A 98,813-nucleotide genomic window follows, 5' to 3' on the forward strand; every position below is an offset into this window, starting at 1 on the left:
GACCCCTACTTCGACAACGCCCGGGCACTGCTGATCGTGCTTGTCGTCGTCGGGCACGTCATCGCCCGCTCCGACAGCGAAGCGGCCGACGGCCTCTACACCTGGATCTACGCCTTCCACATGCCGGCGTTCATCCTGGTCAGTGGCTTCCTGGCCCGCAATTTCACGGCGACCGCCGGGCAGTGCGGCAAGCTGCTGACCAGCGTCGTGGTGCCCTACGTCGTCTTCGACCTGCTGTACTCGCTGCTCGACGCCGCCGTGAGCGGCAACCGGCCGACGTTCAGCCCGGCCAGCCCGGCGTTCACCCTCTGGTTCCTGTTCGCCCTGGTCGCCTGGCGACTGATGGTCCCCCTGCTGCGGGTGCTGCGGATGCCGGTCGCGATCACCATCGCGCTGTCGCTGGCAGCTTCGTTCGGCACCGGTACCGGCTCCAACCCACTGGACCGGATCTTCTCATTCCTGCCGTTCTTCGCCATCGGGGTCGCGCTCACCCCTGAGCGCATCGCACGGTTCCGGGCGTTCACCGACGGGCTGCCGGCCCGGCTGGCGGCCCTCGGCGTGCTGGTCGGCGGGCTCGGTGTGGCGTACCTGTTGCGGGATATGGTTCCGCGCGCGGCTCTCCAGATGAAGGGCGGTTTCCTGGAGGGGCACGACAGCAACGTCGACGGGCTGCTCTGGCGGCTCGCCGTCATCGCGGCGGCGCTGCTGCTGACCGCGGCGCTGCTCGCGGTGACGCCTCGCGGCAAGTCGGTGCTGACCTCGCTCGGCCAGGCCACCCTCTACGTCTACCTGCTGCACGGGCTGCTGCTGGTGCACCTGCTCGGTCGCATCGGCGACTGGATCGCCGAGTGGCCCCAGCTCGCCGTGGCCTGCCTGGCGGCGACCGCGCTCGCCTTCCTGCTCGGCTCCCCGCCGGTGCGCTGGGCAACCCGCTGGTTGATCGAGCCGAAGGCGGCCTGGCTGCTGCGCCCGGCACCGCAGCCGGTGACATCGCCGGCTGCTGGGCCCGAGGCGGTCGGGCAGCGGCCGGGTGATGTGCCGTTCGCGGGGGTGCAGCCGGAGGGGCCCGCGGGCGCTGCCCTCACCGAGGCGACGATGCGGCTGCCGGTGGTGCCGCAGCCGACCGAACCGGCCACGTCGTCCCGGCCACCCGCGGTGCCGACTCAGCGCGAGCCGTACGGCGACCTCCCGGTCCGCGACTGGGAGCGACGCCCCGGCCAGTGACCGGTGTGCCCGCTGCAGCGGGCACCCTGAGGCCACCGGACGCATCACCGGACCCCGGGGGGCCACGCCACGGCAGGCCCGCACGGTCATTGACCCGCAGGCCCGGTCGGCCGCTTCTCAGCCGGCCGGTGCCTCCTGAGCGTCGCCGAGCAGTTCGGCCAGTCGGGGCCGGACCTGCCAGGCCGCCGTCAGCTCCTGGTATTCGTCCCGTTGCCGGCCGGTCGGCTCCGCCCCGGTACGGCGGGCCCGCAGCAGCAGATTGCGGGGCGTGTGCTGCGAGTCGACGAACTCCACCACCTCGACCCGGTAGCCGTGCAGCCGCAGCAGCGCCGCCCGCAGCGCGTCGGTGAGCACGTCGGCGAAGCGTTCCCGCAGGATGCCCTGGCGGGTCAGCAACTCGTACGGCTGCGGCGCCGCCCCGGAACGCAGCTGCACCGCCAGGTCGTGGTGGCAGCAGGGAGCGGCCAGCACCCAGCGGGCGCCCCAGCGCACCGCCCGGGCCAGCGCCTCGTCGGTCGCCGTGTCACAGGCGTGCAGCGCCAGCACCAGGTCGGGGGCCGGGTCGACCTCGGCGTCGAGGATGGTGCCCGCGACGAAACTGACCCGGTCGGCGTACCCGAGCCGTTGCGCGAGTTCGGTGTTGCGACGCCGCTGGTCGGCGCGGACGTCGACGCCGACGAGTTCCACGTCGATTCCCCGCCCGCGCAGATAGCGGTACGCGGCGAAGCTCAGGTACGCGTTGCCGCAGCCCAGGTCGACCACGCGCAGCCGGTCGGGCAGCTCGTCGGGGAGGGTCGCGGCGAGGGCCCGGAGGAAGGCGTCCACCTGCCGCCGCTTCGCCGTGCTGCCGCCGACCACCGAGAAGATCTCGTCACCCGGGTCGATCAGGTAGTTCTTGGCGCGGTCGTGCTCGGCGGGTTCGGCCGCCGGCCGGTCCGCCGCCGCCCGGTGCACCTGCGCCTCGCCCGATTTGGTGACCCGGACCTGCACGGTCGCGGTGGCGGTCTCGACGTGCCAGTTGCCGAAGGGCTCCGCCAGCAGTTCGTCGACGGCTTCCTCGGCTTCTGCGCCGGGGGTGGCGTTGCGGGTGTGCGGGCGGGCGCCGTCGGAGGTGACGATCTGCAACCGCGGCCCGCCCTTGAGGGCCACCGGGCGCAGCTCGGCACGGACCACCGCCGGGCGCTGCCCCTTACGGCGCCCGGCGGCGACCGCCCGGAGCAGAGTGGGGTCGAGCAGCAGCGTGCGCACCTCGGCGAGGACCGGTTCGAGCTGTTCTGGCATACCCCCATCATGGCCCGTACGGCGTGACCACCTCGGCAGCGGGGGCCAGGGCAGCGGGGCGGCGCGGTGGGGCCGGGGTGGCGCGGGTGGGGCCAGGGCGGCGCGGTGGGGCCGGGGCGGCGCGGTGGGCGAGCGGCGCGCGGGGGTACGAGGCGGCGCGGTGAGGGAGCTGCGGTACGAGGCGGCGCGGTAGCGGTGCGTAGCGGTGTGGCAGGAAGTATGCGTCGAGAGTTGTGTTACGCCAGGGTTGTAGTAGGCACTACATCCATGTAGTGCCCATCTCCAAGAAATATGCTTCCGTGCTCCGGTAACCGATCGACACGATGCAGCCTCTTGGCCGACGCAGCCTCTTGTTCGACCAGTCTCTTGTTCAACTCGCCCTGTTCGCCCCGCCCTGTTCGCCCCGCCCTGTCCGGCGCAAGCCCTGTCCGGTGCAGCCCTTGTTCGCCGTAGCCGTCCGGCGTAGCCCGCGCCCGGGTGCGGTGGATGTCCGGATTCCGCAGACGCACGACGCCCCCGGCACCGTGACAGGTGCCGGGGGCGTCGGGTGTCGCTTGGGTCAGTCGACGGTCGAATCGCCGGCCGTACCGGCGCTCTCGACGCCGGCGGGTGCGCCCCGACGACGGCGGCGACGGCGACGCGGCTTGCCCTCGCCCTCACCTTCGGCGCCAGAGGTCTGCGCGTCGGAGGTCTGCGCGGCGGAGGCCTGGACGGGGATGTCGGCCTGGGCCGGCGCGTCACTGCCGGTGGTCTCGGCCACGGCAGCGCCCGGCTCCTCGTTGACGCGCCGACGACGCCGCCGCGGCGTACGGGGGGTCTCGTCGCCGACCGGTGCGGTCGCAAGCTCGCCGTTGCCGGCGTCGGCTGCGACAGCGGGCTGGCGGGAACGACCACCGTCACGGCTGCCACCGTCACGGCTGCCACCGTCGCGGCTGCCACCGTCGCGGCGTCCGCCCTCGCGACCGCCACCGTCACGGCGTCCGCCCTCGCGGCTGCCTCCGTCACGGCGTCCGCTGTCGGAGCGGCCGCCGGAGCGGGGCCTGCCGCCGGAGCGGGAGGTGCCGCCGAGGTCCTCCTCGACCTCCGCGGAGAGCCCGGCGCGGGTCCGCTCGGCGGTCGGCAGGGTGCCCGAGACGTCGGTCGGGATGTCCAGGTCGGCGTAGACGTGCGGCGACGTGTGGTACGTCTCCGGCGGTTCGGGCATGTCGAGCCCGAGGGTCTTGTCGATGATCCGCCACCGGGGCATGTCGTCCCAGTCGACGAAGGTGATCGCCACGCCCGTGGCACCGGCGCGGCCGGTGCGGCCGATCCGGTGGGTGTATGTGTCCTGGTCCTCGGGGCAGTCGTAGTTGATCACGTGGGTGACGCCGCTGACGTCGAGCCCGCGCGCCGCCACGTCGGTGGCGACCAGCGTGTCGATCTTGCCGGCGCGGAACGCGCGCAGCGCCCGCTCCCGGGCGCCCTGGCCGAGGTCACCGTGCACGGCGGCGACCGCGAAGCCACGGAAGTCGAGATCCTCGGCGACCCGGTCGGCGGCCCGCTTGGTACGGGTGAAGATGATCGTCAGCCCGCGTCCCTGCGCCTGCAGGATCCGGGCCAGCATCTCGAGTTTGTTCATCGAGTGCGTGCGGTAGACGATCTGCCGGGTCAGCGGCGACGGGCCGGTGGCGGCGGTGTGGCCGGCGTGGATCGTCATCGGCTGGTGCAGGAACCGTCGCGACAGCGCCACGATCGGATCCGGCATGGTCGCCGAGAAGAGCATCGTCTGCCGCTCCGACGGCAGCATCGCCAGGATCTTCTCGACGTCGTCGAGGAAGCCCAGGTCCAGCATCCGGTCGGCCTCGTCGAGGACGAGGGCGTGCACGCCGTCCAGTCGCAGGTGCTTCTGCTTGGCCAGGTCCATCAGCCGGCCGGGGGTGCCGACCAGGATCTCGACGCCGTTGCGCAGCGCCTCGATCTGCGGCTCGTACGCCACGCCACCGTAGATCGGCAGCACACGTACGCCTCGGGTCGCGCCTGCGGCGGCGATGTCCTTGGCGACCTGGATGCCCAGCTCACGGGTGGGGACGACGACCAGTGCCTGCGGTACGCCGTCGCTGCCCTCGCCCGGGGCGAGGACCCGCTCGAGCAGCGGCACGCCGAAGCCCAGGGTCTTGCCGGTGCCGGTGGGCGCCTGGCCGATCAGGTCCGTGCCGCGCATCGCGATCGGCAGGGTGTACTCCTGGATGGCGAAGGCGCGGGTGATGCCGACGGCGGCGAGCGCCTCGACGGTCTCGCGACGGGCACCGAGCTCGGTGAAGGTCGGTGCCAGCGGCTCGACGGGAATGATGGCGTCCGTGTCCGGCTCGATGATGGCGGCCGTGTCCGGTTCTGCCAGAGAGTTCTCGATCTGATCGCTCATGTGATTGTGGGGGTGCCCTCTCGTGGTGCGCCCCAGCTGTCCGAAGGGCGCGATCTGTATGGCGCGGGCCACACGGTCGGAAGGCGATCGCCTGACTCGACCGGGCCGCACGCGCGTCGCGGGAAGGGCCTTCGATGAGTCCGCCACCCACGGCAACTGCGCACATACTACCCGAGCCGGAATCGGCGCCGGAGTTGTCGGGCGCGCGAGGCGGACAGCGGGGTGCGCGAGTGTGGCTCAGAACACTTCACGGACCGGTGAAGGGCGCGACAGAGCGCCGCCGCCGGCAGACCCCGGGACCGGCCCGGGTGACTGCCGCGCGAACGGATGGATCAGCGGACGGTGAAACCGACCGCCCGGGGTGCGGCCTCGGCGATCTCCACGTAGGCGAGCTTGCTGACCGGCAGGATGATGCGCCGGCCCTTCTCGTCGGTCAGCGAGAGGGTGCCCTCGCTCTTGATCGCCTCGGTCACGGTCTGCTCGATCTCGGCCGGCGACTGCGCGCTCTCCAGGACCAGCTCGCGCGGCGCGAACTGCACGCCGATCTTGACCTCCACGTGGCCTCCTCATCCAGGGCGAAAAGTCCCGCCGCTGGGAAGGCTAGCCGATCCGGTGGTGAATGGTCAGGCTGACTCACCTTGCAGCGGAAAGCTGGCGATGCCGCGCCAGGACAGTGCCGAGAGCAGCGCCTCGGCCTCGGCCTTGGGCACCTGGCGCCCACCGGCCAGCCAGAACTGCGCCGCGGTCTCCGCCGCGCCGACCAGACCGGAGGCGAGCAGTTCGGCCTTGGCCCGGCTCACGCCGGTGTCGGAGATGATCGCGTCGGTGATCGCCGCGATGCAGCCCTGCTCCACCAGAGCCACCCGCTGACGTACGGCCGGCTCGTTGCGCAGATCGGACTCGAAGACCAGCCGGAACGCCTGGCTCTCGTGGTCGATGAAGTCGAAGTACGCGTGCACCGCCCCGGTGATGCGGTCCTTGTTCTCGTCGGTGGCGCTCATCGCGTCGCGGACCTTGCCGACGATCGACTCGCAGTGGGTGTCCAGCAGGGCGAGGTAGAGGTCGAGCTTGCCCGGGAAGTGCTGGTAGAGCACGGGCTTGGAGACCCCCGCCCGCTCGGCGATGTCGTCCATGGCCGCGGCGTGGTAGCCCTGCGCGACAAAGACATCCTGCGCTGCCGCCAGCAACTGCTTGCGCCGTGCCGACCGTGGCAGGCGCACGGGGCGGTTGGCCGTCTGTGCGCCGTTCCCCGCAGCTGTCATTGGTGCCTCCGCTGTATCTCATTTCGCGCATGTCGTCCCAGGTCGGGACCGTTGGCTCCGGTCCGCGGGCGGAATTGGCCCGCGGCTGAAACTTATCGTCGCCTGCCACACACGGTAGCCTCAGCGAGGGCTACCAAGGAGCGCGCGGTGCACGAAGCAGAGCAACCCGATGGCAGTACCCCGGGCCGGCGCGGCAACGGGGATGGACACCAGGACCGTCCCCACCCCGCGGGCGGTGACTGGGCGCCTCGGGAGGCCGACTGGGCCCGGATGACCCCGCCGCCCCACACCGAACGCCCGCCGGCCGGCTGGAACCAGGGCGGCTGGAACGCCGGTGAGGCCGCCGGCTGGTCCGTCGCCTCGCCGCGGCACGGCGATCTGCCGGCCCCGCCCGGCGTCCCGCACAGCCTCTCGCACGGCGCCCCGGTCACCGCCCACAACGGCCATCACGCACGCAACGGCGTCACCCCGGCCGAGCCGGATACCGTCCGTCCGCCGATGCAGTGGCAGGATCCGGAGCCGGCCCCGCCCGCGCGTCCGTCCGGGGAGGGACCGGCCGCGGAGCGGCTGATGGTGCCCGCGCAGCGGCCCGCGCCGGCCGGCGACCAGAGTGGTCCCGGAACCGAGCCGCCACGCGCCGCGCCCGAGGATGAGTCTGCGCGCCGTACCGGAGAAGCGGGCCCGCCGCCCGCCGTCCGGCCGCCGAACCGCTGGCGCGACGGACTCCGTGCCGACTCCGGGCCGTCGGCGGGCGAGCAGCCGGGCGACCGGGGACCGGCCGAACCCGGCGCCGCGCTACCCGAGCAGTCGCGGGCGGAGCCTGGTGAGCCGCCACGCTGGGCCGGTCCGCCCGCCCAGCGGCCACAGCCCGGCATCGCCGCGCAGCCTGGCGGGTTCGACGCGTCCCGTCCCCCGCAGTCGTACGCGCCGGGGTATCCGGCACCGGCCGATCCTGGCGTCGCGGCCGCGCCGCCCTCGCCGGCCGGTCACGCCGCCGGCGCCGAGCACGGCCCGGTGGATCCACCGGAGGTCTCGGGCGAGCCGACGCACGCCGGTCACAGCGGCCAGTGGGGACCCTCGTGGTCCGGCGGCGCCGAAGAACCCGCCTGGCGTGGGGAGGGGCGGCGACAGCGACACGAGGACGACCGGCCGCAGTGGCATGAGGATGCCCAGTCGCAGGCTTATGTGGATGCCCAGTCGCAGGGGTACGAGAACGACCAGTCGCAGTGGCGCGACAACGACCAGTCGCAGTGGCGTGAGAACGACCAGCAGCAATGGCACGACAACGATCAGTCGCAGTGGCCCGAGGACGGTCAGCCCCGGTGGCAGGAGAACGATCTTCCCCGGTGGGCCGCACAGTCGCAGCCCGAGCAGGACGAGCAGGTCTCGCAGCAGTGGCGTGACGAGGAACAGCCGCAGTGGCGGCCGGAACCGCACGCCCCGGAACGGCACGCCCCGGAACCGCGCGCCCCGGAACCGCGCGCCCCGGAACCGCGCGCCCCGGAACCGCACGTTCCGGAACGGCACGCCTCGGAGCAGCCGGCTCCGGCCGTGGAACCGGAGCCGCTCCGGGAGTCCGCGCCGGTCCGGGAGTCCGCGCCGCTCCGGCGGGAGTCCGAGCCGGCCGTGGAGTCTGTCTCCGCCGTGCCCGCTCCGGAGCAGCCACGACCGCCGTACAGCGGCCGGCGCTCCGCCCAGGAGGCAACGGCCGAGGTGACGCCGCCGGAGCAGCCGCCGGCCGGCGAGGCCCGGAACGGGCCGGCCTGGGCGAGTCTGCCGCAGCGCGTACCGGCGGAGCCGGACGTGCCGACCGTGCCGGAACCGGCGGCGGTGGAGCCGCCCGCCGAGACGCCGGAGCTGGCCCGGATCGCCACCCACCTGCGGCGTGAGGGTGAGGCGGCGCAGGTGGGCGGCGATCAGGACGGCTTCGATGTCCAGGAGATCCTCGCGGCGGTGCGGGAGGTGCCCGGCGTCCGGGACGCCGAGCTGCGCACGACGCCGGCCGGCGCCCACAGCCTCCGGCTGGACCTGGCCGACGGCGCCGACCCGGCCGACATCAGCCGACAGGTCGCCCGCCTGCTCCAGGACCGGATGGGCCTCACCGGCGCCCCACAGCACCTCAATGCCCCGCAGCACCTCGCCGCGGCGCAGCACGCCGCAGGTGGGCCTGCGGTGCCGGCGCCCCGCCCCGGCCCGCCCGCCATCACGCAGCCGATCTCCGCGGTCCCGGCGGGCGCATCCGGACCCGAACCGGCCGGCCTCGAGGAGTCGCCGCACCGTCGCGGACTGCACCGGGGCCGGGCGGTCGTCGACGGGCCGTCCCGGATGGACGCCGCCACTGAGCTCCACACCGAGCAGGGTGCCTCCGGTGGGCGGACTTCGTACTCCGGAACACAGGCCACCGCGGCCGAGACCGCGCCGTCGCGGCCGCTCAATTCGGAAGGGCCGCCCGGACCCCGGGTGGTCATCGACCACGTGCAGATCAGCACCTTCGGGCTCGACGCCACCGTCGAGGTCCGGCTGCTCGCCGGCGGCGAGAAGGCCGTCGGTGTCACCACCGGACCGGCCGTCGACGGGTACGTCCTGCGGCTCTGCGCCGGCGCTGCGGCCGCTGCGATCGACGAGCTGCTGCGTACGCGCGAGCGGACCGCCGGCCGGGGACGGTGCTTCGTGGAACACGCCGCCGTGGTCCCCTTCGGCAACTGCGAGGTGGCCACGGCGATCGTGCTGCTGGTCTGTGACGGCTGGGTGGAGCAGCTGGCCGGTTCGGCGCTGGTCGCGGGAGATCCCCGGCAGGCCATCGTCCGGGCGACGATGGCGGCAGTGAACCGGCGGCTCGAGGCGCTGCTCGCCTGAGGGAGCGCCGCGGGTGGGCGACCGTCCGGGCGGGTGCGCGTGCCGGGTCGGCGCGGTAGGGCACACTGGACCGATGGGTGGCGCGGAGATCGACATGCCGGTGCGCGGCGGACGGCGGCGCCGTCGACGCCGGTGGCCGGCGTCGCTCACCGCGGTGCTGGTGCCGGTGCTGGTCGCGACCGGTGTGGTGCTGGTGCTGGAGGTCGCCTCGGCCGGTGACGACGCGGTCGCCCCGCAGTCCGGCAACGCCGGCGCACGGCCGATCACCGCCGCGCCATCGCCATCGCCATCGACGTCCTGGTCAGGGTCGCAGGCCTCCGCCGCGCCGAGCCGGAGCGCAACGGCACAGACGAGCGGGACAGCCGGACTGCTGCAGCTGCCCGGGCCGGTGCCGAGCGAGGGAACGGGGCGCTTCGCGTACGCCGATGCCGGCGCGGAGCAGTTCGGCACCGCCGGGCCGCTGCGCCGCTACCGGGTTGCGGTCGAGCGGGGTGCGCAGGAGCACGTCGAGGATTTCGCCGCGGCGGTGGACCGTGCCCTCGGTGACGAGCAGAGCTGGACCGCCGGGGGCGCGCTGCGGCTGCGGCGGGTGGGCGGCGACGACCGGCACGATTTCACCGTCCACCTGGCGACGGCGGCCACCGCCGGCCGGATGTGTGCGCGCGGCGGCATCGACATCTCCGTCTCCGGCCGGCCGTACACCTCCTGCCGCCTGCCGGGGCAGGTCGTGATCAACCTGGACCGGTGGCGGCTCTCCGTTTCGGACTACATCGCCTGGGGAACGCCGCTGGACACCTACCGCACGTACGTCGTCAACCACGAGGTCGGCCATGAACTCGGGTACGGCCATGAGGCGTGCCCGGGCAAGGGCAGGGCGGCGCCGGTGATGATGCAGCAGACGCTCTTCCTGGACGGCTGCGTGCCGAGCCCCTGGTCCCACCTGGACGGGAAGCGGTACGCCGGCCCGGCGCTCTGATCCCCGGCACACCGGGAATTACCCCTGATTTCGGGCGTGGCAAAAGGGGGAAATCCGACACAAGACTGGCACCCTGGGCGGATGAGTGTCCGCAGTGAGCAGGCGCGGCGCCGGCGCCTTCGGCGGCCACGTTGGATTGTCGTGCTCGCCGTGCTGCTGGTGGCGACGGTCCTGATCCGTGCCGACCTGCGCCGCGGTGAGGAGGTCGTCCGGGCCGCCGCGCTGCGTTCCGCCGAGACCCCGGCGAGCGAGGCGGCGGCGCCGCCCGGCCCGGCGCCCGTGGCGACGACCGATCCGGTCTGTCCCGGCGCGCCTGGCTGTCCCGATCCCACCGCCGGCCCGTACCCGGACCAGGCCGCCCACCCCGACCAGGCCGTCCACCCCGACCAGCCCGGCAGCGGCGGCGCGGGGCAGCCAGGGAACCCGCAGGCCGCGGTGCCGATCGTCGAGAACGGCTACCCGCAGGCCGGACCGGCCACCTTCCGCTACGCCGACGGCAAAAGCGACGTCTTCGGCGCCGTCGGCAAGGTGCTCACCTACCGGGTGGGGGTCGAGGACGGCGCCGGCGTCACCGAGGACGACTTCGCCGCCGCGGTGGACCTGGTACTCGGCGACGAGCAGAGCTGGCCCGCCTCCGGCAAGCTCCGGTTGCAGCGGGTCCCCGGCGACGACAAGCGGGCCGGCTTCACCGTGTACCTCGCCACCGCCGCGACCTCCGAGCAGATGTGCGCCGAGGGCGGGCTGAAGACCGAGGGCTTCACCTCCTGCCGCCTCCCCGGCAAGGTGATCATCAACCTCTCCCGCTGGCAGGAGGCGGTGCCGGACTACGGCGCGCCGCTCTGGGTCTACCGGACATACGTGATCAACCACGAGGTCGGGCATGAACTCGGGCAGGGCCATCAGGGCTGCCCGGGCCGGGGGAAGCCGGCGCCGGTGATGCAGCAGCAGACGTACGGACTGCAGGGGTGTCTGCCGAACGCCTACCCCTACCCGCAGGGGAAGCGGTACGAGGGACCGCCCGTGGCAGGGTGAGCCGGACGTTATTCCCGCTCCCGGATATCGGACGAGTGTCACTCATCATGGCCGATCACGGTGACGGCGCGTAAGAATGGCCGGACTGTCACCAGCCGATTCCGGGGAGATCACCGTGTCGTTGCCCCCGCTCGTCGAACCCGCCGCCGAGCTCACCGTTGACGAGATCCGTCGCTACTCGCGCCACCTGATCATCCCGGACGTCGGGGTGGAGGGGCAGAAGCGGCTGAAGAACGCCAAGGTGCTCTGTGTCGGCGCCGGCGGCCTCGGCTCGCCCGGCCTGATGTACCTCGCCGCCGCCGGGGTCGGGACCCTCGGCATCATCGACTTCGACACCGTCGACGAGTCGAACCTCCAGCGCCAGATCATCCACGGCGTCTCCGACATCGGCCGCCCCAAGGCCGAGTCGGCGGCGGCGACCGTGCGGGAGATCAACCCGCTGGTCAACGTGCAGATCCACAACATCGCGCTGGACCGGGAGAACGTACGGGAGATCTTCTCCCAGTACGACCTGATCGTCGACGGCACCGACAACTTCGCCACCCGGTACATGGTCAACGACGCGGCGGTGCTGCTCGGCAAGCCGTACGTCTGGGGTTCGATCTACCGATTCGACGGTCAGGCGTCGGTCTTCTGGGCCGAGCACGGCCCCTGCTACCGCTGCCTCTACCCGGAGCCGCCGCCACCGGGCATGGTCCCCTCCTGCGCCGAGGGCGGCGTGCTCGGCGTGCTCTGCGCCTCGGTCGGGTCTATCCAGGTCACCGAGGCGATCAAGCTGCTGACCGGCATCGGTGAGCCGCTGGTCGGCCGGCTGATGGTCTACGACGCCCTGGACATGGAGTACCGCAAGATCAAGGTCCGCAAGGACCCGAACTGCGTGCTCTGTGGCGAGAACCCGACCGTGACCGACCTGCTCGAGGATTACGAGGACTTCTGCGGCGCGGTCTCGCCCGAGGCGCAGGAGGCGACGGTCGACGCGACCATCACCGCCCGCGAGCTGAAGGAGTGGCAGGACGCCGGCAAGGACATCTTCCTGGTCGACGTCCGCGAGCCCGCCGAGTACGAGATCGTGCGGATCCCCGGCGCCACCCTGATCCCCAAGGGCGACATCGTCTCCGGGGCTGCGCTGGCGCAGTTCCCGCAGGACAAGCAGGTCGTGCTGCACTGCAAGTCCGGCATCCGCTCCGCCGAGGCGCTCGCCGCGCTGAAGGCGGCCGGTTTCCGCGACGCCGTGCACGTCCAGGGCGGCATCATCTCCTGGATCAAGCAGATCGACCCGTCGCTGCCCGAGTACTGACCGCCCCCGCCCGAAGGCCCTCGCCCGCGTACGCGCGCCGGGGGCCTTCGGCGTGTTGCGCGTACGTGCAGCTCAGACCGGCATTTCGGTGGAGGTCTTTTGATCGCCGCGCCGGTAGCCTCTCCTGCGTGGTGGACATTGAGGCCGCGATCGGATTCGTGGTGGCACGCGGTGACCGGGTGGACCGTGCGCGGCTGTCGTGGCTGCGCAACGGCACCGCGCCGCATCCGGGGCTGCTCGACGCGGTCGAGGCAGGACAGACCTCCGACGGCGGCTGGCCGGCGATCCTCGACGACGCGGTGCCGTCGGTGGACGCCACCTGCTTCCGCCTGGGTGAGCTCGACGACCTGGGTGCGATCGGCCGCAGCGCCGGCCGCAAGGCGATGGACTGGCTGGCGGCACGGCAGCGCGCCGACGGCACGTGGGAGGAGGACTCCGCCCTCGCCGACGTGGCCCCGGAGTGGGCCCGCCCCGGTGACCCGGAGGCGCAGCTCTACCTGACCGCCAACGCCGCGTACTGGATCGCCGTGGCCGGGCTTGGCGCCCGTTCCTCCGGGCCGCTGGACGACCGCGTCGGCGGGGCGTACGCCGGGGTGGTGCAGGGCGCGGCCCAGGCGCTCGCCGCGGCGATCGAACCGGACGGCAGCTGGCCGTCGTACCTGGCCACCGGCTGGCTGAGCGCAGCGGTGCTGCACGGTCAGGGCATGTACCTGGAGTCGGCCCGCATCCAGGGGGTGCTCGGCGACCGGCTGCCCGAGATGGCGGCCGCCGACGCCGCCTGGCTGGCGGCGACCTTCTCCCGGGTGTCGATGGCTCCCGGCAACCGGGTGCTGCAGGCGGCACTGGACCGGCTCGGTGAGACCCAGCGCAGCGACGGCGGCTGGGACAGCGCCGACGGCGAACAGTTCGACGTGCACACCACCCTCGCCGCGATCCGGGCCTGCCTGCCGGCGCGCACGCCGGCAGGCTGACCGGTCCTGCTTCCGGCGGGCCCGCGGGCCGGGACGGGCGGTCAGCCGCGCAGGTGGCCGTCCCCGGTGACGACGTACTTGGTGCTGGTCAGCTCCGGCAGCCCCATCGGGCCACGGGCGTGCAGCTTCTGGGTGGAGATGCCGATCTCCGCACCGAAGCCGAACTCGCCGCCGTCGGTGAAGCGGGTCGAGGCGTTGACCATGACCGCGGCGGAGTCCACCCGGGCGACGAACTCGCGGGCCGCGCGCTGCGAGTCGGTGACGATCGCCTCGGTGTGCCCGGTGCCGTAGCGGCGGATGTGGGCGACCGCCTCGTCGAGGGAGGAGACCACCGCCACCGAGATGTCCGCCGAGAGGTACTCGGTGTCGAAGTCCGCCTCGGTGGCCGGGACGACCCGGTCGGAGAGGGCCGCCACCTCGGGCGTGCCGTGCACGGTCACGCCGGCGTCGTCGAAGGCGGCCAGCATCGCCGGCAGGAACGCCGCGGCGATGTCGGCGTGCACCAGCAGCGACTCGGCGGTGTTGCAGGTCGACAGGCGCTGGGTCTTGGAGTTCAGCGTCACCGCGAGCGCCTTCTCCACATCCGCGGCGGCGTCGACATAGACGTGGCAGTTGCCGGTGCCGGTCTCGATCACCGGCACCGTCGACTCCTCGACGACAGTACGGATCAGCGACGCCCCGCCGCGCGGGATGAGCACGTCCACCAGGCCGCGGGCCCGCATCAGCTCCTTGGCCGATTCGCGGCTGCTCGCGTCGAGCAGCTGCACCGCGTCGGCGGGCAGCCCGGCGCCGGTCAGCGCGTCGCGCAGCACCGCCACCAGCGCGGTGTTGGAGTGCAGCGCCGACGACGAGCCGCGCAGCAGCGCCGCGTTGCCGGACTTCAGGCAGATGCCGGCCGCGTCGACGGTCACGTTCGGGCGGGCCTCGTAGATGATGCCGACCACCCCGAACGGCACCCGGATCTGGCGCAGCTCCAGCCCGTTGGGCAGGGTCGAACCGCGGACCACCTCACCGACCGGGTCGGGCAGGGCCGCCATCTCGCGCAGCGCCTCGGCGATCGCGGCGATCCGCGCGTCGGTCAGCGCCAGCCGGTCCAGGATCGCCTCGCTCAGGCCGCTGGCCCGCCCGGCCGTCAGGTCCTCGGCGTTGGCGGCGACGATCTCCGGCGTACGGGCCACCAGCGCGTCGGCCATCGCGTGCAGCGCGGCGTCCTTGGTCGTACGCGTCGCCGTCGCGAGGCTCGTTGCCGCGTCCCGGGCCCGCCGGGCCTGCTCGGTGACGTTCATTCGTTGGCTCCTTGGTGATCCGGTTCGGGGGGTCAGAGCAGCACCAGGTCGTCGCGGTGGACGACCTCGCGCTCGTAGGCCGGTCCGAGGGTGGCGGCGAGTTCACCGGTGGTGTGGCCGAGCAGGTCGGGCAGCTCCACCGCGTCATAGTTCACCAGACCGCGCGCCACCGGCAGACCGGCCTCGTCGACCAGGTCGACCGGGTCGCCGGCGGAGAAGTTGCCGTCGACGGCGGTGATCCCGGCCGGCAGCAGCGACTTGCGCCGCCCGACGACGGCCTGCACCGCGCCGGGGTCCAGGTGCAGCCGGCCGCGGGCGGTGGTGGCGTGCGCCAGCCAGAACAGCCGTGCCCGGGGACGTTTGCGCGACGGGTGGAAGAGGGTGCCGACGTCCTTGCCGGCGAGCGCGTCGGCGGCGAGCGGCGCGGCGGTCAGCACCACCGGAATGCCGGACTCGGTGGCGATCCGGGCCGCCTCGACCTTGGTGACCATCCCGCCGGTGCCCAGCCCGGCCCGGCCCGCGCCGCCGACAGCGATGCCGGCCAGGTCCTGTGGGCCGTGCACCTCGTCGACCCGGCGGCTGTCGGGCAGCCGGGGGTCGCCGGTGTAGAGGGCGTCGACGTCGGAGAGGAGCACCAGCAGATCGGCCCGGACCAGGGCCGCCACCAGCGCCGCGAGGCGGTCGTTGTCGCCGAAGCGGATCTCCTCGGTGGCGACCGTGTCGTTCTCGTTGACGATCGGCACCGCGCCCAGGTCGAGCAGCTTGCGCAACGTCCGGTACGCGTTGCGGTAGTGGGTACGCCGGATCACGTCGTCGACGGTGAGCAGCACCTGGCCGATGGTGCGCCCCTGCCGGGCGAAGGCGGCCTCGTAGTGGCCGATCAGCAGCCCCTGGCCGACACTCGCCGCCGCCTGCTGGGTCGCCAGGTCACGGGGACGGCGGGCGAGCCCGAGCGGCGCCAGTCCGGCCGCGATCGCGCCGGAGGAGACCAGGACGACCTCCCGGCCCTCGCCGGCCAGCGCGCCGAGCGTGCCCACCAGGCTCTCGACCCGGGCCGTGTCCAGGCCACCTTTCGCCGTGGTGAGGGAGGACGAGCCCACCTTCACCACGATCCGCCGCGCTGTTGTCACCGCTTCCCGCACGTGCCCCATTCTGCGCTGCGGGCAGACCACGACCTGCGCGGGTTCCCATATCCTGGCCCGTGATGAGCCCTGAGGAGTACGTCGAGGCGGTGCTCGCCCTCGTCGAACGGATCCCGCCCGGGCGGGTGATGTCGTACGGGGCGGTTGCCGACGCGCTCGCGGAACGCTCCGGCCGCAACTCCGCCCGGCAGATCGGATCGATCATGGCTCGGAACGGCGGCGGGGTGCCGTGGTACCGGGTGGTGAACTCCGCGGGCCGGCTGCCACCGGGCAGCGAGGTCCGGGCCCGGGCGCTGCTGGCCGCCGAGGGGACGCCGCTGCGCGGCGACCGTGTCGACATGCGCCGCGCCGCCTGGTACCCGTCCGACTCCTGACCGCCGCAGGCCGGGGAAGTGCCGGGAGCTTCCGTACGGGCGGTGGGAACGATCGTGCCCGCCCGGTGCGGTCGCCGGGCGGGCACGATCGGGGTGGAGGTGACGGATCAGCCGAGGGTGAACTTTTCCCAGCCGCCGATGCTGGTGCGGTTGGCGATCAGCGGCTTCGCCCCGGCCTCATCGGCGCTGACGTAGCGGTTGTTGGCGGCGGCCTTGAAGCTCACGGTGCCGTCGCTGTTGCGCACCAGGGTGAACTTCTCCCAGCCACCGATGCCGGTGCGTTTGGCGATCAGCGGCTTCTCGCCGGCGTTCTCGGCGGTGACGAACTGGCGGTTGGCGTGTGAGAAGAGCGCCACCTGCCCGTTACCAAGGTCGATCAGGTCGAATCGCTCCCACCCGCCGGTGCTTGTGCGGTTGGCGATCAGCGGCTTCTCGCCGCCGTCCTCCGCCGTGACGAACCGGCCGTTCGCGCCGGCCTTCATCGTCTGTGCGGCACTGCTGACCATGACCTGATGCAGCTTCTCCCGGATACCGATGCCGGTGCTGCGGGCGATCAGAACGGGCCTCCAGTCTTCGTCGACACTGACGTAGAGGCCGTTCGCCACCGACTTGAGGCTGATGCTGCCGTCTGCGTCGCGGGTCATCGTGAACCGGGCCGGGTCATCGACCTTGATCGTCTGCCCGACGGTGAGGCTGCCGTCCAGGGGATCGACGGAGACGTACGCCCCGTGGGTCGGAACGTAGATCGCGACCTGACCGGAGCCCGCATCGACAAGGTCGAGCTTGCCGGCTTCGGTCAGCCCGACCTGGCTGGCTCGCAGGGTGCCGCCCTCGGCAGCCACGTAGATGTTGTTGTGCTTGGCTAGCAGCCCCAGGGATGAGGTCCGGCGGAGAACGCTGACCTGCTGCCGCATCGTGCTGCTCTGGCCGTCGTTGGCGATCGCGGTGATCTGGACGGTGTACTCGCCGGTCTCCTGGTAACGGTGGGAGGCGACCGGGGAGGTCTCCGACACGAGGGTCCCGTCGCCGAAGTCGAACTCGTACGAGGCGATCGGGGCGGTACGCGGCCTGGAGGCTGACGCGTCCACGGTGACAGAGTTGTTGGGGAGGTCCAGACCGACGCTGCCCCTGACGGTGGGGGCGATGTGCTGTTCGGTGGCACCGCGGTCCGCGTAGGTGATGGGTCCGGTGCCGGTGTCGGCGAGCTGCAGGTCGTCGACCCGCGCCTTGCCGTACCGGTCGGTCTGCTGGAAGCCGGGCGCAGCCGAGTTGGCCGAGTCCCACGTCCCCGGGTCGCCTTCGGCCGCTTGCCGGTCGTGCGTGGCCTGCCCGGTCTCTGCGCGGAAGGTGGCGAGGCTCATCGCGGTGCCGTTCCAGGAGTACAGGTGCGATGACCCTCGAGTGCCGTTGTAGACGTTGTTGTAGTCGATGACGGCGTCGGTCACGCCCTCGGCGAGATTGAGCGCCATGTGCGGACCGGGCGCGCTGCTGTTGTCGCAGCGGGAAGAGGTCAGACCCGAGCTGTCCAGGACGTTGTTCTGAATCGACACGCCGGAGGCGTTCTCGTCGGCCCGGATGCCGTCCTTGCAGACCGAGAGGACGGTGTTGTTGGTGACCGCGGTGCCGGTGGCGCCGGAGATCTGGATGCCGTTGCCGCCGCCGCTCTGGATGCGGTTGTTCGCGATGACGGTGTCGGTGGCGCTCGGCCCCACCTGGATGCCGGTGCCGTACTGATTCTGCACGAAGGTGTTGAGGACGGCGTTTCTGCTGCCCTCGACCCGGATTCCGGCGGCGGCGGCCGGCACGATCCCGGTGCCGAGTCGCCGGACGTGTATCGAGTCGACCGTGACCCGTTCGGTGCCGGAGTCCATCAGCAGGCTGCCAACGATGTGCGTGCCGTCGATGGTGAAGTTGCTCAGCCGGCTGTCCGTCACGTCGGTGAGGCGTACGACCGGAATGGCCACCGGCTCGTCCCAGTACCTTGCGAGCAACCCGCGGTGCACGGTGACGGCCGAGGCGTCGCGCAGTTCCAGGAGCGGTTGCGTGGGCGCGAGTTCCGTGTCCGAATGCCGGTGCACGCGGACGTTCTCGAGCCGGATGTCGTGGACGCCGTCGATGACGAATCCGGCGCTGTCACCTGCCAGCCCGGTGGCCCCGACGAAGCGGATCGTGATCGGCTGCTCGGGGGTGCCGGAGCCGGTGACGGCGACGCGCTCGTCGTAGTGGTCGCCGCGGATTTCGACGGTTTGCCCGGCGGTGGCCCCGGCCACGGCGGCGCCAACGGTGCAGAACGGCGCCGACGCAGCGCCCGCGCCGGTGTCGGTGCAGGTTTCGGCCGTGTTGTCGACGTGGCGAATGCCGTCGTCGGCGGCGGCGGGGTGGGCGATGGCCAGGACTCCGGCGGCGAGTGCCGCTGCCGTGGCCGAGGTAAGGAGAGATTTGCGCATGTGCGTCCTATCGCTGGTGGCGATGAGCGACCACGAAGCATCGAGATCGAAACGATAGATGATCTTACAATCTGGTTCGACGGGTGTCTGTCCTCTTCCGACAGTCGGGCCGAGCGAAGCGTCACGTATTTGCCCCATGGAGGGGATGTGCCGGCGTCGATGCGGCACTAACATCCCGCCATGACCGTTGCGGTGTCACCTGTGTTCCCGCACCGCCTGCCGCGCCGGGTGCACGCCGGATACGCGCTCGGGTCGCTCGCCACCGGCGCATTCGGGACCGTACCGGGGCTGCTGCTGTTGCCGTATCTGACAAACACCCTCGGCGTCGCCGCCGGCGTCGCGGCGCTGCTGGTGCTGTTGCCGAAAGCCTGGGACGTGCTGGTCAACCCGGTCGCCGGGCGGATCTCCGACCGGACCCGGTCGCGGTGGGGCGCTCGCCGGCCGTACCTGCTCGGCGGTGGGCTGGCGCTGGCGCTGCTCTTCGGCTCGATCTTCGCCGCGCCTTTCGGCGCCGGGCCCACCGCCGGGCTCTACGTGGCGCTGGCCTTCCTCGCCACGGCCACCGCGTTCGCCTTCTTCCAGGTCCCGTACGTGGCGATGCCGGCCGAACTGACCGGTGACTACGCCGAGCGCACCCGGTTGATGACGTGGCGCATCGCCATCCTGGCGGTGGCGATCCTGGTCTCCGGGGCGATCGCGCCGATGGTGGTGACCGCCGGCGGCGGGGGCATCCCCGGTCACCGCTGGATGGGGCTCTTCATCGCCGCCCTGATCGCCCTCGGCGCGGTCGGGGCGTTCCTCGGCACCCGCGCCGCCCCGATCGGCCAGGTCACCGAGAGCGAGCCGTCGCTGCGGGCGCAACTCGCCGTCGCCGGGCGCAACCGGCCGTTCCGGGTGCTGCTGATCTGCTTCGTCATCCAGTCCGTCGGGGTGGCCGTCGTGCTGGCCGGGGTCGACTACTTCGCCGGGCAGATCCTGCGGGATCCGGTCAACGGCACCACCGTCCTCTTCGCCTGCTTCATCGGCCCGGCGCTGCTGGTGATGCCGCTCTGGAGCCGCATCGGCGCCCGGCTCGGCAAGCGCGACGGGCTGATCGGGGCCTCGCTGCTGCTCGCGCTCCCCGCGCTGGCCCTGGCCGCCGCGCCGGTCCTGCCGGCCGCCGCGGTCTACCTGCTGGTCGCCCTGATGGGCTGCGGGTACGCCGGCCAGCAGGTCTTCGCGCTGGCGATGCTGCCGGACTGCATCTCCTACGACACCGCGCGCACCGGCCGGCGGCAGGCCGGGGTCTTCACCGGACTCTGGACGGCGGGGGAGACCTTCGGACTGGCGCTCGGGCCGGGGATCTTCGGTCTGGTGCTGCAGCTGACCGGCTATGTCTCCTCCTCAACAGGGTCGGCGGCCGTACAGTCCGACACGGCGCGGCTCGGCGTGCTGATCGGCTTCACCGTCATCCCGGCGCTGCTGGTCGGGGTGGCCGTGCTGCTGCTGCGCGGCTATGACCTGACCGCCGAACGCCTCGCCGCCGCCGAAGACGAGGCCGTCGCGAGGTCGTCGACCGAAACGGAGAGCACCCATGGTTGAGGCGTTGCCCGCGCAGGGCGTACCCGCCGATCAGGTCCTGGCCGAGCTTCGTGGGCTGCGCGCCGCGGACCGGCCCACCCACGGCGGTCGGCTCTTCGCCTACGTCTACGACCCGGCGGTGCCCGGCCTGGACGAGCTGGCGCGCAGCGCCCACGCGCTCTCCGCGCACGTCAACGGGCTCGACCCGACGGCTTTTCCGTCCCTGCTGGCGATGGAGAACGCGCTGGTGGGAGCGGCGTCGGCGCTGCTGGGTGGCGGGCCGGGGACGACCGCGCCGGAGGTCGTCGGCAGCGTCACCAGCGGCGGGACCGAGTCGCTGATCCTGGCGGTGAAGACCGCCCGGGATGCCCGTCCGGAGATCACCGCGCCGCGCCTGGTCGCCCCGGCCAGCGCCCACGCCGCCTTCGCCAAGGCCGCCCACTACCTGGGGCTCGTCCTGGACCTGGTGCCGGTCTCGCCGGTCACCCTGCGCCCCGACCCGGTCGACATCGCCGCCGCGATCACCGCCGACACCGTGCTGGTCGCCTGCTCCGCCCCGTCGTACGCGCACGGCGTGATCGACCCGGTCGCCGAGATCGCGCAGGTCGCGGCGGACGCCGGGGTGCGCTGCCATGTGGACGCCTGCTTCGGTGGCTGGGTGCTGCCGTTCCTGCGCCGCCTCGGCGAACCGGTGCCGCCCTTCGACTTCACCCTGGCCGGGGTCACCTCGATCTCGGTGGACCTGCACAAGTACGCCTACGCCCCCAAGGGCGTCTCGGTCCTGCTGCACCGCGACCCGACCCTGCGTGCCCCGCAGTACTTCTCCTACGCCGACTGGCCCGGCTACACGATGATCAACCCGGTCATCTCCTCCACCCGCTCCGGCGGCCCGATCGCCGCCGCCTACGCCACCCTGCGCCACCTCGGCCAGGCCGGTTACCTGGAGCTGACCCGCACCACGCTGACGGCCGTACGGGAACTCGCCGACGCCGTGCGCGCCGTCGACGGGCTGCGGCTGATGAGCGAACCGCAGGCGACGGTCGTCTGCTTCACCAGCGACGACTCCGGCCTGGACCTCTTCGTCCTCGCCGACGAGCTCACCGTCCGCGGCTGGCACACCCAACCCCAGATGGCGTACGCCGACCTGCCCGCCTCGATCCACCTGACAGTCACCCCGTCGGTGGCGGCGTCGGTTGCCGAGTTCGGCCCGGACCTCGTCGCCGCGGTCGCCGCCGCCCGTGCCCTCGGCCCGGTGCGGCTGCCCGAGGAGCTGCTGGTCGCCGCCGCCACCCTCACCCCGGAGCAGCTCACCGCCGACCTGGTCGCCGCCCTCGCCGTCGACCTGGGAATGGGCGGCAAACCGGGCGCCGACGACGCCCCGCCGGTCCCGGACCGGATGGCCGAGGTCAACACCCTCCTCAACACCGCCCCGCCCCCACTGCGGGAAAAGCTCCTCCTGGAATTCCTCAGCCTCCTCCAACAACCCACCTACTAACCACCCCCCCACCCCCCCACCCCCCCACCCACCTCCCACCCCCCCGCTCGCGATCATGGCGTTATGACCACGACACGCCGAGCGAAGTGGTCATAACGCCATGATCGACGGATGGGTGAGCCGGGAGGGGGTGGGGAGACGGCGCCTGTGGTGGGGGAGGGACTGTGGTTAGCTTGGAGCCGGTGCTCGGTTAAGGGGGCGGGGCGTGGAGTTGCCGCAGGTGATCGGCGAGCCGATCCGGTTCGTGCTCAACTGGGGGCGGCGCTACTCGCTCTGGGTGTTCAACTTCGGACTGGCCTGCTGCGCGATCGAGTTCATCGCCGCCAGCATGGGCCGGCACGACTTCATCCGCCTGGGCGTGATCCCCTTCGCGCACGGTCCGCGCCAGGCCGACCTGATGGTCGTCTCCGGCACCGTCACCGACAAGATGGCCCCGGCGATCAAGCGCCTCTACGACCAGATGCCCGAGCCGAAGTACGTCATCTCCTTCGGCTCCTGCGCGAACTGCGGCGGGCCGTACTGGGACTCGTACTCGGTCACCAAGGGCGTCGACCAGCTCATCCCGGTCGACGTCTACGTGCCGGGCTGCCCGCCCCGGCCGGAGGCGCTGCTGCACGGCATCCTGCGTCTGCAGGAAAAGATCGCAGCCGAGCAGTCCGGCGTCGGTGGGGTCTCCCGTCCCGACCCGCTCGTCTCGCGGGGCGGCGAGGGCGTGGCGCGCTCGGTGGAGTCGCTCACCGCCGCCCCGGTCCGCCCGCCCGCGGAGTGAGCAACCCCCGCGTCAGCGGGCGAAGTCCAGGACGACCTTGATCTCCTCGGCCGCGGGCCGGTACGCCTGGGCGTAGTCGGTCACCGGCAGCCGGCGGGTGATCAGCCGGTTCAGCCAGTCCCCGTCGGCCTTCGCCAGCCCCGTCGCGGCCTGTTCCCAGTGCCGCCGGTTGGCGTTGACCGAACCGAAGACGACGTTGTTCTCCAGCACCAGGTCGCGGCTGAGCAGGCCCGCGTCGAGCCGCAGGCGGTACGGGCCGGTGGAGACCCCCGCGAGGCAGACGATCCCACTGGGCCCGGCCTTGAACATCACGTCAACCACGACCGCCGGTGCGCCTGTGCACTCGATCACCACGTCCGGCACCAGGTCCAGTTCGCCGATGTCGCCGGCGTGGTAGGTGGCGCCGAGGGCGCGTACCAGCTCGGGTTTCGGTCCGTGGTCGACGCGGTCGAGCACGTGCACGTCCAGGCCGCGCTGGGTCGCCAGCATGGCGGCGAGCAGACCGACCGGGCCGGCGCCGGTGATCAGCGCGATCCGCGGTTGCCACACGCTGCGGCTGCCGATGCGTTCGACGTGGTCCCAGGCCTTCGCGACCACGCTGGTCGGCTCCAGCAGCACCCCGGTCTCGCCGAGGGCCGGTTCGAGCCGGACGGTGTACTCGGGGCGCAGCCGCCAGCGGTCCCGGGCGAACCCGTGGAGCTCCTTGATGCCGTGCTCGGTGTAGCGGCCGTTGCGGCACATGTCCCACTCGTCGACCGCGCAGCTCGGGCAGGGCTCCGGGTCCGGTTCGCGCACGATCCCGGCGACCAGGTCGCCGGGCTTGAAGGTCCCACTGCTGTCGGTCACCACCCGGCCCAGGGACTCGTGCCCCAGGACCAGCCGCGGCGCGTCCGGCGGGGCGGTGCCGTAGTCGCCGTCGACGATCTCCTGGTCGGTGCCGCAGATGCCGACCGACACGGCCTCGACGAGGACCGGCCCCTCCTGCTCGGCGGGTTCGGGCCAGTCGTCTTCCAGGCGCAGCGAGTTCGGGGTACCGGGGATCACGGTGACGGCGCGCACGCTGGCCATTGTCGTCCGGCCGTTGGCCGCCTGCAGCGGAAACGGCCCATCGCCGCCGGGGTGTCGCACCGCAGCGGGCCGGGTGGTGCCGCCGGCTCCGGCCCGGGATGCGCCGCCGCCCGCGATCCGGCGGCGGGGCGGCTCGGGCGCACGATGCTGTCCGGGCGCAACCCGCTGGTCATAGGATCGCGGCATGACTCCCGAAGAGGTCGGCAACCGGCTGGCCACGCTGCTCGCCGATCCCGACGCCGATGCCGGGCCGGTGGCCGAGGCCCCGGCCGGGCCGGTTGCCGGGGTCTCGGGTGGGCAGGAGCACGCCCGGGCCACTGTCGACGTACCGCCGGCGCGGTGGCGGGACGCGCTGCTGGCGGCCCGGGACGACACCGAGCTGGCCTGCGACTTCTTCGACTGGCTCTCCGCCGTCGACGAGCTCGCCGACGGCTTCGACGTGATCGCCCACCTCTGGTCGACCACGAAACGCCACGGCGTGCTGATCCGGACCCGGGTGCCGCGCGACCAGCCGCGGGTCGCCTCGGTGGTCGACGTCTACGCGGGCGCCGCCTGGCACGAGCGGGAGACGTACGAGATGTTCGGCATCTCCTTCGCCGGCCACGACGACCTGCGGCCGCTGCTGCTGCCGCCCGGTTTCGAGGGGCATCCGCTGCGCAAGGACTTCGTCCTCGCCTCCCGGGTGGCCAAGCCGTGGCCGGGCGCCAAGGAACCGGGCGAGTCCGAAGCGGGCGGCGGACGCCGGCCGATCAGGCCGCCGGGTGTGCCCGCGCCGGGGGAGTGGGGAACCGCGCCGACCCCGGCGGGTGCCGGCGGCGTCGGCGAAGGACCGCGCGGCGGCGCCCCGGCCCGGCCGGCCCGTCCTCCCCGGACCCCCGGCGCGGCCCGTCCCGCCCGCCCCGAGCGGGCCGTGGGTGAGGCGCCGCCTCCCGGCCCCGACGGGCCCTCCGGGGCCCCCGACGGCGGGGGCGCCTGATGCCGCTCTGGCTGGAACTCGCCCTCCGCGTCGGCGCCGTGCTCGTCGCCTTCCTGGTGCTGCCGCTGCTCGTCGGTCAGACCGAGCACAAGGTGATGGCGCACATGCAGGGCCGGCTCGGCCCGATGTACGCCGGCGGGTACCACGGCTGGGCGCAGCTCGTCGCCGACGGAATCAAGTTCGTGCAGAAGGAGGACGTCGTCCCGCGCGACGCCGACCGTACGGTCTTCCGGCTCGCCCCGGTGGTCGCCCTGGTGCCCTACCTGCTGGCGCTGCTGGTGATTCCGCTCGGCCCCGGTGACCTGGTCGGGCAGCCGCTGGACGTGGGGCTCTTCTTCGTGCTGGCCGTGGTCGGCGTCGGGGTGCTCGCGGTGCTGATGTCGGCCTGGGCCTCGGCCAACAAGTACAGCCTCCTCGGCGGCCTGCGCGGCGCGGCCCAGCTGCTCGGCTACGAACTGCCGCTGGTGCTGGCGGCGGCGAGCGTGGCGATGGCCGCCGGGACGCTGAGCCTGCCCGGGATCGTGCAGGCCTGGCAGCCGTGGTGGCTGATCTGGCAGGCGCCCGCGCTGGTGATCTTCTTCATCGCCGGGGTGGCCGAGATCCGCCGGCCTCCCTTCGACATGCCGGTGGCCGACTCGGAGCTGGTCGCCGGCTACATGACCGAGTACACCGGCCTGCGCTTCGCCTTCCTGCTGCTCGCCGAGTACGTCGGGATCGTGGTGATCGCCGCGTTGACGACAGTGCTCTTCCTCGGTGGCTGGCAGGGGCCCTTCGGCGACGAGTACCTGGGCTGGCTCTGGACGCTGCTGAAGGTCTTCGCCGTCGCCTTCGTGATCATCTGGATGCGGGTGACATTCCCGCGGCTGCGCGAGGACCAGCTCCAGCGGCTCTGCTGGCTGGTGCTGGTGCCGGTGGCCCTCGGGCAGCTGGTGCTCACCGCCGGCGTCAAGGTCGCACTCGGCTAGATCCGGTCTCGAAACAGGGGGTGGTCGCGTGCGGCAGGCGCACAGGGCAGGATGGACGCCATGAGCATGCCCGGAGAGGGTCTGGCGAAGGGGTTGGCGGTCACCCTCAAGACGTTGACCAAGCGGACCACCACGCAGCAGTACCCGGACGTCGAGCCGGAGCTGCCGCCGCGCTCCCGCGGCGTGATCGCGCTGCGGGAGGAGAACTGCACGGTCTGCATGCTCTGCGCCCGCGAGTGTCCCGACTGGTGCATCTACATCGACTCCCACAAGGAGGAGATGCAGGTCCCCGGCGCCGCCCGCGCCCGGCAGCGCAACGTGCTGGACAAGTTCGACATCGACTTTTCGCTCTGCATGTACTGCGGCATCTGCGTCGAGGTCTGCCCCTTCGACGCCCTCTACTGGTCGCCGGAGTTCGAGTACGCCGAGTACGACCTCAAGGACCTGCTGCACGACAAGGAACACCTCGGCGAGTGGATGGCCACCGTCCCGCCGCCGCCCGCGCACGACCGGCACGGTGAGCCCTCCAAGGAGGAGAACACCGCCGCCCGCAAGGCCGCCCAGCCGCCGGCGCCGAAGACGCCGCCGGTGGCCGGGGAGCCCCGGTGACCGCTGCGGACGTACTGCTGCTGGCCCTGGGGGCGGTGGCGGTCGGCGCCGCGACGCTGGTGGTGACCACCCGGCATCTGGTGCGGGCCGGGCTCTACCTGGTGCTCTGCCTGGGGGCGGTGGCCGGGCTCTTCCTGGTGCTCACCGCCGAACTCGTCGCCTGGGTGCAGGTGCTGATCTACGTCGGTGCGGTGGTGGTGCTGCTGCTCTTCGCGGTGATGCTGACCCGCGCCCCGATCGGCGCCTCCGACGACCTCGACCGTCCCGGCTGGCCCGCCGCCGTTATCGGCGGTGGCGTGGGCCTCGGGCTGGCCGCCCTGCTCATCGACGCGTTCCGCTGGACCAAGGTCGAGCTCCCCGAGCCCGGTACGGCCGAGGCGCTCGGCACCGAGATCTTCCGCTCCTGGGTGCTCCCCTTCGAACTCCTCTCGGTGCTGCTGCTGGCCGCGCTAGTCGGCGCGATCGTGCTGGCCCGGCCCGAGATCGGCCGCCGCCGATGAGACCCGTCATTCCGTACGTCGTCGCGGCGCTCCTGTTCGGCCTCGGCGTCTACGGCGTCCTGCGCCGGCGCAACGCGGTGCTGGTGCTGATGTCGGTGGAGCTGATGCTCAACGCGGTCAACCTGATCCTGGTCACCGCCGACACCACGGCCCGCGCCGCGCTGCCGCACGGCGGGCAGGTCTTCGCCCTCTTCGTGATCGTGCTCGCCGCCGCCGAGATCGGCGTCGGGCTGGCGATCGTGCTGCAGCTCTACCGGTTGCGGGCCACCGTCGACACCGACGACGTACCGCTCGACGGCGGGCAGGAACGGCCACAGGGGGGTGTCGCGTGAGCGGGGTGGCTGCGCTCGGCTGGCTGCTGCCGGGGATTCCCTTCGCCGCCGCGCTGCTCGGGCTGGCGCTGACCCTGCTGTCGGAGAACGCCGGCCGGACCGCACGCCGGGTGGCGATCGGTCTGGGTGTGACCGGGGCGGCCGGTGCGCTCGCCGCGGCGGTGGCGCTGCTGGTCACGCTCGACGCGCCCGCCGAGTCCTCCCGGCCCTGGATCGACTTCGGTGGGCTGGCAGTCAGCCTGACCGTCCGGCTCGACGGCACGGTGGCCCTGGTCGCGGTGGCGGTCGCGGCGGTGGCGCTCGCCGTGCAGGTCTACTCGACCGCGTACCTCGGCCCGGGCTCCGACGACGACCCGGACGCCGACCGGCGCTACCTGCCGTACGCGGCGCAGATCAGCCTCTTCACCGCGGCGATGCTGCTGGTGGTGGTCTCGGGTGACCTGATCCTGCTGCTGATCGGGTGGGAGGTGATGGGCATCTGCTCGTACCTGCTCATCGCCCACGACCGGCGGCTGCCGGGCGCGCCCGCGGCGGCGATGAAGGCGTTCCTGGTGACCCGGGCCGGTGACATCGGCTTCATCCTCGGGGTGGCGCTGCTCGGTCTGGGCGCGGGGAGCTTCCGCATCGCCGACGTGCTCGCCCACGACTACTCCGCGGGCACGCTCACCGCGGCGACGCTGCTGCTGCTGGCCGGGGTGGCGGGCAAGAGCGCCCAGTTCCCGCTGCATTCATGGCTGCCGGATGCGATGGCCGGCCCGACGCCCATCTCGGCGCTGATCCACGCCGCGACGATGGTGGCGGCCGGGGTCTACGTGGTGGCCCGGCTCTACCCGCTCTTCGCCGCCGCGCCGGTGACGCTGACGGTGCTCGGCCTGCTGGCGGTGATCACCCTCCTCGGTGGTGCGCTCGCCGCCACCGCCCAGGATGACATCAAACGGGTACTTGCCTGGTCGACGGTCTCCCAGGTCGGGTTCATGGCCGGGGCGCTGGCGGTCGGCTCGCCGCCGGCGGCGCTGTTCCACCTGCTCAGCCACGCCGCCTTCAAGGCGCTGCTCTTCCTGGCCGCCGGCGCGGTCATCCACGCGGTCGGCACGGCCTCGATGTCGGCGATGGGTGGCCTGCGCCGGGGCATGCCGGTGACCTTCTGGTGCACCACGATCGGCCTGGCGGCGCTCGCGGGGCTGCCGCCGCTTTCGGGGTTCTGGAGCAAGGACGGCATCCTCGCCGCCGCCTGGGACACCGCCCGCCACGGCGGCGGCGAAACCCCGGCCTGGCTGGCCTGGCTGGTCTGGCTCGCCGGCCTGGTCACGGTCGCGATCACCGCCTGGTACGCCACCCGGCTGCTGTTGCGCGCCTTCGCCGGCGACTCCCGGACCGCAGACCTGCACCCGCACGACCCGCCGGCGGCGATGCGGGTGCCGCTGCTGGTGCTGGCGGTCCCGGCGGCGCTGCTGGGCCTGCTCGGCTTCTGGCCGGCCTTCGCCGACCGGCTCGGCGGCTCGACGGCGGCGCTGGCCGGCGACGGGACGGTCGGCGAGAACACCGAGGTCATCCACCTCGGACCGGAGCTGGCCCTGCCGGTGCTGCTGCTGGTGCTCGGCGCCGGACTTGCCTGGTGGCGCTGGCGGCGGCAGCCCGCCGCCGACCCGGCGGCGGCGCTCGGCCCGCTGCGTCCCGCCTTCGCCAACGCCTTCTGGTTCGACACGCTGCAGAACGCCCTCGTGGTCCGCCCGGTCCGGGCGCTGGCCCGCCTCGCCCGCCGCGGCGACGAAGGCATCGTCGACGGCGCGGTCGAGGGGACAGGCCGGGCGACCCTGGCGCTCGGCGGCGGGCTGGCCGCCCTGCACCGCGCGGCGCTGCCCCGGGCCCTGGCGACCGCCCTGGCCGGGGTGCTGCTGATCGGTCTCGCCACCGTGCTGATCCTGGGAGGCGCACGATGACGGCAGGCACGATCACCGCCGGCGGCTGGCTGCTGATCGCCGTGCTGGCCGTCCCCGCGCTCGGCGCGGCGGCGGTGGCGCTGCTCCCGGCCCACCTCGACCGGGCCGCCCGTGCACTCGGCACCGGCGTCGCCGCGCTCACCCTGGTGCTCGCCGCCGCGCTCTACCGCAGCGGCGGCGACTGGAGCGCGTACGCGCCGCACGACGCCGGACCGCCGGCCATCCTGCCCTGGCACGAGCTGGACCTGCCCTGGGTGCCGAGCGTCGGGTTGAGCTTCCACCTCGGCGTGGACGGGATCTCGTACCCGCTGGTGGTGCTCACCGCGCTGCTGACGCTGCTCTGCTGCGCGTACACGCTCTGGCGCACGCCCGACGGGCGGCCGGGGCGGACGCTGGTGGCGCTGCTGCTGGTGGTGGAGGTCGGCATCCTCGGGGTCTTCCTCGCCCTGGACCTGGTCCTCTTCTTCGTCTTCTTCGAGGTCGTCCTCCTGCCGATGTACGCGATCATCGTCGGCTGGGGCGGCGAGCGACGGCGGCACGCGGCCGCGAAGTTCGCCCTCTACACGCTGGCCGGCTCGGTGCTGCTGCTGGTCGGGGTCTTCGTGGTGGTCGCCGCCGCCGGCACCGCGGACCTCGTCGCCCTCACCGGTGGTGCGGGTCTGAGCCGCGGCACCCAGCTGTTCGCCTTCACCCTGCTGGCGCTCGCCTTCGCGGTGAAGAGCCCACTCTGGCCGCTGCACTCCTGGCTGCCCGACGCCCACACCCAGGCCCCCACCGTCGGCAGCGTCATCCTCGCCGGAGTGCTGCTCAAGATGGGCACGTACGGCCTGATCCGGGTCGGGCTCGGGGTGGCGCCGGAGGGGGCGCGCTGGGCGGCGCCGGTGCTCGGCGCCCTCGCCGTCGCGGCGATTGGAGTCGGGGCGCTGGTCTGCCTGGCCCAGTCGGAGCTGAAACGGCTGATCGCCTACTCCAGCGTCAGCCACATGGGATTCGTGCTGCTCGGCATCGCCACCCTCACCGCCACCGGCGTGCAGGCCGCGCTGATCGGCAACATCGCCCACGGGGTGGTGACCGGACTGCTCTTCTTCCTCGCCGGGGCCATCAAGGACCGCGAGCACACGGGCCTCCTCGCCGAGCTGGGCGGACTGCGGGACACCGCGCCCCGGCTCGCCGGGCTGCTCGGTTTCGCCGCCATCGCCTCGCTGGGGCTGCCGGGGCTGGCCGGGTTCTGGGGCGAGATCTTCGCCGTCGTCGCCGCGCTGCGCGTCGGCGGCCCCTTCTGGACCGTCCTGGCCGTCCTCGCCGCGATCGGCGGGGCGCTGACCGCGGCGTACCTGCTCCGGCTGCTGCGGCAGGTGACCCACGGCAGCCCGGCGCCGGCCCGGCCCGATCCGGCGGCGCAACCTCGGCCCGGGACGCCGGCGGCGTTGCTGCGGCCGGCCGGTCCGTCCCTCGCCGGGGTCGAGCTGATCACCTGGGCGCCGCTGGTGCTGCTGGCGCTGGCGATCGGCCTGGTGCCGACCCTGGTGCTCGGCATGGCCCAGGATCCGGTCGCGGCCCTGATCGAGGTGATCCGGTGAGCCTGGTCCAGGTGATCGACCACGCGGCGATGCTGCCGGCGTACGTGGCGGTGGTGACCGCCGTGGCGGTGCTGCTGGCGGATCTGCTCGTCGCCCGCTGGGGCGCCACCGCCGCCACCGCCGCCGTCGGGGCCCTCGCCACCGCCGGTACGGCGATCTGGGTGGGCCGCGGCGGCGACCGCGCCACCTTCTGCGTCGAGACCGGCTGCTCGTACGTCTTCGGCGACCGCGCCGCCCTGGTGGCGCTCCTCTTCGGCCTGCTCACCTGCGGGGTGCTGGCGCTGTCGGTGCCGTTGCTGCGGGACGCGGCCGTGCCGGCGGGGGAGTACTGCTTCCTGCTCGCCTGCTCGATGACCGGCGGGGTGCTCCTCGGCGCGGCCGGTGACCTGATCACCCTGATCGTGGCGCTGGAGACGCTGACCCTGCCGATCTACGTGCTGGTCGCCTCCCGGCGGGAGAGCCGCGCCGGGGCAGAGGCGGCGCTGACCTTCTTCGTGGTGAGCGTGGTCGCCACCGCCGTCACCCTCCTCGGGGCGGCGCTGCTCTACGCCGCCACCGGCGCGCTGCACCTGACCCGGCTCGCCGAGGTCTTCGCCGCCGACGGCGACGATCTGACGGCAGTGCCGCTGGTGCCGGCCGCCGTGGCGCTGGTGCTGCTCGGACTCGCGTTCAAGGTCGCGGCGGTGCCGATGCACGCCTGGGCGCCCAAGACGTACGACGGGGCGCCGGTCCCGGTGGCGGCGTACCTGTCGACCGCCTCCAAGCTCGGCGGGGTCGTGGCGCTCCTCGCGGTCGCCGGTCCGGCGCTGGCGTCCGTGGCGGATTCCGGCGTGTCGGCCGGTTCCGTGCTGCCGGCCGAGGTGACCGGGCCGGTGCTGGCGATCGTGGCCGTGCTCACCATGACCGTCGGCAACCTGGTCGCGCTGCGGCAGCGCCGCATGATCCGGCTGCTTGCCTGGTCGTCGGTGGCCCAGGCCGGGTACGTCCTCGCCCCCCTCGGGGCGCTGGCGCTCGCGGCCGGGCGCACCCCGTCGGCGCAGGCCGCCGCGGTCGGGGCCGCGCTGGCGTACGTGGTCTTCTTCGTGCTGCTGGAACTGGTCGTCTACGCCTCGGTGGTGGCGCTGCGCCCGGCTGGCGCCGACGGCGGCGCACTCGACGCGTACCGGGGTGCGGGACGGCGGCAGCCGCTGATCGGCGCGGCCCTGGTGCTGGGGCTGGTCGGGCTGGCCGGACTGCCGCCCGGGCTGGCGGGACTCTTCGCCAAGGTCGGCGTGGTGCGGTCGCTGCTGGCCGGGGAAGCGGCCTGGCTGGCGCTGGTGGTGGCGGTGAACGCGGTGATCGGCCTCGCCTACTACCTGCGGGTCGCCGCCCTCCTCTACGCCCCCGCCGAGCCGGGGTTGGACCGGGCCGACGCGGATCGGGCCGGGCTCGCGGCGGGTCCGGCCGAGGTGGCCGGGGTGCGGCCCTCGCGGGTGGTGCTGGTGGCGCTGGTGGTGGCCGTGGCGGTGGCGGTGGTCGCGGGCTTCGCCCCGCAGCTCGTCTTCGACGCCACCGCCCTGCACTGAGCCGCGCCGCACTCCGCCCGGCACCGCAGGTGTCCCGGGTCGCGTCCGCGTGGCCGTTTCGCTGCGCCTGCCACACCTGCACTGCGCCTGCACTGCGCTGACCTGCGGGAACTCTCAGTGATTTCTCAGCGGTGAAGCGGATGGTTGTGGGGTACCCGGGTGTTGTACGGGTCAGCGGGCCGTGCCGGCCCGTGCATCGAAGGAGTGATCGTGCACAGCCACCGAAACGGTCTCAAGACCGCCGCGCTGCTGGGGCTGCTCACCGCGTTGATCCTCGCCGTGGGCTACTGGTTCGGCGGCAGCAGCGGTCTCGTCATCGCCGTTGTCATCTCGCTGGTGATGAACGGCGTCACCTACTTCTACTCCGACAAGATCGCGCTGCGCTCGATGAAGGCGCAGCCTGTCACCGAGGCGCAGTTCCCCGAGCTGTACCGGATGGTGCGGGAGCTGGCGACGCAGGCCGGGCAGCCGATGCCGCGGCTCTACGTCAGCCCCACCATGCAGCCGAACGCCTTCGCGACGGGCCGCAACCCGGCCAACGCGGCGGTCTGCGTCACCCAGGGCATCACGCAGATCCTGGACTACCGGGAGCTGCGAGGCGTGATCGGCCACGAGCTCTCGCACGTCTACAACCGCGACATCCTGATCTCCAGCGTCGCTGCGGGGCTGGCCGGCATCATCACGATGCTGGCGAACCTGCTCTGGTTCATCCCGATGGGTGGCGGTGACCGCGACCGCAACCCGCTGGTCGTCATCCTGACGATGATCCTCGGCCCGATCGCGGCGAGCGTGATCCAGCTCGCGATCAGCCGCAACCGGGAGTACCAGGCGGACGCCTCCGGCGCCGGGCTCACCGGCGACCCGCTCGCCCTGGCGAGCGCCCTGCGCAAGATCCAGGCCGGCGCGCAGCGGCTGCCACTGCCGGCCGAGGGGCAGCTCACCACGACCGCCCACCTGATGATCGCCAACCCGTTCCGCGGCGGTGGCGCGGCGAAACTCTTCGCCACCCACCCGCCGATGGAGGACCGGGTGCGCCGCCTCGAGGAGATGGCCCGCAACAGCGGCCCGATCCAGTACCGCCGCTGACACCCGTACGCCCGCACCGTCCCGCAGCCCGTGGCCCGACGCCGCGGGCTGCGGCCGTGTGCCCGGTACGCCGGCCCGGGGCGCCGCGGAGGGCGGCGGGTGGTGATGTTGCTGACCACGCCCCCGTTATCCGGTTGCCGTCGGTGACGGCGGCGCTAACGTCACAGGGTTCGGTCGAGTAGTCGTGAGGGAGAGTCTGTGACGGGCCTGCGTCAGTACCTGGGGTTGTGGCATCTGCCGGGGGCGCCCGCGCTGCTGATCGCCAGCATCGTCGGCCGCCTCGGGATGGGTATGACCTCCCTGGCGTTGCTGCTGGTGATCGAGGCGATGACCGGCCGCTACTCGGTGGCCGCGACCGCCGGCGCCGTCTACGCCGTCGCCGGCGCCGCGATCAGTCCGGTCGTGGGGCGGCTCGCCGACCGGGTCGGCCCGGTGAAGGTGCTGATGGTGACGGCCGTGACGCATCCGATCGCGCTGATCTGGCTGCTGCTGGCCAGCCGCGGCGGCGCCGACAACCTGCCGATGGTCTTCGTTGCCTGCGCGGTGGCGGGCGCGTCGTTCCCGCCGTTGACGGCCGCCGTCCGCAACGCCTGGAACGAGCTCACCAGCCCCGCCTCCGGCCGGTACAACCTGCGCAACACCGCTCTGGCCGCCGAGACCACCCTCTTCGAGGTGGTTTTCGTGGTCGGCCCGCTGGTGGTGGCCGGTTTCATCGTCTTCGCCGACGCCGCGGCGGCCCTGATCGGCGTGGCGCTGGCGACGCTGGTCGGCACCATCGCCGTGGCGCTCAGCCCGGCGATGCGCGGCTGGCGTCCGCACCCGAAGGACTCGCGTACCCGAGGGCTCGGGCCGCTGCGGCTGACCGGCTTCCCGGCGCTGCTGCTCTGCGTGGCAGGGCTCGGCATCGCCTTCGGGGTCTCCGGCGTGGCGGTGCCGGCGTTCAGCGGCGACCACGCCACCGGCAAGGAAGCCGAGACCCTGGCGGGGATCCTGCTGGCCGTCTGGGGTGTGGGTAGCGCGACCGGCGGGCTCTGGTTCGGCACCCGCCGCCCGGCGGAGAACCTCAGCCGCCAGTTCGGGCTGCTGCTCGCGGGTGTGGGGGCCAGCTTCCTGGTCTTCGCGCTGCTGCCGAACCCGGTGGCGCTCGGGATCGCGCTGGTCATCGGCGGCGCGCTGATCGCCCCCGCGCTGACGCTGGAGAACATGATGGTCGGCCGGATCGCACCGCCGAGCATGATGAACGAGGCGTACACCTGGGTGGTGACCATGGCGATCGGCTCGGCGGCGGCCGGCGGCGCGCTCGCCGGGCTGATCGTCGACCACTTCGGGGTGGGCTGGGCGTTCGTCTTCGCGGCGCTTGCGGTCGGGGTCGCGGCGGTCACCGCCGGCCGCCCCGGCGGCTCGATCGCCCGCGCCGACACCGAGTCGCGGGTACGCGCCGAAACCGGCGCCACCCTCGCCGCCGCCGGCCACTGACGCCTGGCGCCCGCCGCGTGACGGTGGTGCCTGCGGTCCGGTGATCGCCTGCGGTGGGGACCGGGGCGATCACCGGTGCGGTCTCGGTCAGTTCGTGACCAGGTCGGCGAGGCCGATCATCTCGGCGGCGGTGGGCGGGCTCTTCACCGCGCCGCCGACGAGGACGAAGTTGATCTGGTAGTACGCCGAGACGTACGACATCGTGTTCGTGATCCCGCCGTCGAGCTTGAACATGTACGCCTCGCGTCCATCGAGCAGCGCGTCCTCGACGTAGTTCGCGCCGTGCATCCGCTGTGCGATATCCCGCTGCATGGGGAAGTCGTCCGGGGCGTCGAACTGCCTGCTGTACGAGACGTTGACGCCGTCAACGAGCTCGGTGCTGTGGTACCAGGCGCACTCGGTCTGGTCGGGCTCGGTGACGGTTTCCTTCTCCTCCAGCGCGTAGCCCTGGAGCCGTCCGCCGATCAGGGCGGCGATCTGGTCGCAGTTGGGGAAGGTGGCGGGGCCGGCGGTGGGCGCGGCGGTCTCCTCCGGTGCCGCGGCGGCCGGGGAGTCAACGCCGACGGGCGTTTCGGCCTCGGCCGTGGAGCAGGCGGTGAGCAGGGCGATCGCCGCGGCGATCGGGAGGACGCGCGTTGCCAATTTGATCATGAAGTGGATTGTGGCCGAGCCGCGCAACCACTGTGGACGCGCGGGCGGCCGGTACCACGGGCTGTTCAGACGGTCGGCAGTGCCGCCCGCTGGGTCTCATCCGTCGCGGCGCGCTGCTTGAGCCGGGGCTTGATCACGCGCTGGACGGTGAACGTGGCGAGAAGCGCGGCGGCGGTGGAGGCGGCGGCGAGCTTCCAGTTGATTCGGCGCATGCCGTCATTCTGCGCCGTCCCGCCGCCGCGCCCAAACATCCCATGCGGGCGTTTCCCCTGGTGAACGCGCCCGTACGTCTCCTCGGCCGGCCTGCCGGCCGTGCGGGAACTACCGGTAGTTGGTGAACTGCAGCGCGACGTCGAGGTCGGCGCCCTTGAGGAGGGTGATGACGGCCTGCAGGTCGTCCTTCTTCTTGCCGGTGACGCGGAGCTGGTCGCCCTGGATCTGCGCCTGCACGCCCTTGGGGCCCTCGTCGCGGATCTTCTTGCTGATCGCCTTGGCCTTCTCCTGGTCGATCCCCTGGACGATCTTGCAGTCGATCTTGAAAATCTTGCCGGAGGCCTTCGGATCGCCGGCGTCCAGCGACTTCAACGAGATGTTCCGCTTGATCAGCTTCTCCTTGAAGACGTCCAGCGCGGCACGAACCCGCTCCTCGGTCTCGGCCTTCAGGCTGATCGCCTCCTCGCCGGCCCACGAGATCTCCGCACCCGTGCCCCGGAAGTCGAAGCGCGTGCCGAGTTCCTTCTCCGTCTGATGCAGCGCGTTGTCGACCTCCTGACGGTCGACCTTGCTGACGATGTCGAACGACGGATTCGCGGCCATACGGGTTTCCTCCTGCTGTCTGACCTGCTGGGTGATGTGTCCCCACCGCCCGGATCCGGGCGGCTCGACCAACCGACCGTACCCGGTTGCGCCGGTGGCGGGTGCAACCGCTATCCTTGCTTCCGCTGCCACGTACGACGTGGTGGCACGCCCTGGCGGGTTGCCCGAGCGGCCAATGGGAGCGGACTGTAAATCCGTCGCGAAAGCTACAGAGGTTCGAATCCTCTACCCGCCACCAGGCAACAGTAAGGCCCCTGAACTGCGGAAACGTAGATCGGGGGCCTTTTTGTCGTGGTGTGGAGACCTCGCCTGTCCGAGCCGGTGGGCGCTGGCGAGGTCAGGAGCGACGGAGGCGTCGTTTGCGCCGCCGCCGGCGGGCTCGCCTACGTCCGGTCTCGGAAGTTTCACGAGGTTGGCGAGGACGGCGTACCCGGGGCTTCGCTGCCACTGGTCGCCCAGCGAACATGCAGGCCACGGCGGTCATGGTGAAGGCCAGAAGCCAGATGAACGCGGCCGACCCGGCGTTGACGTCGGCGGGCAGGCGCGGATCGACCAGGCCTTCCGGGTCCCGTATCACCGTGACCCGTGCGCCGACCTGGCCTTCGGGGTTGTCGCTCGCACCGATTTCCGCGCCCGGCCACATGCCCAGCTCGCCGGCGATGGGTGTCCCCTCCGGATCGGCCAGCCTGTAGTAGAGGTGGCGCCCGTCCTCAGTGCCCTCGCGTACCTGCGTCACGGTGGCCTCGATCCGCTCGCCGCGCGTCTCGAGGACGGCGGTGTAGAAGGCCATGGCGCTGGCGAAGATGAGCAGCGCGGAGAAGAGCCATGCCAGGGACAGCAGGCCCATGCGGGGAGGTTCTTCGGGTGTGGTCAGGAGCCCCGCCGCTATCAAGGCGAGGCACCACAGGGCCGTGCCCGGTATGGCCGCGATATCGGCCCGGATCCAGGTGGTCGCGACCAGCGCGCCGGCGAGCGCCGACACGATGGTCAAGGCGACCAGATACTCCGTACCGAGCTGGTTCGCCAGCCGGAAACCACGAATCGACACGAGTCGAAGGCTAGAGTGCTGGTGCAATTCTGCGCGGTGGGCGAGATCCGGCTCGTGTGCCGCTCGGCTGGCGCGATGATCTGAGGTCGGCGGCGACCTCTACCCCTCTCGGCCTGACTCGGCGGCGACGCGGTCCAGCCACTCCAGCGTCAGCGCGTCGAAGAGTGCCGGCTGTTCGATCTGGAGGTTGTGCCCGGCCACGTCGAGCACGGCGTAGGTCGCCCGCGGATAGTGCGGCAGCAGCGCGAACTGCTCGACATAGCCGGCGCTGTCGTCCTGCCGGCCGGTGAGGATGAGGCTGGGCCGGTCGAACTGCCCGTCGCCCTCCGGCGGATGCTCGGCGAGCTCCCAGCGTTCCTTGATACGGGCCATCGCGGCGGTGTCGGCAAGGTCGAGACCGGCCAGGATCTCGTCGCGGAACCGCCGCAAGGTGTCGAGGGTCTGCACGACCGCGCCGTCCGCGAATTCCTGGGCGAGGCGGTCGTCGTCGAGGGAGTCGAGCAGTTCCGGGTCGGGACGCAGCACCTGGCGCTCGGGGACGGTCCGCTCGGCCTTCTCCAGGTTGTTGCCGGCCGGGCAGATCAAGGCCAGACCGAGCACCTGCTGGGCGCGGGCACGGACGAGCCCGCGGGAAAGGTAACCACCGTAGGACTCGCCGATGAGCAGGAACGGCTCGTCGCCGATCGTGTCGTCGACGAAGTCCTGGAGTGCGTCGAGCACGTCGTCGGAGCTCGCGATGGAGGAGGGAGCCGGCGACTTGCCCATGCCGGGCAGGTCCGGGTACAGCCGCCGGTAGCCGGGGCGCTTGGCGAAGACCGGCTCCAGGCAGCCGAGCATCAGGCGGTGGTCGGGCGTCCAGCCGTGCAACGCCAGCACCGGAGTGCCTGAACCCAGTTCGACGAAGTTCAGCGTCACGGACGTGCGTTCGGGCATCGTTGGTCCTCACTGGTCTCGGGGCGCGGCAGCGCCTCGGCATCCTGCCGTCGGGCACCGACATGTTTCAATCCCGGTCGGCCGCGCCGACGGCGGCCGCGTGCACCGGTCAGGGCGCCGCGAGTTCGCGCAGGGCCCGGACATAACGATCAGTGAGCAGCTTCTGGACCCGGCGGGCCACCGGGGCGCCGAGCCGGGCCATCGCCGAAGCGGGACGCGAGAACGCCGTGATGGCGAAGCGGACATCTCCGTCGGGTTCGAGCCGCACGACAAAGGACTCCTCGCCTCGTACGGGGTGACCGGGAAGCGTCCCGTAGGCGAAGCCCCGGCGGTCCGGCTCATCGACGGTGTACACGACGCAGCAGGGAACCGGGGATGTGACCGGGCCGAGTCCCCACCGAAGGACCGCGACCGCGTCACGGGACTGCGGTCGGCTGGGACGCCGTCACCGACATCCCCGAATCGCGGTGCATCCGCCAGCCGAGCAGACCCTCGGCGGCTCTTTCGAAGACGACCCGGCCTTTGCCGAGCAGCACGTCACGGTGAACGTGGTGGTAGCCGGCCGGCAGGACCGCTCGGGTGGCGCCCTGCTCGGCGTAGGTGACCTTCGCCGTCACCAGCGAACGCAGCCGCTGTTCGTCACTGCCCGATGTCATCATGCTCGAACTCTAGGTGTAGGGGATTGACGACGTATGTCGATCTAGTGGATGCTACGTCCGACGTAGTAGAGGAGGTGCTGTGGTCGGCCTGTCCAGTCTCGGGCGGTTCTCCGAGCCGGCGGTCCTCGTGATGATCAGCCTGGCGGACGGCCCCGCGCACGGGTACGCAATCCAGAACGACATCGCCGCGCTCACCGACGATCGCCCAGGGCCGGGCACCCTCTACGGCGCGATCCGCCGCCTGGAGGAGCACGGCCTCATCGAGGCGCTGCCCGCCGAGGAGCGCCGCAAGCCGTACCGGCTGACCCCGAGTGGCCATGAGGCCCTCGGTGTGGAGCTGCGGCGGATGCGCGCGCTGGCGCACCGCGGCCTGACGCGACTGGGGATGGCCTGATGACCACGCCGGGACGCGTAGCGCGAGTGTTGCTGGCGATGTATCCGCCGGCGATCCGGGACCGCTACGGCGACGAGATCGCCGACCTGCTGGCCCGGTCGTCCCGTCCCGTACGCGATCTCGCCGACGTGGCCTGGTGCGCGCTCATCGAACAGGGGTCTCTGATGTCGCTGCCACAGATGCGGGCCCGGTTGCCGCAGGTCGCGAAGCTGCTGGCCGTCGCACCGCTGCTCACAATGGCGCTGCTCGGGGCCACCATGGCCGGCATGTTCACGGCGGCCGCGATCGATCACAGCCTCGTCGAGGCGGGGATGGCCATCGCGGTCGTACCGGTCGCGGTCGCGGCGGTCTGGCTCGGCCGGCGGGTGAGCGGCACGGCGGCGACGGGCGGCCGGCGCCTCTGTGTCCCCGCGCTGCTCGCGGTCAGCATCCTCGCCATGTCGTCGGTGCCGGGGCCCGGCGAGACGTTCGGTGAGAACCGCTCCGGCGTCGCGCTCACCCTCGCGATCTGGTGGCTGCTGCTGACCGGGCTTGTCTTCGGCGTCCGGCGGCTCGCCGCGACGGCGACCGCGCCCGTGACGGTCCTGGTCGCGGTCCTGGCCGGGTTCGCTCTTCTCGGGCTCGCCTTCACCGCGTACGGCAGTGCCGTGACCCACGCCAACACCGACCTCGCCGCCCACCTCTGGTACGCGGGCGCGCTCACCACGTACGACTTCGGTCTGCCCGGGGCGGCGATGGAGCTGTCGGAGGAGACGAAGCTCCTGCCCGCGCTCCTGACCGCCTGCACCGCCTTCAGCCTGGCCGTGGCCGGCGCCACCGGGCAGACCAGCCGGATCCCCGTGACCACCCCGCGGGGGAGCGTCGTCACGGCGTGAGCCGGCACCGACCGACGCGAGTCCACAGAGCCGGAGCGCAGCCGCGTAACGCGCCGGCGCCGGCCCACGCGGCCCGGCTCAGTCGAGACAGAACTCGTTGCCCTCGACGTCCTGCATCACCAGGCACGACTCGTTTTCCTCGTCGGCGGGTAGCAGCCGTACGCGTGTCGCGCCGAGCGGGACAAGCCGGGCACACTCGGCCTCCAGCGCCGCCAACCGCTCCTCACCCACCAGCCCGGTGCCGGCCCGTACATCGAGATGCAGCCGGTTCTTGACGACCTTCCCCTCCGGCACCCGCTGGAAGTAGAACCGTGGGCTCCTGCCGGTGGGGTCTGTGCAGGCGAACCACGAGCCGCGCTCCTCCGGCGGCAGCGAGCGCTGATAGTCGTCCCAGGTGGCGAACCCCTCCGGCGTCGGCGGGGGGACGTACCCCAGCGCCGCACACCAGAAGCGGCCCACGCGCTCGGGATCCGCGCAGTCGAAGGTCACCTGAAACTCTTTGACAGCAGTCATCCGTCCACCTTAGAGATCAGAGCCCTCGGCCGATGACTCGTTTTCCTCCGCTCGGCACGGCCGAAGCCCGGGCGAGGTTGTCAGCGCCGGCGCGGCGTGGTCGCGGACCGCGGAGAGCCGGCGTCCGTACGGATTCGGCGCTTGATGCGCAGCGTCAGCCCGGACTCGCGCTGCGGCGGTGGGCTCGGGTCGGCCACCTCCAGCCGGATCTCCTGGAGCAGCAGCTCGATCCGCCCGATGCACTCGGCGCTGAGCGCCTCCAGCTTCTCCGCCCGGGCGGCGATGTCGGCGTTGTCGGTCACGGTCCTCGGATCCCAGGTCAGCGTCGGCTTCTCCGGGTTCTGCTCCGGGATGTCGGGGTTCTTCACCACCTGCCAGCGCAGATCCTTGGCGGTACGCCGCACCGAGGTCGTCTTCTTCTCGATGAGCCCGATCAGCCGGTCCATCCGCCGGGTGCCGGTCATCGCGATCTTCGCCCGGAGGGCGGCGTCGAAGCTGCTGATCTGCTCCAGCGCCAGCAGGTCGTTGAGGTTGAGGGCCGTCACCGCGGCCGAGCGCTGCTCGTACGGGTCGCCGTGGTTCTCCAGGCAGAGCCGCACCTCGGTGGCCCAGTGGGCCAGATCGGTCATCCACTCGACCCGGTGATTTCCGATCTTGTCCATCCGGGCCTGGCGCTTCTTCCACCGCTCCATACCGGTCGTCGCCGTGACGTTCACGGCCGCGACGAACCCGGTGACGCCCACCGACGCCATAGCCACCCAGTGTTCCGGTTTCACCATCGTCCATTCGCCTGACCGATCCGGGTCGCGCCGGATGCGCCTGCCTGCGCAGCGCCACGTGATCTTCCACCTCGCGGGGCGGAAAGGCTAGATTGACGACTGTGCGCGACCCGCTCACCCTCGCCGTGGCCCAGCCGCCCACCGCTCCGTACGACGTGGGCCGCAACGCGCTGGCCCACGCCGCCGCGGTCCGGGCCGCCGCCGCCCGCGTCGTGGTCTTTCCGGAGCTCTCCCTGACCGGGTACGAACTGGACGCCTCCGCCATCACCCCCGGCGACCCGCGGTTGGCCCCGATCCTCGACGCCTGCGCCGAGACCGGTACGACCGCACTGGTCGGCGCACCGGTGCAGGGGGAGCGGGGTCGGCCGTACATCGCGATGCTCGCCGTCGACGACGGCGGGGCGAGGGTCGCGTACCGGAAGATGCATCTCGGCGGCGACGAACCGGACCGGTACGCCCCCGGGGCGGCCCCCGCAGTGCTGGAGGTGGCCGGCTGGCGGCTCGGCCTGGCCATCTGCAGGGATACCGGCATCGGCGAGCACGCGGCCGAGACGGTGGCGCTCGGCGTCGACGCCTATGTCGCCGGCACGGTGAAGCTGCCGCAAGAAAGCGCGCTGCAGGACAGCCGGGCCGAGCGGGTCGCCGTCGAGCAGCGGATCTGGGTGGCGGTGGCGAGCTTCGCCGGTGCCACCGGTGGCGGCTTCGCCCCGGCGGCGGGGTGCTCCGGGATCTGGGCGCCCGGTGGCCGGCTGGTGGCCCGGGCCGGCACCGAGCCCGGCGACCTCGTCCGCGCTGAGCTGCGCTGACCAGCCGACCAGCCGAAACGCGGGAACGGCCGCCCCGGTCACGAGGCGGCCGTTCGCGAGCAGCAGGTCAGCGGCCGGTGTCGCCCTGGCCGGTGCGCTGCTGCGCCATGTCGACACCCTTGTCGATCTGGCTGCCGTACTTGTTCTGCGTGCGTCGGTCGGCCTGGTCGCCGGCCTTCTCGATGCCCTGGTCGACCTGCTTGTCGTGCTTGTCGACGAGGTCCTTCGCCTTCTTCATGAAGTCACCCATGGCACACCTCCCTCTTCACCACCTGGGGTTCCCGGCAGGGCCGAGGGCAAACAGCGACCACCCGTTCGGCGATGGCTGCTCGGCTGAACGCCGGTCGACGAAAGAATGACGCGCATGCGCCGTATTGCGTCGATTAAGAACTAAGCGTCTTTTCTCGCCTGGCGGCACGGCCCTGCGCGGCCCGCGTCGTCGGTCCACTGCCGCGACCAGCACAATTGGCGGATGAACGCCGAGCCAAGGTCATGTCAGGACCGGCCCGTCCTCTTCCGACAGTAGTCGGAGATCGGACCCGGGATCCTTTTGCCACTTCTTGTGGTGTGGCACGATCGGCCCATCTCTCGTCGCGATCCCGCCCACCCATCAATAGGAGCAGACATGTCTCGTCTCACCCGGATCCTCACCTCCGTCTCCCTGGCGGCCGTGGCGCTCGCGGTCGTCGGCGGCGCCGTCCTCGGCGACGTCTCCCTGCTCGACTGGTCCTGGCAGTAGCAGGCGCCCGCGGCCCTGCCGCGGGTGAAGGATGGCCTGTTCCCCGCTTCAGCCGGTACCGTCGGTTGCCGGCTGTCAGGTGAACCAAGAGGGGGCGGGATGGCCACTGGTCAACCTCCGTCGCGCGTGACAAACGAGTACGCGTGGATGGTGACTGGGCCTCTCGCCCTCATCGCTGCCATCTGCGCGACCGCGCTCGCCCTGACCACCCGGCCCGCTGTCGGCGCCTGGTATCCGACGACTCTGCTGTTCGTGCTGATGGTTCTGGCGACGACGCCGATGTTCAACATCGTGGTGCGGCGCCAGACGCTCGTGCTGACGCTGGCAGAGGTGCCGCTGGTCCTCGCGCTCTTCTATCTGCCGCCGCTGTCGGTCGTGATCGCGCACACCGCGGCGGCGCTGGTGATGCAGTTGCGGCTGCGGGCGAGACCGGCCAAGTTCTGGTTCAACGTCGTCAAGGCCGCAGCAGCCTCGTCGATAGCCGTCCTCGCCGTGGTCGCCCTGCCGGAGATCCGCGGAATCGGCCCCGGCACCTGGGGCATCCTCTTCGCCGGCGTCAGCATCCACCTGCTGACCACTCTGGCCGCGGTGGCCACCGTGGTCACCGCCGTGCAGGGCTGGCCCGCCGGCCGGGAGCTGCTGCGGACCTCGCTGCCCACGTCCCTGGCGGGTGGGATCAGCACCACGATCGGGCTGCTGATTCTCATCGCCTTCGAGACGACCCCCTGGTCGATCCTGCTCTTCTCCGGATTCCTGGTGATCCTGGTTCCGGTCTACCGGGCCTACGCACAGTTCTTCCGGCAGCACCGCACCCTCGCCGACATGTACGAGCTGACCCGGGCGATGACCGAGAGCGGCCAGGACGGGACCCTGGTCGACGCTCTGCTCGGCCGGGTCCGCACCCTGATGCAGGCCGAGTACGCCACTCTCTGGCTCCCCGCCCAGGGGCGGCACCCGGAGGTGCTGCTCACCGCGCAGGAAGGACAGCGGGGGCTGCTCGACACCACCGCCGCGCCGCCGGAGATCCGCGAGGCCGCCATGCAGGAGAAGCGCACCATCGCGCTCGGCAGCCGGCTCGACGACGACCCGGCTCTGCGCGGGCTGCTGCGTGCCCGCGGGATCAAGGACATCATCGTGGTGCCGCTCCGCTCCGGCCAGGCCACCATCGGCACCATCGAGGTCACCAACCGGCTCGGCGACACCAACCACTTCACCACCGGCGACGTGCCGATCTTCCAGACCGTCGCCGCGCACGCGGCCGTCGCCGTGGAGAACTCCCGCCTCGTCGACCGCCTCCGGCACGACGCCTACCACGACACGCTGACCAAACTGCCCAACCGCCGGCGGGTCACCCAGGCGCTGCGGGAGGCCGTCGGCATCCGCGCTCCGGGCGAGGTGGTGGCCGTACTCCTCTTCGACGTCGACGGGCTGCGTCAGGTCAACGAGTCGCTGGGGCACGCCGCCGGCGACAAGGTCCTCGCCGAGGTCGCCAGCCGGCTGCGGCGCAGTGCCCCCTCTTCGGCGCTGGTCGGCCGCGTCGGCGGTGACGAGTTCGCCGTCACGCTGCGGCTGGAGACCGCCGACGAGGCCGAGCAGCTCGCCGCCGAGCTGCGCGAGCAGATCCGGGCAGAGATGGTCTTCGGCAACCTCACCCTCGACGTGGACACCGCGGTGGGGGTGGCCGTGCACCCGGAGCACGGTGCCGACCCGGAAACCCTGCTGCAGCGGGTCGACCTCGCCGCCGCGGCGGCCAAGTCCGCCCCCGGCAGCATCCAGTTCTTCCATCCGGCTCTGGAGTCCGGCTCGACCCGGCGACTCGGCCTCGCCCCCGACCTGCGCCAGGCGCTCGACGACAACGCCATCGAGGTCCACTTCCAGCCGAAGGTCACCCTCGGTGCGCGCCGCCTCGTCGGCGTCGAGTGCCTGGCCCGCTGGGAGCACCCGGCCGAAGGGCCGGTGGCGCCGGAGGACTTCGTCGCGGTCGCCGAGCACACCGGGCAGCTGGGGCGGCTGACCGAGCTGGTGCTGCGGGAGGGACTGCGGCGCAGCCGGGACTGGAGCCACGACGGCGGGCCGCTGGCGATCGCGGTGAACATCTCCGCCCGTACCCTCACCGACCAGCACTTCCCGGCCCGCGTCCAGGAGCTGCTGACCGAGTACGGCGTGCCGGCCGAGCGGGTCACCTTCGAGATCAAGGAAGCCGGCCTGCTGGACGGCACCGACCGCCCGATTCCCACCCTGCTGCGCCTGCGCGACCTCGGCGTACGGCTGTCGGTCGACGACTTCGGCACCGGCAACTCGTCGCTGGCGTACCTGCGGCGGCTGCCGGTGCACGAGGTGAAGGTCGACAACTCCTTCGTCCAGGGAATGGCGACCGACCCCGGCGACCTGGCGATCGTCAACGCCATCGTCACCCTCTCCCAGCAGTTCGGCCTGACCGTGGTGGCCGAGGGCGTGGAGAGCGAGCTGACCCTGGAGCTCCTCCAGGACATCGGCTGCGAGATCGCGCAGGGTTTCCTCTTCAGCCGGCCGCTGCCCTATGACCGGCTGGAGGGGTGGTTCGCCGCCCAGACCGAGACCGAATCGCCGGTGCATGCGGCCGTCCGGCGCCTGCGGGCACTGCCCTGAGCCGGCTCCCCGCCACGCTGCACGGACCCGGGCGGCCTGCTTAATCACTGCCTTGACCAGGGCTTTCGTGCCCCGCCTGGCGGGTGGTTGCGGGGCCGGGGGGATCCGATTTCACCTCGGGGGCGAGGCCGTGTACTCTTACCCCTGCGCGGCCTCAGGGAGATCGCGCAAGGCCCCCTTAGCTCAGTCGGCAGAGCGTCTCCATGGTAAGGAGAAGGTCTACGGTTCGATTCCGTAAGGGGGCTCAGCGGGTCCGGCCGGACCCACCTGCAGCGGTGTAGCTCAGATGGTAGAGCAAGCGGCTCATAATCGCTGTGTCGCCGGTTCAAGTCCGGCCACCGCTACTCTCGTCCACCGAGCCGATCTCGGCGGACGATACAGAGGGCGCCCAGTGCGCCCGCTTTGCGTGTCCGCGTAGCCACCCGCTACGCTGGGCCGTTGTAGTTGATCCGTTCCCGAGGAAGGCACCCCGCCGTGGCTAAGGCGACCGACGTCCGTCCAAAGATCACTTTGGCGTGTGTGGAGTGCAAGGAGCGCAACTACATCACGCGTAAGAACCGCCGTAACGACCCGGACCGCATCGAGCTGAAGAAGTTCTGCCCCCGGGACGGCAAGCACACCCTGCACCGCGAGACCCGCTGAGCAGGGGGCCGCTGCGGCCCTGACAGACCATTACAGATCGCCGGTCCGGCGTATCGTCCGCGTGCTTTCGCCGTGGGACGTGCCGGATCGGCGATCTGCTTTGCGTGTAGGTTCTCGGCATGGCCCTGGACCATTCCTACGTCGGCCGGAAGTATCCGCCGACCGCCCCCTATCAGGTGGGGCGCGAAAAGATCCGTGAGTTCGCCACCGCGATCGGCGCGACCGATCCGGCCTACCACGATCCCGGCGCCGCCCGTGCGCTCGGCCATCCCGATGTGGTCGCCCCGCCGACCTTTCCGGTGGTCCTGAGCATGGCGGCCGGCGAGCAGCTCTTCGTCGACCCGGCGCTCGGCATCGACTACAGCCGCGTGGTCCACGGCGATCAGCGCTTCGTCTATCTGCGCCCGGTCGTGGCCGGTGACGAGCTGGTGTCGGTCATCACCATCGACGAGATCAGCTCCCGTGGCGGGCACGACTTCCTGACCAGCCGCACCGAGATCTCCACCACCGCCGGCGAGCTGGTGGTCACCGTCTGGACCAAGATCGTCGTACGCGGGGAGGGCTGAGCGATGGAGCTGCCGGTCAAGCGGTACCGGATCACCCGTGCGGACCTGGTCCGGTACGCGGGCGCCTCGGGCGACTTCAACCCCATTCACTGGAACGAGCGGGTGGCGACCGGTGTCGGCCTGCCCGGCGTCATCGCCCACGGCATGTTCACCATGGCCCTGGTCGGTCGCGCAGTCACCGAGTGGGCCGGCGCGCCGGACGCGGTGGTGGACCTCTCGGTGCGCTTCACCCGTCCCGTTGTCGTCCCCGACGACGAGGACGGCACCGAGATCGAGGTGAGCGCGAAGGTGCGCGAGGTCCTTCCGGGCGGCCTGACGTGGCTGGACCTGACCGCCACGTGTGCGGGGGTGAAGGTGCTGGCCCAGGCGAAGGCGGGCATCCGGCCGGCGCCGGGCAGTGCTGTCACCGAGGTCTGAGAACGCCCACTGTCCCCACTCGCGGGCGCGGGTGGGGGAGCGGGGCGAGGGCCGTCGGTGGAAACGGGCGGGGGTGCCGGTTGGGAAACTGGCCCCGCTACCCGTACACTGATCGGCCGTGGGGCAAGTGACCCCTGCTCCGGCTGCGCAAGGCGTTTCGCGTGGCAGAGTGGGGTGAGATTGCCGCATAGGGGTGTAGCTCAATTGGCAGAGCAGCGGTCTCCAAAACCGCAGGCTGCAGGTTCAAGTCCTGTCACCCCTGCGCCTCAGGCCCGTCCGTTTCGGGGACGTCGCCGCCGGGTGTGCGGCGGGCGTCCCGTGGTGGTGGCATCGGCAGAGCCGCCCCGAGGTCAGGGGTTCGCCCGCCGGATACCGCCGGCCGCGGCCCCTTCCCGGGACGGCTGGTCCGGCCGGCGCGACCAAGCGCCGCGCACACCCCCCCGGTGTGCGTGAACCCAACCACCCGGGACGGAGGGCGAAGTGGCCGAGAGCAAGCGTCGCCGCGACGACGACGACGCCGCAGACGAGCGCCGCGACGACGAGATCGTCGACGACGCGGCCGACAAGCACGCCGACGAACCGGGTACCCGGGATGGCGTCGCGACACGGTCGAACGACAAGACCAAGGTGGATTCGGGCCGGGTCGGCTTTTTCGGCCGCATCGCCCGGTTCTTCCGCGAGGTTGTTGGTGAACTGCGTAAGGTCATCTGGCCGACCCGCAACGAGCTGCTGACCTACACGACCGTGGTCATCGTCTTCGTCGCCGTGGTGCTGACGATCGTGGCCGCGCTGGACTTCGCCTTCGCGAAGGGCGTGCTGTACGTCTTCGGCAACTCCAGCTGACCAAGCGATAGTGACGGAAGTGAGCGAGCGTGCCTGAGTACGACGAGACCGCCGAAACCGTGGACGAGCAGTCCGCGGTGGCGACGGCGGCTGATGACAAGTCGGTCGAGGCCGCCAGCGAGCCGGGTTCCGCGAGTGTCGAAGCCGACGAGGAGTACGACCCGGTCGCCGAGCTGCGCCAGAAGCTGCGCTACGCCCCGGGCGACTGGTACGTGGTGCACTCGTACGCCGGCTACGAGAACAAGGTGAAGACGAACCTCGAGACCCGGATCACGAGCCTCGACATGGAAGAGTTCATCTACCAGGTCGAGGTGCCGACCCGCGAAGAGGTCGAGATCAAGAACGGTAAGCGTTCGCAGATCCAGGCGAAGGTCTTCCCGGGTTACATCCTGGTCCGCATGGACCTCACGCCGGAGTCCTACTCCTGCGTGCGCAACACGCCGGGCGTGACCGGCTTCGTTGGCGCGACCGACCGGGCCGACCGACCGGCGCCGCTCTCGCTCGACGAGGTCGTCAAGTGGCTGGTGCCGGCTGTGGAGTCGGCCGAGCAGAAGGCCGCCAAGCCCGAGGTTCGCGTCCTGGACTTCGAGGTGGGCGACTCGGTCAGCGTGACCGACGGCGCGTTCGCCACGCTGCCCGCGACGATCAGCGAGATCAACGCCGACCAGCAGAAGCTCAAGGTGCTGGTTTCGATCTTCGGCCGGGAAACGCCGGTCGAGCTCAACTTCAATCAGGTCGCCAAGATCTGATCGGCTTCGGGTCCGGGCGGGCGCCTCACGCGTACGTCCGGATCCGGCGTTGACGGGTCCGGAGCCGACCTCGAGGAAACCGCCTGGCCTCGCCTGCGGTACCCTGGAATGTCGCTCCCGGATGCGCGCTTGACCGTGCGTGCCTCACCGGCGGCGGCAAAGGTCGACCTTTCCAGTTCCAAGCCCCAGGAAGTGACATGCCTCCCAAGAAGAAGCTCGTCAAGACCTTCACGCTTCAGCTGCCGGCGGGCCAGGCCACTCCGGCTCCGCCGGTCGGCCCCGCGCTGGGCGCGCACGGCGTGAACATCATGGAGTTCTGCAAGTCCTACAACTCGCAGACCGAGTCGCAGCGTGGAGACATCGTCCCCGCGCAGATCAGCGTCTACGAGGACCGGACCTTCACCTTCGTGCTGAAGACCCCGCCCGCCGCCCGGCTGCTGATCAAGGCCGCCGGCGTGCAGAAGGGCTCCGGCGTGCCGCAGGCGGAGAAGGTCGGCTCGGTGAGCCGCGCGCAGCTGCGCGAGATCGCCGAGAAGAAGATGGCCGACCTCAACGCCAACAGCGTCGAGCAGGCGGAGAAGATCATCGCCGGCACCGCCCGGTCGATGGGCATCACCGTCAACGACTGAGCACCGACCGACAGATCGTTTCGATCGTGGGAGGGTCCGCGCTCGCGGCCCGCCAGAGACCACAGGAGTAACAGGAAATGCAGCGCAGCAAGAGCTACCGCAAGGCCTTCGAGGCCATCGACCGCTCGAAGCTCTACACGCCCGCCGAGGCCGTCAAGCTGGCCAAGGAGAACAGCGGCACCAAGTTCGACGCGACCGTCGAGGTCGCCATGCGGCTGGGCATCGACCCCCGCAAGGCCGACCAGATGGTCCGCGGTGTGGTCAACCTGCCGCACGGCACCGGTAAGACCGCCCGCGTGATCGTGTTCGCCGCCGGCGCGAAGGCCGAAGAGGCCGTCGCCGCGGGCGCCGACGAGGTCGGCACCGACGAGCTGGTCGCTCGTATCCAGGAGGGCTGGCTGGACTTCGACGCGGCTATCGCCACGCCGGACCAGATGGCCAAGATCGGCCGGATCGCGCGGATCCTGGGCCCGCGCGGTCTCATGCCGAACCCGAAGACCGGCACCGTCACCATGGACGTGACCAAGGCCGTCTCGGACATCAAGGGTGGAAAGATCACCTTCCGGGTGGACAAGCACTCCAACCTGCACCTGATCATCGGCAAGGCGTCCTTCTCGGAGTCGCAGCTGGTGGAGAACTACGCCGCGGCGCTGGAGGAGATCCTCCGGGCCAAGCCGTCGTCGGCCAAGGGCAAGTACCTCAAGAAGGTCACCCTCACCACCACGATGGGTCCGGGTGTTCCGGTCGACCCGAACATCGTGAAGAACCTGACCGGCGAAGCCGCCGCGGCCTAGGTTCACTCAGCAACGCCTGAACGGGGCGCCGTCCACCAAGGTGGACGGCGCCCCGTTCGTTTCCGCCGGTGCCGGCCGCGACCGTGCGTACCGGGTGAGCCGGCGCACCGGGGGGGCGGTTTGCCGTGCGGGCCGGGCGTCGCGTAGGCTGAGCAGGAAGTTCCACCCAGAGACCGCTGGTCACCGTGCTTCACGGCACGGTCGAAGGTCCCGGCTACGGGCGACCCGCGCAGGGCAGCAAAGCGAAGTGCAGTTCTCTCCGCTCCTCCGGGATCGTCAGAGCCTGAATCTCGCCCCGTGCGCCTTGCGCCGGGGCGTTTCTCGTTGTCGGGCCCGTCGTACCGCCCACCGGGGCTTTTCGCCCGGAGGCCCGGTAGCCAGCCTGGCGCAACGAGAGAGGAGGGACATGGCGGACAAGCCGGTTCGGGCCGACAAGAGCACGGCCGTTGCCGAACTCACCGAGCAGTTCAAGAACTCCGGTGCCACGGTGCTCACCGAGTACCGCGGACTGACGGTTTCCCAGCTGACCCAGCTGCGGCGCGCGCTCGGTCGCGAGACCACCTACACGGTGACCAAGAACACGCTGGCGAAGCGTGCGGCGACGGATGCGGGCATCAACGGACTCGACGAGCTGTTCACCGGTCCTACCGCGCTGACTTTCGTTTCGGGCGACGTCGTCGAGGCGGCGAAGGGGCTTCGCGATTTCGCGAAGGCCAACCCGAAGCTCGTCATCAAGGGCGGCGTCTTCGAGGGCCGGGCCATTTCGGCCGCCGAGGTCACGAAGCTCGCCGACCTTGAGTCCCGCGAGGTGCTGCTGGCCAAGCTGGCCGGCGCGATGAAGGGCAACCTGAGCAAGGCTGCGGCCCTGTTCCAGGCTCCGCTGTCCAAGACTGCACGTCTGGCGGCTGCCCTGCAGGACAAGCGCGAAAAGGATGGCGCCGAGGCAGCCTGACGGCTCCCCGACGCACCAGTTCATACGTTTTTCTTAGGAAAGGACGCCAGATATGGCGAAGCTCAGCACTGAAGAGCTGCTCGACGCGTTCAAGGAAATGACGCTGATCGAGCTGTCCGAGTTCGTCAAGCAGTTCGAGGAGACCTTCGAGGTCACCGCCGCTGCTCCGGTCGCGATCGCGGGCGGCGCTGTCGCCGGCGGCGGCGCCGCTGCCGAGGCCGAGCCGGAGAAGGACGAGTTCGACGTCGTCCTCGAGGCTGACGGTGGCAAGAAGATCCAGGTCATCAAGGTCGTGCGTGAGCTGACCGGCCTGGGCCTCAAGGAGGCCAAGGACCTCGTCGAGAGCGCCCCCAAGGCGATCCTCGAGAAGGCCAACAAGGAGACCGCCGACAAGGCCAAGGCCAAGCTCGAGGCCGAGGGCGCGAAGGTCACCGTCAAGTAAGGTGCGCGCAGCTCATGGCTCGGGTGACTGAGCCGATCGCTGTGTGAACGGGTGGGGGTCCGGCGCCGGGTCTCCACCCGTTTTGCCGTCCGGCGCGGGTCCCTGCTTAACTGATCATCGCGGCCTCCGCCGGCGGGCGGTGGCCGCACTTCCGGGTGCCGCAGCGCCGAACTCCGGGAGAACCCGTTCAACGTGTAGGCCAGGCCTTGACGCGGTCGGACCCGGCAGGCACGCTGAACATCAGCAAGAGCTTCCGCGCTTGCAACGGCCAGAGTCCGGGTAAGGACAGGGCGACGCCATCCTGGTGGAGACACCAGGCCGGCGGGGTGAGTCCGACACCGAGACCGAACGGCCTCGACAGTTACGCCGCGTTCCGAGCGGCCCGGTTCGACCCCGGCAAGGGGCGCCGAGGCCAGTTCCGCAGCAAACTGGCGGGGTGGGCTGGACAGCGGTTAGCCTTACGGCTACACTGCTAGTTTGCGCTGCCTTCCGACTTGACCCCTGCTCGGAATGTCCGATTATGGATGATTCTGGTGGGGTCATTGGAGTGCACGCGTAACAGCCGTTCTGCAGCACCGGTCCTCGGAAGGACGCATCTTGGCAGCTTCCCGCCCTGCGAAGACCAGCCGTACGTCGAGCGCTTTCGCTCCCCGCCGAGTCTCTTTCGGCAGGATCACCGAACACCTCGAGGTCCCCAACCTCCTCGCCATCCAGACCGAGTCGTTCGACTGGCTGGTTGGCAACGAGGCTTGGCAGGGCCGGTCGGCCGACGACCCGCACGCTCGCTCCGGTCTCGCGGAGATCCTCGACGAGATCAGTCCCATTGAGGACTTCTCCGGCACCATGTCGCTCTCCTTCTCCGCACCACGCTTCGACGAGGTCAAGGCCTCGATCGAGGAGTGCAAGGAGAAGGACCTGACCTACTGCGCCCCGCTCTTCGTCACCGCGGAGTTCACCAACAACACCACTGGCGAGATCAAGAGCCAGACGGTGTTCATGGGCGACTTCCCGATGATGACGCCCAAGGGCACGTTCGTGATCAACGGCACCGAGCGGGTTGTTGTCAGCCAGCTCGTCCGTTCTCCGGGCGTCTACTTCGACAAGCAGCCGGACAAGACCTCCGACCGCGACCTGTCCAGCGTCAAGGTGATCCCGAGCCGGGGCGCCTGGCTGGAGTTCGACATCGACAAGCGCGACACCGTGGGTGTCCGCATCGACCGCAAGCGCCGGCAGGCCGTCACCGTCCTGCTCAAGGCCGTCGGCTGGTCCGCGGAGCGCATCCGCGAGCGGTTCGGCTGGTCCGAGCTGCTGATGACCACCCTGGAGAAGGACCACATCGCCGGGGCGGACGAGGCGCTGCTCGACATCTACCGCAAGCTGCGCCCTGGCGAGCCGCCGACGCGCGAGAACGCCCAGACCCTGCTGGACAACCTCTTCTTCAACCCGAAGCGGTATGACCTGGCGAAGGTCGGGCGCTACAAGTTCAACAAGAAGCTCGAGATCGACGTGCCGATGAACACCGGCACGCTGACCGAGGAGGACATTGTCGCCACGGTCGAGTACCTCTGCCGGCTGCACGCCGGTGAAGAGGGCTACGAGGCCGACGACATCGACCACTTCGGCAACCGGCGGCTGCGTACCGTCGGCGAGCTGATCCAGAACCAGGTCCGCGTCGGCCTGTCCCGCATGGAGCGCGTCGTCCGCGAGCGGATGACGACCCAGGACGTCGAGGCGATCACGCCGCAGACCCTGATCAACATCCGCCCGGTGGTGGCGGCGATCAAGGAGTTCTTCGGTACGTCGCAGCTGTCGCAGTTCATGGACCAGACCAACCCGCTGGCGGGCCTGACCCACCGGCGCCGGCTGAGCGCGCTCGGCCCGGGTGGTCTCTCCCGTGAGCGGGCCGGCTTCGAGGTCCGGGACGTGCACCCGTCGCACTACGGCCGGATGTGCCCGATCGAGACGCCCGAAGGCCCGAACATCGGCCTTATCGGCGCCCTCTCGACGTTCGCCCGGGTGAACCCGTTCGGGTTCATCGAGACCCCGTACCGCAAGGTCATCGAGGGTCGGGTCACCGACCAGATCGACTACCTCACCGCGGACGAGGAGGACCGGTTCGTCAAGGCGCAGGCCAACGCGCCGCTGCTGGCCGACGGCACCTTCGCCGAGGACCGCGTCCTGGTTCGCCGTAAGGGCGGTGAGACGGAGGACGTCACGCCGGGCGCCGTCGACTACATGGACGTCTCGCCGCGGCAGATGACCTCGGTCGCGACGGCGATGATCCCGTTCCTCGAGCACGACGACGCCAACCGGGCCCTGATGGGCGCGAACATGCAGCGTCAGGCGGTGCCGCTGGTCAAGGCCGAGGCGCCGCTGGTCGGCACCGGCATGGAGTACCGGGCCGCCGTCGACGCCGGTGACGTTGTCGTCGCCGAGGTCGGTGGCGTGGTCGAGGACCTCTGCGCCGACTACGTGACCGTGCACCAGGACGACGGCCACCGCCGCACCTACCTGCTGCACAAGTTCCGCCGTTCCAACTCCGGCTCCTGCGTCAACCAGAAGCCGGTGGTCTTCGAGGGCGACCGCGTCGAGGCCGGCCAGGTCATCGCCGACGGCCCCTGCACCGACGAGGGCGAGATGGCTCTCGGGCGCAACCTGCTGGTCGCGTTCATGACCTGGGAGGGTCACAACTACGAGGACGCGATCATCCTGTCGCAGCGCCTCGTACAGCAGGACGTCCTCACCTCGATCCACATCGAGGAGCACGAGGTCGACGCCCGGGACACCAAGCTGGGCCCGGAGGAGATCACCCGCGACATCCCGAACGTCAGCGAGGAGATGCTCGCCGATCTCGACGAGCGCGGCATCATCCGCATCGGCGCCGAGGTCGTACCCGGTGACATCCTGGTCGGCAAGGTCACGCCGAAGGGCGAGACCGAGCTGACTCCCGAGGAGCGCCTGCTCCGCGCGATCTTCGGTGAGAAGGCGCGTGAGGTCCGGGACACCTCGCTGAAGGTGCCGCACGGCGAGACCGGCACGGTCATCGGTGTGCGTACCTTCTCCCGCGAGGACGGCGACGAGCTGCCGCCGGGCGTCAACGAGCTGGTACGGGTCTACGTCGCCCAGAAGCGCAAGATCCAGGACGGCGACAAGCTCGCCGGCCGGCACGGCAACAAGGGTGTCATCTCCAAGATCCTGCCGGTCGAGGACATGCCGTTCCTGGAGGACGGCACCCCGGTCGACATCGTGCTCAACCCGCTCGGTGTGCCGAGCCGGATGAACATCGGTCAGGTGCTGGAGACCCACCTCGGCTGGGTCGCCAAGACCGGTTGGAAGGTCGAGGGCGACGACGCCGAGTGGAAGAAGGCGCTCCGCTCGATCGACGCGCACGAGTCGGTGCCGGACTCCAACGTGGCCACGCCGGTCTTCGACGGCGCCCGCGAGGAGGAGATCCGCGGTCTGCTCGCCTCGACCCTGGCCAACCGGGACGGCAAGCAGCTCATCGGAGCCAGCGGCAAGGCGCAGCTTCTCGACGGTCGTTCCGGTGAACCGCTGCCGGACCCGATCGCGGTGGGGTACATCTACATCCTCAAGCTGAACCACCTGGTCGACGACAAGATCCACGCTCGGTCGACCGGTCCGTACTCGATGATCACGCAGCAGCCGCTGGGTGGTAAGGCGCAGTTCGGCGGCCAGCGCTTCGGTGAGATGGAGTGCTGGGCGATGCAGGCCTACGGTGCGGCGTACGCGCTGCAGGAGCTGTTGACCATCAAGTCCGACGATGTCGTGGGCCGGGTCAAGGTCTACGAGGCGATCGTCAAGGGGGAGAACATCCCCGAACCGGGCATCCCGGAGTCGTTCAAGGTGCTGCTCAAGGAGCTGCAGTCGCTCTGCCTCAACGTTGAGGTGCTCTCCAGCGACGGCGTGGCCCTCGAGATGCGCGAGACCGACGACGAGGTGTTCCGCGCGGCGGAGGAACTGGGCATCGACCTCTCGCGGCGACCCAACGAAGGCGTGAGCAGCGTCGACGAGGTGTGAGTTGGTGGGGCCGGGGCGGGCCCTGCCCGCTCGACGACCGGTTTCGTACCGGTCGCCGGGCGGCCCGCCCCGGTGCCCATAGCCAGTGAGTCAGCAACAGTGACGAACACGAGGGATATCTAACGTGCTCGACGTCAACTTCTTCGACGAGCTGCGCATTGGGCTCGCCACCGCAGACGACATCCGTCAGTGGTCGCACGGCGAGGTCAAGAAGCCTGAGACGATCAACTACCGCACCCTCAAGCCGGAAAAGGACGGGCTCTTCTGCGAGAAGATCTTCGGTCCTCAGCGGGACTGGGAGTGCTACTGCGGCAAGTACAAGCGGGTCCGGTTCAAGGGCATCATCTGTGAGCGCTGCGGCGTCGAGGTGACCCGGTCCAAGGTCCGCCGTGAGCGCATGGGCCACATCGAGCTCGCCGCTCCGGTCACGCACATCTGGTACTTCAAGGGTGTGCCGAGCCGGCTCGGCTACCTGCTGGACCTGGCCCCCAAGGACCTCGAAAAGATCATCTACTTCGCCTCGTACGTGGTCACGAGCGTTGACGCCGAAGCGCGTCACCGCGACCTGTCCACTCTCGAGAACGAGATCCTCGCCGAGAAGCGCCAGGCCGAGAACAGCCGGGACTCCGCGATCGAGGGTCGCGCCGCCAAGCTCGAGGCCGACCTGGCCGAGCTGGAGGCCGAGGGCGCCAAGGCCGACGTGCGCCGCAAGGTCAAGGAGGGCGGAGAGCGCGAGATGCGCCAGATCCGCGACCGGGCCCAGCGCGAGATCGACCGCCTCGACGAGGTGCTGGACACCTTCCGCAAGCTGGAGCCGAAGCAGCTGGTCACCGACGAGCTGCTCTACCGCGAGCTGCGTGACCGCTTCGGTGAGTACTTCACCGGCGGCATGGGCGCCGAGGCGATCAAGGCGCTGGTGCAGAACATGGACCTCGACGCCGAGGCCGAGCACCTGCGCGAGGTGATCCGTTCCGGCAAGGGCCAGCGCAAGATCCGTGCGCTCAAGCGGCTCAAGGTCGTCGCGGCGTTCCTGAACACCAGCAACTCCCCGCTGGGCATGGTCCTCGACTGCGTCCCGGTCATCCCGCCGGACCTGCGTCCGATGGTGCAGCTCGACGGCGGCCGCTTCGCGACCTCCGACCTCAACGACCTGTACCGCCGGGTGATCAACCGGAACAACCGTCTCAAGCGACTGATCGACCTCGGTGCTCCCGAGATCATCGTCAACAACGAGAAGCGGATGCTCCAGGAGGCCGTCGACGCGCTCTTCGACAACGGCCGTCGTGGCCGGCCGGTCACCGGTCCGGGCAACCGCCCGCTGAAGTCGCTCTCGGACATGCTCAAGGGCAAGCAGGGCCGGTTCCGTCAGAACCTGCTCGGCAAGCGCGTCGACTACTCCGGCCGTTCGGTCATCGTCGTCGGCCCGCAGCTCAAGCTGCACCAGTGTGGTCTGCCCAAGCAGATGGCGCTGGAGCTGTTCAAGCCGTTCGTGATGAAGCGGCTGGTCGACCTCAACCACGCGCAGAACATCAAGTCCGCCAAGCGGATGGTCGAGCGGCACCGTCCGGTCGTCTGGGACGTGCTCGAAGAGGTCATCGCCGAGCACCCGGTGCTGCTCAACCGCGCACCGACCCTGCACCGTCTGGGCATCCAGGCCTTCGAGCCGCAGCTGGTCGAGGGCAAGGCCATCCAGATCCACCCGCTGGTCTGCACCGCGTTCAACGCGGACTTCGACGGTGACCAGATGGCGGTGCACGTGCCGCTGTCGGCCGAGGCGCAGGCCGAGGCCCGGATCCTGATGCTCTCGTCGAACAACATCCTGAAGCCGGCCGACGGCAAGCCGGTCACCATGCCCACCCAGGACATGGTCATCGGTCTGTACCACCTCACCCACCTCACCCCCGGTGAGAAGGGCGAGGGTCGGGCATTCAGCTCCGACGCCGAGGCGCGGATGGCGTTCGACGCCGGCGAGCTGCACCTGCAGACGCCCGTCAAGATCCGTCTCCGGAACGTGATCGGGGTCGACAACGGCAAGGGCGCCGAGCCGTGGACCGAGCCGGAGGGCTGGACCCCGGGCGAGCCGCTGATCGTCGAGACGACGCTGGGCCGGGTGCTGTTCAACGAGACGCTGCCGCAGGGCTACCGCTTCGTGAACTACGAGATCCGCAAGGGTCAGCTCTCGACGATCGTCAACGACCTCGCCGAGCGTTTCCCGAAGGTGGCGCTCGCCGCCACGCTGGACGGGCTCAAGGAGGCCGGTTTCCACTGGGCCACCTGGTCCGGTGTCACCATCGGCATCGAGGACGTCATCGCGCCCCCGAACAAGCCCGAGATCCTGGCCCGGCACGAGAAGGAAGCCGACCGGATCGACAAGCAGTACCAGCGTGGTCTGATGACCGCCGAGGAGCGTCGCGGCGAACTCATCGAGATCTGGAACAAGGCGACCGGCGAGGTCACCAAGGACCTGGAGGCGCACCTTCCGCAGGAGAACCCGCTGTGGAAGATGATCAACTCCGGCGCCCGCGGTAACCTGCTCCAGCTCCGGCAGATCGCCGCCATCCGTGGTCTGGTCGCCAACCCCAAGGGCGAGATCATCCCGCGTCCGATCAAGGCGAGCTACCGCGAGGGCCTCTCCGTACTGGAGTACTTCATCTCCACGCACGGTGCCCGTAAGGGTCTGGCGGACACGGCGCTGCGGACCGCCGACTCGGGTTACCTGACCCGTCGTCTGGTCGACGTCTCGCAGGACGTGATCATCCGCGAGGAGGACTGCGGCACCGACCGGGCGATCCCGATGCAGATCGGCGAGTACCTCGACGGCAAGCTCGTGGTGCACGAGCACGCCGAGACCGGGGTGCACGCCCGGACGCTGGCCGACGACATCAAGGGCGCCGACGGCACCCTCGTGGCCGAGCGGGGCATGGACCTCAACTCCATCCTCGTCGACCGGATCGTCGCCGCAGGGGTGGAGACGGTGCGGGTACGCAGCGTGCTCACCTGTGAGTCCAAGCTCGGTGTCTGCGGTGCCTGCTACGGCCGTTCGCTGCCGACCGGTAAGACCGTGGACGTCGGCGAGGCGGTCGGCATCATCGCGGCCCAGTCGATCGGTGAGCCGGGCACGCAGCTGACGATGCGTACCTTCCACACCGGTGGTGTGGCGGGTGAGGACATCACCCAGGGTCTGCCGCGTGTGCAGGAGATCTTCGAGGCCCGAATCCCCAAGGGCAAGGCGCCGATCGCCGACACCCCGGGACGGGTCCGGATCGAGGACGGCGAGCGGTCGCGGAAGATCATCGTGGTGCCGGACGACGGCAGCGAGGAGATCGTCTACGACAAGATCTCCAAGCGGGTCCGGCTGCGGGCGCACGACGGCTCGCACGTCGAGGTCGGCGAGAAGCTCACCGAGGGCACCATCGACCCGCACGAGCTGCTGCGGATCCTCGGCCCGCGCGCGGTCCAGGTCCACCTGACCCAGGAGGTCCAGGAGGTCTACCGCTCGCAGGGTGTGCTCATCCACGACAAGCACATCGAGATCATCATCCGCCAGATGCTGAAGCGGGTCACGGTCATCGACTCCGGCGCGAGCGAGTTCCTGCCGGGTGTGCTGGTGGACCGGGCGCTCTTCGAGTCGGAGAACCGCCGCCTGGTCTCCGAGGGCGCCGAGCCGGCCGCCGGCCGTCCGGTGCTGATGGGTATCACCAAGGCGTCGCTGGCCACGGACTCGTGGCTGTCGGCGGCCTCCTTCCAGGAGACCACGCGGGTGCTGACCGACGCGGCGATCAACGCGCGCAGCGACTCGCTGATCGGCCTGAAGGAGAACGTCATCATCGGAAAGCTCATCCCGGCGGGTACCGGCATCAGCAAGTACCGCAACGTCCGGGTCGAGCCGACCGAGGAGGCGAAGGCCAAGGTGTACTCGATGACGGGGTACCCGGAGAACGACTACGGCTTCGGGCCGGCCAGCGGACAGGCTGTTCCGCTGGACGACTTCGACTTCGGGTCGTACCGCTGACAGTGCAGTGACGAGGAAGCCCCCGGCCGCGTGCCGGGGGCTTCCTCGTATCCGCGCCGGGTGGCGCCGCCGCGGTGGATGTTCGGCATGATGGACAGATGAGCACATCACCGCCGGCGGCGGTGCAGGGCCGCCCGACGCTGCGCCACCCGCTCGATCCCGATCCGGTCCGGTCGACCAAGGCCGGGGCCGTCTTCGCGTGCGGGCTGATGGCGGCGCTGACCGGACTCCTGCTGGGCGGGGTGGTGCCGGCCACGGTGGCGCTGCTGCTCGCCCGCCAGGCCCGGCGGCAGGCGTACGCCTCCGGGGGTTTCCTGACCGGGGCGGTCTGGGTGGCCCGGGGGGAGCGGTTGGCCTGGGCGGGGCTGGCGCTCGCGGCCCTCGCCCTGGCGGTTGTGCTGGTGGCCGGCCTGCTCCAGGCCACCGGTGGGTCCGCGGGGCACGACTTCGGGCCGGAATTCGACTGAACGCCACTGGGAGGGCCTGCGGGGCACGACTTGGGGCCGGAATTCGACTCAACGCCACTGCGGCGGCGCCGGGGTGCGGTCCGGCGGTAGTTTGATCGGCGAGGCGTCCGGCCGGCAGCGGTCCGGCAGGGCACGGCCGCGGGATTCGCCCTCGGCAGGGGGGAGAAGGCAGTGACCGACGAGGCTCCGGCGGGCGGGGCGGTGCCGGGTTCCCCGGGGCCGAATCCCCACCTGCGGCCCGGTGTGCCCGCGCGGTACCCGGCTGGGCCGGGCGGGCCCTACCCGCTGGCGGCTCCTGCCGCGTTCCCCGCCGCGGTCCGACCGCCGCGTGATGCCGGGCACCCGCCGCGCCGGGTCGACCCGCTGCCCGGTACGCCCTTCGGCCTGGTGCACCTGCAGGTCGCACCGGTCTTCTCCGGGCCGGCGGTCGGCTCGCTGGTGGCCGGGATCGCGTCGATCCTCCTCTCCGTCCTGGTGTTCTGTTTCGGGGCGGCGGGTGCGAATGAGGGCTGGGGGGTCTGGGCGGCGGTCGCATTTGCGATCCTCACCACCCTCGTCGGCGCCGGCGGCGTCGTGGTGGGTCTGTTCGCCCGGCGTCAGATCGCCCGGGTGCCGCCGCCACCGGCGGTGCGCTTCACCGGGCGGGGCGTGGCCCTGAGCGGGGTTGTCTGCGGCGCGACAGGGATGGTGCTGGCGCTGGCGGCACTCGGGCTGGCACTGCTGCTCGCCCTCGTCTGAGCGGGTCCGGCGGCGCAGCTGCCAGGGGCAGGGCGGCGGGGGGCGGCCACGGGCAGCCGCTACACTGGGGCACTGGAGTTGCTCGCCGTGGATTCGTGAGTCGACCGGCGGGAGCGGGGTGCGCCAACATCGTTCCCGGCCCCCGTTTTGACGTGCGTGCCCGTGGTGGGTAATCTTTCCACCTGCGCTCTGGCTTGCCAGGGCAATGTTCGCGTGCGTTCAACCGGCTGTGCCCTCAAGCGGCTCTGACCGGGCGACCGGCGGCGTGACGGGGGTCAGCCCCCGGGTTCCGCCGGGTCGCGAGCAGCGCGGCCACAAAGCCAAACAGACGGTACGTACGAACCTGTGCGGACCACGGAACAGATTCCGGTGAACGTCCAATGTTCCGCCGGGACCGTGACTCGGGCGACACGCCCGACCGCGGGTGCCGGGACCTTCGCGGGTCCTGGCCGGAGTGTAGGAGAACCGTCCCGTCCGGGACGGTTACGGCAGACGGCGCGGTCGCAGTGACGGCCGAAGGGAGCGGAGAAACCCGGTGCCCACGATCCAGCAGCTGGTCCGAAAGGGCCGCCAAGCGAAGACGAGCAAGACCAAGACGCCGGCGCTGAAGGGTTCTCCTCAGCGGCGCGGCGTGTGCACGCGTGTGTACACCACCACCCCGAAGAAGCCGAACTCGGCGCTGCGCAAGGTCGCTCGTGTCAAGCTCAGCAGCCAGATCGAGGTGACGGCCTACATCCCGGGCGTCGGCCACAACCTGCAGGAGCACTCGATCGTGCTCGTCCGCGGCGGCCGTGTTAAGGACCTTCCGGGCGTGCGTTACAAGATCGTCCGCGGTTCGCTGGACACCCAGGGTGTCCGCAACCGCAAGCAGGCGCGCAGCCGTTACGGCGCCAAGAAGGAGAAGAGCTGACATGCCGCGTAAGGGACCCGCTCCGCGGAAGCCGCTGGTCGCTGACCCGGTGTACAACTCGCCCCTGGTCACCCAGCTGGTGAACAAGATCCTCATGCGCGGCAAGCGTGCGCTCGCCGAGCGGATCGTCTACGGCGCCCTCGAGGGCTGCCGTGAGAAGACCGGCACCGACCCCGTCGTCACCCTCAAGCGGGCGATGGACAACGTCAAGCCGACCCTCGAGGTCCGCAGCCGCCGTGTTGGTGGCGCCACCTACCAGGTCCCCGTCGAGGTTCGCCCCTCCCGGGCCACCACCCTCGGTCTGCGCTGGCTCGTCCAGTACTCGAAGGCGCGTCGCGAGAAGACCATGGTCGAGCGCCTGATGAACGAGCTGCTCGACGCGAGCAACGGTCTGGGTGCCGCCGTCAAGCGGCGCGAGGACACGCACAAGATGGCGGAGTCGAACAAGGCCTTCGCGCACTACCGCTGGTAATTCAGCTCGGTTCCGGCGCCGTCCGCGGCGCCGGAACCACCACCAGGTGTGAGTCGAGACGACGATAAGTAGGGAATGAAGTGGCCGCCGCAGACGCGCTCGCCAAGGTACGCAACATCGGCATCATGGCGCACATCGATGCTGGTAAGACCACCACCACTGAGCGGATCCTGTTCTACACCGGCATCACGTACAAGATCGGTGAGGTCCATGAGGGCGGCGCCGTCATGGACTGGATGGAGCAGGAGCAGGAGCGGGGTATCACCATTACCTCCGCCGCCACCAAGTGTGAGTGGAAGGGCCACACGATCCAGATCATCGACACGCCCGGCCACGTCGACTTCACGGTCGAGGTCGAGCGCTCGCTGCGTGTTCTGGACGGTGCGGTCGCGGTCTACGACGGCGTTGCCGGTGTCGAGCCGCAGACGGAGAACGTCTGGCGGCAGGCCGACAAGTACAACGTCCCGCGGATGTGCTTCGTCAACAAGCTGGACCGTACCGGTGCCGACTTCTTCCGCTGCGTGCAGATGATGATCGACCGGCTCAACGCCACCCCGCTGGTGCTGCAGATCCCGATCGGCGCAGAGGCCGACTTCATCGGCGTCGTCGACCTGATCGACATGCACGCGCTCACCTGGCGCGGCGAGACCCAGAAGGGCGAGGACTACGAGATCGAGCCGATCCCGGCCGACCTCGCCGACTCGGCCGCCGAGTGGCGCGACAAGCTGATCGAGACCCTGGCCGACGTCGATGACGCGATCATGGAGAAGTACCTCGAGGGTGAGGAGCTCTCCGTCGACGAGATCCGCGCCGCGATCCGTCGCGCCACGATCGCCGGCAAGGCCAACCCGGTGCTGACCGGCACGGCCTTCAAGAACAAGGGCATCCAGCCGATGCTCGACGCCGTTGTCGCGTACCTCCCCTCGCCGCTGGACATCCCGGCGATCGAGGGCACGGCCACCGACGGCGAGACCCCGGTGCAGCGGCAGCCCTCGCTCAAGGAGCCCTTCGCGGGTCTGGCCTTCAAGATCCAGACCGACAAGCACCTGGGCAAGCTGACCTACGTGCGCGTCTACTCCGGATCGGTCGAGACCGGGTCCCAGGTGATCAACTCCACCAAGGACCGCAAGGAGCGCGTCGGCAAGATCTACCAGATGCACGCCAACAAGCGTGAAGAGCGCGGCACCGCCTACGCCGGCGACATCATCGCCGTGCAGGGTCTGAAGCAGACCACCACCGGTGACACCCTCTGCGACCCGGCGAAGCCGGTGATCCTGGAGTCGATGACCTTCCCCGAGCCGGTCATCGAGGTGGCGATCGAGCCCAAGACCAAGGCCGACCAGGAGAAGCTGAGCACCGCGATCCAGCGCCTGGCCGAGGAGGACCCGACCTTCCGCGTCAAGCTGGACGAGGAGACCGGTCAGACGGTCATCTCCGGCATGGGCGAGCTGCACCTGGACATCCTGGTCGACCGGATGCGCCGCGAGTTCAACGTCGAGGCGAACATCGGTAAGCCGCAGGTGGCGTACCGCGAGACCATCCGCCGCAAGGTGGATAAGCTCGAGTTCACCCACAAGAAGCAGACCGGTGGCTCCGGCCAGTACGCCCGAGTGATCATCGCGCTCGAGCCGCTGCCGCTGGACAACGACGCCCCGACGTACGAGTTCGCCAACGCCGTCACCGGTGGCCGCATCCCGCGGGAGTTCATCCCGTCGGTGGACGCCGGTGCCCAGGACGCCATGCAGTACGGCATCCTGGCCGGCTTCCCGCTGGTCGGTGTGAAGCTCACGCTGCTCGACGGTCAGTACCACGAGGTCGACTCGTCGGAAATGGCATTCAAGATCGCCGGCTCGATGGCGATGAAGGAGGCGGCCCGCAAGGCCGACCCCGCGCTGCTCGAGCCGATGATGGCAGTCGAGGTCACGACGCCCGAGGAGAACATGGGCGACGTCATCGGCGACATCAACTCCCGCCGTGGCATCATCCAGGCGATGGAGGAGCGCGGCGGTGCCCGCGTCGTCCGCGCCCTGGTGCCGCTGTCGGAAATGTTCGGCTACGTCGGCGACCTGCGGTCGAAGACCCAGGGCCGGGCTAGCTTCAGCATGCAGTTCGACTCCTACGCCGAGGTTCCGCAGAGCGTGGCGAAGGAGATCATCGCCAAGGCGACGGGCGAGTGAGCTCCGCAGACATCTGCGGTGCACGCAACACCCTGAACCACGGTTGATCGACCTGGTCGGCGGCGGGCGGGAAACCGCCCACCGCCTACCAGGTGGGAACCGCGTGAGACCGGGCCTGTAGGCTTCACTGCCGCAAGACCCACATAGCTCTCCGGCCGCCGGCCGGAAAGGCTGTCGACAGCGTCCCGAGCGCCGACCCGGCGCGCCGGACGGAACGTACCAAGAAGTCCACAGGAGGACACCAGTGGCGAAGGCGAAGTTCGAGCGGACTAAGCCGCACGTCAACATCGGCACCATTGGTCACATCGACCACGGTAAGACGACGCTGACGGCGGCCATCACCAAGGTTCTGCACGACAAGTACCCCGACCTGAACCCCTACACGCCGTTCGACGAGATCGACAAGGCGCCGGAGGAGAAGGCCCGCGGTATCACGATCTCGATCGCGCACGTCGAGTACCAGACCGAGTCGCGGCACTACGCGCACGTCGACTGCCCCGGTCACGCGGACTACATCAAGAACATGATCACCGGTGCCGCCCAGATGGACGGCGCGATCCTGGTGGTCGCCGCGACCGACGGTCCGATGCCGCAGACCCGCGAGCACGTGCTGCTGGCCCGTCAGGTCGGTGTGCCGTACATCGTCGTGGCGCTCAACAAGAGCGACATGGTCGACGACGAGGAGCTCCTGGAGCTCGTCGAGCTCGAGGTCCGTGAGCTGCTCTCGGCACAGGACTACCCGGGTGACGACCTGCCGGTCGTTCAGGTCTCGGCGCTGAAGGCGCTCGAGGGCGACCCGGCCTGGACCGAGAAGCTGCTCGAGCTGATGAACGCGGTCGACACCGCGATCCCGCAGCCGGAGCGCGAGACCGAGAAGCCGTTCCTCATGCCCGTCGAGGACGTGTTCACGATCACCGGTCGTGGCACCGTTGTCACCGGTCGTGTCGAGCGTGGCGTTCTGCTCCCGAACGAGGACGTCGAGGTTGTCGGCATCCGCGAGAAGGGCTTCAAGACCAAGGTCACCGCGATCGAGATGTTCCGGAAGACCCTGGACGACGCCCGCGCAGGTGAGAACGTCGGCCTGCTGCTGCGCGGTACCAAGCGCGAGGACGTCGAGCGCGGCATGGTTGTCATCAAGCCGGGCACGACCACCCCGCACACCGAGTTCGAGGCGACCGTCTACATCCTCGGCAAGGAGGAGGGCGGCCGGCACACGCCGTTCTTCCAGAACTACCGTCCGCAGTTCTACTTCCGGACCACGGACGTCACCGGCGTCGTCACGCTGCCCGAGGGCACCGAGATGGTTATGCCGGGCGACAACACCACGATGACCGTGAAGCTCATCCAGCCCATCGCGATGGAGGAAAACCTCAAGTTCGCGATTCGCGAGGGTGGCCGCACGGTTGGCGCTGGTCGCGTCACCAAGATCATCAAGTAATCAGGTACCCCGATTAGCGTTGCCGGAAGTCGTACGGCATACTAGTCAGGTTGCGTAACGGCAGTTCGACGGTGTGGGCCCGGTCCGCCGGGTTTCACCGAAGAGCAGTCGCGCGGGGTGGTTGGCCCCCAGTGGCCAACCACCCTCGCACGGCGCCTCCCTCGTGATTCTGCGATGGGGCGCCTGAGACCTACCGCACGCCAGTGCCGCTTCGGGCTTCCGGGGCGGAGTCTGGCCCCAGGGCGCGACACGCCCGACCGCGGGGGTCGGCGAATGTGGGACCGCGCCGTTCGGGGCGGAGGCCCGCGACATAGCGGCATCGAGAGAAGGAACAGAAGCCACCATGGCGGGACAGAAGATCCGCATCCGGCTCAAGGCCTACGACCACGAGGTCGTCGACTCCTCGGCGCGGAAGATCGTCGAGACGGTGACGCGGACCGGGGCGCAGGTCGCAGGCCCGGTGCCGCTGCCCACGGAGATCAACCGTTTCTGCGTGATCCGTTCGCCGCACAAGTACAAGGACTCGCGCGAGCACTTCGAGATGCGCACGCACAAGCGTCTGATCGACATCATCGACCCGACTCCGAAGACGGTCGACTCGCTTATGCGCCTCGACCTGCCGGCTGGCGTCGACATCGAGATCAAGCTGTAGGGACCGGACTAATGGACAGGCAAGTTAAGGGGATCCTGGGCGCCAAGCTCGGCATGACCCAGGTCTGGGACAACAACCGCGTTGTCCCGGTGACTGTGGTTCAGGCCGGCCCTTGTGTCGTGAGCCAGGTTCGTAGCGCCGACAAGGACGGTTACTCGGCGGTCCAGCTGGCGTACGGTGCGATCGACCCGCGCAAGGTGAAGAAGCCGCTGGCCGGGCACTACGCCAAGGCCGACGTGGCACCGCGGCGACACATCGTCGAGCTGCGCACCAGCGACGCGACCGAGTACGAGCTCGGCCAGGAAGTCACCGTAGAGGCGTTCCCGGTGGGAACCCCGATCGACGTGACGGGCAAGACCAAGGGCAAGGGTTACGCCGGTGTCATGAAGCGGCACGGCTTCCACGGCCTGCGCGCCAGCCACGGTGTGCAGCGCAAGCACCGCTCGCCCGGCTCGATCGGCGCCTGCGCGACCCCGGGTCGCGTATTCAAGGGCGTCCGGATGGCCGGTCGCATGGGTGGTGTTCGCTACACCGTGCAGAACCTGACCGTTCAGGCGGTCGACACCGAGAACAACCTCCTGCTGGTCCGGGGCGCGATCCCTGGTCCGAAGGGCGCGCTGGTCCTGGTCCGCTCCGCGGCCAAGACGCAGTTGAAGAAGGGCGGTGCGGCGAAGTGACCACGGTTGACGTCCGCAACGTCGAGGGTGCCAAGGCTGGCTCTGTCGAGCTGCCGGACGACATCTTCGACGTCCAGGCGAACATCGCACTGATGCACCAGGTGGTGGTGGCCCAGCTCGCGGCCGCCCGCCAGGGCACGCACAAGGTCAAGACTCGCGGCGAGGTCGCCGGCGGCGGCAAGAAGCCGTACAAGCAGAAGGGCACCGGACGCGCCCGCCAGGGCTCGATCCGCGCCCCGCAGTTCGCCGGTGGTGGCGTCGTGCACGGTCCCGTGCCGCGTGACTACAGCCAGCGGACCCCGAAGAAGATGAAGGCCGCCGCTCTGCGTGGCGCCCTGTCGGACCGGGCACGTGCGGGTCAGGTGCACGTCGTGGAGGGCTTCATCTCCGACGACAAGCCGTCGACCAAGGCCGCGCTGGCCGCGCTGGCGAAGGTCACCGAGGCCAACCGGGTCCTCGTGGTCGTGAGCAGCGAGGATGTTCTCAACATCCTCTCGCTGCGCAACGAGCCGCGGGTGCACCTGATCGAGGCCGGCCAGCTCAACACGTACGACGTGCTGGTGGCCGACGACGTGGTCTTCACCAAGGACGCCCTGGACGAGTTCCTGGGTGTGCCGGCCGAGACCACCGAGGAGGGTGGCAAGTGAGCACGATTGCTGACCCGCGCGACATCATCGTCGCGCCGGTCGTCTCGGAGAAGAGCTACAGCGAGCTGAACCGGAACTGGTACACCTTCCTGGTGCACCCGGACGCGAACAAGACCGAGATCAAGATCGCTATCCAGCAGATCTTCGAGGTCCGCGTCCTGACGGTCAACACGCTCAACCGCCAGGGTAAGCGCAAGCGCACCAAGACCGGCTTCGGTCAGCGCAAGGCGACCAAGCGGGCGATCGTGAAGCTGGCTGACGGTGACCGTATCGAGGCCTTCGGCGGCCCGGTCAGCTGAGGGGTGTAGACAATGGCTATCCGTAAGTACAAGCCGACGACGCCGGGCCGACGAGGCTCCAGCGTTGCGGACTTCGCCGAGATCACCCGGTCCACGCCGGAGAAGTCGCTGCTGGCGCCGCTGCCCAAGAAGGGCGGCCGCAACGTCCATGGCCGGATCACCACCCGGCACCAGGGCGGCGGTCACAAGCGCCAGTACCGTCTGATCGACTTCAAGCGGGTCGACAAGGACGGTGTGCCGGCGAAGGTCGCGCACATCGAGTACGACCCGAACCGCACCGCGCGCATCGCGCTGCTGCACTACGCCGACGGCGAGAAGCGCTACATCCTCGCGCCGAAGGACCTGAAGCAGGGCGACCGCGTCGAGTCCGGTCCGGGCGCCGACATCAAGCCGGGCAACAACCTGCCGCTGCGCAACATCCCCGTCGGTAGCCAGATCCACGGTGTGGAGCTGCGCCCGGGCGGCGGTGCCAAGCTGGCGCGTTCGGCCGGCGTCGGCATCCAGCTGCTCGGCCGGGAAGGTGCCTACGCCACGCTGCGTATGCCCTCCGGCGAGATCCGTCGGGTCGACGTCCGCTGCCGCGCCACCGTTGGTGAGATCGGCAACGCCGACCAGTCGAACATCAACTGGGGCAAGGCGGGCCGTATGCGGTGGAAGGGCAAGCGCCCGACCGTCCGTGGTGTCGCCATGAACCCGGTCGACCACCCGCACGGTGGTGGTGAGGGTAAGACCTCCGGCGGTCGCCACCCGGTCAACCCGCAGGGTAAGCCCGAGGGCCGGACCCGTCGTAAGGGCCAGCCGAGCGACCGGCTGATCGTCCGCCGCCGCTACGCCACCCGCAAGCGCGGCTAAGGGAGATTAGGTAGACATGCCTCGCAGCCTGAAGAAGGGCCCGTTCATCGACGACCACCTGCTCAAGAAGGTGGAAGTTCAGAACGAAAAGGGTTCGAAGAACGTCATCAAGACCTGGTCGCGGCGCTCGACGATCATCCCTGAGATGCTCGGTCACACGATCGCCGTGCACGACGGGCGTAAGCACGTCCCGGTGTTCATCACCGAGGCGATGGTCGGGCACAAGCTCGGCGAGTTCGCGCTGACCCGCACGTTCAAGGGTCACGAGAAGGACGACCGGAAGAGCCGCCGGCGCTGAGCGCCGACCACGGGATAAAGGGATCAAGGGGTTACAGCGATGCCAGTTAAGGGCGACGCTCCGGTGCTTCCGGGCGCGCGGGCAGTTGCGCGTCACGTGCGCATCTCGCCGATGAAGGCGCGCCGGGTGGTCAACCTCGTCCGCGGTCTGCCCGCGAAGGAGGCGCTCACGGTGCTGCAGTTCGCGCCGCAGGCTGCGAGCGAGCAGGTATACAAGGTCGTCGCGAGCGCGATCGCCAACGCGGAGAACAACGAGCGGCTGGACCCCGACGCGCTGCTCGTCAGCGAGGCGTTCGTCGACGAGGGCCCGACGATGAAGCGGTTCCGGCCGCGGGCCCAGGGTCGGGCCTTCCGGATCCGTAAGCGCACCTGCCACATCACGATCGTGGTCGAGGCTGTCGCGCCGGCCGCACCGAAGAAGGCCGCTGCGAAGAAGGCGGCTCCGGCCAAGGCCGAACCGGCCACCGAGGCCGCCGAAACGCAGAGCAAGACGGAGGGCGCCGAGTAATGGGTCAGAAGGTTCACCCGCACGGGTTCCGGCTCGGCATCTCGACCGACTGGAAGTCCCGCTGGTTCGCGGACAAGCTCTACAAGGACTACGTCGGCGAGGATGTAAAGATCCGCCGAATGATGTCCAAGGGCCTCGAGCGTGCCGGCATTTCCAAGGTCGACATCGAGCGCACCCGCGACCGGGTCCGCGTTGACATCCACACCGCCCGGCCGGGCATCGTCATCGGCCGTAAGGGTGCGGAGGCCGACCGGATCCGCGGCGAGCTGGAGAAGCTCACCGGCAAGCAGGTGCAGCTCAACATCATCGAGGTGAAGAACCCCGAGTCGGATGCGCAGCTCGTCGCCCAGGGCGTTGCCGAGCAGCTCTCCAGCCGGGTCAGCTTCCGTCGGGCGATGCGCAAGGCGATGCAGTCGGCGATGAAGAACCCGATTTGCAAGGGCATCCGGGTTCAGGTCTCCGGCCGTCTCGGCGGCGCCGAGATGAGCCGTACCGAGTTCTACCGCGAGGGTCGGGTGCCGTTGCACACGCTCCGCGCGAACATCGAGTACGGCTTCTTCGAGGCCCGGACCACCTTCGGCCGTATCGGCGTGAAGGTCTGGATCTACAAGGGCGATGCGGTGCCCGGCCGGGAGACCCCGACCGAGACCGCGCCGTCGCGTCCGCGCCGTGACCGGGGTGACCGGCCCGACCGTCCGCGCCGCGGACGTTCCGGATCGTCCGGCACTACCCCCGGTGGCACCGACGCCGGCCGGGCCGCCCAGACCGCGCTGGCTCAGGGTGGCGACACCCCGACCGGCGAGTCGATCGACAGCGCCGCCGTTGCCGCCGCGCCGGCTCCGGCGGAAACGCAGCAGGAGGGCTGACAGATGCTGATGCCGCGCAAGCCCCCGAAGGGCTTCCGCAAGCCGCACCACCCGGACCGCAGTGGCGCGTCCAAGGGTGGTAACCGCGTGGTGTTCGGCGAGTTCGGGATCCAGGCTCTCGAGCCTGCGTACGTGACCAACCGCCAGATCGAGTCGGCGCGTATCGCGATGACCCGTCACATCAAGCGTGGCGGCAAGGTCTGGATCACGATCTTCCCGGACCAGGCCCTCACCAAGAAGCCGGCCGAAACCCGCATGGGTTCCGGTAAGGGTTCGCCCGAGTGGTGGGTTGCCAACGTGAAGCCGGGGCGGGTCATCTTCGAGATGTCCTTCCCCAACGAGCAGATCGCGCGAGAAGCGATGCGTCGCGCGATCCACAAGCTCCCGATGAAGTGCCGCATTGTTACGCGCGAAGTGGGTGAGTCCTGATGGCAGCGGGCGTTAAGGTCGCCGAGCTGCGTGAGCTCTCCGAAGAGGAGCTGGTCACGAAGCTGCGGGAGGCCAAGGCGGAGCTGTTCAACCTCCGCGTGCAGGCAGCTACCGGTCAGCTGGACAACAACCGGCGGCTGCAGGTGATCCGTCGGGACATTGCCCGGATCTACACGATCATGCGCGAGCGCGAGCTGGGGCTCTCGGCCGCGCCGACTGAGGTGACTGCATGATGACCGAGAACACCACCACCGCGGAGACGCGGGCCCAGCGCAAGATGCGTGAGGGTCTCGTGGTCAGCGACAAGATGGACAAGACCATCGTGGTCGAGGTCGAGGACCGGGTGAAGCACCCGCTGTACGGCAAGGTCATTCGCCGTACCAGCAAGCTGAAGGTGCACGATGAGCAGAACGCCGCCGGCATCGGCGACCGCGTCCTGATCATGGAGACCCGGCCGCTCTCCGCCACCAAGCGCTGGCGGCTCGTGGAAATCCAGGAAAAGGCCAAGTAGCGAAGGCTTCGAGCTCGCCCGGCGGTAGTCGGGTGCAGGTTCCGCCAGGCTCCGGCCGCTTTTGGCGGCCGGAGAACCGGCAGACATAGGAGATAGACGTGATTCAGCAGGAGTCGCGACTGCGCGTCGCCGACAACACGGGTGCCCGGGAGATCCTGTGCATCCGGGTTCTCGGTGGTTCGGGTCGCCGCTACGCGAGCATCGGCGACGTCATCGTGGCCACGGTCAAGGACGCGATCCCGGGTGCCGGTGTCAAGAAGGGCGACGTCGTCAAGGCGGTAGTCGTCCGCACCGCGAAGGAACGGCGTCGGCCGGACGGTTCGTACATCCGCTTCGACGAGAACGCAGCCGTCATCATCAAGGACGGCGGAGACCCGCGTGGCACTCGTATCTTCGGGCCGGTCGGCCGGGAGCTGCGGGACAAGCGGTTCATGAAGATTATTTCTCTCGCGCCGGAGGTGTTGTGACCGTGAAGATCAAGAAGGGCGACACGGTCCGGGTCATCGCCGGCAAGGACAAGGGCAAGGAAGGGAAGGTCATCGCGGCCTACCCTCGCCTTGACAAGGTCCTGGTCGAGGGCGTGAACCGGGTCAAGAAGCACACCCGCATCAGCACCACCCAGCGTGGCGCCAAGACCGGCGGCATCGTCACTCAGGAAGCCCCGGTCCACATCTCGAACGTGCAGATCGTGGACTCCGAGGGCAAGCCGACCCGCGTCGGCTACCGGATCGACGACAACGGCCAGAAGGTCCGCATCGCGCGTAGCACCGGTAAGGACCTGTGATGACCACGGCTACCGAAACCAAGACGATGCCGCGCCTCAAGGAGCGGTACCGCAACGAGATCGTGGCGAAGCTGCGCGAGCAGCAGAACTACGCCAACCCGATGCAGGTGCCCGGCCTGGTCAAGATCGTCGTCAACATGGGTGTCGGCGAGGCTGCTCGGGACGCCAAGCTGATCGACGGCGCCGTGCGCGACCTGGCCACCATCACCGGCCAGAAGCCGCAGATCCGGCGGGCGACCAAGTCGATCGCGCAGTTCAAGCTGCGCGAGGGCATGCCGATCGGCGCGAAGGTCACCCTCCGGGGCGACCGGATGTGGGAGTTCCTTGACCGGCTGCTCTCCATCGCGCTGCCGCGTATCCGCGACTTCCGCGGTCTGGACGGGCGCAAGCTCGACGGGCACGGCAACTACACGTTCGGTCTGACCGAGCAGTCGGTGTTCCACGAGATCGATCAGGACAGGATCGATCGGCAGCGGGGCATGGACATCACGGTGGTTACGACCGCCACGACCGACGACGAGGGCCGGGCGCTGCTCAAGCTCCTGGGCTTCCCGTTCAAGGAGAACTGAGATGGCCAAGAAGGCGCTGATCATCAAGGCGGCCGCGAAGCCGAAGTTCTCGGTTCGCGCGTACACCCGCTGCCAGCGGTGCGGTCGTCCGAAGGCGGTCTACCGCAAGTTCGGCCTCTGCCGGGTCTGCATCCGGGAGATGGCCCACCGCGGTGAACTGCCGGGTGTGTCCAAGGCTTCCTGGTAGGGCAACCCCGCGTCCCGGCCAAGGCCGGGGCAAGCATCGCAACGTGGCAACTAGGTATTGCTCTTCGCCGTAGGCCCGGGGCTCACCGCCCCGGGAACCCCGGCGAGAAAGGCTGACGAAATCCATGACGATGACCGACCCGATCGCAGACATGCTCACGCGTCTGCGTAACGCCAACCAGGCGTACCACGACCAGGTGTCGATGCCCTACTCCAAGATCAAGGCGAACATCGCCGAGGTTCTGAAGTCCGAGGGCTACATCGCTACCTGGTCGGTCGAGGAGCCCGAGGAGGGCGCCGTCGGCAAGCGACTGGTCGTCGAGCTGAAGTACGGCCAGAACCGCGAGCGGAGCCTGGCCGGCATCAAGCGCGTGTCCAAGCCCGGCCTGCGGGTTTACGCCAAGTCCGACGAGCTCCCCCGGGTGCTCGGTGGCCTCGGCGTGGCGATCATTTCGACGTCCCAGGGACTGCTGACCGACCGGCAGGCCCGCAAGCGGAGCGTTGGCGGGGAAGTCCTCGCCTTCGTCTGGTAACGGGAGACAGGTAGAAATGTCGCGTATTGGACGTAAGTCGATCCCGGTACCCGCCGGCGTCGACATCAACATCGACGGCCAGACCGTTAAGGTCAAGGGCCCCAAGGGCGAGCTGAGCCACACCCTGGCCGAGCCGATCACGGTGGAGCGGGGCGATGACGGCGAGCTGCACGTCAACCGGCCCAACGACGAGCGCAAGGCCAAGGAACTGCACGGCCTGAGCCGGACGCTGATCGCCAACATGATCGTCGGCGTGACCGACGGTTACCGCAAGAGCCTCGAGATCGCCGGTACCGGTTACCGCGTGACCGCCAAGGGCAGCGACCTCGAGTTCGCACTCGGGTTCTCGCACCCGGTCGTGGTCACCGCGCCGCAGGGCATCACGTTCACGGTGGAGAAGCCGACCGTGTTCCACGTGGCCGGCATCGACAAGCAGCTGGTCGGCGAGGTTGCCGCCAACATCCGGAAGATCCGCCCGCCGGAGCCCTATAAGGGCAAGGGCGTCAAGTACCAGGGCGAGGTCATCCGCCGCAAGGCTGGAAAGGCAGGTAAGAAGTGACCGCCACGCTGCTCAAGCGCCGTCGCGGCGTCGCCGCCAAGCGCGCCATCGGGCGGGCACGCCGGCACTTCCGGGTCCGCAAGAACGTTTCCGGTACGGCCGAGCGTCCGCGCCTGGTTGTCACCCGTTCGCTGCGGCACATCACGGCCCAGGTCGTGGACGACACCCAGGGTCACACCCTGGCGTCGGCCTCTACCCTGGACCCGTCGCTGCGCGGTACCGAGGGCAACAAGAGCGCCCTGGCCGGCAAGGTCGGCGCGCTCGTGGCCGAGCGCGCCAAGGCCGCCGGCATCTCCAAGGTCGTCTTCGACCGCGGTGGCAACAAGTACGCCGGGCGGCTCGCTGCCCTGGCGGACGCCGCCCGCGAAGCCGGGCTCGAGTTCTAGAAACCCCGTCACGAGAGAGAAGGAAGGCTGCTGATGCCAGGTCAACAGCGCCGTGGCGGCGGGTCCGGTGGCAACGAGGGTGGTCGCCGCGACAACCGCCGTGAGGGCGGCCGCGGAAACGCGCCCGTCGAGAAGACCCCGCACATCGAGCGGGTCGTCGCGATCAACCGTGTCGCCAAGGTCGTGAAGGGTGGTCGTCGCTTCAGCTTCACCGCCCTCGTGATCGTCGGCGACGGCGACGGCTCCGTCGGCGTGGGCTACGGAAAGGCCAAGGAGGTGCCCGCGGCGATCGCCAAGGGTGTCGAGGAGGCCAAGAAGCACTTCTTCAAGGTTCCGAAGATCGGCTCCTCGATCCCGCACCCGGTGCTGGGCGAGGCCGCTGCCGGTGTGGTGCTGCTCAAGCCGGCTTCCGCCGGTACGGGTGTCATCGCCGGTGGACCGGTGCGTGCCGTGCTGGAGTGCGCCGGTATCCACGATGTGCTCTCCAAGAGCCTCGGCTCGTCCAACCCGATCAACATCGTGCACGCCACGGTCGCGGCCCTGAAGGGTCTCGAGTCGCCGGAGCAGGTTGCGGCGCGTCGTGGTCTGCCGGTCGAGGACGTGGCGCCGGCTGCGATGCTGGCGTCCCGGGCGGGGGTGAAGTCCTGATGGCACGCCTGAAGGTCACCCAGCTCCGATCCAACATCGGAACCAAGCACAAGCAGCGCGAGTCGCTGCGGTCGCTCGGTCTCAAGCGGATCAATGACGTGGTGGTCAAGGAGGACCGCCCCGAAATTCGGGGCATGATCTTCGCCGTGAACCACCTCGTGAAGGTCGAGGAGGTCGACTAATGACGATCAAGGTTCACCACCTGCGTCCGGCGCCGGGCTCCAAGACCGCCAAGACCCGTGTGGGTCGTGGTGAGGCGTCCAAGGGCAAGACCGCCGGTCGCGGCACCAAGGGCTCCAAGGCCCGCAAGAACATCTCGGCCGCCTTCGAGGGTGGTCAGATGCCGCTGCACATGCGGCTGCCGAAGCTCAAGGGCTTCAAGAACCGCTTCCGTGTCGAGTACCAGGTCGTGAACCTGGACCGGCTCGCCGAGCTGTTCCCCAACGGCGGCCAGGTTGGCCCGGACGAGCTGGTCGAGGTCGGCGCTGTCCGCAAGGGCAAGCCGGTCAAGGTCCTCGGCACCGGCGACCTCGGTGGCGTGGTTCTCCAGATCTCGGCGCAGGCGTTCAGCGCGTCGGCCAAGGAGAAGATCACTGCTGCCGGCGGTTCGGTCACCGAACTGTAAGGCGATAGGACGTGGCGTCCGCTCAGTTGCCCCCAACTGGCGGACGCCATGTTCGTCCCCGGGCCGAGATCCGTTCCAACCCCGCCGATCGGAAGTGGCGGGAATGGCAGCGGGCACATCGGACCGGGCCGGATCTGCCCTGGGACCCGTCGGACTGTTAGAGTCCCTTCCCAGCATCGGTTAATCGGGCGTCTGCCCGGACCCAACCCCCTACCCGCCACAGCTAACGGCGGCCGCCTCGCGCAGGAGGAAGAAGTTGCTCTCCGCGTTTCTCAGTGCGTTCCGTACGCCTGACCTGCGCAAGAAGCTGCTGTTCACAGTAGGCATCATTGCGGTCTACCGGCTTGGCGCCACGATCCCGAGCCCCGGCGTCTCTTACACCAACGTCCAGCGTTGTCTGGAAGCGACAGCCGAGGGTGGGACCAACGGGGTCTTCAACCTGCTCAACCTCTTCTCCGGCGGAGCGCTGCTGTCGCTGTCGGTCTTCGCGCTGGGCATCATGCCCTACATCACCGCGTCGATCATCATGCAGCTGCTCGCGGTGGTCATTCCCCGGCTGGAGCAGCTCCGCAAGGAGGGCCAGGCCGGCCAGGCGAAGATCACCCAGTACACCCGGTACCTCACCCTGGGTCTGGGCGTTCTGCAGGCCTCCGCGTACGTGGCGCTGGCCCGCTCTGGCCAGCTCTTCAACGGCATGTGCGACCAGTACCCGATCATCCCCGAGGGAACGGGTCTGCCGAACTGGCTGACGCTGCTGACGTTGGTCATCACGATGACCGCCGGCACCGGTGTGGTGATGTGGCTCGGCGAGCTGATCACCGACCGCGGCGTCGGCAACGGCATGTCCGTGCTGATCTTCACCTCGATCGCCGCCCGCCTCCCCAGCGAGGGCTGGTCCATCAAGGTCAGCAAGGGCTGGGGCATGTTCGCCCTGGTGCTGGCGTTGGTCATGGTGGTCATCGCCCTGGTGGTCTTCATCGAGCAGGCGCAGCGCCGGATCCCGGTGCAGTACGCCAAGCGGATGATCGGCCGGCGCATGTACGGCGGCACCTCGACCTACATCCCGTTGAAGGTCAACCAGGCGGGTGTCATCCCGGTCATCTTCGGCTCCTCGCTGCTCTACCTCCCGCAGTTGGGACTCCAGTTCTTCGACCAGGAGAACCCTGGCGACGTGCAGGCATGGGTCACGAACAACCTCGCGAACCCGAGCAGTCCGATCTACATCGCGGTCTACTTCCTGCTGATCATCTTCTTCACGTACTTCTACGTGTCGATCACGTTCAACCCGACCGATGTAGCGGACAACATGAAGAAGTACGGCGGCTTCGTACCGGGTATCCGTCCGGGCAAGCCGACCGCGCAGTACCTCGACTTCATCCTCAGCCGGATCACCCTGCCGGGCTCGATCTACCTGGGTATCGTCGCCACGCTGCCGAACTTCTTCTTCATCTGGCTGGACAACAACCAGTACCAGAACTTCCCATTCGGCGGCACCGCTGTGCTGATCATGGTCGGCGTCGGTCTCGAGACCGTGAAGCAGATCGAGAGCCAGCTGATGCAGCGGAACTATGAAGGGTTCCTGCGGTAGATGCGAATCGTTCTGGTCGGCCCGCCCGGGGCAGGTAAAGGCACACAGGCCGAGTTCATCGCGGCTCACCTCTCCGTGCCGAAGATCTCCACCGGGGACATCTTCCGCGCCAACGTCTCCCAGGGCACGCCCCTGGGGGTCGAGGCCAAGCGGTACATGGACGCCGGCAAGCTCGTTCCCGACGAGGTGACCATCAACATGGTCCGCGGCCGGCTCGCCGAGCCGGACGCGGCCGAGGGTTTCCTGCTGGACGGATTCCCGCGTACGACGCCCCAGGCGGCGGCGCTGGACAAGCTCCTGGCTGACCTCGGCACCGCGCTGGACGTGGTCCTCGAACTCGTCGTCGACGACGACGAGGTGATCCGTCGCCTCTCCGGCCGGCGTACCTGCCGGGGCTGCGGAAAGATCTGGCACGTCGAGTTCGACGCGCCGTCGCGGCCGGACGTCTGCGACCGCTGCGGGGCCGAGCTCTTCCAGCGTGACGACGACAAGGCCGAGACGATCGCCGAGCGGCTGCGGGAGTACGCGGACAAGACCGCGCCCCTGGTCGACTACTACGGCGCCCAGGGCAAGCTGGTGGGCATCGACGCCACCGGTCCGGTCGAGGACGTCACCGTCCGCGCTATCGACGCTCTGCGGTCGTACGGCGGATAGAGTTGCCGAGAGCGACCGCACGCCACCGCGTGCGGCACTCTCTGGCTAGGGAAAGGTAACCGTCCGATGCGTCGCCCCCAGCTGGACATCCAGCTGAAGACTCCGGAACAGATCGAAAAGATGCGCGCCGCAGGCCTGGTGGTCGCGGCCGCCCTGAGCCGGATGAAAGCAGCCGTCGTCCCGGGCGTCAGTACCGCCGACCTGGATGCCATCGCCGAGTCGACGATCCGCGAGGCGGGTGCGGTCCCGTCGTTCCTGGGCTACCACGGCTTCCCGGCGAGCATCTGCTCGTCGGTCAACGAGCAGGTAGTGCATGCCATCCCCGCCGCCGATCAGGTGCTGCGCGAAGGTGACCTGATCTCGATCGACTGCGGCGCGGTGCTGGACGGCTGGCACGGCGACGCGGCGATCACGGTCGGGGTCGGCGAGACCCGGCCGCAGCTGCTGCGGATGGCCGCGGTCGCCGAGGACGCCATGTGGGCGGGAATCGCCGCCGCGGCGCGGGGAGCGGCGAGCGGCAAGGGCCGGCTGACCGACATCTCGCACGCGGTCGAGTCCGCCGTACGCAAGGGCGGGCGCTACGGCATCGTCGACGGCTACGGCGGGCACGGTATCGGCACCGAGATGCACCAGGACCCACATGTGCTCAACCACGGCCGGCCCGGGCGGGGCCCGGCGCTGGTGCCGGGGATGGCCCTGGCGATCGAGCCGATGATCACCATGGGCTCGCCGCGGACGGTCGAGCTCGACGACGGCTGGACCGTCGTCACCCGCGACCGGTCGGTGGCGGCACACGTCGAGCACTCGATCGCGTTGCTGCCCGACGGGGTCTGGGTGCTCACGGCACCCGACGGTGGCCGGGCCCGGCTCGGTGACCTGGTCACCCCCCGGCAGCCGGCCGGCGATTCCATCGGCTGAACCGGGGTTCCGGCAGCCGGCGCGCCGCAGGGCCCCTGGCCGCTGCCGTCGGAGTGTGGTTTCGGCGATTGGCCTCGCAGTGCCCCTGAGCACCGCCGTCGCAGTGGGTTTCGGCGGCTGGCGCCGCAGTGGCATCCTTGACAGCTATGGAACAGCGGGACGATATGCGGGCGGCCGATTCCGACCGCACGCGAGTGGCCGAGCGGCTGCAGGCGGCGCTCGACGAGGGCCGGCTGGACCTGCACGAGTACGACGACCGCCTGCGACGCGCCTTCTCCGCGCGCACCTACGGCGACCTCAAGGGTCTGCTCGACGACCTGCCCGCCCCGCGTCCGGCGGACCGGTCGCAGCTGGCGCCGACCGCCTCGGCGTGGCCGGCGGCGGTAGGTGAGACTCCCACGGTCCCGGCCAACGTCACCCGGCAGTGGCTGGGGGAGATGTGGGGCACGTACTTCAGCGTGGCGGCCATCACGGTCGGCATCTGGGCGGTCATCTGCCTGATGAGCACGGAGCTGCTCTACTTCTGGCCCGGCTGGGTGATCGGGCCCTACGGCGCGGTGCTGGTGGTGCAGACCGTCGGCGGACTCGTCACGGGGGCGCCGGCCAAGGAGGCCGCGGAGCGGGCGCGCAAGGAGCAGGCCCGCCTGCAGCGGCGTAGGGCCGCAGGCCTCGAGGACTGATTTCTCGGGCGCGATGTCCGGTTCGCCGCTCCGAACCGCCCTCGGTTGGCTTCGCCGAGTTCATCCGCGTACACTGTCAGATCGGCGCACAGCGTCCACTCCGTCATGCCCACCCTGCGCTTCGGTGGGGACGGAGCCGCGGCTGGCGCGGGTGGTGTTTTCGATCATCACCCGTGTAAGGCGTTGTGAGCCGATCCGGAGTAACCGACGTCAGGACAGCGGAGGACATGCCGAAAAAAGACGGAGCCATCGAGATCGAGGGTCGTGTGATCGAGCCCCTGCCGAACGCCATGTTCCGGGTGGAGCTCGCGAACGGCCACAAGGTGCTGGCTCACATCAGTGGCAAGATGCGGCAGCACTACATCCGCATCCTGCCGGAGGACCGGGTCGTCGTCGAACTCTCGCCGTACGACCTGACCCGCGGGCGCATCGTCTACCGCTACAAGTAACACGCCTGACGGCGGCCGGGATGTTTCCGTGTCCGTCCTCGACGTCCGGTGGGACGCCAGTGTCGTGCCATTGGGCCAGATGGGAAGTAAGGCAACCGTGAAGGTCAAGCCGAGCGTCAAGAGGATCTGCAACAAGTGCCGGGTCATCCGCCGGCACGGCCGGGTCATGGTGATCTGCACCGACCCGCGCCACAAGCAGCGCCAGGGCTGAGCCACGGTGCGGCCTCGGCCGCGACCGGGGTCTTCGTCCGCGGATCCACACAATCACATACAAGCTCGTCCCAGCCACGGGTGAAGTGCGCAGCGCGTACTGGCGTCGTGGCCAACCCCCGGTCGGAGGCCGGGGCCCGATCGGGCAACGACCACAGGCACGCGGCAGCGTGCCGGGTCGGCACGGCGCCACAGCGGCGTCGGGCCGGACACGGTCGGATCGGGGTGGGTCGGGCACAGACCTCCGCGACACACCTACGAGGAGTACGCCCGCACATGGCTCGTCTAGTTGGCGTCGATCTCCCCCGCGAGAAGCGGCTGGAAATCGCGCTCACCTACATCTTCGGGGTCGGCCGGACCCGCGCAGTCGAGACTCTCGCTGCCACCGGTATCTCCCCGGACAAGCGCGTCAAGGACCTCACGGACGAGGAGCTGGTCCAGCTCCGCGACCACATCGAGGGCAACTTCAAGGTAGAAGGCGACCTGCGCCGCGAGGTCGCCGCTGACATCCGCCGCAAGGTCGAGATCGGCTGCTACGCCGGTATCCGGCACCGCCGCGGTCTCCCGGTCCGCGGTCAGCGGACCCGGACCAACGCGCGTACCCGTAAGGGCCCGAAGCGGACCGTCGCCGGCAAGAAGAAGCCCGGCAAGAAGTAATTAGGAGCGCAGAGACTTATGCCACCGAAGGCTCGTGCCGGGGCCCCTGTAAAGAAGGTCCGGCGCAAGGAACGCAAGAACGTCGCCCACGGGCAGGCGCACATCAAGAGCACCTTCAACAACACCATCGTGTCGATCACCGACCCGACTGGTGCGGTCATCTCCTGGGCCTCCGCCGGCCAGGTTGGCTTCAAGGGCTCCCGCAAGTCGACTCCGTTCGCCGCGCAGCTGGCCGCCGAGGCTGCCGCGCGCCGGGCCATGGAGCACGGCATGCGCAAGGTCGACGTGTTCGTCAAGGGCCCCGGCTCCGGCCGGGAGACCGCTATCCGTTCGCTGCAGGCCGTCGGGCTTGAGGTCGGCCAGATCGCCGACGTCACGCCGCAGCCGCACAACGGATGCCGTCCGCCGAAGCGTCGTCGGGTCTGAGAGGTAGAGAGAGATGGCTCGTTACACCGGTGCAGACTGCCGCCGTTGCCGGCGGGAGAAAATGAAGCTGTTCCTCAAGGGCAGCAAGTGCGATGGACCGAAGTGCCCGTTCGAGTCCCGGCCTTTCCCGCCTGGACAGCACGGCCGTGGTCGTACCAAGGAGACCGAGTACCTGCTGCAGCTTCGTGAGAAGCAGAAGGCCCGCCGCGTCTACGGCGTGCTGGAGAAGCAGTTCCGCGGTTACTACGAGGAGGCCGTTTCCAAGCAGGCCAAGACCGGCGAGGTCCTCCTGCAGATCCTCGAGTCGCGGCTCGACAACGTGGTCTACCGGGCCGGCTACGCCAAGTCCCGGGACATGGCCCGCCAGCTGGTCAAGCACGGCCACTTCCTGGTCAACGGCAAGAAGGTCGACATCCCGTCCTTCCGCGTCAAGGAGCACGACATCGTCGAGGTTCGGGCGAAGTCGAAGGAAATGACGCCGTTCCAGGTCGCGCAGGCCGAGGCCGGTTCCAAGACCGTTCCGGCGTGGCTCGAGGCCATTCCGAGCGAGATGAAGATCCTGGTGCACTCGCTTCCGGCCCGCGGTGTCATCGACACCCAGGTCCAGGAGCAGCTCATCGTCGAGCTCTACTCGAAGTAAGCACCGGTTCCCCTCCCTCGGGAGGGGGCCGGCCCGCTTCGGGCAGGCACCACGCGCTCGTCGGCCACGAGGTCGCCGGGTCTGCCGCGTCACGGCAGTCGGCGACCTCGTGGCTCGAGGACGGCTTACATTGTTTCTGGGCGTCAAATAGCGGGCGCCCCGGAAGAGAAGAGAAGAAATGCTGATCAGCCAGCGACCGACCCTCTCCGAGGAGTCGATCAACGAGACCCGTTCCCGGTTCACCATCGAACCGCTGGAGCCGGGCTTCGGCTACACCCTGGGCAACTCGCTGCGGCGTACGTTGCTGTCGTCGATCCCGGGGGCCGCGGTCACCAGCATCAAGATCGACGGTGTCCTGCACGAGTTCACCACCATCCCCGGCGTCAAGGAGGATGTGGTCGAGCTCGTCATGAACATCAAGGAGCTCTGCGTCAGCTCCGAGCACGACGAGCCGGTGAGCATGTACCTGCGCTCGCAGGGCCCCGGCGAGGTCACCGCCGGTGACATCCAGCCGCCGGCCGGCGTCTCCGTGCACAACCCGGACCTCAAGCTCGCCACCCTGAGCCCCAAGGGCCGGCTCGACATGGAGCTCACCGTCGAGCGGGGCCGTGGCTACGTCACCGCCGCGCAGAACAAGCAGGCCGGCGCCGAGATCGGCCGTATCCCGGTCGACTCGATCTACTCGCCGGTGCTGAAGGTGACCTACCGCGTCGAAGCGACCCGCGTCGAGCAGCGCACCGACTTCGACCGGCTGATCATCGACGTCGAGACCAAGCCGTCGATGAACCCGCGTACCGCGCTGGCCTCGGCCGGCTCCACCCTGGTCGAGCTCTTCGGCCTGGCCCGGGAGCTCGACGAGACCGCCGAGGGCATCGACATCGGCCCGTCGCCGCAGGACGCGCAGCTCGCTGCCGACCTGGCGCTGCCGATCGAGGAGCTCGACCTGACCGTCCGCTCCTACAACTGCCTCAAGCGCGAGGGCATCAACTCCGTGGGAGAGCTCATCGGGCGCACCGAGGCCGACCTCCTCGACATAAGGAATTTCGGTCAGAAGTCGATCGACGAGGTCAAGATGAAGCTCGCCGGGATGGGCCTGGGGCTGAAGGACTCGGCTCCCAACTTCGACCCGGCGCACGTCGTGGACACCTTTGGCGAGGCGGACTACGACACCGACGACTACCGCGAGACCGAGCAGCTCTAGTTCTGCTGCCGCCACAACTGAGGAGCACCAAGAATGCCCACGCCCACCAAGGGCCCCCGCCTCGGCGGCAGCCCCGCGCACGAGCGGCTGATGCTGGCCAACCTGGCCGCTGCGCTGTTCCAGCACGGCAAGATCCAGACCACCGAGACCAAGGCTCGGCGGCTGCGCCCGTTCGCGGAGCAGCTCATCACCAAGGCCAAGCGTGGTGACCTGTCCTCCCGTCGGCGGGTCGCCGGCGTCATCCGGGACAAGGACGTGGTCTTTTCCCTCTTCGACCAGATCGCTCCGCGATACGCCAACCGCAACGGCGGTTACACCCGTATCGTGAAGACCGGCCCCCGCAAGGGTGACGCCGCTCCGATGGCGATCATCGAGCTGGTAGAGGAGTTGGTCGTGGCTGAGCCGAGCAAGAAGTCCGCTGGGCGCAACCAGGCGCAGCAGGACAAGGTCGAGGCGCTCGCGCCGGAGGAGAACCTGCCCTCGTCGAAGTCTGGCGACCAGGACTCCGACGCTCCCGTGTCGGCCTCTGGTGACACCGCCGAGGCGCGCGAGGACAGCGACCTCGCCACCGAGGAGAAGCAGGCCTGATTTTCAGGTTGGAGTGGGCCCGGCACCCCGATGGGGTTCCGGGCCCGTTCCGTCTCCGGCGCCGGTCACCGCCACGGCAACCGCCCCGCCCGGGCCAGAGCGCGCCACGGCAAGCGCATGCCTGGGCCGGCACCCGGCACGTCAACCGCACCCCCCGCGCCAGGACCCGCTATGGGCAGCACGCAGAAGGAAGGCAGCAGATGGAGCAGGCGTCGACCCGGGTCCGCCTCGATGTCGCCTACGACGGCACCGACTTCTCCGGCTGGGCGGCGCAGCCGCAGCGCCGTACGGTCGCCGGGGTGCTGATGGCCACCCTTGACCGGATGCTCGGCGCGGGCACCGTCACGGGGCTGACCGTGGCCGGGCGTACCGACGCGGGGGTACACGCGACGGGGCAGGTCTGCCACGTCGACCTTCCCGGGCCCGTCTGGGACGAGGTGGGCGGTTCGCTGGTACGGCGGCTGGCCGGACTGCTCCCCGGCGACGTGCGGGTACGTGCGGCTGTCGAGGTGCCCGGCGACTTCGATGCCCGTTTCTCGGCCACCTTCCGCCGCTACGAGTACCGGGTGACCGACGCCGCGTACGGGGTGGAGCCGCTGCGCCGGCACGAGATCCTCGCCTGGCGGTGGCCGCTGGACCTGGACCGGCTCAACGCCGCCGCGGCCGGGCTGGTCGGTGAGCACGACTTCGCCGCGTACTGCCGCCGCAAGGAGAACGCGACCACGCTGCGCGAGGTGACCCGGCTGCAGTGGCGCCGAGACCCCGACGGCATCCTCGTCGCGACCGTCCAGGCGGACGCCTTCTGCCAGGCGATGGTGCGCAGCCTGGTCGGTGCGATGCTCGTCGCCGGCGACGGCCGCAAGCCGGTCGAATGGCCGGCCGGGTTGCTCGAACGCCGGGAGCGGTCAAGCGAGGTGACGGTGGCCCCGGCCCACGGGTTGACGCTGGTCGCGGTCGGCTACCCCCGGGACCCGGCCGAGTACGCCCGCCGCGCCGACCAGACCCGCCGGCTGCGCCTGCCCGGCCTGGCAGTGCCGGCACCCGAGCCCGCGGCCTGACCTCCGCGCGGACCCGCCCGGTACGCCCGAGCCCGCTGCCTGACCTCCGCGCGACCGACCCGGTACGCCCGAACTCGGTGGCCTGACCTCCGCGCGTGGCCTGACGCTCCTCGGCCTGGCCATCGTGGCCTCGGCCTGGCCCCCGTGGCCTCGGCCTGGCCATCGTGGCCTCGGCCTGGCCCCCGTGGCACGACCTTGCCGGCTCGGGCGTCAGTCGGTGCGGGCCGGGCCCGGGGCGCCGCCCGCCCGTTCGGCCAGCACTCCCTGGCGCAGATGCCCGTCGAGCAGGTCGGCGAGGAGTGCTCGTACGTGCGGGTCGTCGACGGCGGCGGCCTGCCCGTCCACCCGGACCACCACGCAGTAGATCAGGTAGTGCCCGGCGGCCTGCCAGCTCACCTGGCTCTCGGCCTCCGTCAGCGCCTCGGTCCGGCTGCCCGCCGGCAATCCCGGGAACCGGCCGCGGCCCTCGCCCAGCAGCACCTTGATGCGCTCGTCGGCGCGGACGGCGCCCGCGGTGTCGGTGAGGTTGAACAGCCCCGCGGTGGCGAGCCGCTCGCCGTCCGCCGAGCGCAGTGTCGCCCGGACGACCTGGGTGCAGCCGAAGCGGTTGAGCAGGTCGCCGATCTCTCCGGTGGCCGCGGCCGCGCAGTCGCGCCGCTGCTGAGTGCGCAGCACCTCGTACCCCGTCCCGGAGTCGGCCCCGACGGCGGGGGCGCCGAAGACCTCCGCGACGGTCAACGGCGCCGGGTCGGCGTCGCGGGAGGCGAGCCGGGCGGCCAGCGGGTCGGCCAGGGCGGACCGGGCCGACGGCGTCGGGCTCGGGCTCGGGCTTGGGCTCGGTGCGGCGACCGGCGCCGTCAGCTCGTCCGCGCTGCCGGGCCCCGCACCGCGGCTGAGCAGCACGGTGGTGGCCACGGCGGAGACCACCAGCAGCAGGACGACGGCGAGTCCGCCGACGAGCAGGCGCCCCTGCCCGCCGGTGCCGGGCCGGCGGGCGCCACGGCGGTGCCCGAAGGGGTGCGGCGGCGGCAGGTCTGCCGGCGGGTTGCCCGGCTGCGCGGTACGCGTGTGGTGCCCGGGCTGCGCGCGGTGCAGCTCCGGGGTGGGGAAGCGGGCGGGCGAAGGGCCCGGAGGCGGCTGCGGTGACGAAGCGGTTGCCTCCCCGGCCGTCCCGGACGCGTTCCGCGGGTCCCGACCGGACCGGTGCCCGTACATGTCGCACAGGGTAGTTGATTCGTGTGAATGAGTCACTGACCTGCGGAATTGTCGTGCCGGGTGGTGCGCGGGGGAGAATGTGGCAGTGACCGGGGACCACTACTTCAGCACCGAGCCCAGCACCGCCGAGCAGCGACGTGAGATCGAGTTCTCCGTGGCCGGGCGCGACTACCGTTTCAGCTCCGCCGGCGGGGTCTTCTCCGCCGCCCGGCTGGACGCGGGAACGGCGGTGCTGCTGCGCAAGGCCGACCTGCCCGACGCCGCCGAGCCCGGGCCGCTGCTCGACATCGGCTGCGGCTACGGCCCGATTGCCTGCGTGCTCGCCACCGAGGCGCCGGCGGCCACCGTCTGGGCCGTCGACGTCAACGCCCGCGCGCGGCAGCTCACCGTCGTCAACGCCGAGCGCAGCGGGGTGGCCGAGCGGGTCCGGGTCAGCGCGCCCGACGACGTACCGGGGGAGGTGAGCTTCACCCAGATCTGGTCCAACCCGCCGATCCGCATCGGCAAGGACGAGCTGCACGAACTGCTCGCCCGCTGGTTGCCCCGGCTCGCCCCCGGTGGCACGGCCTGGCTGGTCGTCGCCCGGCACCTCGGCGGCGACTCGCTGGCGCGTTGGCTGGTCGAGCAGGGCTGGCAGGTCGACCGGCACGCCAGCCAGAAGGGCTACCGGGTGCTGCGGGTCACCCACCCGTAAAGCCGTGGCGTCGGCACAGCCGACTCGGGCACCATTGCCGCTGTGGGATATGTGGACGTGGCAGGGGTCGGGCACGTCCTGCCCGATGGCCGGGAACTCTTCGCCGATGTGTCGTTCCGAGTCGGTGAGGGGGCGAAGGTGGCGCTGGTCGGCCCGAACGGGGCCGGCAAGACGACCCTGCTGAAGATGGTCGCCGGTGACCTGCCGGTCGCCACGGGCGCGATCGCACGGGCCGGTGGCCTCGGTGTGATGCGCCAGTTCATCGGCATGATCGGCGACGACACCACCCTCGGGGACCTGGCGCTGACGCTCGCCGCCCCGGCCCTGGCCGCGGCCGGCGCGCGCCTGGCCGGCGCCGAGGCCGCGCTGCACGCCGCCGAGCTGCGCGGCAGGTACAGCACCGCCGCCGGCAGATCACAGCTGGCGTACGCCGACGCGCTCGCCGCCTGGGGAGAGGCCGGCGGCTACGAGGCCGAGGTGCTATTCGACACCGTCTCCACCATCGTGCTGGAGCTGCCCTGGGAGGCGACCCGCGACCGGCCGGTGCGCACCCTCTCCGGTGGTCAGCAGAAGCGTTTCGCGCTGGAGTTGCTGCTGCGCGGTGGCGACGAGGTGCTGCTGCTCGACGAGCCGGACAACTTCCTCGACGTGCCGGGCAAGCGCTGGCTGGAGCAGCGGCTGCGGGAATCGGCCAAGTCGGTCCTCTATGTCTCGCACGACCGGGAACTGCTCGCCCAGACGGCCGACCGGGTGGTCGCGGTGGAGGGTGGCAGCGCCTGGGTGCACCCGGGTGGCTTCGCCGACTGGCACGCCGCGCGGGTGGCCCGCCACGACCGGCTCGAGGAGCAGCGCCGGCGCTGGGACGAGGAGCACCAGAAGCTGCGCGACCTGATGCTGATGTACAAGCAGAAGGCGGCGTACAACGACGGGCTGGCGTCGCGGTACCAGGCCGCCAAGACCCGGCTGCGCAAGTTCGAGGAGGCCGGGCCGCCGCCGCTGCCGCCGAAGGAGCAGGACATCCGGATGCGGCTCGCCGGCGGCCGGACCGGCAAGCGGGCGGTGATCTGCGAACAGCTCGCCCTGGACGACCTGACCTTCCCCTTCGACCTGGAGATCTGGTACGGCGACCGGGTCGCCGTCCTCGGCGCCAACGGCACCGGCAAGTCGCACTTCCTGCGACTGCTGGCGCGCGGTGGCACCGATCCCGACCCGGCGAACGGCCCGGTCGACGCCGGTGCGGCGCTCGCCCCGGTCGCGCACGAGGGGGTGGCGCGGCTGGGTGCCCGGGTACGCCCCGGCCACTTCTCCCAGACCCATGACCGGCCGGAACTTGCGGACCGGACACTGGTGGAGATCCTCTGGCGGGGCGACGAGCACCGCGCGGGCATGGACCGGCACGCGGCGATGGGCGTGCTGAGCCGCTACGAGCTGGCCCGGCAGGGCGATCAGCGCTTCGGCAGCCTCTCCGGCGGCCAGCAGGCACGCTTCCTGGTGCTGCTGCTGGAGCTGTCGGGGGCCACCCTGCTGCTGCTCGACGAGCCGACCGACAACCTCGACCTGGCCTCGGCGGAGGCGCTGGAGGCGGGGCTGGCAGCGTTCGCCGGCACCGTCGTGGCGGTCACCCACGACCGCTGGTTCACCCGCTCCTTCGACCGTTTCCTGCTCTTCCGCGGCGACAACGAGGTGGTGGAGACGCCCGAGCCGGTCTGGGACGTCGGCTGAGCATCTGCGGCGCTCGACCGCCGGGCGGCCTAAGGTTGATCTCGTGACTGAGATGACGTACCGAAGGTTGGGCGACTCGGGGCTGATGGTCTCCGTGGTCGGTATCGGCTGCAACAACTTCGGCCGCAAGCTGGACGCCGACGGCACCCGCGTGGTGGTCGACGCCGCGCTGGAGGCCGGCATCAACTTCTTCGACACCGCCGACATCTACGGCGAGCCGCACGGCGGCTCCGAGGAGCTGCTCGGCGCCGCCCTCAAGGGGCGTCGCGACGACGTGGTGGTGGCGACGAAGTTCGGCATGAACATGTCCGGGATGAACGGACCGGACCACGGCGCGCGGGGCGCGCGGCGCTACATCGTGCGCGCCGTCGAGGCGTCCCTGCGGCGGCTCGACACCGACTTCATCGACCTGTACCAGATGCACGAGCCGGACCCGGGCACCCCGATCGACGAGACGCTCGCCGCCCTGCACGACCTGGTCCAGGCCGGCAAGGTCCGCTACCTGGGCAACTCGAACTTCGCCGGCTGGGAGATCGCCGACGCCGACTGGACGGCACGCGCCGGTGGGCTCACCCCGTTCATCAGCGCCCAGAACCGCTACAGCCTGCTGGAGCGCGCGGTCGAGGAGGAGGTGGTGCCGGCCTGCGAGCGCTTCGGGCTCGGGCTGCTGCCGTTCTTCCCGCTCGCCAACGGGCTGCTCACCGGCAAGTACCAGCGCGACCAGGCGCCGCCCGCGGGCAGCCGGCTCGCCGGTGGCGGACGGTACGCCGAACGGCTCGCCGCCGCGCCGTGGGACACCATCGAGGCGATCGAGGCGTACGCCGCCGAGCGGGGACTGAGCATGCTTCAGGTCGCCATCGGCGGCCTGGCGGCACAGCCCGCGGTTGCCTCGGTGATCGCCGGCGCCACCAGCGCCGAACAGGTCCAGGAGAACGCCGCCGCCGGCACCTGGGAACCGTCGGCCGAGGACCTGGCCGCGCTCGACGACCTCCTCTGAGGCGCTGTCGCCGCCTGATTCGTCGGGCTCGGGTCCTTGGCGGATCGGGCGGCGGCACGTACGGTGACAGGCAACTGAACCACGGGAGTCCGGCGTACCGGGCTGAGAGGGGGGCTGCGGCCCCCGACCGTCGAACCTGATCCGGGTAATGCCGGCGCAGGGAGGAGTTCCGCCGTGCCCGTACTGGGACGTCTGCACCTCATCACCGACACCCGTGGCGGGCGCGACCCGCTGCCGGTGCTGCGGGCCGCCCTCGACGCGGGCGGTCCGGAGCTTGTCGTGCAGGTCCGGGCGACGAGTGGGCTGGGTGACGCCGAGGCGTACCGGCTGGCCTGTGCCGCTGCCGCGCTCTGCGCCGACGCCGGGGCGACCTGCCTGGTCAACGACCGGCTGCACGTCGCGCTCGCCGCCGGGATCCGCGGCGGCCACGTCGGCGCCGACGACCTGCCGGTGGCGGCGGCGCGCCGGGTGCTCGGGCCCGCTGCCCTGCTCGGCGCCACCGCCCGCGACCCCCGGACCGCGCTGTCGGCCGTCGCCGCCGGCGCCGATTACCTCGGGGTCGGGCCCTGCCACGCCACCACCACCAAACCGGGCCTTCCACCGCCGATCGGCGCGGACGGGATCCGCGCGGTCGCCGCCGCTGTCGACGTCCCCGTGATCGCCATCGGTGGGGTCACCGTGGCGCGGGTGGCCGCGTTGCGGGCGGCCGGCGCGTACGGGGTGGCCGTCGTCGCGGCTCTTGCCGACGCCGACGACCCAGGGCGGGAGACGACCCGGCTGCTGGCGGCGCTGCGATGAACGGCGCCGGAGTAGACGGCGCTGCGGTCGACGGCGCTGCGGTGAACGGCGCTGCGGTGAACGGCGCTGCGGTGAACGGCGTGGAGCCGGTGACGGTGATCGGGGGCGGGCCGATCGGGCTGGCGATCGCCTGGCGTTGCGCCGCCGCGGGGCTGGCCGTGACTCTGCACGATCCGCAGCCCGGTTCGGGAGCCGGGGCGGTCGCCGCCGGGATGCTCTCCCCGGTCGCCGAGGCGTACTTCGGCGAGGAGGAGCTGACCGGGCTGCTGGTGGCCTCGGCAGCCCGCTGGCCCGCGTTCGCCGCCGAACTGACCGCCGCCAGCGGCATCGACCTCGGACATCGCGGGGAGGGGACCCTCGTCGTCGGGCTCACCCGTGACGACGCCGCCGCGGCCCGCCGGCTCTGGACGTACCAGCGTCAGCTGGGGCTGGCCCTCACCCCGCTCGACGCGGCAGCGCTGCGCGCCGCCGAGCCGTCGCTGACCCCGCGCATCGGCGCCAGCGCGCTGCTCCCCGACGACCACCAGGTCGACCCGCGCCGGCTGGTGACGGCGCTGCGCGAGGCCGCCGTCCGGGCCGGGGTGCGTCTCGTCCCCTCCGCCGTGACCGACCTCGACACGATTGGTGCGGGCACCACGGTGGTCGCCGCCGGCTGGGCGAGCGGGGCGCTGACCGGCCTGCCGGTGCGCCCGGTCAAGGGGGAGATCCTGCGGCTGCGCGCACCCGCCGGTGCGGCGCCCGCGCTGCGGCACGTGATCCGGGGGCAGGCCGACGGTGAACCGGTCTACCTGGTGCCCCGCGCCGACGGCGAGGTGGTCGTCGGCGCGACGGTCGAGGAGCACGCCGACACCCGGGTCAGCGCCGGGGCGGTGCTGCGGCTGCTGCGCGCCGCCACCGCCCTGGTGCCGGAGCTGGCCGAGTACGACCTGGTCGAGACCGCGGCGGGGCTGCGTCCCGGCACACCGGACAACCGCCCGCTCATCGGCGAGCTGCCCGGCCGCCCCGGGGTGCTGGTCGCCACCGGCCACTACCGGCACGGCATCGTGCTGACCCCGCTCACCGCCGAGCTGATCCGGGACCGGATCACCGTCGGCGCCGCTCTGCCCGACAGCGTGACGCCCGGCCGGTTCGCGGTGTCGCAGACCCGAAAGGTGCAGTCATGGACGTGACGGTCAACGGCGACCCGCGGGAGGTCACCGGCGGGAGCACCGTCGCCGACCTGGTCGAGGAGCTCTCCGCCGGCCACCGGGGGGTGGCGGTGGCGGTCAACGGCGAGGTGGTGCCCCGTACCGGCTGGCCGGCGGCCACCCTGCGGGCCGGTGACCGCGTCGAGGTGCTCAGCGCCGCGCAGGGCGGGTGAGCGGGATGCCCTTGGTCATCGGCGGTGAGAAGCTCACCTCCCGGCTGATCCTCGGCACCGGTGGCACGACGAACCTCCAGCTGCTGGAGGAGGCGATCCGGGCCAGCGGCACCGAACTCGTCACCGTGGCGCTGCGCCGGGTCGGCGCCACCCCCGGCGGGCTGCTCGACCTGCTCGACCGCTGCGGTGTGCGGGTGCTGCCGAACACGGCCGGCTGCTACACCGCCGCCGACGCGGTCCGGACCGCCCGGATGGCCCGGGAGGCGTTCGGCACCGACTGGATCAAGCTCGAGGTGATCGGCGACGAGCGGACACTGCTGCCCGACGGCGCCGAACTCCTGATCGCCGCCGGTGAACTCGTCGCCGCCGGGTTCACGGTGCTGCCGTACACCAGCGACGACCCGGTGCTGGCCCGCCGCCTGGCCGATCTGGGCTGCGCCGCGGTGATGCCGGCCGGCGCGCCGATCGGCTCCGGCCTCGGCATCGGCAACCCGCACCACATCCGGCTGATCCGCGACGCCGTCGACGTCCCGGTGATCCTCGACGCGGGCATCGGCACCGCCTCCGACGCCGCGCTGGCGATGGAGCTCGGCTGCGACGCGGTGCTGCTCGCCAGTGCCGTCACCCGGGCCGCCGACCCGGTGCGGATGGCCACCGCCATGCGGTACGCCGTGGAGGCGGGCCGGCTCGCCGCCGGCGCCGGCCGGATCGCCCGCCGCCACCACGCCCTCGCCTCCACCGGCGACGAAGGGCTGGCGCAGTGGTGACGCCGGCGCCGCTGCTGGTGCTCACCGATCGGCACCAGGCCCGGCGGCCGCTGCCGGCGGTGATCGCCGCCGCGGTGGCGGGCGGTGTGCGGTGGGTGCTGCTGCGGGAACGGGACCTGCCGGCGGCGGCCCGCGCGCGGCTCGCCGCCGAACTGCGTGAGCTGCTCGCCGGGGTCGGCGGCACCCTCAGCGTCGCCGGGGCGGACCCGCTCGGCGGTGCGGCCGTGCACCTGCCCGCCGCCGCCGCTGCACCGCCGCCGGGGCTCGCCCTGGTCGGGCGCTCCTGTCACGACCGGACCGAACTCGCCGGGATCACCGGCGAGGACTACGTCACCGTCTCGCCGGTCTGGCCCAGCGCGAGCAAACCCGGGTACGGCCCGCCGCTTCGCCTGCGCGGACTGCGTGACCTTGTCCGGTTCAGCCCGGTGCCGGTGCTCGCCCTCGGCGGCGTCGAGTCGGCGGCCCAGGTACGGGCCGTCCGGGCCGCCGGCGCCGTGGGGGTCGCCGTGCTCGGCGCGGTGATGCGCGCACCCGACCCGGCCGCTGTCGTGGCCGACCTGCTCGCCGCTGCCACCGCACCGCCCCAGCCCCAGGAGGAGCCGGTATGACCCCGCCCGTCGTGCTGACCGTGGCCGGCTCCGACTCCGGCTGCGGCGCCGGGATCCAGGCCGACCTGAAGACCTTCGCCGCGCTCGGCGCGTACGGCACCTGCGCGATCACGGCGGTGACGGCGCAGAACACCCTCGGCGTGGACGATGTCCACCCGCTGCCGCCGGAGATCGTCACGGCGCAGGTGGTGTCGGTGACCGCCGACTTCGGGGTGCGGGCGGTCAAGACCGGCATGCTCGGTTCACCGAAGATCGCCGACTCGATCGCCGGGGCGGCCGCCGCCGGACTGCTGCCGAACCTCGTCGTCGACCCCGTGCTGGTCGCCACCAGCGGGCACCGGCTCGGGGTGGTCGAGGCGGTGACCCGGCTGCTGCCGTACGCCCTCGTCGCCACCCCGAACGTCGCCGAGGCCGCCGAGATCCTCGGCAGCCCGGTCGGCACCGTCGAGGAGATGGCACAGGCGGCGGCGCAGCTGGCGGCGGCCGGACCGGCGTACGTGGTCGTCACCGGCGGGGATCTGCCCGGCGAACCGGACGCGGTGGACGTGCTGCACGGGCCGCACGGGACGACCGTCCTGCGGGGAGCGCGGGTGCCGACCCGGCACACGCACGGCACCGGGTGTTCGTTCTCGGCGGCGATCGCGGTACGCCTGGCGCGGGGCGACTCCGTACCCGAGGCAGTCGCGCTGGCCAAGCGGTACGTCGCCGCCGGTCTGACCGCCGGGCGGGACTGGGCACTCGGTGCCGGCAGGGGGCCGCTGAACCACTTCGTCCGGGTGTCCTGACGGCGCTGCTGCGTCCTCGCACGGTGCTCGCCCGCGGCGCGGCGGTCCCGTACAGTCACCCGTCATGATCGACTCTGAGGATTCCGCGCCCGGCTGGGATGCCATCGCCGCGCAGCTCGACGCGCTCTATCCGGGCGTCGAACCGCACCACTACGGCACGCTGGTCAAGTGGCGGCTGGGCGGCAACGACCCGCTCGACGGCATCAGCGCCTATCCGCGCGCCGGCCACTGGCACATCGTCACGTTCGGCCTGTCGGAGCTGTACTCCAAGGAGTCGGAGGACCTGGAGGAGTCGGGCTGGGGGTTCGAGCTGACGTTCCGGCTGGCCCGTGCCGACGACGAGGACGAGCCGCCGATGTGGGCGATGGGGTTCCTGCAGAACATCGCCCGGTACGTCTTCACCACCGGAAACGCCTTCGCCCCCGGCCATCACCTGGACATCAACGGCCCGATCTGCCAGGAAGCGCCCGGCACCGCGATCCGCGCCATCGCCTTCGTCGACGATCCCGAACTCGACCCGATCGACACCCCCCACGGCCGGCTGCGGTTCCTGCAGGTGGTCGGGCTGACAACCGACGAGTACGCCGTGGTGGAGCGCTGGAACAGCCAGCGGCTGCTCGCCGCCATGACCCCGTACCTGCCGTTGCTCGTCACCGACCTCGACCGGGACGGACTGACGCGGCACCCGCAGGTCGCGGCGGCGATCGAGGAGGGGATCCGGCGGGACGGCTCCTCCACCGGCTTCCTCTTCGTCGAGCAGGCGCGCTGGCGCGTCGAGCGGGACACGGCCGGGCAGCCGCGGACGACGCTGACGCTCGACGCGATCCCGGCGCCGCGGATCGGGCGGGTCCTCGCCGCCCGGCTGCCCTTCGGCCGCGGGCTGCTGCTGCGCTCCCAGGAGAGCGGGATCGGTCTGCGCTGCGGCGAACGGTTCACGGTCACCGAGGAGGGCAACGCCATCCTCGCGGTCGAGCTCCCGCCCGCGGCGCTCGCCGAACTGACCGAGGCGCTGGAGTCGGCCGCCGGGACCTACCCGCTGGCCGCCGCGCCGGGCCTGACCGTGGAGATCGTCGGCGAGCAGCCGCGTGATCAGGCGGGCGAGGTGGTATCCGAGGTGGGCTGAAGGTCCGCGATGTGCGGGAGGACCTCGGTGGCGATCAGTTCCAGCTGGTCGAGGTCGGTGAGGTCGCTCAGGCGCAGGTGCACCCGCGCGGCGCCGATCCCGGCGAACTCGGCGATGCGATCCACCAGCAGGCCGGGGGAGCCCACCACCGGCTCCTCCGGCGGCAGGGCGCTCTTGGCGTGCAGGGGCGCTGCCCGCCGTGCCGCCTCGGCGTCGGTGCGGCCGATGGCCACCACGATGCCGGCCGACAGGACCAGCGGGGCCCGTCCGGAAGCGGCCCGCCCGGACTGGGCGCTGACGGCGCGGACCCGCTCGAACGCCCGGGCCGTCTCGGTCACGCTCCGGAAGGGCATGTTGAACTCGGTCGCGTAGCGGGCGGCCAGCTCCGGCGTACGCCGGGCGCCCTTGCCGCCGACGATGAGCGGTGGCCCGGGCTGCTGGAGCGGCTTGGGCAGTGCCGGCGCGCCGGTCAGGGTCCAGTACCGGCCCTGGTGGTCGAAGGTCTGCCCGACCGGGGTGGACCAGAGGCCGGTGAGGATGGCGAGCTGCTCCTCGAGCCGGTCGAAACGCTCGGCGGTCGGGGGGAACGGCAGGCCGTAGGAGAGGTGCTCGCGCTCGTACCAGCCGGCGCCGATGCCCAGGTCCAGCCGTCCGCCGCTCATCTGGTCGACCTGGGCGGCCATGATGGCCAGCGGGCCGGGAGGCCGGAAGGTGGCCGAGGTGACCAGGGTGCCGAGGCGGATCCGGGAGGTCTCCCGGGACAGCGCGGCCAGGGTCAGCCAGGCGTCCGTCGGGCCGGGCAGGCCGTCGACGTCCCCCATGGACTGGTAGTGGTCGGCGCGCAGCAGCCCTTCGAAGCCCAGCGCCTCGACGGCGTGAGCGAGGCGGAGCTGGTCGTCGTAGCTGGCACCGCGGTGCGGCTCGACGAAGATGGATGTACGCACGTTCGCCTCCTGGCGGTCAGGCCGTCGCCACCGGGTCCGGCGATTCCTTGGTCATCAGCAGCTCGTGCAGGTCGGCGCTGACCTGGGCCACCTGCGCCAGGTGGTCGTTGCGGCCCAGGGTGCGGGGCCGCGGGATGTCGATCGAGCGCATTTCGCGGATGCGGCCGGGGCGGGGGCTGAGCACCACCACCCGGTCGGCCAGCAGCACCGCCTCGTCGATCGAGTGGGTCACGAAGACGACGGTCGCGCCGTTGTCCATGTGGATGCGCTGCAGCTCGCCGGCGAGCTCGGAGCGGGTCAGCGCGTCGAGGGCGGAGAAGGGCTCGTCCATCAGCATCACCCGCGGGTTGCCGATCAGCGACCGGCAGAGCGAGACCCGCTGCTGCATGCCGCCGGAGAGTTCGTGCGGGCGCCGGTTCTCGAAGCCGGCCAGCCCGGCCATCTCCAGCAGCTGCCGGGCGCGTACGCGCTGCTCCTTGCGCTTCCAGCCGAAGATCTCGGTCGGCAGGAGGACGTTGTCCAGCACCGACCGCCAGGGCAGCAGCGCGGGACGCTGGAAGAGCATGGCGATGTCGCGCCGGGCTCCGGTGACCGGGGTGTCGTCGACGGTGATCTGACCGGCGCTGACCGGCAGCAACCCGGCGATCAGCCGCAGCAGCGTGGACTTGCCGCAGCCGGAGCGGCCGAGGATGGCGACGAACTCGCCCTCGGCCACATCGAGGTTGATGTCGCGTAGCGCTTCGAGGGTGCCGTGGCGGCCGGTGAAGGTCCGGGAGACGCCGGAGAGCCTGATCATGTGCTTGGTCCGCTCAGAGAAAGATCATTCGCATTTCCCAGGCTATCCGTATCGTGCCCCACAATGCCAGTCCAGGCGAAGAGTCCCCTTCCTGCCCGGATGTGAATCCCCACAGGCCGGGCTCGCCGGGCTTCCCCTACTCTGTCGCCGACGACCGATCAACCCCCCGGGGGGCCGTGCCTGTTCCGAAACGCAGCACCCCCCTGCTGAAAGGAAAGCGTTGATGAAGAGGATCACGCGCACACTGACGGTGGCGCTGCTGGCCACCGCAATGGGCCTCGCGAGCGCCTGCACCAGCAGCGACTCGAAGACCGGCGGCGATGGCGAGGGCCTGCGCAAGGTCACGTACCTGACCTCCTTCGGCAACTTCGGGCGCGACGCCTACGCCTGGTTGGCCAAGGAGAAGGGTTACTTCGCCGAGGCCGGCCTCGATGTGGAGATCAAGCAGGGCCAGGGCACCGGCGGGGTCATCCAGACCGTCGTGGGCGGACAGGCCGACTTCGGCCCGATCGACCTCACCGGCGGCCTGCTGCAGATGGGTGGCGGCCAGGCCAAGGACTTCACCGTGGTCGCCGCGATCCAGCAGCGCACCATGGCCGCCATCTTCACCACCGAGGACAAGGGCATCACCCGCCCGCAGGACCTGGAGGGCAAGAAGCTCGCCGACACCCCCGGGTCGGTCGTGCGCAACCTCTTCCCGACGTACGCCAAGATGGCCGGCATCGACGCGACGAAGGTCACCTGGGTAAACGGCGAGGCCCAGACCCTGATGGGCACCCTCGCCAACGGCTCGGTGGACGGCATCGGCCAGTTCGTCGTCGGCAAGCCCACCGTCGAGGCGGTGACCGAGAAGAAGGCCGTCATGTTCCCGTACGGCGACGTGATGACCGACCTCTACGGCAACGTGCTGATCACCTCCACCAAGATCGCCAAGGAAGACCCGGAGATGGTCAAGGCGTTCAGCGGCGCGCTGCTCAAGGGGCTGGAGTACAGCCTGGAGAACCCGCGCGAGGCCGCCGAGATCCTGGCCGAGAACGGCGAGGCGGTCAACGTCGACTCGGCCACCGCCGAACTCGAGCTGATGGCCTCGTACGTACGGGCCAGCAACGCCGGCGTCACGCTCGGCTCGCTGGACGCGCAGCGGGTGGCGCGCAGCATCGCCATCCTGCAGGGCTCCGGGGCGATCCCGGACGGCATGACGCCCGAGCAGATCATCAGCTTCGATCTGGCTCCGAAGTCCTGACCTGATTCACCAGCGGCGGGTGCGCGGACCGGTTGCCGGTCTGCGCACCCGCCGTCGTCTCGCGCCTGTTCTCGAGGAGGACGCCATGACTCAGATCCGGTCCGCACCGCCGGCCGAGGCCGCGCGGCGGCGGCTCGTACCGCCCCTGCTCGCCGCACTGCGCGCGGCCGGCCTGCCGATCCTCGGTGTGCTGATCGCGCTGGGCGCCTGGTGGCTGGCCACCAGCCTGCAACTGATCCATCCGCTGGTGCTGCCGCCGCCGGGTGATGTCTGGACCGAGTTCGGAAAGTCGGCCGACCGGCTGCTGGAGCACGCCGCGGTCACCACCCAGGAGGTGGTGCTCGGCTTCCTGCTCTCCGCCGCGTTCGGCACCCTGATCGGGCTCGGACTCGCCGCCTCCCACGTGCTGGAGCGCATGTTCATGCCGCTGCTGGTGGCGGTGAACGCCGTTCCGAAGATCACCATCGGGCCGCTGCTCGTGGTCGCCATGGGGTGGGGGCAGGCCCCGATCCTGACGATGGTCTTCCTGCTCTGCTTCTTTCCGATCGTCCTGGCCACCGCGACCGGCCTCGCCGGCACCCCCGCCGACCTCGCCGAGCTGGCCCGCTCGCTGGATGCGTCCCGCTGGCAGACCTTCCGCAAGGTGCGCCTGCCGGCGGCCGTGCCGCAGATCTTCGTGGGCCTGAAGGTGGGGATGCCGCTCGCCGCGATCGGCGCGGTGATCGGCGAGTTCCAGGCCGGTGAGGGTGGCCTCGGCTATCTCATCCAGGCGGCGGCCGGCGTGGGGCAGAGCACCCTCGTCTGGGCCGCGATCCTGCTGATCGGCATCATCAGCATCGTGCTCTATTTCCTGCTGGTGGTCGTCGAGCGGCTGGCCCTGCCCTGGGTGCGGGAGACGACCTCCGCCCGCTGATCCTCGCCCGGATTCGGGTGCGGCCGCAGCTCAGAGCCGCACCGGGCGTGGGGGGGGGGGGGGGGGGGGGGGCCCCGCCCCCCCCCCCCCCCCCCCCCCCCCCCCCCCCCCCCCCCCCCCCCCCCCCCCCCCCCCCCCCCCCCCCCCCCCCCCC

106 protein-coding genes, 4 tRNA genes, 1 pseudogene and 1 riboswitch (1 of these 112 only partly in view) are annotated in these 98,813 nt (G+C 70.7%); of the genes and pseudogenes, 89 read left to right on the top strand and 22 right to left on the bottom strand.

The annotated features are described in order from the left end of the window. Positions 1-1,224: the 3' portion of an acyltransferase family protein gene (locus ACK8GG_RS12730; RefSeq protein ID WP_440356386.1), read on the top strand. The gene continues 72 nt to the left of window position 1, outside the view; only the last 1,224 of its 1,296 coding nucleotides appear in the window; the start codon falls outside the window, past its left edge; its stop codon occupies positions 1,222-1,224. Positions 1,225-1,341: 117 nt separating this feature from the next. Here the strand turns inward: ACK8GG_RS12730 and ACK8GG_RS12735 are convergent, their stop codons facing one another. The 5 genes from ACK8GG_RS12735 to ACK8GG_RS12755 form a co-directional block, all read right to left on the bottom strand. Next, a complete protein-coding gene (locus ACK8GG_RS12735; protein WP_440356387.1) occupies positions 1,342-2,505 on the bottom strand; it encodes a class I SAM-dependent methyltransferase in 1,164 nt (387 codons plus the stop codon). A 559-nt stretch (positions 2,506-3,064) separates the two neighbouring features. Further along, entirely contained in the window at positions 3,065-4,906 is a 1,842-nt protein-coding gene (locus ACK8GG_RS12740) for a DEAD/DEAH box helicase (RefSeq protein ID WP_440356388.1), read from the bottom strand. A 332-nt stretch (positions 4,907-5,238) separates the two neighbouring features. After that, positions 5,239-5,463, bottom strand: coding sequence for a DUF3107 domain-containing protein (locus ACK8GG_RS12745; RefSeq protein ID WP_440349516.1), 225 nt, complete (start codon positions 5,461-5,463; stop codon positions 5,239-5,241). A 66-nt stretch (positions 5,464-5,529) separates the two neighbouring features. After that, a complete protein-coding gene (locus ACK8GG_RS12750; protein ID WP_440349517.1) occupies positions 5,530-6,168 on the bottom strand; it encodes a TetR/AcrR family transcriptional regulator in 639 nt (212 codons plus the stop codon). A 795-nt stretch (positions 6,169-6,963) separates the two neighbouring features. Continuing rightward, positions 6,964-9,120, bottom strand: coding sequence for a pentapeptide repeat-containing protein (locus ACK8GG_RS12755; RefSeq protein ID WP_440356427.1), 2,157 nt, complete (start codon positions 9,118-9,120; stop codon positions 6,964-6,966). Between ACK8GG_RS12755 and ACK8GG_RS12760 the strand changes: the two genes are divergently transcribed. The 4 genes from ACK8GG_RS12760 (at position 9,098) to ACK8GG_RS12775 (ending at position 13,300) form a co-directional block, all read left to right on the top strand. Then, a complete protein-coding gene (locus tag ACK8GG_RS12760; RefSeq protein WP_440356389.1) occupies positions 9,098-10,000 on the top strand; it encodes a DUF3152 domain-containing protein in 903 nt (300 codons plus the stop codon). The two genes, ACK8GG_RS12755 and ACK8GG_RS12760, sit on opposite strands and share 23 nt — an antisense overlap. An 81-nt stretch (positions 10,001-10,081) precedes the next feature. Next, complete coding sequence (locus ACK8GG_RS12765) at positions 10,082-11,032, top strand: DUF3152 domain-containing protein (RefSeq protein ID WP_440349520.1); 951 nt, start codon at positions 10,082-10,084, stop codon at positions 11,030-11,032. Positions 11,033-11,108: 76 nt separating this feature from the next. Next, positions 11,109-12,329, top strand: coding sequence for an adenylyltransferase/sulfurtransferase MoeZ (gene moeZ, locus ACK8GG_RS12770; protein WP_440349521.1), 1,221 nt, complete (start codon positions 11,109-11,111; stop codon positions 12,327-12,329). A gap of 128 nt (positions 12,330-12,457) precedes the next feature. Further along, on the top strand, positions 12,458-13,300 hold the full coding sequence (locus ACK8GG_RS12775; protein ID WP_440356390.1) for a prenyltransferase/squalene oxidase repeat-containing protein: 843 nt from the start codon (positions 12,458-12,460) through the stop codon (positions 13,298-13,300). A 41-nt stretch (positions 13,301-13,341) separates the two neighbouring features. Here the strand turns inward: ACK8GG_RS12775 and ACK8GG_RS12780 are convergent, their stop codons facing one another. Next, positions 13,342-14,622, bottom strand: coding sequence for a glutamate-5-semialdehyde dehydrogenase (locus tag ACK8GG_RS12780; RefSeq protein WP_440356428.1), 1,281 nt, complete (start codon positions 14,620-14,622; stop codon positions 13,342-13,344). Further along, positions 14,619-15,728 (bottom strand): glutamate 5-kinase, encoded by a 1,110-nt coding sequence (gene proB / locus ACK8GG_RS12785; RefSeq protein WP_440349523.1) that lies wholly within the window; start codon positions 15,726-15,728, stop codon positions 14,619-14,621. Before proB ends, ACK8GG_RS12780 begins: the two co-directional genes overlap by 4 nt. Before the next feature lie 62 nt (positions 15,729-15,790). Between proB and ACK8GG_RS12790 the strand changes: the two genes are divergently transcribed. Beyond that, positions 15,791-16,102, top strand: coding sequence for an MGMT family protein (locus ACK8GG_RS12790; RefSeq protein ID WP_440349524.1), 312 nt, complete (start codon positions 15,791-15,793; stop codon positions 16,100-16,102). Between the two features lie 107 nt (positions 16,103-16,209). Here the strand turns inward: ACK8GG_RS12790 and ACK8GG_RS12795 are convergent, their stop codons facing one another. Next, on the bottom strand, positions 16,210-18,549 hold the full coding sequence (locus ACK8GG_RS12795; RefSeq protein ID WP_440349525.1) for a DUF7910 domain-containing protein: 2,340 nt from the start codon (positions 18,547-18,549) through the stop codon (positions 16,210-16,212). A gap of 180 nt (positions 18,550-18,729) precedes the next feature. On the opposite strand from ACK8GG_RS12795, the gene ACK8GG_RS12800 reads away from it, so the two are divergent. From ACK8GG_RS12800 to ACK8GG_RS12810, 3 genes are all read left to right on the top strand, one after another. Then, entirely contained in the window at positions 18,730-20,130 is a 1,401-nt protein-coding gene (locus tag ACK8GG_RS12800; protein ID WP_440356391.1) for an MFS transporter, read from the top strand. After that, a complete protein-coding gene (locus tag ACK8GG_RS12805) occupies positions 20,123-21,604 on the top strand; it encodes a pyridoxal phosphate-dependent decarboxylase family protein (RefSeq protein ID WP_440356392.1) in 1,482 nt (493 codons plus the stop codon). Before ACK8GG_RS12800 ends, ACK8GG_RS12805 begins: the two co-directional genes overlap by 8 nt. Positions 21,605-21,809: 205 nt before the next feature. Then, positions 21,810-22,373, top strand: coding sequence for an NADH-quinone oxidoreductase subunit B (locus ACK8GG_RS12810; protein WP_440349528.1), 564 nt, complete (start codon positions 21,810-21,812; stop codon positions 22,371-22,373). Between the two features lie 12 nt (positions 22,374-22,385). On the opposite strand, the gene ACK8GG_RS12815 is transcribed toward ACK8GG_RS12810, so the two are convergent. Then, a complete protein-coding gene (locus tag ACK8GG_RS12815) occupies positions 22,386-23,432 on the bottom strand; it encodes a glucose 1-dehydrogenase (RefSeq protein WP_440356393.1) in 1,047 nt (348 codons plus the stop codon). A gap of 193 nt (positions 23,433-23,625) precedes the next feature. Here ACK8GG_RS12815 and ACK8GG_RS12820 point away from each other — a divergent pair, with 193 nt between their 5' ends. The 10 genes from ACK8GG_RS12820 (at position 23,626) to ACK8GG_RS12865 (ending at position 34,470) form a co-directional block, all read left to right on the top strand. Continuing rightward, the gene (locus ACK8GG_RS12820; protein ID WP_440356394.1) at positions 23,626-24,417 is read left to right on the top strand and encodes an NADH-quinone oxidoreductase subunit C; all 792 of its coding nucleotides are present in this window, start codon (positions 23,626-23,628) and stop codon (positions 24,415-24,417) included. After that, a complete protein-coding gene (gene nuoH / locus ACK8GG_RS12825; RefSeq protein ID WP_440352488.1) occupies positions 24,417-25,382 on the top strand; it encodes an NADH-quinone oxidoreductase subunit NuoH in 966 nt (321 codons plus the stop codon). The genes ACK8GG_RS12820 and nuoH overlap by 1 nt, the downstream gene beginning before the upstream one ends. Positions 25,383-25,442: 60 nt before the next feature. Beyond that, complete coding sequence (locus tag ACK8GG_RS12830; RefSeq protein WP_440356395.1) at positions 25,443-25,991, top strand: 4Fe-4S binding protein; 549 nt, start codon at positions 25,443-25,445, stop codon at positions 25,989-25,991. Further along, the gene (locus ACK8GG_RS12835) at positions 25,988-26,491 is read left to right on the top strand and encodes an NADH-quinone oxidoreductase subunit J family protein (protein ID WP_440352490.1); all 504 of its coding nucleotides are present in this window, start codon (positions 25,988-25,990) and stop codon (positions 26,489-26,491) included. The genes ACK8GG_RS12830 and ACK8GG_RS12835 overlap by 4 nt, the downstream gene beginning before the upstream one ends. Continuing rightward, positions 26,488-26,823, top strand: a complete 336-nt coding sequence (nuoK, locus tag ACK8GG_RS12840; protein WP_440352491.1) for an NADH-quinone oxidoreductase subunit NuoK — start codon at positions 26,488-26,490, stop codon at positions 26,821-26,823. The genes ACK8GG_RS12835 and nuoK overlap by 4 nt, the downstream gene beginning before the upstream one ends. Beyond that, positions 26,820-28,763, top strand: coding sequence for an NADH-quinone oxidoreductase subunit 5 family protein (locus tag ACK8GG_RS12845; protein WP_440356396.1), 1,944 nt, complete (start codon positions 26,820-26,822; stop codon positions 28,761-28,763). The genes nuoK and ACK8GG_RS12845 overlap by 4 nt, the downstream gene beginning before the upstream one ends. Then, on the top strand, positions 28,760-30,343 hold the full coding sequence (locus ACK8GG_RS12850; RefSeq protein ID WP_440356397.1) for a complex I subunit 4 family protein: 1,584 nt from the start codon (positions 28,760-28,762) through the stop codon (positions 30,341-30,343). The genes ACK8GG_RS12845 and ACK8GG_RS12850 overlap by 4 nt, the downstream gene beginning before the upstream one ends. Beyond that, complete coding sequence (locus ACK8GG_RS12855; RefSeq protein WP_440356398.1) at positions 30,340-31,908, top strand: NADH-quinone oxidoreductase subunit N; 1,569 nt, start codon at positions 30,340-30,342, stop codon at positions 31,906-31,908. Before ACK8GG_RS12850 ends, ACK8GG_RS12855 begins: the two co-directional genes overlap by 4 nt. Positions 31,909-32,118: 210 nt before the next feature. Beyond that, on the top strand, positions 32,119-32,994 hold the full coding sequence (htpX, locus tag ACK8GG_RS12860) for a zinc metalloprotease HtpX (RefSeq protein WP_440349538.1): 876 nt from the start codon (positions 32,119-32,121) through the stop codon (positions 32,992-32,994). Positions 32,995-33,192: 198 nt separating this feature from the next. Next, complete coding sequence (locus ACK8GG_RS12865; protein WP_440356399.1) at positions 33,193-34,470, top strand: MFS transporter; 1,278 nt, start codon at positions 33,193-33,195, stop codon at positions 34,468-34,470. Between the two features lie 87 nt (positions 34,471-34,557). Here ACK8GG_RS12865 and ACK8GG_RS12870 read toward each other — a convergent pair whose 3' ends face one another. From ACK8GG_RS12870 to ACK8GG_RS12880, 3 genes are all read right to left on the bottom strand, one after another. Next, positions 34,558-35,121 carry a hypothetical protein gene (locus ACK8GG_RS12870; protein ID WP_440356400.1) on the bottom strand — a complete coding sequence of 188 codons (564 nt, stop codon included), beginning with the start codon at positions 35,119-35,121 and terminating at the stop codon, positions 34,558-34,560. A gap of 65 nt (positions 35,122-35,186) precedes the next feature. Beyond that, the gene (locus tag ACK8GG_RS12875) at positions 35,187-35,333 is read right to left on the bottom strand and encodes a hypothetical protein (RefSeq protein ID WP_440349541.1); all 147 of its coding nucleotides are present in this window, start codon (positions 35,331-35,333) and stop codon (positions 35,187-35,189) included. Positions 35,334-35,442: 109 nt separating this feature from the next. Continuing rightward, positions 35,443-35,937 (bottom strand): YajQ family cyclic di-GMP-binding protein, encoded by a 495-nt coding sequence (locus tag ACK8GG_RS12880; RefSeq protein WP_440349542.1) that lies wholly within the window; start codon positions 35,935-35,937, stop codon positions 35,443-35,445. A 154-nt stretch (positions 35,938-36,091) separates the two neighbouring features. Between ACK8GG_RS12880 and ACK8GG_RS12885 the strand changes: the two genes are divergently transcribed. After that, positions 36,092-36,175 (top strand) — tRNA-Tyr (locus ACK8GG_RS12885). 99 nt (positions 36,176-36,274) lie between these two features. Here ACK8GG_RS12885 and ACK8GG_RS12890 read toward each other — a convergent pair. From ACK8GG_RS12890 to ACK8GG_RS12905, 4 genes and pseudogenes are all read right to left on the bottom strand, one after another. Then, complete coding sequence (locus tag ACK8GG_RS12890; protein ID WP_440356401.1) at positions 36,275-36,985, bottom strand: hypothetical protein; 711 nt, start codon at positions 36,983-36,985, stop codon at positions 36,275-36,277. A gap of 99 nt (positions 36,986-37,084) precedes the next feature. After that, a complete protein-coding gene (locus tag ACK8GG_RS12895) occupies positions 37,085-37,918 on the bottom strand; it encodes an alpha/beta fold hydrolase (protein WP_440356402.1) in 834 nt (277 codons plus the stop codon). Between the two features lie 109 nt (positions 37,919-38,027). Next, positions 38,028-38,279: pseudogene (locus ACK8GG_RS12900) on the bottom strand (DUF1990 domain-containing protein); the annotation flags it as partial. A gap of 55 nt (positions 38,280-38,334) precedes the next feature. After that, the gene (locus ACK8GG_RS12905) at positions 38,335-38,577 is read right to left on the bottom strand and encodes a DUF1990 family protein (RefSeq protein ID WP_440356403.1); all 243 of its coding nucleotides are present in this window, start codon (positions 38,575-38,577) and stop codon (positions 38,335-38,337) included. A 79-nt stretch (positions 38,578-38,656) separates the two neighbouring features. Here ACK8GG_RS12905 and ACK8GG_RS12910 point away from each other — a divergent pair, with 79 nt between their 5' ends. Both ACK8GG_RS12910 and ACK8GG_RS12915 read left to right on the top strand, forming a co-directional pair. After that, positions 38,657-38,971 (top strand): PadR family transcriptional regulator, encoded by a 315-nt coding sequence (locus tag ACK8GG_RS12910; RefSeq protein WP_440356404.1) that lies wholly within the window; start codon positions 38,657-38,659, stop codon positions 38,969-38,971. Then, the gene (locus ACK8GG_RS12915; protein ID WP_440356405.1) at positions 38,971-39,846 is read left to right on the top strand and encodes a hypothetical protein; all 876 of its coding nucleotides are present in this window, start codon (positions 38,971-38,973) and stop codon (positions 39,844-39,846) included. The genes ACK8GG_RS12910 and ACK8GG_RS12915 overlap by 1 nt, the downstream gene beginning before the upstream one ends. A 78-nt stretch (positions 39,847-39,924) precedes the next feature. Here the strand turns inward: ACK8GG_RS12915 and ACK8GG_RS12920 are convergent, their stop codons facing one another. Beyond that, positions 39,925-40,359: a VOC family protein gene (locus ACK8GG_RS12920; RefSeq protein WP_440349548.1), complete on the bottom strand. Its 435-nt coding sequence runs from the start codon at positions 40,357-40,359 to the stop codon at positions 39,925-39,927. Positions 40,360-40,439: 80 nt separating this feature from the next. Then, the gene (locus ACK8GG_RS12925) at positions 40,440-41,111 is read right to left on the bottom strand and encodes a hypothetical protein (RefSeq protein WP_440352508.1); all 672 of its coding nucleotides are present in this window, start codon (positions 41,109-41,111) and stop codon (positions 40,440-40,442) included. 128 nt (positions 41,112-41,239) lie between these two features. On the opposite strand from ACK8GG_RS12925, the gene ACK8GG_RS12930 reads away from it, so the two are divergent. Next, positions 41,240-41,944: a carbon-nitrogen hydrolase family protein gene (locus ACK8GG_RS12930; RefSeq protein ID WP_440356406.1), complete on the top strand. Its 705-nt coding sequence runs from the start codon at positions 41,240-41,242 to the stop codon at positions 41,942-41,944. A gap of 67 nt (positions 41,945-42,011) precedes the next feature. Here the strand turns inward: ACK8GG_RS12930 and ACK8GG_RS12935 are convergent, their stop codons facing one another. Continuing rightward, entirely contained in the window at positions 42,012-42,194 is a 183-nt protein-coding gene (locus tag ACK8GG_RS12935; protein ID WP_440356407.1) for an antitoxin, read from the bottom strand. Between the two features lie 588 nt (positions 42,195-42,782). Here ACK8GG_RS12935 and ACK8GG_RS12940 point away from each other — a divergent pair. The 54 genes from ACK8GG_RS12940 to truA all read left to right on the top strand — a co-directional run bounded on the left by ACK8GG_RS12940 (position 42,783) and on the right by truA (position 84,694). Next, positions 42,783-45,311: a putative bifunctional diguanylate cyclase/phosphodiesterase gene (locus ACK8GG_RS12940; RefSeq protein WP_440356408.1), complete on the top strand. Its 2,529-nt coding sequence runs from the start codon at positions 42,783-42,785 to the stop codon at positions 45,309-45,311. Positions 45,312-45,483: 172 nt separating this feature from the next. Continuing rightward, a tRNA-Thr gene (locus ACK8GG_RS12945) sits at positions 45,484-45,556 on the top strand. A 26-nt stretch (positions 45,557-45,582) separates the two neighbouring features. After that, positions 45,583-45,655: transfer RNA gene (locus ACK8GG_RS12950), tRNA-Met, on the top strand. A gap of 130 nt (positions 45,656-45,785) precedes the next feature. Further along, entirely contained in the window at positions 45,786-45,953 is a 168-nt protein-coding gene (gene rpmG, locus ACK8GG_RS12955) for a 50S ribosomal protein L33 (protein ID WP_046567246.1), read from the top strand. Between the two features lie 119 nt (positions 45,954-46,072). Continuing rightward, positions 46,073-46,519 carry an FAS1-like dehydratase domain-containing protein gene (locus ACK8GG_RS12960; RefSeq protein ID WP_440349553.1) on the top strand — a complete coding sequence of 149 codons (447 nt, stop codon included), beginning with the start codon at positions 46,073-46,075 and terminating at the stop codon, positions 46,517-46,519. Between the two features lie 3 nt (positions 46,520-46,522). Continuing rightward, a complete protein-coding gene (locus tag ACK8GG_RS12965) occupies positions 46,523-46,936 on the top strand; it encodes a MaoC family dehydratase (RefSeq protein ID WP_440352510.1) in 414 nt (137 codons plus the stop codon). A 189-nt stretch (positions 46,937-47,125) separates the two neighbouring features. After that, positions 47,126-47,198, top strand: a tRNA-Trp gene (locus ACK8GG_RS12970). A gap of 218 nt (positions 47,199-47,416) precedes the next feature. Beyond that, positions 47,417-47,779, top strand: a complete 363-nt coding sequence (gene secE / locus ACK8GG_RS12975; RefSeq protein WP_440349555.1) for a preprotein translocase subunit SecE — start codon at positions 47,417-47,419, stop codon at positions 47,777-47,779. A gap of 29 nt (positions 47,780-47,808) precedes the next feature. Beyond that, positions 47,809-48,528 (top strand): transcription termination/antitermination protein NusG, encoded by a 720-nt coding sequence (gene nusG, locus ACK8GG_RS12980; RefSeq protein ID WP_440349556.1) that lies wholly within the window; start codon positions 47,809-47,811, stop codon positions 48,526-48,528. Positions 48,529-48,725: 197 nt separating this feature from the next. Further along, positions 48,726-49,157: a 50S ribosomal protein L11 gene (gene rplK / locus ACK8GG_RS12985; RefSeq protein WP_440349557.1), complete on the top strand. Its 432-nt coding sequence runs from the start codon at positions 48,726-48,728 to the stop codon at positions 49,155-49,157. 77 nt (positions 49,158-49,234) lie between these two features. Further along, the gene (rplA, locus tag ACK8GG_RS12990) at positions 49,235-49,951 is read left to right on the top strand and encodes a 50S ribosomal protein L1 (protein ID WP_440349558.1); all 717 of its coding nucleotides are present in this window, start codon (positions 49,235-49,237) and stop codon (positions 49,949-49,951) included. Positions 49,952-50,357: 406 nt separating this feature from the next. Then, positions 50,358-50,903: a 50S ribosomal protein L10 gene (rplJ, locus tag ACK8GG_RS12995; protein WP_440349559.1), complete on the top strand. Its 546-nt coding sequence runs from the start codon at positions 50,358-50,360 to the stop codon at positions 50,901-50,903. Positions 50,904-50,955: 52 nt separating this feature from the next. Continuing rightward, positions 50,956-51,345, top strand: coding sequence for a 50S ribosomal protein L7/L12 (gene rplL, locus ACK8GG_RS13000; protein ID WP_440349560.1), 390 nt, complete (start codon positions 50,956-50,958; stop codon positions 51,343-51,345). A 597-nt stretch (positions 51,346-51,942) separates the two neighbouring features. Then, positions 51,943-55,383, top strand: coding sequence for a DNA-directed RNA polymerase subunit beta (rpoB, locus tag ACK8GG_RS13005; RefSeq protein WP_440349561.1), 3,441 nt, complete (start codon positions 51,943-51,945; stop codon positions 55,381-55,383). 124 nt (positions 55,384-55,507) lie between these two features. After that, the gene (locus ACK8GG_RS13010; RefSeq protein WP_440349562.1) at positions 55,508-59,395 is read left to right on the top strand and encodes a DNA-directed RNA polymerase subunit beta'; all 3,888 of its coding nucleotides are present in this window, start codon (positions 55,508-55,510) and stop codon (positions 59,393-59,395) included. Between the two features lie 98 nt (positions 59,396-59,493). Next, positions 59,494-59,862, top strand: a complete 369-nt coding sequence (locus ACK8GG_RS13015) for a hypothetical protein (RefSeq protein ID WP_440349563.1) — start codon at positions 59,494-59,496, stop codon at positions 59,860-59,862. Positions 59,863-60,033: 171 nt separating this feature from the next. Next, on the top strand, positions 60,034-60,600 hold the full coding sequence (locus ACK8GG_RS13020) for a hypothetical protein (RefSeq protein ID WP_440349564.1): 567 nt from the start codon (positions 60,034-60,036) through the stop codon (positions 60,598-60,600). Between the two features lie 535 nt (positions 60,601-61,135). After that, complete coding sequence (rpsL, locus tag ACK8GG_RS13025) at positions 61,136-61,510, top strand: 30S ribosomal protein S12 (RefSeq protein ID WP_014440718.1); 375 nt, start codon at positions 61,136-61,138, stop codon at positions 61,508-61,510. A gap of 1 nt (position 61,511) precedes the next feature. Beyond that, complete coding sequence (gene rpsG / locus ACK8GG_RS13030) at positions 61,512-61,982, top strand: 30S ribosomal protein S7 (RefSeq protein ID WP_440349565.1); 471 nt, start codon at positions 61,512-61,514, stop codon at positions 61,980-61,982. Between the two features lie 80 nt (positions 61,983-62,062). Further along, positions 62,063-64,159 (top strand): elongation factor G, encoded by a 2,097-nt coding sequence (gene fusA / locus ACK8GG_RS13035; RefSeq protein ID WP_440352511.1) that lies wholly within the window; start codon positions 62,063-62,065, stop codon positions 64,157-64,159. 244 nt (positions 64,160-64,403) lie between these two features. Next, positions 64,404-65,597, top strand: coding sequence for an elongation factor Tu (gene tuf, locus ACK8GG_RS13040; RefSeq protein ID WP_440349567.1), 1,194 nt, complete (start codon positions 64,404-64,406; stop codon positions 65,595-65,597). A gap of 343 nt (positions 65,598-65,940) precedes the next feature. Beyond that, entirely contained in the window at positions 65,941-66,249 is a 309-nt protein-coding gene (rpsJ, locus tag ACK8GG_RS13045) for a 30S ribosomal protein S10 (protein WP_007073037.1), read from the top strand. A gap of 11 nt (positions 66,250-66,260) precedes the next feature. Beyond that, positions 66,261-66,926 carry a 50S ribosomal protein L3 gene (rplC, locus tag ACK8GG_RS13050; RefSeq protein ID WP_440349568.1) on the top strand — a complete coding sequence of 222 codons (666 nt, stop codon included), beginning with the start codon at positions 66,261-66,263 and terminating at the stop codon, positions 66,924-66,926. Continuing rightward, positions 66,923-67,573 carry a 50S ribosomal protein L4 gene (rplD, locus tag ACK8GG_RS13055; RefSeq protein ID WP_440349569.1) on the top strand — a complete coding sequence of 217 codons (651 nt, stop codon included), beginning with the start codon at positions 66,923-66,925 and terminating at the stop codon, positions 67,571-67,573. The genes rplC and rplD overlap by 4 nt, the downstream gene beginning before the upstream one ends. Beyond that, positions 67,570-67,872, top strand: a complete 303-nt coding sequence (rplW, locus tag ACK8GG_RS13060; protein WP_440349570.1) for a 50S ribosomal protein L23 — start codon at positions 67,570-67,572, stop codon at positions 67,870-67,872. The genes rplD and rplW overlap by 4 nt, the downstream gene beginning before the upstream one ends. A 12-nt stretch (positions 67,873-67,884) precedes the next feature. Continuing rightward, positions 67,885-68,724 carry a 50S ribosomal protein L2 gene (rplB, locus tag ACK8GG_RS13065; protein WP_440349571.1) on the top strand — a complete coding sequence of 280 codons (840 nt, stop codon included), beginning with the start codon at positions 67,885-67,887 and terminating at the stop codon, positions 68,722-68,724. A 16-nt stretch (positions 68,725-68,740) separates the two neighbouring features. After that, positions 68,741-69,022: a 30S ribosomal protein S19 gene (gene rpsS / locus ACK8GG_RS13070; RefSeq protein WP_440349572.1), complete on the top strand. Its 282-nt coding sequence runs from the start codon at positions 68,741-68,743 to the stop codon at positions 69,020-69,022. A gap of 39 nt (positions 69,023-69,061) precedes the next feature. Beyond that, a complete protein-coding gene (rplV, locus tag ACK8GG_RS13075) occupies positions 69,062-69,529 on the top strand; it encodes a 50S ribosomal protein L22 (RefSeq protein WP_440349573.1) in 468 nt (155 codons plus the stop codon). Next, positions 69,529-70,395, top strand: a complete 867-nt coding sequence (rpsC, locus tag ACK8GG_RS13080) for a 30S ribosomal protein S3 (protein WP_440349574.1) — start codon at positions 69,529-69,531, stop codon at positions 70,393-70,395. Before rplV ends, rpsC begins: the two co-directional genes overlap by 1 nt. A 3-nt stretch (positions 70,396-70,398) precedes the next feature. Further along, entirely contained in the window at positions 70,399-70,824 is a 426-nt protein-coding gene (rplP, locus tag ACK8GG_RS13085) for a 50S ribosomal protein L16 (protein ID WP_440349575.1), read from the top strand. Then, on the top strand, positions 70,824-71,057 hold the full coding sequence (gene rpmC, locus ACK8GG_RS13090) for a 50S ribosomal protein L29 (protein WP_440349576.1): 234 nt from the start codon (positions 70,824-70,826) through the stop codon (positions 71,055-71,057). The genes rplP and rpmC overlap by 1 nt, the downstream gene beginning before the upstream one ends. Then, positions 71,057-71,335: a 30S ribosomal protein S17 gene (gene rpsQ, locus ACK8GG_RS13095; RefSeq protein ID WP_440349814.1), complete on the top strand. Its 279-nt coding sequence runs from the start codon at positions 71,057-71,059 to the stop codon at positions 71,333-71,335. The genes rpmC and rpsQ overlap by 1 nt, the downstream gene beginning before the upstream one ends. Before the next feature lie 98 nt (positions 71,336-71,433). Further along, positions 71,434-71,802: a 50S ribosomal protein L14 gene (gene rplN, locus ACK8GG_RS13100; RefSeq protein ID WP_007465279.1), complete on the top strand. Its 369-nt coding sequence runs from the start codon at positions 71,434-71,436 to the stop codon at positions 71,800-71,802. Next, the gene (rplX, locus tag ACK8GG_RS13105) at positions 71,799-72,119 is read left to right on the top strand and encodes a 50S ribosomal protein L24 (RefSeq protein WP_440349577.1); all 321 of its coding nucleotides are present in this window, start codon (positions 71,799-71,801) and stop codon (positions 72,117-72,119) included. Before rplN ends, rplX begins: the two co-directional genes overlap by 4 nt. After that, entirely contained in the window at positions 72,119-72,688 is a 570-nt protein-coding gene (gene rplE / locus ACK8GG_RS13110; RefSeq protein ID WP_440349578.1) for a 50S ribosomal protein L5, read from the top strand. The genes rplX and rplE overlap by 1 nt, the downstream gene beginning before the upstream one ends. A 1-nt stretch (position 72,689) precedes the next feature. After that, complete coding sequence (locus ACK8GG_RS13115) at positions 72,690-72,875, top strand: type Z 30S ribosomal protein S14 (RefSeq protein WP_007465272.1); 186 nt, start codon at positions 72,690-72,692, stop codon at positions 72,873-72,875. A 124-nt stretch (positions 72,876-72,999) separates the two neighbouring features. Further along, positions 73,000-73,407 (top strand): 30S ribosomal protein S8, encoded by a 408-nt coding sequence (rpsH, locus tag ACK8GG_RS13120; protein ID WP_440349579.1) that lies wholly within the window; start codon positions 73,000-73,002, stop codon positions 73,405-73,407. A 16-nt stretch (positions 73,408-73,423) separates the two neighbouring features. Next, entirely contained in the window at positions 73,424-73,966 is a 543-nt protein-coding gene (rplF, locus tag ACK8GG_RS13125; protein WP_440349580.1) for a 50S ribosomal protein L6, read from the top strand. Further along, on the top strand, positions 73,963-74,352 hold the full coding sequence (gene rplR, locus ACK8GG_RS13130) for a 50S ribosomal protein L18 (protein ID WP_440349581.1): 390 nt from the start codon (positions 73,963-73,965) through the stop codon (positions 74,350-74,352). The genes rplF and rplR overlap by 4 nt, the downstream gene beginning before the upstream one ends. A gap of 33 nt (positions 74,353-74,385) precedes the next feature. After that, positions 74,386-75,000 (top strand): 30S ribosomal protein S5, encoded by a 615-nt coding sequence (gene rpsE / locus ACK8GG_RS13135; protein ID WP_440349582.1) that lies wholly within the window; start codon positions 74,386-74,388, stop codon positions 74,998-75,000. After that, complete coding sequence (rpmD, locus tag ACK8GG_RS13140; protein ID WP_440349583.1) at positions 75,000-75,182, top strand: 50S ribosomal protein L30; 183 nt, start codon at positions 75,000-75,002, stop codon at positions 75,180-75,182. Before rpsE ends, rpmD begins: the two co-directional genes overlap by 1 nt. After that, a complete protein-coding gene (rplO, locus tag ACK8GG_RS13145; RefSeq protein WP_440349584.1) occupies positions 75,182-75,625 on the top strand; it encodes a 50S ribosomal protein L15 in 444 nt (147 codons plus the stop codon). The genes rpmD and rplO overlap by 1 nt, the downstream gene beginning before the upstream one ends. A 256-nt stretch (positions 75,626-75,881) precedes the next feature. Beyond that, on the top strand, positions 75,882-77,213 hold the full coding sequence (gene secY, locus ACK8GG_RS13150) for a preprotein translocase subunit SecY (protein WP_440349585.1): 1,332 nt from the start codon (positions 75,882-75,884) through the stop codon (positions 77,211-77,213). Beyond that, positions 77,214-77,867 (top strand): adenylate kinase, encoded by a 654-nt coding sequence (locus tag ACK8GG_RS13155; protein WP_440349586.1) that lies wholly within the window; start codon positions 77,214-77,216, stop codon positions 77,865-77,867. A 66-nt stretch (positions 77,868-77,933) separates the two neighbouring features. Next, a complete protein-coding gene (map, locus tag ACK8GG_RS13160) occupies positions 77,934-78,785 on the top strand; it encodes a type I methionyl aminopeptidase (protein WP_440349587.1) in 852 nt (283 codons plus the stop codon). A gap of 146 nt (positions 78,786-78,931) precedes the next feature. Next, positions 78,932-79,465, top strand: coding sequence for a DUF1707 SHOCT-like domain-containing protein (locus ACK8GG_RS13165; RefSeq protein ID WP_440349588.1), 534 nt, complete (start codon positions 78,932-78,934; stop codon positions 79,463-79,465). A 227-nt stretch (positions 79,466-79,692) separates the two neighbouring features. After that, positions 79,693-79,914 carry a translation initiation factor IF-1 gene (gene infA, locus ACK8GG_RS13170; protein WP_007073013.1) on the top strand — a complete coding sequence of 74 codons (222 nt, stop codon included), beginning with the start codon at positions 79,693-79,695 and terminating at the stop codon, positions 79,912-79,914. Between the two features lie 97 nt (positions 79,915-80,011). Then, complete coding sequence (gene rpmJ / locus ACK8GG_RS13175; RefSeq protein WP_012184307.1) at positions 80,012-80,125, top strand: 50S ribosomal protein L36; 114 nt, start codon at positions 80,012-80,014, stop codon at positions 80,123-80,125. Between the two features lie 275 nt (positions 80,126-80,400). Next, positions 80,401-80,781 carry a 30S ribosomal protein S13 gene (gene rpsM / locus ACK8GG_RS13180; RefSeq protein WP_440349589.1) on the top strand — a complete coding sequence of 127 codons (381 nt, stop codon included), beginning with the start codon at positions 80,401-80,403 and terminating at the stop codon, positions 80,779-80,781. 18 nt (positions 80,782-80,799) lie between these two features. Beyond that, positions 80,800-81,207: a 30S ribosomal protein S11 gene (gene rpsK / locus ACK8GG_RS13185; RefSeq protein ID WP_440349590.1), complete on the top strand. Its 408-nt coding sequence runs from the start codon at positions 80,800-80,802 to the stop codon at positions 81,205-81,207. A gap of 13 nt (positions 81,208-81,220) precedes the next feature. Beyond that, a complete protein-coding gene (gene rpsD / locus ACK8GG_RS13190; RefSeq protein WP_440349591.1) occupies positions 81,221-81,847 on the top strand; it encodes a 30S ribosomal protein S4 in 627 nt (208 codons plus the stop codon). A 178-nt stretch (positions 81,848-82,025) separates the two neighbouring features. Beyond that, positions 82,026-83,048, top strand: a complete 1,023-nt coding sequence (locus tag ACK8GG_RS13195; protein WP_440349592.1) for a DNA-directed RNA polymerase subunit alpha — start codon at positions 82,026-82,028, stop codon at positions 83,046-83,048. Positions 83,049-83,081: 33 nt separating this feature from the next. Continuing rightward, positions 83,082-83,636: a 50S ribosomal protein L17 gene (rplQ, locus tag ACK8GG_RS13200; protein ID WP_440352513.1), complete on the top strand. Its 555-nt coding sequence runs from the start codon at positions 83,082-83,084 to the stop codon at positions 83,634-83,636. 200 nt (positions 83,637-83,836) lie between these two features. Then, positions 83,837-84,694 (top strand): tRNA pseudouridine(38-40) synthase TruA, encoded by an 858-nt coding sequence (truA, locus tag ACK8GG_RS13205; RefSeq protein ID WP_440356409.1) that lies wholly within the window; start codon positions 83,837-83,839, stop codon positions 84,692-84,694. 210 nt (positions 84,695-84,904) lie between these two features. Here the strand turns inward: truA and ACK8GG_RS13210 are convergent, their stop codons facing one another. Further along, positions 84,905-85,909: a hypothetical protein gene (locus ACK8GG_RS13210; RefSeq protein WP_440356410.1), complete on the bottom strand. Its 1,005-nt coding sequence runs from the start codon at positions 85,907-85,909 to the stop codon at positions 84,905-84,907. A gap of 85 nt (positions 85,910-85,994) precedes the next feature. On the opposite strand from ACK8GG_RS13210, the gene ACK8GG_RS13215 reads away from it, so the two are divergent. From ACK8GG_RS13215 to ACK8GG_RS13260, 10 genes are all read left to right on the top strand, one after another. Then, positions 85,995-86,603: a class I SAM-dependent methyltransferase gene (locus ACK8GG_RS13215; protein WP_440356411.1), complete on the top strand. Its 609-nt coding sequence runs from the start codon at positions 85,995-85,997 to the stop codon at positions 86,601-86,603. Positions 86,604-86,645: 42 nt separating this feature from the next. Next, the gene (locus ACK8GG_RS13220; protein ID WP_440356412.1) at positions 86,646-88,325 is read left to right on the top strand and encodes an ATP-binding cassette domain-containing protein; all 1,680 of its coding nucleotides are present in this window, start codon (positions 86,646-86,648) and stop codon (positions 88,323-88,325) included. A 52-nt stretch (positions 88,326-88,377) separates the two neighbouring features. Then, a complete protein-coding gene (locus ACK8GG_RS13225; RefSeq protein ID WP_440356429.1) occupies positions 88,378-89,322 on the top strand; it encodes an aldo/keto reductase in 945 nt (314 codons plus the stop codon). Between the two features lie 71 nt (positions 89,323-89,393). Further along, a riboswitch (TPP riboswitch) is annotated at positions 89,394-89,504 on the top strand. Continuing rightward, the gene (gene thiE, locus ACK8GG_RS13230; RefSeq protein WP_440352517.1) at positions 89,497-90,120 is read left to right on the top strand and encodes a thiamine phosphate synthase; all 624 of its coding nucleotides are present in this window, start codon (positions 89,497-89,499) and stop codon (positions 90,118-90,120) included. It overlaps the preceding riboswitch by 8 nt. Before the next feature lie 89 nt (positions 90,121-90,209). Next, on the top strand, positions 90,210-91,289 hold the full coding sequence (thiO, locus tag ACK8GG_RS13235) for a glycine oxidase ThiO (RefSeq protein WP_440356430.1): 1,080 nt from the start codon (positions 90,210-90,212) through the stop codon (positions 91,287-91,289). Continuing rightward, positions 91,280-91,480: a sulfur carrier protein ThiS gene (gene thiS / locus ACK8GG_RS13240; protein ID WP_440356413.1), complete on the top strand. Its 201-nt coding sequence runs from the start codon at positions 91,280-91,282 to the stop codon at positions 91,478-91,480. The genes thiO and thiS overlap by 10 nt, the downstream gene beginning before the upstream one ends. Positions 91,481-91,485: 5 nt before the next feature. Next, positions 91,486-92,247: a thiazole synthase gene (locus ACK8GG_RS13245; protein WP_440356414.1), complete on the top strand. Its 762-nt coding sequence runs from the start codon at positions 91,486-91,488 to the stop codon at positions 92,245-92,247. Next, positions 92,241-92,855 carry a thiamine phosphate synthase gene (locus ACK8GG_RS13250; protein ID WP_440356415.1) on the top strand — a complete coding sequence of 205 codons (615 nt, stop codon included), beginning with the start codon at positions 92,241-92,243 and terminating at the stop codon, positions 92,853-92,855. The genes ACK8GG_RS13245 and ACK8GG_RS13250 overlap by 7 nt, the downstream gene beginning before the upstream one ends. Then, the gene (gene thiD / locus ACK8GG_RS13255; protein ID WP_440356416.1) at positions 92,852-93,640 is read left to right on the top strand and encodes a bifunctional hydroxymethylpyrimidine kinase/phosphomethylpyrimidine kinase; all 789 of its coding nucleotides are present in this window, start codon (positions 92,852-92,854) and stop codon (positions 93,638-93,640) included. The genes ACK8GG_RS13250 and thiD overlap by 4 nt, the downstream gene beginning before the upstream one ends. A 64-nt stretch (positions 93,641-93,704) precedes the next feature. Next, positions 93,705-94,763, top strand: coding sequence for a suppressor of fused domain protein (locus ACK8GG_RS13260; RefSeq protein ID WP_440349603.1), 1,059 nt, complete (start codon positions 93,705-93,707; stop codon positions 94,761-94,763). Here ACK8GG_RS13260 and ACK8GG_RS13265 read toward each other — a convergent pair. Together ACK8GG_RS13265 and ACK8GG_RS13270 are read right to left on the bottom strand one after the other, a co-directional pair. Beyond that, on the bottom strand, positions 94,730-95,707 hold the full coding sequence (locus ACK8GG_RS13265) for an LLM class F420-dependent oxidoreductase (protein ID WP_440356417.1): 978 nt from the start codon (positions 95,705-95,707) through the stop codon (positions 94,730-94,732). The genes ACK8GG_RS13260 and ACK8GG_RS13265 overlap by 34 nt on opposite strands. A 16-nt stretch (positions 95,708-95,723) precedes the next feature. Further along, on the bottom strand, positions 95,724-96,503 hold the full coding sequence (locus tag ACK8GG_RS13270) for an ABC transporter ATP-binding protein (protein ID WP_440356418.1): 780 nt from the start codon (positions 96,501-96,503) through the stop codon (positions 95,724-95,726). Positions 96,504-96,726: 223 nt separating this feature from the next. Between ACK8GG_RS13270 and ACK8GG_RS13275 the strand changes: the two genes are divergently transcribed. Beyond that, the gene (locus ACK8GG_RS13275) at positions 96,727-97,746 is read left to right on the top strand and encodes an ABC transporter substrate-binding protein (protein WP_440356419.1); all 1,020 of its coding nucleotides are present in this window, start codon (positions 96,727-96,729) and stop codon (positions 97,744-97,746) included. 85 nt (positions 97,747-97,831) lie between these two features. Beyond that, the gene (locus ACK8GG_RS13280) at positions 97,832-98,659 is read left to right on the top strand and encodes an ABC transporter permease (RefSeq protein ID WP_440349607.1); all 828 of its coding nucleotides are present in this window, start codon (positions 97,832-97,834) and stop codon (positions 98,657-98,659) included. The last annotated feature ends 154 nt before the right edge of the window (positions 98,660-98,813 follow it).

It is taken from the genome of Melissospora conviva, from assembly GCF_049523535.1.
GTDB lineage: Bacteria > Actinomycetota > Actinomycetes > Mycobacteriales > Micromonosporaceae > Melissospora > Melissospora conviva.

What these genes read in the sequence shown, in the direction of transcription:
- rplE (WP_440349578.1), top strand. Translation starts at nt 72,119, where the DNA reads ATGACCACGGCTACCGAAACCAAGACGATGCCGCGCCTCAAGGAGCGG.
- map (WP_440349587.1), top strand. Translation starts at nt 77,934, where the DNA reads ATGCGTCGCCCCCAGCTGGACATCCAGCTGAAGACTCCGGAACAGATC.
- rpsH (WP_440349579.1), top strand. Translation starts at nt 73,000, where the DNA reads ATGACGATGACCGACCCGATCGCAGACATGCTCACGCGTCTGCGTAAC.
- ACK8GG_RS13280 (WP_440349607.1), top strand. Translation starts at nt 97,832, where the DNA reads ATGACTCAGATCCGGTCCGCACCGCCGGCCGAGGCCGCGCGGCGGCGG.
- thiS (WP_440356413.1), top strand. Translation starts at nt 91,280, where the DNA reads ATGGACGTGACGGTCAACGGCGACCCGCGGGAGGTCACCGGCGGGAGC.
- nuoK (WP_440352491.1), top strand. Translation starts at nt 26,488, where the DNA reads ATGAGACCCGTCATTCCGTACGTCGTCGCGGCGCTCCTGTTCGGCCTC.
- ACK8GG_RS13165 (WP_440349588.1), top strand. Translation starts at nt 78,932, where the DNA reads ATGGAACAGCGGGACGATATGCGGGCGGCCGATTCCGACCGCACGCGA.
- ACK8GG_RS12920 (WP_440349548.1), bottom strand. Translation starts at nt 40,359, where the DNA reads ATGACTGCTGTCAAAGAGTTTCAGGTGACCTTCGACTGCGCGGATCCC.
- rplV (WP_440349573.1), top strand. Translation starts at nt 69,062, where the DNA reads ATGCCAGTTAAGGGCGACGCTCCGGTGCTTCCGGGCGCGCGGGCAGTT.
- truA (WP_440356409.1), top strand. Translation starts at nt 83,837, where the DNA reads ATGGAGCAGGCGTCGACCCGGGTCCGCCTCGATGTCGCCTACGACGGC.
- infA (WP_007073013.1), top strand. Translation starts at nt 79,693, where the DNA reads ATGCCGAAAAAAGACGGAGCCATCGAGATCGAGGGTCGTGTGATCGAG.
- ACK8GG_RS12755 (WP_440356427.1), bottom strand. Translation starts at nt 9,120, where the DNA reads ATGTCGATCTCCGCGCCACCCATCGGTCCAGTGTGCCCTACCGCGCCG.
- rplJ (WP_440349559.1), top strand. Translation starts at nt 50,358, where the DNA reads ATGGCGGACAAGCCGGTTCGGGCCGACAAGAGCACGGCCGTTGCCGAA.
- rplQ (WP_440352513.1), top strand. Translation starts at nt 83,082, where the DNA reads ATGCCCACGCCCACCAAGGGCCCCCGCCTCGGCGGCAGCCCCGCGCAC.
- rpsQ (WP_440349814.1), top strand. Translation starts at nt 71,057, where the DNA reads ATGACCGAGAACACCACCACCGCGGAGACGCGGGCCCAGCGCAAGATG.
- ACK8GG_RS12795 (WP_440349525.1), bottom strand. Translation starts at nt 18,549, where the DNA reads ATGCGCAAATCTCTCCTTACCTCGGCCACGGCAGCGGCACTCGCCGCC.
- ACK8GG_RS12925 (WP_440352508.1), bottom strand. Translation starts at nt 41,111, where the DNA reads ATGGCGTCGGTGGGCGTCACCGGGTTCGTCGCGGCCGTGAACGTCACG.
- ACK8GG_RS13270 (WP_440356418.1), bottom strand. Translation starts at nt 96,503, where the DNA reads ATGATCAGGCTCTCCGGCGTCTCCCGGACCTTCACCGGCCGCCACGGC.
- rpmD (WP_440349583.1), top strand. Translation starts at nt 75,000, where the DNA reads ATGGCACGCCTGAAGGTCACCCAGCTCCGATCCAACATCGGAACCAAG.
- rpsE (WP_440349582.1), top strand. Translation starts at nt 74,386, where the DNA reads ATGCCAGGTCAACAGCGCCGTGGCGGCGGGTCCGGTGGCAACGAGGGT.
- ACK8GG_RS13195 (WP_440349592.1), top strand. Translation starts at nt 82,026, where the DNA reads ATGCTGATCAGCCAGCGACCGACCCTCTCCGAGGAGTCGATCAACGAG.
- rpsK (WP_440349590.1), top strand. Translation starts at nt 80,800, where the DNA reads ATGCCACCGAAGGCTCGTGCCGGGGCCCCTGTAAAGAAGGTCCGGCGC.
- rplA (WP_440349558.1), top strand. Translation starts at nt 49,235, where the DNA reads ATGCAGCGCAGCAAGAGCTACCGCAAGGCCTTCGAGGCCATCGACCGC.
- rplF (WP_440349580.1), top strand. Translation starts at nt 73,424, where the DNA reads ATGTCGCGTATTGGACGTAAGTCGATCCCGGTACCCGCCGGCGTCGAC.
- ACK8GG_RS13260 (WP_440349603.1), top strand. Translation starts at nt 93,705, where the DNA reads ATGATCGACTCTGAGGATTCCGCGCCCGGCTGGGATGCCATCGCCGCG.
- ACK8GG_RS12940 (WP_440356408.1), top strand. Translation starts at nt 42,783, where the DNA reads ATGGCCACTGGTCAACCTCCGTCGCGCGTGACAAACGAGTACGCGTGG.
- ACK8GG_RS12875 (WP_440349541.1), bottom strand. Translation starts at nt 35,333, where the DNA reads ATGCGCCGAATCAACTGGAAGCTCGCCGCCGCCTCCACCGCCGCCGCG.
- rplP (WP_440349575.1), top strand. Translation starts at nt 70,399, where the DNA reads ATGCTGATGCCGCGCAAGCCCCCGAAGGGCTTCCGCAAGCCGCACCAC.
- rpsJ (WP_007073037.1), top strand. Translation starts at nt 65,941, where the DNA reads ATGGCGGGACAGAAGATCCGCATCCGGCTCAAGGCCTACGACCACGAG.
- rpmC (WP_440349576.1), top strand. Translation starts at nt 70,824, where the DNA reads ATGGCAGCGGGCGTTAAGGTCGCCGAGCTGCGTGAGCTCTCCGAAGAG.
- rpsC (WP_440349574.1), top strand. Translation starts at nt 69,529, where the DNA reads ATGGGTCAGAAGGTTCACCCGCACGGGTTCCGGCTCGGCATCTCGACC.
- ACK8GG_RS13225 (WP_440356429.1), top strand. Translation starts at nt 88,378, where the DNA reads ATGACGTACCGAAGGTTGGGCGACTCGGGGCTGATGGTCTCCGTGGTC.
- ACK8GG_RS12805 (WP_440356392.1), top strand. Translation starts at nt 20,123, where the DNA reads ATGGTTGAGGCGTTGCCCGCGCAGGGCGTACCCGCCGATCAGGTCCTG.
- ACK8GG_RS12935 (WP_440356407.1), bottom strand. Translation starts at nt 42,194, where the DNA reads ATGGGTGACTTCATGAAGAAGGCGAAGGACCTCGTCGACAAGCACGAC.
- rpsS (WP_440349572.1), top strand. Translation starts at nt 68,741, where the DNA reads ATGCCTCGCAGCCTGAAGAAGGGCCCGTTCATCGACGACCACCTGCTC.
- ACK8GG_RS12905 (WP_440356403.1), bottom strand. Translation starts at nt 38,577, where the DNA reads ATGATGACATCGGGCAGTGACGAACAGCGGCTGCGTTCGCTGGTGACG.
- rplO (WP_440349584.1), top strand. Translation starts at nt 75,182, where the DNA reads ATGACGATCAAGGTTCACCACCTGCGTCCGGCGCCGGGCTCCAAGACC.
- moeZ (WP_440349521.1), top strand. Translation starts at nt 11,109, where the DNA reads ATGGCCGGACTGTCACCAGCCGATTCCGGGGAGATCACCGTGTCGTTG.
- ACK8GG_RS13155 (WP_440349586.1), top strand. Translation starts at nt 77,214, where the DNA reads ATGCGAATCGTTCTGGTCGGCCCGCCCGGGGCAGGTAAAGGCACACAG.
- ACK8GG_RS12960 (WP_440349553.1), top strand. Translation starts at nt 46,073, where the DNA reads ATGGCCCTGGACCATTCCTACGTCGGCCGGAAGTATCCGCCGACCGCC.
- rplL (WP_440349560.1), top strand. Translation starts at nt 50,956, where the DNA reads ATGGCGAAGCTCAGCACTGAAGAGCTGCTCGACGCGTTCAAGGAAATG.
- ACK8GG_RS13015 (WP_440349563.1), top strand. Translation starts at nt 59,494, where the DNA reads ATGAGCACATCACCGCCGGCGGCGGTGCAGGGCCGCCCGACGCTGCGC.
- ACK8GG_RS13115 (WP_007465272.1), top strand. Translation starts at nt 72,690, where the DNA reads ATGGCCAAGAAGGCGCTGATCATCAAGGCGGCCGCGAAGCCGAAGTTC.
- rpsG (WP_440349565.1), top strand. Translation starts at nt 61,512, where the DNA reads ATGCCGCGTAAGGGACCCGCTCCGCGGAAGCCGCTGGTCGCTGACCCG.
- ACK8GG_RS12750 (WP_440349517.1), bottom strand. Translation starts at nt 6,168, where the DNA reads ATGACAGCTGCGGGGAACGGCGCACAGACGGCCAACCGCCCCGTGCGC.
- ACK8GG_RS13275 (WP_440356419.1), top strand. Translation starts at nt 96,727, where the DNA reads ATGAAGAGGATCACGCGCACACTGACGGTGGCGCTGCTGGCCACCGCA.
- rplK (WP_440349557.1), top strand. Translation starts at nt 48,726, where the DNA reads ATGCCTCCCAAGAAGAAGCTCGTCAAGACCTTCACGCTTCAGCTGCCG.
- ACK8GG_RS12740 (WP_440356388.1), bottom strand. Translation starts at nt 4,906, where the DNA reads ATGAGCGATCAGATCGAGAACTCTCTGGCAGAACCGGACACGGCCGCC.
- ACK8GG_RS12895 (WP_440356402.1), bottom strand. Translation starts at nt 37,918, where the DNA reads ATGCCCGAACGCACGTCCGTGACGCTGAACTTCGTCGAACTGGGTTCA.
- ACK8GG_RS13210 (WP_440356410.1), bottom strand. Translation starts at nt 85,909, where the DNA reads ATGTACGGGCACCGGTCCGGTCGGGACCCGCGGAACGCGTCCGGGACG.
- ACK8GG_RS12760 (WP_440356389.1), top strand. Translation starts at nt 9,098, where the DNA reads ATGGGTGGCGCGGAGATCGACATGCCGGTGCGCGGCGGACGGCGGCGC.
- ACK8GG_RS12765 (WP_440349520.1), top strand. Translation starts at nt 10,082, where the DNA reads ATGAGTGTCCGCAGTGAGCAGGCGCGGCGCCGGCGCCTTCGGCGGCCA.
- rplB (WP_440349571.1), top strand. Translation starts at nt 67,885, where the DNA reads ATGGCTATCCGTAAGTACAAGCCGACGACGCCGGGCCGACGAGGCTCC.
- nuoH (WP_440352488.1), top strand. Translation starts at nt 24,417, where the DNA reads ATGCCGCTCTGGCTGGAACTCGCCCTCCGCGTCGGCGCCGTGCTCGTC.
- ACK8GG_RS12850 (WP_440356397.1), top strand. Translation starts at nt 28,760, where the DNA reads ATGACGGCAGGCACGATCACCGCCGGCGGCTGGCTGCTGATCGCCGTG.
- ACK8GG_RS13245 (WP_440356414.1), top strand. Translation starts at nt 91,486, where the DNA reads ATGCCCTTGGTCATCGGCGGTGAGAAGCTCACCTCCCGGCTGATCCTC.
- ACK8GG_RS12965 (WP_440352510.1), top strand. Translation starts at nt 46,523, where the DNA reads ATGGAGCTGCCGGTCAAGCGGTACCGGATCACCCGTGCGGACCTGGTC.
- ACK8GG_RS12880 (WP_440349542.1), bottom strand. Translation starts at nt 35,937, where the DNA reads ATGGCCGCGAATCCGTCGTTCGACATCGTCAGCAAGGTCGACCGTCAG.
- thiD (WP_440356416.1), top strand. Translation starts at nt 92,852, where the DNA reads ATGACCCCGCCCGTCGTGCTGACCGTGGCCGGCTCCGACTCCGGCTGC.
- ACK8GG_RS12870 (WP_440356400.1), bottom strand. Translation starts at nt 35,121, where the DNA reads ATGATCAAATTGGCAACGCGCGTCCTCCCGATCGCCGCGGCGATCGCC.
- ACK8GG_RS12820 (WP_440356394.1), top strand. Translation starts at nt 23,626, where the DNA reads ATGACTCCCGAAGAGGTCGGCAACCGGCTGGCCACGCTGCTCGCCGAT.
- ACK8GG_RS12790 (WP_440349524.1), top strand. Translation starts at nt 15,791, where the DNA reads ATGAGCCCTGAGGAGTACGTCGAGGCGGTGCTCGCCCTCGTCGAACGG.
- ACK8GG_RS12915 (WP_440356405.1), top strand. Translation starts at nt 38,971, where the DNA reads ATGACCACGCCGGGACGCGTAGCGCGAGTGTTGCTGGCGATGTATCCG.
- ACK8GG_RS12800 (WP_440356391.1), top strand. Translation starts at nt 18,730, where the DNA reads ATGACCGTTGCGGTGTCACCTGTGTTCCCGCACCGCCTGCCGCGCCGG.
- ACK8GG_RS12830 (WP_440356395.1), top strand. Translation starts at nt 25,443, where the DNA reads ATGAGCATGCCCGGAGAGGGTCTGGCGAAGGGGTTGGCGGTCACCCTC.
- rpsD (WP_440349591.1), top strand. Translation starts at nt 81,221, where the DNA reads ATGGCTCGTTACACCGGTGCAGACTGCCGCCGTTGCCGGCGGGAGAAA.
- rplC (WP_440349568.1), top strand. Translation starts at nt 66,261, where the DNA reads ATGGACAGGCAAGTTAAGGGGATCCTGGGCGCCAAGCTCGGCATGACC.
- rpsM (WP_440349589.1), top strand. Translation starts at nt 80,401, where the DNA reads ATGGCTCGTCTAGTTGGCGTCGATCTCCCCCGCGAGAAGCGGCTGGAA.
- ACK8GG_RS12735 (WP_440356387.1), bottom strand. Translation starts at nt 2,505, where the DNA reads ATGCCAGAACAGCTCGAACCGGTCCTCGCCGAGGTGCGCACGCTGCTG.